80 protein-coding genes and 1 riboswitch are annotated in these 85,198 nt (G+C 73.2%); of the genes, 34 read left to right on the forward strand and 46 right to left on the reverse strand.

Translation table 11 applies throughout. From position 1 onward, the window contains the following. The 5 genes from ACEPPI_RS12260 to ACEPPI_RS12280 form a co-directional block, all read right to left on the reverse strand. A partial coding sequence (locus ACEPPI_RS12260) for a sterol desaturase family protein (RefSeq protein ID WP_373915256.1) occupies window positions 1-879 on the reverse strand: 879 nt, incomplete at its 3' end. A gap of 167 nt (window positions 880-1,046) precedes the next feature. Further along, window positions 1,047-2,267: an amidohydrolase family protein gene (locus ACEPPI_RS12265; protein WP_373915257.1), complete on the reverse strand. Its 1,221-nt coding sequence runs from the start codon at window positions 2,265-2,267 to the stop codon at window positions 1,047-1,049. Then, window positions 2,267-3,550, reverse strand: a complete 1,284-nt coding sequence (locus tag ACEPPI_RS12270) for an amidohydrolase family protein (RefSeq protein WP_373915258.1) — start codon at window positions 3,548-3,550, stop codon at window positions 2,267-2,269. Before ACEPPI_RS12270 ends, ACEPPI_RS12265 begins: the two co-directional genes overlap by 1 nt. 11 nt (window positions 3,551-3,561) lie before the next feature. Beyond that, window positions 3,562-4,446 carry an SDR family NAD(P)-dependent oxidoreductase gene (locus ACEPPI_RS12275; protein WP_373915259.1) on the reverse strand — a complete coding sequence of 295 codons (885 nt, stop codon included), beginning with the start codon at window positions 4,444-4,446 and terminating at the stop codon, window positions 3,562-3,564. Window position 4,447: 1 nt separating this feature from the next. Then, window positions 4,448-5,245, reverse strand: a complete 798-nt coding sequence (locus ACEPPI_RS12280; protein ID WP_373915260.1) for an acetoacetate decarboxylase family protein — start codon at window positions 5,243-5,245, stop codon at window positions 4,448-4,450. 111 nt (window positions 5,246-5,356) lie between these two features. Here ACEPPI_RS12280 and ACEPPI_RS12285 point away from each other — a divergent pair, with 111 nt between their 5' ends. The 6 genes from ACEPPI_RS12285 (at window position 5,357) to ACEPPI_RS12310 (ending at window position 11,722) form a co-directional block, all read left to right on the forward strand. Beyond that, window positions 5,357-6,010, forward strand: a complete 654-nt coding sequence (locus ACEPPI_RS12285) for a TetR/AcrR family transcriptional regulator (protein ID WP_373915261.1) — start codon at window positions 5,357-5,359, stop codon at window positions 6,008-6,010. Between the two features lie 115 nt (window positions 6,011-6,125). Continuing rightward, window positions 6,126-8,744, forward strand: coding sequence for an MXAN_6230/SCO0854 family RING domain-containing protein (locus ACEPPI_RS12290; RefSeq protein ID WP_373915262.1), 2,619 nt, complete (start codon window positions 6,126-6,128; stop codon window positions 8,742-8,744). A 49-nt stretch (window positions 8,745-8,793) separates the two neighbouring features. Further along, complete coding sequence (locus ACEPPI_RS12295; protein ID WP_373915263.1) at window positions 8,794-9,771, forward strand: DEDDh family exonuclease; 978 nt, start codon at window positions 8,794-8,796, stop codon at window positions 9,769-9,771. Window positions 9,772-9,855: 84 nt separating this feature from the next. Continuing rightward, window positions 9,856-10,089, forward strand: a complete 234-nt coding sequence (locus tag ACEPPI_RS12300) for a hypothetical protein (RefSeq protein ID WP_373915264.1) — start codon at window positions 9,856-9,858, stop codon at window positions 10,087-10,089. A gap of 81 nt (window positions 10,090-10,170) precedes the next feature. Then, a complete protein-coding gene (locus tag ACEPPI_RS12305; RefSeq protein WP_373915265.1) occupies window positions 10,171-10,956 on the forward strand; it encodes an SURF1 family protein in 786 nt (261 codons plus the stop codon). A gap of 10 nt (window positions 10,957-10,966) precedes the next feature. Beyond that, entirely contained in the window at window positions 10,967-11,722 is a 756-nt protein-coding gene (locus ACEPPI_RS12310) for an SDR family oxidoreductase (protein ID WP_373915266.1), read from the forward strand. 23 nt (window positions 11,723-11,745) lie between these two features. On the opposite strand, the gene amaP is transcribed toward ACEPPI_RS12310, so the two are convergent. The 8 genes from amaP to ACEPPI_RS12350 form a co-directional block, all read right to left on the reverse strand. Next, window positions 11,746-12,303 (reverse strand): alkaline shock response membrane anchor protein AmaP, encoded by a 558-nt coding sequence (amaP, locus tag ACEPPI_RS12315; protein WP_373915267.1) that lies wholly within the window; start codon window positions 12,301-12,303, stop codon window positions 11,746-11,748. A gap of 4 nt (window positions 12,304-12,307) precedes the next feature. Continuing rightward, window positions 12,308-12,937 (reverse strand): DUF6286 domain-containing protein, encoded by a 630-nt coding sequence (locus ACEPPI_RS12320; RefSeq protein ID WP_373915268.1) that lies wholly within the window; start codon window positions 12,935-12,937, stop codon window positions 12,308-12,310. Then, a complete protein-coding gene (locus ACEPPI_RS12325; RefSeq protein ID WP_373915269.1) occupies window positions 12,835-13,218 on the reverse strand; it encodes an Asp23/Gls24 family envelope stress response protein in 384 nt (127 codons plus the stop codon). Before ACEPPI_RS12325 ends, ACEPPI_RS12320 begins: the two co-directional genes overlap by 103 nt. Continuing rightward, window positions 13,215-13,412 (reverse strand): hypothetical protein, encoded by a 198-nt coding sequence (locus tag ACEPPI_RS12330; RefSeq protein ID WP_356214064.1) that lies wholly within the window; start codon window positions 13,410-13,412, stop codon window positions 13,215-13,217. Before ACEPPI_RS12330 ends, ACEPPI_RS12325 begins: the two co-directional genes overlap by 4 nt. 17 nt (window positions 13,413-13,429) lie before the next feature. Next, window positions 13,430-13,861 (reverse strand): Asp23/Gls24 family envelope stress response protein, encoded by a 432-nt coding sequence (locus ACEPPI_RS12335; RefSeq protein WP_373915270.1) that lies wholly within the window; start codon window positions 13,859-13,861, stop codon window positions 13,430-13,432. Between the two features lie 196 nt (window positions 13,862-14,057). Next, window positions 14,058-14,837, reverse strand: a complete 780-nt coding sequence (locus ACEPPI_RS12340; protein WP_373915271.1) for an enoyl-CoA hydratase/isomerase family protein — start codon at window positions 14,835-14,837, stop codon at window positions 14,058-14,060. A gap of 165 nt (window positions 14,838-15,002) precedes the next feature. Continuing rightward, window positions 15,003-15,224 (reverse strand): helix-turn-helix domain-containing protein, encoded by a 222-nt coding sequence (locus ACEPPI_RS12345; RefSeq protein WP_007263382.1) that lies wholly within the window; start codon window positions 15,222-15,224, stop codon window positions 15,003-15,005. A 353-nt stretch (window positions 15,225-15,577) separates the two neighbouring features. Further along, window positions 15,578-17,176, reverse strand: a complete 1,599-nt coding sequence (locus tag ACEPPI_RS12350) for an ABC-F family ATP-binding cassette domain-containing protein (RefSeq protein ID WP_371679140.1) — start codon at window positions 17,174-17,176, stop codon at window positions 15,578-15,580. 239 nt (window positions 17,177-17,415) lie between these two features. Between ACEPPI_RS12350 and ACEPPI_RS12355 the strand changes: the two genes are divergently transcribed. Together ACEPPI_RS12355 and ACEPPI_RS12360 are read left to right on the forward strand one after the other, a co-directional pair. Continuing rightward, entirely contained in the window at window positions 17,416-18,306 is an 891-nt protein-coding gene (locus ACEPPI_RS12355; RefSeq protein WP_373915272.1) for a neutral zinc metallopeptidase, read from the forward strand. 68 nt (window positions 18,307-18,374) lie between these two features. Next, the gene (locus tag ACEPPI_RS12360) at window positions 18,375-18,770 is read left to right on the forward strand and encodes a VOC family protein (RefSeq protein ID WP_373915273.1); all 396 of its coding nucleotides are present in this window, start codon (window positions 18,375-18,377) and stop codon (window positions 18,768-18,770) included. Window positions 18,771-18,793: 23 nt separating this feature from the next. Here the strand turns inward: ACEPPI_RS12360 and ACEPPI_RS12365 are convergent, their stop codons facing one another. Next, window positions 18,794-20,209, reverse strand: coding sequence for a hypothetical protein (locus ACEPPI_RS12365; protein ID WP_373915274.1), 1,416 nt, complete (start codon window positions 20,207-20,209; stop codon window positions 18,794-18,796). 132 nt (window positions 20,210-20,341) lie between these two features. Then, window positions 20,342-21,472: an alpha/beta hydrolase family protein gene (locus ACEPPI_RS12370; RefSeq protein WP_373915275.1), complete on the reverse strand. Its 1,131-nt coding sequence runs from the start codon at window positions 21,470-21,472 to the stop codon at window positions 20,342-20,344. 321 nt (window positions 21,473-21,793) lie between these two features. On the opposite strand from ACEPPI_RS12370, the gene ACEPPI_RS12375 reads away from it, so the two are divergent. The 7 genes from ACEPPI_RS12375 to ACEPPI_RS12405 all read left to right on the forward strand — a co-directional run bounded on the left by ACEPPI_RS12375 (window position 21,794) and on the right by ACEPPI_RS12405 (window position 30,485). Then, a complete protein-coding gene (locus tag ACEPPI_RS12375) occupies window positions 21,794-23,074 on the forward strand; it encodes an anion permease (protein WP_373915276.1) in 1,281 nt (426 codons plus the stop codon). 28 nt (window positions 23,075-23,102) lie between these two features. Further along, window positions 23,103-23,324: a hypothetical protein gene (locus ACEPPI_RS12380; RefSeq protein WP_266838362.1), complete on the forward strand. Its 222-nt coding sequence runs from the start codon at window positions 23,103-23,105 to the stop codon at window positions 23,322-23,324. Window positions 23,325-23,485: 161 nt separating this feature from the next. After that, window positions 23,486-23,574, forward strand: a riboswitch (cobalamin riboswitch). 58 nt (window positions 23,575-23,632) lie between these two features. Then, complete coding sequence (locus tag ACEPPI_RS12385; RefSeq protein WP_373915277.1) at window positions 23,633-24,616, forward strand: cobalamin biosynthesis protein; 984 nt, start codon at window positions 23,633-23,635, stop codon at window positions 24,614-24,616. Beyond that, window positions 24,613-26,133: a cobyric acid synthase gene (locus ACEPPI_RS12390; protein WP_373915278.1), complete on the forward strand. Its 1,521-nt coding sequence runs from the start codon at window positions 24,613-24,615 to the stop codon at window positions 26,131-26,133. The genes ACEPPI_RS12385 and ACEPPI_RS12390 overlap by 4 nt, the downstream gene beginning before the upstream one ends. A gap of 169 nt (window positions 26,134-26,302) precedes the next feature. Next, the gene (locus tag ACEPPI_RS12395) at window positions 26,303-28,429 is read left to right on the forward strand and encodes a putative cobaltochelatase (protein ID WP_373915279.1); all 2,127 of its coding nucleotides are present in this window, start codon (window positions 26,303-26,305) and stop codon (window positions 28,427-28,429) included. After that, the gene (gene cobO, locus ACEPPI_RS12400) at window positions 28,429-29,028 is read left to right on the forward strand and encodes a cob(I)yrinic acid a,c-diamide adenosyltransferase (RefSeq protein WP_030233409.1); all 600 of its coding nucleotides are present in this window, start codon (window positions 28,429-28,431) and stop codon (window positions 29,026-29,028) included. The genes ACEPPI_RS12395 and cobO overlap by 1 nt, the downstream gene beginning before the upstream one ends. A gap of 5 nt (window positions 29,029-29,033) precedes the next feature. Continuing rightward, window positions 29,034-30,485 carry a cobyrinate a,c-diamide synthase gene (locus ACEPPI_RS12405; RefSeq protein WP_373915318.1) on the forward strand — a complete coding sequence of 484 codons (1,452 nt, stop codon included), beginning with the start codon at window positions 29,034-29,036 and terminating at the stop codon, window positions 30,483-30,485. 13 nt (window positions 30,486-30,498) lie between these two features. Here ACEPPI_RS12405 and ACEPPI_RS12410 read toward each other — a convergent pair whose 3' ends face one another. Next, window positions 30,499-31,224, reverse strand: a complete 726-nt coding sequence (locus ACEPPI_RS12410) for a ZIP family metal transporter (RefSeq protein WP_356214039.1) — start codon at window positions 31,222-31,224, stop codon at window positions 30,499-30,501. Between the two features lie 110 nt (window positions 31,225-31,334). Here ACEPPI_RS12410 and cobC point away from each other — a divergent pair, with 110 nt between their 5' ends. After that, window positions 31,335-32,756, forward strand: coding sequence for an Rv2231c family pyridoxal phosphate-dependent protein CobC (gene cobC, locus ACEPPI_RS12415; RefSeq protein WP_373915280.1), 1,422 nt, complete (start codon window positions 31,335-31,337; stop codon window positions 32,754-32,756). Between the two features lie 65 nt (window positions 32,757-32,821). Here the strand turns inward: cobC and ACEPPI_RS12420 are convergent, their stop codons facing one another. Together ACEPPI_RS12420 and ACEPPI_RS12425 are read right to left on the reverse strand one after the other, a co-directional pair. Beyond that, window positions 32,822-33,739: an SCO1860 family LAETG-anchored protein gene (locus ACEPPI_RS12420; RefSeq protein ID WP_373915281.1), complete on the reverse strand. Its 918-nt coding sequence runs from the start codon at window positions 33,737-33,739 to the stop codon at window positions 32,822-32,824. A gap of 346 nt (window positions 33,740-34,085) precedes the next feature. Then, window positions 34,086-35,180 (reverse strand): amidohydrolase family protein, encoded by a 1,095-nt coding sequence (locus ACEPPI_RS12425; RefSeq protein WP_373915282.1) that lies wholly within the window; start codon window positions 35,178-35,180, stop codon window positions 34,086-34,088. A 64-nt stretch (window positions 35,181-35,244) separates the two neighbouring features. Here ACEPPI_RS12425 and ACEPPI_RS12430 point away from each other — a divergent pair, with 64 nt between their 5' ends. Next, entirely contained in the window at window positions 35,245-36,315 is a 1,071-nt protein-coding gene (locus ACEPPI_RS12430) for an aminotransferase class V-fold PLP-dependent enzyme (RefSeq protein ID WP_373915283.1), read from the forward strand. A 63-nt stretch (window positions 36,316-36,378) separates the two neighbouring features. Here ACEPPI_RS12430 and ACEPPI_RS12435 read toward each other — a convergent pair whose 3' ends face one another. From ACEPPI_RS12435 to ACEPPI_RS12470, 8 genes are all read right to left on the reverse strand, one after another. Further along, window positions 36,379-37,446 carry an aminotransferase class V-fold PLP-dependent enzyme gene (locus ACEPPI_RS12435; protein WP_373915284.1) on the reverse strand — a complete coding sequence of 356 codons (1,068 nt, stop codon included), beginning with the start codon at window positions 37,444-37,446 and terminating at the stop codon, window positions 36,379-36,381. A 137-nt stretch (window positions 37,447-37,583) separates the two neighbouring features. Beyond that, a complete protein-coding gene (locus ACEPPI_RS12440) occupies window positions 37,584-38,291 on the reverse strand; it encodes a DsbA family oxidoreductase (RefSeq protein WP_373915285.1) in 708 nt (235 codons plus the stop codon). Window positions 38,292-38,359: 68 nt separating this feature from the next. Further along, complete coding sequence (locus ACEPPI_RS12445) at window positions 38,360-38,851, reverse strand: N-acetyltransferase family protein (protein WP_373915286.1); 492 nt, start codon at window positions 38,849-38,851, stop codon at window positions 38,360-38,362. Window positions 38,852-38,915: 64 nt separating this feature from the next. Beyond that, window positions 38,916-40,364, reverse strand: coding sequence for a penicillin-binding transpeptidase domain-containing protein (locus tag ACEPPI_RS12450; RefSeq protein WP_373915287.1), 1,449 nt, complete (start codon window positions 40,362-40,364; stop codon window positions 38,916-38,918). A 62-nt stretch (window positions 40,365-40,426) separates the two neighbouring features. Then, a complete protein-coding gene (locus tag ACEPPI_RS12455; RefSeq protein WP_373915288.1) occupies window positions 40,427-41,086 on the reverse strand; it encodes a response regulator in 660 nt (219 codons plus the stop codon). Then, a complete protein-coding gene (locus ACEPPI_RS12460; protein ID WP_373915319.1) occupies window positions 41,083-42,585 on the reverse strand; it encodes a sensor histidine kinase in 1,503 nt (500 codons plus the stop codon). The genes ACEPPI_RS12455 and ACEPPI_RS12460 overlap by 4 nt, the downstream gene beginning before the upstream one ends. Window positions 42,586-42,815: 230 nt before the next feature. Continuing rightward, on the reverse strand, window positions 42,816-43,193 hold the full coding sequence (locus ACEPPI_RS12465) for a hypothetical protein (protein WP_373915289.1): 378 nt from the start codon (window positions 43,191-43,193) through the stop codon (window positions 42,816-42,818). Between the two features lie 754 nt (window positions 43,194-43,947). Continuing rightward, window positions 43,948-44,751: an IclR family transcriptional regulator gene (locus ACEPPI_RS12470; RefSeq protein ID WP_373915290.1), complete on the reverse strand. Its 804-nt coding sequence runs from the start codon at window positions 44,749-44,751 to the stop codon at window positions 43,948-43,950. 179 nt (window positions 44,752-44,930) lie between these two features. Between ACEPPI_RS12470 and ACEPPI_RS12475 the strand changes: the two genes are divergently transcribed. The 4 genes from ACEPPI_RS12475 (at window position 44,931) to ACEPPI_RS12490 (ending at window position 48,421) form a co-directional block, all read left to right on the forward strand. Continuing rightward, window positions 44,931-46,475 carry an aldehyde dehydrogenase (NADP(+)) gene (locus tag ACEPPI_RS12475; protein ID WP_373915291.1) on the forward strand — a complete coding sequence of 515 codons (1,545 nt, stop codon included), beginning with the start codon at window positions 44,931-44,933 and terminating at the stop codon, window positions 46,473-46,475. A gap of 121 nt (window positions 46,476-46,596) precedes the next feature. Continuing rightward, window positions 46,597-46,815 (forward strand): hypothetical protein, encoded by a 219-nt coding sequence (locus ACEPPI_RS12480; RefSeq protein WP_373915292.1) that lies wholly within the window; start codon window positions 46,597-46,599, stop codon window positions 46,813-46,815. A gap of 75 nt (window positions 46,816-46,890) precedes the next feature. Then, a complete protein-coding gene (locus tag ACEPPI_RS12485; protein ID WP_373915320.1) occupies window positions 46,891-48,132 on the forward strand; it encodes a TerD family protein in 1,242 nt (413 codons plus the stop codon). A 112-nt stretch (window positions 48,133-48,244) separates the two neighbouring features. Next, entirely contained in the window at window positions 48,245-48,421 is a 177-nt protein-coding gene (locus tag ACEPPI_RS12490) for a hypothetical protein (RefSeq protein WP_167456803.1), read from the forward strand. Between the two features lie 72 nt (window positions 48,422-48,493). Here the strand turns inward: ACEPPI_RS12490 and ACEPPI_RS12495 are convergent, their stop codons facing one another. Both ACEPPI_RS12495 and ACEPPI_RS12500 read right to left on the reverse strand, forming a co-directional pair. Continuing rightward, the gene (locus ACEPPI_RS12495) at window positions 48,494-49,942 is read right to left on the reverse strand and encodes an alkaline phosphatase PhoX (RefSeq protein WP_373915293.1); all 1,449 of its coding nucleotides are present in this window, start codon (window positions 49,940-49,942) and stop codon (window positions 48,494-48,496) included. Window positions 49,943-50,144: 202 nt separating this feature from the next. Next, a complete protein-coding gene (locus tag ACEPPI_RS12500; RefSeq protein ID WP_373915294.1) occupies window positions 50,145-51,623 on the reverse strand; it encodes a hypothetical protein in 1,479 nt (492 codons plus the stop codon). A 403-nt stretch (window positions 51,624-52,026) separates the two neighbouring features. Between ACEPPI_RS12500 and ACEPPI_RS12505 the strand changes: the two genes are divergently transcribed. Continuing rightward, window positions 52,027-53,868 carry an endonuclease/exonuclease/phosphatase family protein gene (locus tag ACEPPI_RS12505; protein WP_373915295.1) on the forward strand — a complete coding sequence of 614 codons (1,842 nt, stop codon included), beginning with the start codon at window positions 52,027-52,029 and terminating at the stop codon, window positions 53,866-53,868. A 252-nt stretch (window positions 53,869-54,120) separates the two neighbouring features. Further along, window positions 54,121-54,375: a hypothetical protein gene (locus ACEPPI_RS12510; protein ID WP_373915296.1), complete on the forward strand. Its 255-nt coding sequence runs from the start codon at window positions 54,121-54,123 to the stop codon at window positions 54,373-54,375. Window positions 54,376-54,540: 165 nt separating this feature from the next. On the opposite strand, the gene dapD is transcribed toward ACEPPI_RS12510, so the two are convergent. Both dapD and ACEPPI_RS12520 read right to left on the reverse strand, forming a co-directional pair. Further along, window positions 54,541-55,521: a 2,3,4,5-tetrahydropyridine-2,6-dicarboxylate N-succinyltransferase gene (dapD, locus tag ACEPPI_RS12515; protein ID WP_371679105.1), complete on the reverse strand. Its 981-nt coding sequence runs from the start codon at window positions 55,519-55,521 to the stop codon at window positions 54,541-54,543. 9 nt (window positions 55,522-55,530) lie between these two features. Next, window positions 55,531-56,760: an MFS transporter gene (locus ACEPPI_RS12520; RefSeq protein WP_373915321.1), complete on the reverse strand. Its 1,230-nt coding sequence runs from the start codon at window positions 56,758-56,760 to the stop codon at window positions 55,531-55,533. Between the two features lie 94 nt (window positions 56,761-56,854). Here ACEPPI_RS12520 and ACEPPI_RS12525 point away from each other — a divergent pair, with 94 nt between their 5' ends. Continuing rightward, complete coding sequence (locus ACEPPI_RS12525) at window positions 56,855-57,772, forward strand: winged helix-turn-helix transcriptional regulator (RefSeq protein WP_373915297.1); 918 nt, start codon at window positions 56,855-56,857, stop codon at window positions 57,770-57,772. A 22-nt stretch (window positions 57,773-57,794) separates the two neighbouring features. On the opposite strand, the gene ACEPPI_RS12530 is transcribed toward ACEPPI_RS12525, so the two are convergent. Together ACEPPI_RS12530 and ACEPPI_RS12535 are read right to left on the reverse strand one after the other, a co-directional pair. After that, window positions 57,795-58,340, reverse strand: coding sequence for a TetR/AcrR family transcriptional regulator (locus ACEPPI_RS12530; RefSeq protein ID WP_373915298.1), 546 nt, complete (start codon window positions 58,338-58,340; stop codon window positions 57,795-57,797). Continuing rightward, a complete protein-coding gene (locus tag ACEPPI_RS12535; RefSeq protein ID WP_373915299.1) occupies window positions 58,340-58,663 on the reverse strand; it encodes a multidrug efflux SMR transporter in 324 nt (107 codons plus the stop codon). Before ACEPPI_RS12535 ends, ACEPPI_RS12530 begins: the two co-directional genes overlap by 1 nt. A gap of 107 nt (window positions 58,664-58,770) precedes the next feature. Between ACEPPI_RS12535 and ACEPPI_RS12540 the strand changes: the two genes are divergently transcribed. Further along, a complete protein-coding gene (locus tag ACEPPI_RS12540) occupies window positions 58,771-59,601 on the forward strand; it encodes a hypothetical protein (RefSeq protein ID WP_373915300.1) in 831 nt (276 codons plus the stop codon). 47 nt (window positions 59,602-59,648) lie between these two features. Here the strand turns inward: ACEPPI_RS12540 and ACEPPI_RS12545 are convergent, their stop codons facing one another. From ACEPPI_RS12545 to ACEPPI_RS12590, 10 genes are all read right to left on the reverse strand, one after another. Next, complete coding sequence (locus tag ACEPPI_RS12545) at window positions 59,649-61,016, reverse strand: hypothetical protein (RefSeq protein WP_373915301.1); 1,368 nt, start codon at window positions 61,014-61,016, stop codon at window positions 59,649-59,651. Continuing rightward, the gene (locus tag ACEPPI_RS12550; protein WP_373915302.1) at window positions 61,013-62,431 is read right to left on the reverse strand and encodes a hypothetical protein; all 1,419 of its coding nucleotides are present in this window, start codon (window positions 62,429-62,431) and stop codon (window positions 61,013-61,015) included. The genes ACEPPI_RS12545 and ACEPPI_RS12550 overlap by 4 nt, the downstream gene beginning before the upstream one ends. Window positions 62,432-62,584: 153 nt before the next feature. Beyond that, window positions 62,585-62,929 (reverse strand): metal-sulfur cluster assembly factor, encoded by a 345-nt coding sequence (locus ACEPPI_RS12555; protein WP_030388904.1) that lies wholly within the window; start codon window positions 62,927-62,929, stop codon window positions 62,585-62,587. After that, the gene (gene sufU, locus ACEPPI_RS12560; RefSeq protein ID WP_373915303.1) at window positions 62,926-63,387 is read right to left on the reverse strand and encodes a Fe-S cluster assembly sulfur transfer protein SufU; all 462 of its coding nucleotides are present in this window, start codon (window positions 63,385-63,387) and stop codon (window positions 62,926-62,928) included. Before sufU ends, ACEPPI_RS12555 begins: the two co-directional genes overlap by 4 nt. 36 nt (window positions 63,388-63,423) lie before the next feature. Beyond that, entirely contained in the window at window positions 63,424-64,680 is a 1,257-nt protein-coding gene (locus tag ACEPPI_RS12565; RefSeq protein ID WP_373915304.1) for a cysteine desulfurase, read from the reverse strand. Further along, window positions 64,677-65,441: a Fe-S cluster assembly ATPase SufC gene (sufC, locus tag ACEPPI_RS12570; protein WP_053785807.1), complete on the reverse strand. Its 765-nt coding sequence runs from the start codon at window positions 65,439-65,441 to the stop codon at window positions 64,677-64,679. Before sufC ends, ACEPPI_RS12565 begins: the two co-directional genes overlap by 4 nt. A gap of 7 nt (window positions 65,442-65,448) precedes the next feature. Continuing rightward, window positions 65,449-65,766, reverse strand: coding sequence for a bifunctional 3-phenylpropionate/cinnamic acid dioxygenase ferredoxin subunit (locus ACEPPI_RS12575; RefSeq protein ID WP_030237129.1), 318 nt, complete (start codon window positions 65,764-65,766; stop codon window positions 65,449-65,451). Next, window positions 65,766-66,944 (reverse strand): Fe-S cluster assembly protein SufD, encoded by a 1,179-nt coding sequence (sufD, locus tag ACEPPI_RS12580; protein ID WP_373915305.1) that lies wholly within the window; start codon window positions 66,942-66,944, stop codon window positions 65,766-65,768. Before sufD ends, ACEPPI_RS12575 begins: the two co-directional genes overlap by 1 nt. A gap of 77 nt (window positions 66,945-67,021) precedes the next feature. Next, the gene (gene sufB, locus ACEPPI_RS12585) at window positions 67,022-68,437 is read right to left on the reverse strand and encodes a Fe-S cluster assembly protein SufB (RefSeq protein ID WP_351816417.1); all 1,416 of its coding nucleotides are present in this window, start codon (window positions 68,435-68,437) and stop codon (window positions 67,022-67,024) included. Next, on the reverse strand, window positions 68,434-69,171 hold the full coding sequence (locus tag ACEPPI_RS12590) for a helix-turn-helix transcriptional regulator (RefSeq protein ID WP_373915306.1): 738 nt from the start codon (window positions 69,169-69,171) through the stop codon (window positions 68,434-68,436). The genes sufB and ACEPPI_RS12590 overlap by 4 nt, the downstream gene beginning before the upstream one ends. A 484-nt stretch (window positions 69,172-69,655) precedes the next feature. On the opposite strand from ACEPPI_RS12590, the gene ACEPPI_RS12595 reads away from it, so the two are divergent. The 4 genes from ACEPPI_RS12595 (at window position 69,656) to ACEPPI_RS12610 (ending at window position 73,565) form a co-directional block, all read left to right on the forward strand. Beyond that, complete coding sequence (locus tag ACEPPI_RS12595; protein WP_373915307.1) at window positions 69,656-70,582, forward strand: ABC transporter ATP-binding protein; 927 nt, start codon at window positions 69,656-69,658, stop codon at window positions 70,580-70,582. Continuing rightward, a complete protein-coding gene (locus ACEPPI_RS12600) occupies window positions 70,579-71,346 on the forward strand; it encodes an ABC transporter permease (protein ID WP_373915308.1) in 768 nt (255 codons plus the stop codon). The genes ACEPPI_RS12595 and ACEPPI_RS12600 overlap by 4 nt, the downstream gene beginning before the upstream one ends. An 88-nt stretch (window positions 71,347-71,434) precedes the next feature. Next, window positions 71,435-72,571, forward strand: a complete 1,137-nt coding sequence (locus ACEPPI_RS12605; protein WP_373915309.1) for a hypothetical protein — start codon at window positions 71,435-71,437, stop codon at window positions 72,569-72,571. A 4-nt stretch (window positions 72,572-72,575) separates the two neighbouring features. Next, window positions 72,576-73,565, forward strand: a complete 990-nt coding sequence (locus tag ACEPPI_RS12610; protein WP_373915310.1) for a heme A synthase — start codon at window positions 72,576-72,578, stop codon at window positions 73,563-73,565. A gap of 43 nt (window positions 73,566-73,608) precedes the next feature. Here the strand turns inward: ACEPPI_RS12610 and ACEPPI_RS12615 are convergent, their stop codons facing one another. The 3 genes from ACEPPI_RS12615 to ACEPPI_RS12625 all read right to left on the reverse strand — a co-directional run bounded on the left by ACEPPI_RS12615 (window position 73,609) and on the right by ACEPPI_RS12625 (window position 76,232). Then, window positions 73,609-74,703 carry an amidohydrolase family protein gene (locus tag ACEPPI_RS12615; RefSeq protein WP_373915311.1) on the reverse strand — a complete coding sequence of 365 codons (1,095 nt, stop codon included), beginning with the start codon at window positions 74,701-74,703 and terminating at the stop codon, window positions 73,609-73,611. A gap of 206 nt (window positions 74,704-74,909) precedes the next feature. Continuing rightward, window positions 74,910-75,269: a hypothetical protein gene (locus ACEPPI_RS12620; RefSeq protein WP_373915312.1), complete on the reverse strand. Its 360-nt coding sequence runs from the start codon at window positions 75,267-75,269 to the stop codon at window positions 74,910-74,912. Window positions 75,270-75,284: 15 nt separating this feature from the next. Further along, the gene (locus ACEPPI_RS12625; RefSeq protein WP_280914813.1) at window positions 75,285-76,232 is read right to left on the reverse strand and encodes a heme o synthase; all 948 of its coding nucleotides are present in this window, start codon (window positions 76,230-76,232) and stop codon (window positions 75,285-75,287) included. Window positions 76,233-76,544: 312 nt separating this feature from the next. Between ACEPPI_RS12625 and tkt the strand changes: the two genes are divergently transcribed. From tkt to pgl, 5 genes are all read left to right on the forward strand, one after another. After that, on the forward strand, window positions 76,545-78,632 hold the full coding sequence (gene tkt, locus ACEPPI_RS12630) for a transketolase (protein ID WP_373915313.1): 2,088 nt from the start codon (window positions 76,545-76,547) through the stop codon (window positions 78,630-78,632). A gap of 36 nt (window positions 78,633-78,668) precedes the next feature. Beyond that, complete coding sequence (tal, locus tag ACEPPI_RS12635) at window positions 78,669-79,787, forward strand: transaldolase (protein WP_373915314.1); 1,119 nt, start codon at window positions 78,669-78,671, stop codon at window positions 79,785-79,787. Window positions 79,788-79,789: 2 nt separating this feature from the next. After that, window positions 79,790-81,319, forward strand: a complete 1,530-nt coding sequence (gene zwf / locus ACEPPI_RS12640) for a glucose-6-phosphate dehydrogenase (protein WP_373915322.1) — start codon at window positions 79,790-79,792, stop codon at window positions 81,317-81,319. Next, window positions 81,316-82,347, forward strand: a complete 1,032-nt coding sequence (opcA, locus tag ACEPPI_RS12645; protein ID WP_373915315.1) for a glucose-6-phosphate dehydrogenase assembly protein OpcA — start codon at window positions 81,316-81,318, stop codon at window positions 82,345-82,347. Before zwf ends, opcA begins: the two co-directional genes overlap by 4 nt. Window positions 82,348-82,466: 119 nt before the next feature. Beyond that, window positions 82,467-83,246, forward strand: coding sequence for a 6-phosphogluconolactonase (gene pgl, locus ACEPPI_RS12650; protein WP_373915316.1), 780 nt, complete (start codon window positions 82,467-82,469; stop codon window positions 83,244-83,246). 61 nt (window positions 83,247-83,307) lie between these two features. Here the strand turns inward: pgl and pgi are convergent, their stop codons facing one another. Then, window positions 83,308-85,020, reverse strand: coding sequence for a glucose-6-phosphate isomerase (pgi, locus tag ACEPPI_RS12655; RefSeq protein ID WP_373915317.1), 1,713 nt, complete (start codon window positions 85,018-85,020; stop codon window positions 83,308-83,310). Window positions 85,021-85,198: the final 178 nt, after the last annotated feature.

Consider the following 85,198-nt stretch of genomic DNA (forward strand, 5'->3'; position numbering starts at 1 on the left):
CGGCTCCGGCGCGGCGGCGGGCGCGCCGCCCGCCCCGGGCGCCCGCTCGGCGACGGGCTGCCAGCCCGGCCCGCGGAAGACCCGCCCGGCGCGCTCGCGCCAGCTGTCGGCGGCCCGTACGTCGCGGGCGATGGCGGCGTACTCGTGGGTGGCCACGCGCAGCGGGTTGTGGGTGCCGATGTTCTTGGTCAGCCCGTAGACGGGCCGCTCGGTCTCCCCGACCCAGGACCCGAACATCCGGTCCCAGACGATCAGGATGCCGCCGAAGTTGCGGTCGAGGTAGCCGCCCTGGGAGGCGTGGTGGACGCGGTGGTGCGAGGGGGTGTTGAAGACGTACTCGTACGGCCGCGGCAGCTTCCCGATGCGCTCGGTGTGGACCCAGAACTGGTAGAGGAGGTTGATCCCGTAGCAGAAGGGGACCGCGGCCGGGTGCACGCCGAGGGCGACCATGGGCAGGTAGAACCACCAGGTGGTGGCGCTGGTCCAGGGCTGGCGCAGGGCGGTGGTGAGGTTGAACCTGCGGCTGCTGTGGTGGACCACGTGGCAGGCCCACAGGATGCGGATGACGTGGTGCAGCCGGTGCTGCCAGTAGTAGAGGAAGTCCTGCGCGAGCAGCATCAGCAGGGCGGTCCACCACAGGAACGGCACGCGCAGCGGGGTCAGTTCGTAGACGGCCGTGAAGACGGCGACGACCGGGATCTTCCAGAGCAGGTCGAACCCGATGCTGCCGATGCCCATGGTGACGCTCGTGACCGCGTCCTTGGCGTCGTACCCGGCGGCGTCCTCGTCGGGATGCAGCCGGTAGCTCACCACCTCGATGACGGTGAGCAGGACGAACGCGGGTATGGACCACAGCACGACATCGGGCAGGTTCGGCATGCCCGCACCATAGAGGCGCCCCAGGGGGCTCCGCTAGAGGTTGTTACCGATCGGTATCCGACGAAGTTACCGACGGTACCCCCATGGTGGTCCGGGCTTCGGGCGCGGCCCCGCCGGAGCGGCACACGCGGGTCCCGTTCGGCGCTCCGGCGGGCGCCCGGACGCTGTCACCAGACGCGGACCGAGGCGCCCCGGGCGAAGGCCGGGCTGGTGGCTTCGGGTGGGATGCGGGTCAGGGGTTCGGCGATCTCCGAGACCAGGGGGCCGTGTTTGGCGGCCAGGGCGTCCAGGAGGGGGAGGTCGAAGCCGTAGACGCGGGCGGCGTTGCCGCCGACCATGGCCGCGACCTCCTCCCTCGGCAGGCCCGCGTACGCGATGCGCAGGCCCTCGCGGGAGAAGGGGGTGGTGCCCTCGTCGTGGGGGTAGTCGCTGCCCCACATGATCTTTTCGAGGCCGATCCGGTGCCGCAGCGGGACCTCGTGGGGGCGCATGAAGCTCGCCCCCACGAAGCAGTTGTCCCGCCAGACCTCGCTGGGGCCCCGGCCCATGGCGTCGGCCAGGCCCGCCCCGAACTTGGCCTCCGCCGTGGCCGAGGCCGTGACGAGGCGGCCGTGGTAGTAGTCCAGCATCTCCAGGACGCCCGGGATCCAGCCCGAGCCCTGCTCCGTCAGGACCAGCTTCAGGCCGGGGTGGCGGCGGAAGGCCCCGCCGAAGATCAGGTGCCACAGGGCGCGGTGGGAGAACCAGGTGGTCTCCACCATGAAGACGGCGCGGGCCGCCGGTTCGTCCCCGAGCGGGGGCGAGGCCGAGCCGCCGTGGTGGTTGACGGGGACGTCGAGTTCGGCGCAGACGGCCCAGATCGGGTCGTAGGCGGCGGAGTGGAGCTCCGGGACGGGTGAGCCCGGAGGGACTCCGGGGAGGAGGATGCCGCCCGTCAGGCCCGCCTCCCGGGTGCGGCGGATCTCCCGGACCGCCTCGTCCACGTCGTTGAGGAGGATCTGCGCCACCCCGGCCCGCCGGCCCGGCGCGTCCGCGCAGAAGTCGGCGAGCCAGCGGTTGTGCGCCTGCAGGCCCGCCCAGCGCAGCTCGTACTCCGCGGCCGTGGGCGGCTGCGTCATCAGGGAGGCCGCGGGGAAGAACGGCGGGATGGTGTTCGGGAAGAGGACCTCCGCGACGATGCCGTCCGCTTCGAGTTCGGCCAGCCGGCGGGCCGAGTTCCAGTTGCGGTCGGCGGTGTCGGCGAGGAGGTCCTCGTACGGGTTGACGTAGTCGGCGGCCCAGGCGTCGAAGGCCTCGTGGTGCCGCTTGGCCAGGTACGGCCGGTAGTCGAGCAGGTCGGCGCCCGCGTGGCAGTCGGCCGAGACGACCGTGTAGCGGTCCCCGGTCATCAGGAGACCCCCAGCACCGGGAAGTCGCCGCCCGTCAGCCAGTGCCGGCCCGTCTCGCGCGAGCGGGCCCAGGAGGCCTCCACGGCCGCCTGGTCCGGGGACTGCCCGAGCCCGGCCGGGGTGGGGCCGATCCGGCGGGCGACCGGGGCGAGCTTCGCGGTGTCGAAGCCGAAGACCTCGGCCGCGGCCAGGCCCAGCATCCGGCGGGTCTCGGCCACCGGGATGTCGTGGAAGGTGTTGCGCAGCCAGTTGCGGGTGTCGGGCCAGGTGCCCTCGGGGTGCGGGAAGTCCGAGCCCCACAGGATGTTGTCCACGCCGATCTCGTAGCGCTGGGCGAGTTCGCGCCGCTTGGTGTTCGTGGCGCAGATGAACACCTGGCGGTCCAGGTACTCGCTCGGCGGGCGCTTCAGCTCCGCGAACGGGGAGAGCTTCTTGCCCCCGTGCGCCCCGAGGTAGAGCCGGTCCATGAACCAGAGCTGGTTGGGCAGCCACCAGCAGCCCGACTCGGCGATGCCGAACCTCAGGCCCGGGTGCCGCTCGAAGACCCCGGACCAGAGCAGGAACCACAGCGGGCGGGCCGGCCACCAGGTGACCTCGGAGACGTAGATGCCGAGGTGGTCCCCGTACTCGTGGCGCGGCGCGGCCCCCGAGTGGGTGACGATCGGCATCGCGGTCTCGGCGGCCGCCGCCCACACGGGGTCGTATCGGCGGTCGTGGTAGGGCGCCCGGTCCACCCACATGGACGGGATCATCAGGGCGCCGAGTCCGGACTCCTTGGCCCGGTGGATCTCGGCCACCACCTTGGCGGGCTCCCCGGTGATGGGCAGCAGGGCCACCCCGCAGTGGCGTTCGGGGTTCTGCGACACGAACTCCGCGAGCCAGCGGTTGTGCGCCTGCGCGCCCGCCATGCCCAGCTCGGGGTCCTGGTCGCCGGAGAGGCCGAGGCCGACGCCGAAGGGCGCGGCGGTCTGGCTGTCGACGGCATCGGCGTCGGGGAAGACCACCTCGGCGGCGACTCCGTCTCCGTCGAGTTCCTTGAGCCGCTGGGTGGCGTCCCAGCCGCCCTTGAGGCCCTCCTCGTGATCGTGGAACCACTTCCGGGCGAAGGCCTCGTTACGGACGCCCAGGCGGGTGGCCTCCTCGCGGCGGGCGTCGCGCAGGCCGAGGAACTCGTCGAACTGCGGGTGGAAGCGGGAGTCGAGGTACGGGCGGTACCGCTCGGTCGGCAGGCCCGCGTGGCAGTCGGAGGAGATGATCAGGTACGGGTCTTCGTACGCGTTCACTGCACGGCCCCTCAGTCGAGGATGAAGCTTTCCAGGTAGGCGGGGTTGGCGCGGTCGAGCATCGACCGCGACCGGGCGCGGATCTGCCGGTCGCTGTGCTCGCTCGCCGGGAGCATCCAGAACCGGTCGGCGCGGATGCCGTCGACGACGTGCTCGGCGACCTCCTCGACGGGGGTGAAGGCCACCTCGTGGCCGGCCTGCTTCATCGCGGCCTCGTACTGGTCGAGGCTGCGGTACGGGGTCCTGCGCGGCCGCTGCTTCGCGTAGCGGTCGGGCCGGTTGCGGTGGGACTCCCACAGGCCGGTGCGCAGCATGTGCGGTCCGGGGAAGAGGACGGAGGCGCCGACGGCCGCGCCCTCCGCCCGGAGGTGGGCGTACAGGGACTCGGTCATGGTGACCACGGCCGCCTTGGTCACGGCGTAGACGGAGGCGGTGGGCAGGGGGGCGATGCCGCCGTCGCCGGAGGAGGTGTTGACGACGTGCCCGGGGCCGCCGGCCTCGATCATGCGGGGGACGAAGGCCTGGATGCCGTGGAAGACGCCCCAGACGTTGACGGAGAAGGCCCACTTCCAGTCGTTGGGCTCGTGTTCCCACATCCGGCCCTCGGCGCCCGAGCCGACGCCCGCGTTGTTGCACAGCACGTGGACGGCGCCGAAGGCGTCGTAGGCGGCGTCGGACAGGGAGAGCACGGAGTCGCGCTCGCTGACGTCGACGACGCGGGCCAGGACCTCGGCCCCCTCGGCGGCCAGTTCCCCGGCGGCCCCGCGCAGGGCGCCCTCCTCCACGTCGGCGAGGACCACCTTCAGTCCCTCGGCGGCGAAGCGGCGGGCCATGGCGAGGCCGATGCCGCTCGCGGCGCCGGTGACGACGGCCACCTGTCCCGGTTCGAGGCGCATCTCAGACGCTCCCCTCGGGCGGCCCGTCGAGGATCTGCATCGGGTCGTCGTAGCGCTGGTGGACGTACGGGAGCAGGGCCTGGGCGCTGACGCGTTCGACGGCCCGGCCCTTCTGGTCGGTGGTCTTCTCGCCGATGGTGATCTCGACGACGCGGCGTACGGGGAGATCGGCCACCGGGTCGTACATCGACTCGCGGAGCACCACGTCACCGGTGATGTGCTCCAGCTTGCGGACCTTCTCGTTGCGCGTGCAGTGGACCAGCACCGGGTCGGACTCGAAGCCCGAACCGTCCACCGCCGGGAGGAACTTGAAGTAGAAGTCGGTCTTGCGGACGGGCTCGGGCAGCGGCAGCGGCCGGTCCACCGCCCCGCGCACCTCGACGAAGGCGATCCCGTGCCGGGCGAGGGCCGCCCGCACGACCAGGCCGTCGCGTTCGACGGTCACCTCGCCCAGCTTCTTGGGCTCGCCGAACACCTCGCGGCCGCCGGTCAGGGCGCGCTCGTGCGTCATCGGCATGACCAGCGGGTACCAGCCCTCGACGCCCCCGTGCCGGGCGGCGACGGCCACCGAGCCGGCGCCGAGCGGGTAGCCGGGGAGGTCGACCTTGCTGATGTTGGCCCGCACCAGGGGCCGCTCGGCGGGCCCCAGCGGGGGCGGCAGGACGGCCGCCACCACGTCAGGATCGCTCTCCCAGACGGCCACGACCCCGGTGGACCAGATGTCGGGGAGCTTCGAACTCTTCTCGCGCGACGCCGCGATCTCGGCCTCGGTGCGCGCTCCGTACCGTACGCGTGCCATGTATCGCACCCTCCTTCGGTCGGCCTGTAACACAGTTACACCGCCACCGATGAAGGGTAAAGACCCCCGCACGAACGAGAACTGACGGATCGACAGATTGGCGGACGGCCCATGGCGAGGAACCCGCTGACCCGTGAGGAGGTACTGGGGGCGGCCGCCTCACTGGTCAGACGGCACGGTCCGGCGGCCCTGACCATGCGCGGGCTCGCCGCCGACCTGGGCACGGCGGTGACCTCCATCTACTGGCACGTCGGCAACCGCGAGTCCCTGCTCGACGCCCTCGTGGAACGCACCGTCCAGGAGATGGGCGCCGTCCGCCCCGTCGGCCGCACCCCGGCCGACCGGATCCTGTCGGTGGCCCGGATCCTGCGCCGCGAACTGCGCGGACGCCCGCACCTGATCGCGATGGTCCACGAACGCGGCCTCACCGAGCGGATGTTCCTGCCCGCCCAGCAGGCCCTGGTCCACGAGGTGCACGCCGCCGGGCTGCGCGGCGCGCGGGCCGCCGACGCCGTGCGCGCGATCCAGTTCCAGATCGTCGGCTTCCTGCTCGTCGAGCGCAACCGCGAACGCTCCCCCGCCCAGTCCCCCGCCGAGGGCGACCTCTGGGACCCCGCCGCGGCCCCCGACGACCCGGCCCTCGCCCGCGCCCTGTCCCGGCCGGCCGACCCGGAACGGCTGTTCCTGCTGTCGGTGCGGGCCCTGACCGAGGCCCTGCTCGCGCGGCCGGGGATTAAGGGTTTGCCCGGCCGTCCGGGCCCGTGATGGGATCCGTGACGCGGGGGCGGCTCCGCGGCGTGCATCCTTCTCTCCTTCTACCGACGAACCCGCGCGCCCACTCTCCGCCCCCGCTTTGTCGTTCGCGGAGGGGAAATCACGCGTGTCCACCATCGAGTCCGTGCTGCTGCGCCGACTGCAGACCGTCTACGTCGACCACGTGCCCGGCCCGGACCGGGCACCGGCACCGGCACCGGCACCGGCACCGGCACCGGGCATCCGGCGGGTGGAGACCGACCTCCTCGACCGGGGCCACGCCCCGACCCCGCAGCTGTACGCGGCCCTGAACGCGCTCGGCCCCGACGAACTGGCCGCCGCCGGGGCCCGGCTGAACGCCCTCGCCGACGAGCTGCTCGGCGCCGACCGCACGCACGTCCCGCTCTTCCGCCGTTTCCCGTTCTCGCCCTCCCGCGACACCGACCGCCTCTACGTGGCCAGGGTCTTCAGCTTCCTCGCGCAGCAGCCCGCCCAGCCCTGCGTGCTGTGCGGCGAGATCGGCACCGTCCACCCCGTCTCCCCCTGCGCCCACCTGGTGTGCCGGCTGTGCTGGGACGGCGCCGACTACGCGGGCTGCCCCGTCTGCCACCGCCGCGTCGACCCCGCCGACCCCTTCCTGCGCACCGCCCCGCCCACCCCGCTCAAGGCGGCGCCGATCGGCCCGCTGCGGCTGCTGCGCCTGGGCGCCGACGCCGGGGCGGACGCCTTCGCCGAGGTCCGGGCCCTGGTCGCCCGCCGGACCCCGCTCTCCCCGCAGGACCGCGAGGACCTGACCGTCCTGCTCGCGGCCGCCCCGGCGGACCCCGGCCGGCTGCCCGCGGAGATCCCCGTACGGGAAACCAGGGCGCTGGTGCTCGCCGCGCTGCTGCCCGGAGCCGGCGACCGGGCCCCGCTGCTGCGGCATCTGACCACCGCCACCGACGTGCTGCGCCTGCTGGCCGTGCTGTCGGGCGGCGAGGCCGGGCTGCTGCCGCTGCCCCGGTTCGCGACGCTCCCCCGGCCGCTGCGCCGGGAACTCCTCGCGGTGCTCGACGCGTTGAACCCGCAGTACCTGGTCGAGGACCTGCTGCGGCATCCGGTGGCCTGGAAGCGCGCCGCCGAGAGCCTGCACCCCTTCGAGCGGCACGCCCGGCACCCGCGCGCCGCGCTCGCCTTCGCCGTGCTGCGGGGCACCACCGTGTCCCCGGCGACCGCCTTCGGCACCGCCCTGCTGGAGTCGGCCGCCGCGCACCCCGAGGCCGTACGGGTCACCGGGGACCGGATCCTGCCCGCCACCTGGGCCGGCCGGCTGGAGGGGGCCCTCGCCGCCGGGGACGCCCCGGGCGCCGTCACGCTCGCCGCGCAGCGCCCGGGTGAACTCGTACGCCGCCTCGACCACCTGCTGCGCCTGCACCCGGGCGCGGAGCCGCTGCCCGAGCTGCGGCGCGCGCTGGCGCACGCCCTGCCCGCCGTCGCGCCCGGCCCGCTGCTGTCCGCGCTCGGCGCGCTGCGGACCCGGGCCGAAGACCACGGCGGCGGCCGCCGGGTGTTCTTCCCGAACGGCCGGGTCGCCCGCGCCCAGGTGGCGCGGGAGGAGCGGGCACCGCTGCCCGCGTCCCTCGTCGGGGAGGTCGCGGCCCGGCTGGAGGCCGAGGTGCTGCGCCGGTTCGGCGCCGCGCAGGGGGACCCGTACGAGCTGGCCGTCCTCGACTCCGGGCTCGCGGAGCTGACCGTGCCCTTCGGCGAGCGAACCACCGCCAGGGCCCTGGTCGCCGTCCCGCGCGGCAGCGTCCTGCGACTGCCGGAGGACGAGGTGCTGCGGCTGTTCCTGCACTGGACCGAGCCCGAGGGCCAGATCACCGACCTGGACCTGTCGGTCGCCTTCTTCGACGCCGAGTGGCGGTTCACCGGCCTGTGCGACTACACCTCGCTGCGCCACGGGCCGCGCGGCACCGCCACCCACTCGGGCGACCTCACCTCGGCGCCCGCGCCGCTCGGCGCCACCGAGTACGTGGACCTGGACCCGGCCGCCCTCGCCCGCAACGGGGACCGCTACGCCGTCCCCCTGGTCCTGAGCTACAACAACGTGCCCTTCGACACACTGCCGGACGCCTTCGCGGGCTTCATGGGCCTGCCCGCCGACGGCCCCCGGGACGCCTCCTACGATCCGCGCACCGTGCGCCAGCGCTTCGACCTGGCCGGACGGTCGCGGGTCTGCATGCCGATGGTGGTGGACCTGGCCGCCCGGCGGGCGCTGTGGGCGGACGTGCACCTGCCCCCGTCCGGCGGTTTCCAGAGCGTGCGTTCGCACGGGGACCGGCTGGCGTCCGTGGCCCGCGACGTGTGGGAGCACTTCGGTTCGGGCACCCGTACGACCCTGTGGGACCTGGCGGTGTGGCGGGCGGCGGCCCGCTCCCGCGAGGTCGCGGTCGTACGCCGGGCACCGCATCCCGTCCTTCCCGACGAACTGTGGCTCTACCGGGCCGGGGCCGGGGAGACGGTGGCCGGATTCGCCGCCCGGGTCGCCGCACTGGAGGAGCCCCAGGAACGGCGGGAGCCCGCCGACGCCGACGCGGCCGCCGGTGAACTGGCCGCAGGGAAGCGGGTCTTCCTCGCGACCGTGCACGCGGTCCCGGCGCCGCGCGGGGCTTCGGGGGCCGCGTACCACCTCTTCCCGGGGCCCGGCGAAGTGGCGGGATCCCTCACCGCGGTGAGGGCCGCGGACCTCGTGGCGGAGCTGTGCTGAAGGGCCATCGGGCCACGGCTGTCGGTCGGGGCCGATATCCTCTGTGACCATGCTCGACGACCGTACGACCGCAGACACGACGTGGCCGACCGCGTACCCCGAGGGGTATGCGGTCGTCGACGTGGAGACCACCGGGCTCGCTCGTGACGACCGGATCGTGTCCGCGGCCGTCTACCGGCTCGACGCGCGGGGCGAGGTGGAGGACCACTGGTACACCCTGGTCAACCCGCGCCGGGACCCGGGGCCGGTCTGGATCCACGGGCTCACCAGCGAGATGCTCGCCGACGCCCCCCTCTTCGAGGACATCGCCGAGGAGTTCGCGGAGCGGCTCGCGGACCGGGTGCTCGTCGCGCACAACGCCATCTTCGACTGGCAGATGATCGCCCGGGAGTACGCGCGGGCCTCCCGGACCGCGCCGGTGCGCCAGCGGCTGTGCACCATCGCCCTGTCGAAGGAACTGGGCCTGCCGCTGCCCAACCACAAGCTGGAGTCGCTCGCCGCGCACTACGGCGTGGTCCAGCAGCGCGCCCACCACGCGCTGGACGACGCCCGGGTGCTGGCGGAGGCCTTCCGTCCGTCGCTGTGCACGGCCGCGCGGGGCGGCGTACGGCTGCCCCTGCTGGAGTGCCGTCCGCTGACGGAGTGGTCGGACTCCCCCGCCACGCCCCGGATCGGCTACCAGGCCTCGTACGGCGGCTCCGGCACCTGGCGGGCCTCGCGCAAGCGGCCGCCGTGCCCGTACCCCAACCCGGGGCGCTTCGAGGACGGCACGCCGCTCAAGCAGGGCATGCGGGTCGCTTTCTCCGGTGACACCTCGGTGGACCGGGAGCTGCTGGAGGACCGGGCGGTGGAGGCGGGCCTGCACATCGCGACGAGCGTGTCGCGGCTCACCAGCCTGCTGGTGACCAACGACCCCGACTCGGCGACCTCGAAGACGGTCAAGGCGAAGGCCTTCGGCACCCCCGTGGTGGACGAGGCGGCCTTCACCCAGCTGCTGCGCGACGTGGCGCCCGCGCAGGAGTGCTAGACCGTTGCTCCGGCCGGGTGCGTGGGCCGCGACTCACCCCGGTGGATCTTGTTCCGGCCGTCCGTCGTGCGCAGCATGCGGCGCATGGCACGTTGTGAGGTCTGCGGAAACGATTACGGCATGTCCTTCGAGGTGCACGCGCAGGGCGCGGTGCACGTCTTCGACTGCTTCTCCTGCGCCATCCACCGCATGGCGCCCATCTGTGAGCACTGCCGGGTCCAGATCATCGGGCAGGGCGTCGAGGTCCAGGGACAGTGGTACTGCGGCGCGCACTGCGCCCGCGCGGAGGGGAAGGTGGGCATCACCGACCGCGTCTGACCCCCGCTTCCCCCCGTCGTCCCGACCCCGGATGGCCACCCGGCCACCGGGGTCCCCGTCGCTGCGGGTACCGTCGTGGGCGTGTACCGCTTCGTCCTGACCCGGCAGTGGGTGTGCCTCACCCTCATCGCCCTCGTCCTCATCCCCGCGATGATCAAGCTGGGGTTCTGGCAGTTCCACCGCCACGAGCACCGCGTCGCGCAGAACGAGCTGATCGCGAAGAACCTGTACGCGAAGCCGGTGCCGATGACCGGGGTCACCTCGCCCGGCCACACCGTCCCGAGGGCCGACTACTGGCGCGCCGTCACCGCCACCGGCACCTACGACCCGGCGCACGAGGTGGTCGTGCGGATGCGCACCTCCAACAACGACAAGGTCGGTTTCCAGGTCGTCACCCCGCTGGTGCTGGCGGACGGGCGGGCGGTGCTGGTCAACCGCGGCTGGGTCGCGGGCGGCGACGACCCGCGCGCCTATCCGCCGGTGCCGGCCGCGCCCGCGGGCGAGGTCACGGTCACCGGGCGGCTGAAGGCCGACGAGACCAGCGGCGACAGCGGGATCAAGGACCGCAAGGGCCTGCCCGACCGCCAGGTGATGCTGATCGACAGCGGGCAGCAGGCGGCCGCCCAGGGCCGGCCCGTCCTCGGCGGCTACCTGGAGCTGACCGCCCCGCTCCCGCCGGGCGGCAGCCCGGAGGCGGTGGCCGAGCCCGACCACGACTCGATCGGCCCGCACATGGCGTACGCGATCCAGTGGTGGCTGTTCGCGGCGGCGGTACCGGTGGGCTGGGTGGTCCTGGTGCGCCGGGAGAAGCGCGACCGCGAGGAGGCCGCAGCGAAGGCCGTGCCACTGGAGCCCGCTCCGGCGTAGCGTGACCCGCATGGATCTTGGACTGAAGGACCGTGTCTACGTAGTCACCGGAGCCACCCGCGGGCTCGGCTTCGCCTCCGCGCGGGAACTGACCGCCGACGGGGCGAAGGTCGTACTGACCGGCCGGGACGAGAAGCGGGCGGCGGAAGCCGCCGCCGAACTCGGCCCGAACGCGCTGGGCCTGGCGGCGGACAACTCCGACCCGGAGGCGGCGGCCCGGCTGGTGGCCACCGCCAGGGAACGCTTCGGCCGCTTCGACGGCATCCTCATCAGCGTCGGCGGACCGCCGGCCGGCAGTGCGGCGGACAACACCGACGAGCAGTGGACGGCGGCCTTCGAGTCGGTCTTCCTGGGCGCGGTCCGCCTCGCCCGCGCGGCGGCGGACGCCCTGTGCGAGGGCGGTGTCGTCGGTTTCGTGCTGTCGGGCTCCGTCCACGAGCCGATCCCCGGCCTGACCATCTCCAACGGCCTGCGCCCCGGGCTCGCGGGCTTCGCGAAGTCCCTGTCGGTGGAACTGGGCCCGCGCGGGATCCGCGTGGTCGGGCTGCTGCCGGCCCGGATCGACACCGACCGGGTCCGTGAGCTGGACGCGCTGTCCGGGGACGTGGACGCCGCCCGCGCGGGGAACGAGTCCCGGATCCCGCTGCGGCGGTACGGGACGCCGGAGGAGTTCGGGCGTACGGCGGCCTTCCTGCTGTCCCCGGCCGCGTCCTACCTCACCGGGGTGATGCTCCCGGTGGACGGCGGCTCGCGCCACGGCTTCTAGCCGCGCTCCCGGCGGGCGCCCCGTCAGGTCACGCGCCGCGCGTGGTGGGAGGAGACCTCCAGGCGGGCCTCCGCGGGAAGTTCCGGGAGGCCCGCCGAGGTCCGGGCGTGCGTGAGGACGGGGCCCGCGAGCCCGGCGAGCGCGTCGGCGGGCACGGCGTGGGGTTCCAGCTCCAGGGCGATGCGCAGGGCCGGGGAGCCCCGCCGGCCCCGGAGGGCGACCTTGCACCCGGCGACCCCGTCGAGCGCTCCCGCCTCGGCGGCCACCGCCGCTTCCAGCGTGCGGCCCCGCAGCAGGGCGGACGCCCCGTCGCCGGTGTCCACGGACAGCGCCGGGAGGCGGGAGCGCCGCAGCTGCGCCAGCAGCCACCACAGCGCCAGCAGGACGCACACCGCCAGGGCGGCGAGGAGCGCCCACCACCACCAGCCCTCGGGGTGCCCGTACCGGTGGCGGGTCTCGGCCGTGAGCAAGGGGGCGTGCCGGCCTCCGAGCGGCCGGGAGCCGGTCAGCAGGCCGACCCCGGCCGCCAGCAGGACCAGCCCGGTCAGCCCCAGCAGGATCCGGTTCACCGCTCCGAGCATCCGCTCACCTCCTGACCCTGACCCGGGGCCGCGGCGGGTGCGCGAGGCCCAGTTCCTCGATGCCGACGGCGAGCACCGCGTCGAGGTCGGCGCGTACGTCGTCCAGTTCGCGGAAGTGCGAGGTGGCCCGGATCCCGACGCGGCCACGGCCCATGCGCACCCGGACCGAGCGCACCCCGGAGACCTCCATGGCGCGGTCCCGCAGCACCAGGGCGGCGGCCTTGCGCCGGATCCCCGCCCGCACGCCCGGCTCGGCCCGCATCGGCAGCAGCCCGCGCACTCCGGGGGCGAGGGCCAGCAGCAGGAGGACGGCCCCGGCCAGTGCGAGGAGCGCGCCGGCCACCAGGACCCCGGTGTCGGCCGGGGCGTGCCGTTCCAGCTGTCCGGCGAGTTCGCGGCGCCAGCGCATCGCGGGCCGCCCGGAGCGTACGGCGGCCAGGTCGTAGAGGAAGAACCCGGCGGCCACGAGCACCACCAGCGCGGTGAGCCCGGCGGGGATCCGCCGGGCGGAGCGGAAACGGTGCGGGGTCGTCACCGCAGCCGCCGGTTCCGTCCGGCGGAGGCCGGCCGGAGCTGCGCGGGGTACAGGCGTTCGATGTCGATGTCGACCTCGGGGACGGTCATGCCGGCGCACTCCTCGACCCGGAGGGTGACCCTCCGGCGGATGTCCGCGCACTGGGTGGCGAGGTCGGAGGGGTAGGCCAGCTCCAGGCTGACCCGTACCCGGGCGATGTCGTGGTGGACGGTGACGGCCGCGTGCGGGGCCTGTCCGGGCAGGACGTCGAGGGCCTCCCGGGCGGCCTGGGCGGCGATCTTGGCCACGACCCGGTCGGCGATGCGGGTGGCCCCCCGCTCGGCGGGCGGCACCCGCGGCGGCACGGCCCGGGGCGCGGGGGTGCCCGGATCGTCGCTCATCGGGGTCCGCGCCGGTCGTCGCGGCCGCGCGGGCGGAACAGGTCGCCGGCATCCAGGTCCCCGTCGAGGAACCGGCCGACGACGAAGCCGACGGCGCCGAGCGCCGCCACCAGCAGGAAGGCCCCGAAGCCACCGAAGTAGCCGGCGAAGCCGAGTGCCATGCCGGCCAGCAGGCCGGCGACCGCCATGCTCATGTGCGTCGCCCTCCCGTCTAGTGGAGCCGGGGCTCCGGCTCCTCGTCTTCCTCGTCGGGCAGTTTGACGTCGCCGACCGCGATGTTGACCTCGACGACCTCCAGGCCGGTCATCCGCTCGACCGCCGAGATGACGTTCTCACGCACCGCCCGGGCGACGTCACGGATCGACACGCCGTAGTCGACGACGATCTCCAGGTCGAGGGCCGTCTGGACCTCGCCGACCTCGGCTTTCACCCCGCGGCTGACGGCGGACTTGGCCCCGCCGGGCACCCGGTCGCGGACCGCCCCGAACGTACGGGAGAGGCCGCTGCCGCTGCCTAGGGCGTGGACGCCGAGCACCTCGCGGGCGGCGAGCCCGGCGATCTTCTCGACCACCCCGTCGGCGATGGTGGTGCGGCCGCGGTCGGCGGGGGCCCTGCCGGAACCCCCTGATGCGGATTCGGTCATCGCTGGTCCTTTCGCGCCGTGCGGACTGCGGACTCCTGTCCACCGTAAGCGCCCGGGCGCGCGAACGCGCCGGGACTACGCCCGTCGGGGGAACCGTGTGTGCGGTTCCGGCCGACCGGGCGGTCCCGGCGCGTGGTGACGTGCGGTGGCGCGGAGCGGCGGGAGGGCCGACCCGCCGGTACGGGGTTCGTCCGGGTCAGTCGGAGAGGCCCGCCAGGTCGCGCAGGCGGCGGGCCTGCGCGGCCCGCTCGGCGGCGCGCTGGTCGTCGTAGGGGCGGGAGGTGGCCGCGCGGAGCAGGGCCTTGGTCTCGATCACTGCGTCGCGGGGCGGTGCGAGCAGTGCGGTGCCGAGGTCCTGGACGGCGGCGTCGAGCTCGTCGGCCGGTACCACCAGGTTGGCGAGGCCGACCCGTTCGGCCTCCTCTGCGTGCACGAAGCGGCCGGTCGCGCAGATTTCGAGCGCGCGGGCGTAGCCGACCAGTGCGGTCAGCGGCTGGGTGCCCGCGAGGTCGGGGACCAGGCCCAGGCTGGTCTCGCGCATGGCGAACTGCACGTCGTCCGCGACCACGCGCAGGTCGCACGCGAGCGCGAGCTGGAAGCCGGCGCCGATCGCGTGCCCCTGCACGGCGGCGATGGAGACGATGTCATTGCGCCGCCACCAGGTGAAAGCCTCCTGGTACTCGGCGATGGTGGAATCGAGGGTCTCGTCGGAACCACGTGCCAGATCGAGGAAGGACGGCTCGCCCTCGAAGCCTTCGGGGGTGAACGCCTGCCGGTCGAGCCCTGCGGAGAAGGACTTGCCCTCGCCGCGCAGCACGACGACCCGGACGGTGCCCGGCAACGACCGTCCGGCCTCCGCCAACGCCCGCCAGAGCGCGGGGGACTGGGCGTTTCGCTTGGCCGGATTGGTCAGGGTCACCGTGGCGAGCGCGTCGTCGATGGTGAGCCGTACGCCGTCCTTGTCGAGCAGAGCCATCTGGTGCCTCCGGTGTGCAGTCGTGGCCGCGTACTCGGCCTAAGTGACTGCACAGTAACCACCCGGTCGGCCGCGGGGCCGACCGGGGGTCACCGAAGAACCGTGCGTGGAGCCGCACGAAGCTGTCGCGCGCCTCCGGCGCCGGCCTCGGCCTGACGGCCAGGGTCAGGCCGCAGCCGCCTTCTTGCCGCGCGTCGCGCCACCGCGACCACGCAACGTGACTCCGGACTCACTGAGCATCCGGTGGACGAATCCGTAGGACCGGCCGGTCTCTTCGGCCAGCGCCCGGATACTCGCACCGGAGTCGTACTTCTTCTTCAGGTCTGCCGCGAGCTTGTCGCGCGCGGCGCCGGTAACCCGGCTGCCCTTCTTCAGAGTCTCGGCCACCCGTGCCTCCTCGTGGGAAGTGCGCTCTGGACTTCTCATGATCACCCCTCCCCGGCTTCCTGGCCACCCATTCAGCAAGGTCGGTACGACGGCATTTCCCGAGGGGTGGACGCCCGAGCAGAACGGAATCTTCTCTTCCGCCGCATGACCTCCGTCACACTTCTCCGCCGCCGAGGGGAATCACCAGGTCAGGGGCAGGACGCGGAAAAAAGTCGGCCCCGGCCGCGCCTCGGGGAGGCTGCGGCCGGGGCCGTCGAACGGGGCGCGACGGTACGAGACCGTCTCACTCAGATGATGGATCACGCCTGAGCCGAATGATCCATAAGGAACTGGATCAGCGGGCCGGGTACCCGTCAGGCGAGGGCGACCAGGTCCCGGTAGTCCGGTCCCCACAGGTCCTCGACCCCGTCCGGCAGCAGGATGATCCGCTCCGGCTCCAGGGCCTCGACCGCGCCCTCGTCGTGGGTGACCAGGATGACCGCGCCCTTGTAGGTGCGCAGCGCCCCGAGGATCTCCTCGCGGCTGGCCGGGTCGAGGTTGTTGGTGGGCTCGTCGAGCAGCAGCACGTTGGCCGAGGAGACGACCAGCGTGGCCAGGGCCAGCCGGGTCTTCTCGCCGCCGGAGAGCACGCCCGCGGGCTTGTCCACGTCGTCGCCGGAGAACAGGAAGGAACCGAGGGTCTTGCGGACGTCGACCAGGTCCAGGTCGGGCGCCGAGGAGCGCATGTTCTCCAGGACGGTGCGCTCCGGGTCCAGGGTCTCGTGCTCCTGGGCGTAGTAGCCGAGCTTGAGGCCGTGGCCGGGGACGACCGTGCCGGTGTCCGGCTTCTCGGTGCCCGAGAGCAGGCGCAGCAGCGTGGTCTTGCCGGCGCCGTTGAGGCCGAGGATGACCACGCGGGAGCCCTTGTCGATGGCCAGGTCGACGTCGGTGAAGATCTCCAGGGAGCCGTACGACTTCGACAGGCCCTCGGCGGTCAGCGGGGTCTTGCCGCAGGGCGCCGGGTCCGGGAAGCGGAGCTTGGCGACCTTGTCGGAGACGCGGACGGCCTCCAGGCCGGAGAGCAGCCGCTCGGCGCGCTTGGCCATGTTCTGGGCGGCGACCGTCTTGGTGGCCTTGGCGCGCATCTTGTCGGCCTGCGAGTTCAGGGCCGCGGCCTTCTTCTCGGCGTTCTGGCGCTCGCGCTTGCGGCGCTTCTCGTCGGCCTCGCGCTGCTGCTGGTAGAGCTTCCAGCCCATGTTGTAGACGTCGATCTGGGCGCGGTTGGCGTCCAGGTAGAACACCTTGTTGACCACGGTCTCCACGAGGTCGACGTCGTGGGAGATCACGATGAAGCCGCCGCGGTAGTTCTTGAGGTAGTCGCGCAGCCAGACGATCGAGTCGGCGTCCAGGTGGTTCGTCGGCTCGTCGAGGAGCAGGGTGTCGGCGTCCGAGAAGAGGATCCGGGCGAGCTCGACGCGGCGGCGCTGACCGCCGGAGAGGGTGTGCAGCGGCTGGCCCAGGACGCGGTCGGGCAGGCCGAGGGCGGCCGAGATGGTGGCGGCCTCCGCCTCGGCGGCGTACCCGCCCTTGGTCAGGAACTCCGTCTCCTGGCGCTCGTACTGCTTCATCGCCTTGTCGCGGGTGCCGCCGCTGCCGGTGGCGATGCGCTCCTCGTTCGCGCGCATCTTCTTGATCAGCACGTCGAGGCCGCGGGCGGAGAGGATCCGGTCGCGGGCGAGCACGTCGAGGTCGCCGGTGCGGGGGTCCTGCGGCAGGTAGCCGACCTCGCCGGAGCGGGCGATGGCGCCCGCCGCGGGCTGGCCCTCGCCGGCGAGGCACTTGGTGAGCGTGGTCTTGCCCGCTCCGTTGCGGCCGACGAGACCGATGCGGTCGCCCTTGGCGACGCGGAAGGAGGCGGACTCGATGAGGATGCGGGCGCCGGCGCGCAGCTCGATGCCGGTGGCGGTGATCACGGAAATACTCCAGGGCGGTGGGGACGGCGGAAGGGGGGCAGGACGCGCGTTGCTTCGACGCCGCTAATCCGCGAGGAGATTTGCCATGGGTTCATTCTACCGGGGGTGCGCAACCACTTTTCGGGGCCTCCCGTCGCCCGTTCGGCCCCGGGACGCCACCGGGGCGCCTGGGCGCGTATCAGGATGAAGGGGTTGATTCTCGCCGCAGGGGCGGCCATGGGACGCGAGGGCGGTGCGGTATGCAGTTCGACGACGACGCCAATCTGGACACTTCCGAGGTCAAGGACGTGCGCGGGAGCCGCATCCCGGGCGGGAAGGCCACGGTCGGTGGCGGGATCGTCGGGTTGATCGCCCTGGTGCTGGGCCTGCTCTTCGGGGTGGGTCCGGACCAATTGGGACTGTCGGACGGCAGCCCGCAGCCGGTGTCGACCTCGTCCTCGGCGGCCCAGGTGCAGCAGGTCTGCAGGACCGGGAAGGACGCGAACACCCGGGAGGACTGCCGGCTGGTCGCGGTGGTGAACAGCACCCAGGACTTCTGGAAGCAGGAATTCCAAAGGCGCGGCGGACAGTACGCCCCGGCGGCCACGGTCTTCTTCACCGGCCGGGTGGACACCGCGTGCGGCGCGGCCACCTCGGCGGTCGGCCCCTTCTACTGCCCCGCCGACCGGCAGGTCTATCTGGACCTGGGCTTCTTCGACGAGCTGCGGACGAAGTTCGGCGCGAACGGCGGCCCCTTCGCCCAGGCGTACGTCGTCGCCCACGAGTACGGCCACCACATCCAGAACCTGACCGGAACGCTCCAGCGGGCCCAGGACGGGCGGCAGGGCGCGAACAGCAACGCGGTCAAGGTCGAGCTCCAGGCCGACTGCTACGCCGGGGTGTGGGCGCGCAACGCGACGAGGACCCCGGACAAGTCGACGGGGAGGCCGCTGATCACCAGCCTCACCGACCAGGACATCAGGGACGGCCTGGACGCGGCGGCCGCGGTGGGCGACGACCGGATCCAGGAGAAGTTCCAGGGCCGCGTCACCCCGGAGTCCTGGACCCACGGCTCGGCCGAGCAGCGCCGGCAGTGGTTCTACCAGGGTTACCGCACGGGCGACATGGCGCAGTGCAACACCTTCCGCTGACTGTCGGTGGCGCCTGCCATGCTGTGCTGCGAGTCACACGCGCACGTTCCTGAGAGGGAGTGATCGTCATGGCAGGCGTTCCGACCGTCTTTCCGACCCTGCTCTACCGCGACGCCAAGGCGGCGATCCGGCAGCTGACCGAAGCGTTCGGATTCACCCAGGTGGCGGTGTACGAGGGCGACGACGGCGCCGTGATGCACGCGGAGCTGGCGTACGGGAACGGGGCGGTGATGCTGGGCAGCAAGGGGCGCGGCGGCGCGTTCGACAAGGCCATGGAGGGCGCCGGCCCGTCGGGGGTCTACCTGGTGGTCGACGACGTGGACGCCCATCACCGCCGGGCCGTGGAGCACGGGGTGGAGATCCTGATGGAGCCCACCGACCAGGACTACGGCTCGCGGGACTACATGGCGCGGGACGCCGAGGGCAACGTCTGGAGCTTCGGGACGTACGCGCCGCAGGTCTGAGCCCGCGGCGCGTACGCACGCCGCTACTCGCCGCCGGTGTGGACCTGGAAGGCGGCCCGGCGGACGGCCTTGGCCAGGGCCGGGTCGGGGTGGGCGGCCGCGAGGGCGACCAGCACCTGCACCGTGCGGGGGTGGCCGACCGCGCGGACCTCGTCCAGGAGCCGGGGCACGGTGGTGCGGACGGCCGAGTCGAGGTGGCGGGCGAGCAGGTCGGCCTCGCCGTGGTCGGCGATGGCCGCGGCCGTGTCCACCCAGAGCCAGGTCGACTCCTCGGGGGTCAGGACGTCCTGGGCCTCGTCGGGGTCCACCCCGTCGTGCTCGGCGAGCCAGAGCAGGGCGTAGGGGCGCAGCGCGGGTTCCCGTACGGCCGAGCGGACCTCGGGCTCGGCGGGTGCGCCGACCACGCGCAGGGCCTCGAAGGCCAGGCCGCGCAGCAGGGCGTCCTCACCGCGGGCGGCGTGCAGCAGCTCGCTGACGGCGTGGCCCACGGGCCGGGCGGCGAGCCAGGCCTGGTACTCGGCGCGGGCCGGTCCGGGTGTGAGCCGGGCGCAGCCGTGCAGCATGGCGGCGGCGGACTGCTCGATGTTCCCGGCCGGGCTCTGCGCGGCGACGCAGATCTGCTCCAGCTTGACCCAGACGGCCCAGCTCCCCAGCGGGGTGAGGGTGGCGCGGGCGGGTCCGAGGGTGACGGCGTCCACGGCGGCGAGGCCGCCGAGCGCCCAGCGCAGCAGTCGGGCGAGCGGGAGCGGCCGGGGCTGCGGAGCGGCGCCGGAGCCGGGAGCGGGCCCGGGTCCGCAGGGGACCTCGCAGCGCTCGTCGCGCAGTTCGGTGACCCGCTGCCCGAGGAGGTCCAGCAGGTCCGGGACGGTCACGGGGCCGGCCGAAAGCTGGAGCAGCGACAGGAGCTGGGGCATCGCCTCGACCACCTCGGCGACGGCCGAGGCTGCGATGTCGGCGGGGGCCGGGTGGACGAGCGACCAGGCGTCGAAGAGGGCGACCCAGCCGCGCAGCACCGCGCTGTCGTCGCGGTCCCAGGCGCGCAGTCGCCAGCCGGGCCGGGCGTGGCCCCCGTGCACCTCGACGAGGCCCGAGAGGCGGGCACGGTCCCAGCCGACCCGGATCTGGCCGTGCGTCAGACGCAGCTCCGCGGCGGCCCGTTCGACGTCGGCGGCGGGCAGTGCGCCCGTCGGGGCGGGCCGGCCGCCGTCGCCCGCTCCGAGGTTCAGCTCGGCCCAGCGGGCCAGCCGTACCGCGTCGGCGAGGGAGGCGCGGGCCCGGTTCGCCAGGTCCGCCGTTGCGGGGGTGCCCGCGGGCGGGCGGGGGGCCGTCCGGGTTCGCCGGTCGGTCACCGCCTTGCGCGCCGTGGCGACGGAGCGCGGGGAGACGAGTCGGAGTCTGGAGTCGCGAGCCAACTGCTCATCAGGCTTTCGGGACGTCACGGAAGCAGTCTCGCCCGTCACTGGCCGAAAGCCCAAACGGAACCGATCGTTTCCACAGGCCAGCGGTTGGACGAATCGGGGCAATCCCCCCTCCCTGCCTCTTCCGCCACAGCCCCTTCACATATATAGGGGTCACATGAGGGGTACGAGGAAGCGGCGCAGCGCCTCCTCGTACCGGGCCGGATCGGCGTTCCACATCGCCCCGTGCGCCGCGTTCCTGACGGTGTGCAGGGTGACGAGGTCGGGCCGGGCGGCGGCGAGCCGGCGGGAGGGCTCCCAGGGGGCGAGGGTGTCGTCGGGCCCGTGGAAGATCAGGACGGGGACGCGCAGGGCGCCGGGGTCGGAGCCCGGGGGCCGCCGGTCGGCGCGCAGTCCCGCGCGGCCCTCGGCCGCCCGGACCGCGAGCGGGATCAGCGGGGCCGGGGTGCGGCGGGCGGCGGCGAGCGCGCGCAGGGTGGCGTGCCAGTCCAGGACGGGCGAGTCGAGCACGACTCCGCAGATCCGGCCGGCCAGGGCGGAGCGCTCGACGGCGTGCAGGGCCATGGCGCCCCCGGTGGACCAGCCGTGCAGGACCACGCGCCGGGCTCCGTAGCGCACGGCGTAGCGGATGGCGGCGTCCAGGTCCCGCCACTCCGACTCCCCGAGGTGACCGATGCCGTCCGGGGAGGCGGGGGCGCCGAGGTCCCCGCGGTAGGCGAGGTCGAGCACCGGGAGGCGCTGGCGCCGCAGGAAGGGCATGACCACCATCGGGTGCTCCCGCCCGGCCCCCAGCCCGTGCACGGTGATCACCCACGTGTCCCGGGCCCCGGGCACGAACCAGGCGGGGAGGGCACCCAGCTCCCCGGGGACGTCCACGTCGGCGTGGTCGAGCCCGAGGGCGGTGCGCGGGTTGCCCAGGTGGACCTGGGGGGTGAGGGTGACGCGGGTGCCGGGGTCGAGGCTGCCGTGGGTGACGGCGATCAGGCGGCGCACGACGGTGTCCGGGGCGGCCGGGCCCTCGTCGAGGACGGGGCCGACCACGGCGTGCACCCCGGGGGCGGCCAGTCCGTAGGTCCCCGGGCGCAGGGAGGCCAGGGAGCGGGTGAGCACCACGCGGCCGTCGGCGACGGAGTGGACGCTGAGCCGGGGGCTGCCGGGCAGGGGGCGGCCGGGCTCGTTGCGCAGGGCCGCGTCGGCGGCGTACCGGCCGGCCGCGACGGCGGCCGCTCCGGCACCGATCAGAGTGGTGGTGACGGCCGCTGCCGTCGCTGTGGCGGTACGCACGGCTCCAGTGTCGGCGCGCGGGGGCGGGCGGGCCACCGGAGGGGATCCCGGCCGCGCGGGCCGCGCCGCGATGGAACCGGAGTGATCTACCTCTCTTTCCCGGTCCGACCAGGGGGGCCGCACAGGCCGGAAGGCCTGTCCGGAGGAGCCCGTTCACCCGGCTCTGACATGCATCAATCGATATATCTACGACAGAATCGGGACCAAGGGCCCGATCGCGGGCCGGGGCGGGACACCATCCGTCCCGAGTCAGTTCATCTTCCGTTCACCCAGGTTGCCTACGGTCGCCGAGCCACTGACGTCAAACAGAAGCCTGGGTAAATGGAGCACATAACGCTTCTCCTCGGGATCGTGATCATCACCGCTCTCGTGTTCGACTTCACGAACGGTTTCCACGACACGGCCAACGCGATGGCCACCACCATCTCGACCGGCGCCCTCAAGCCCAAGACGGCGGTGGCCATGTCCGCCGTGCTCAACCTCGTCGGCGCGTTCATGTCCGTGGAGGTCGCCAAGACGATCTCCAAGGGCCTGGTCAACGAAGAGGGCATCCAGCCAGAAGTGATCTTCGCCGCCCTGGTCGGCGCGATCCTCTGGAACCTGGTCACCTGGCTGGTCGGCCTGCCGTCCAGCTCCTCGCACGCCCTGATGGGCGGCCTGATCGGTGCCGCGGTCGCCTCCGCCGGCCTGGGTGCGGTCAACGGTGACGTCGTCGTCACCAAGGTGCTGATCCCCGCTGTCGCCGCGCCGATCGTGGCCGGTGTGGCCTCGATGCTGGCCGCCAGGCTCACGTACAAGCTCGGTGGCAAGGTCGGCGAGAAGACCTCCACCAAGGGCTACCGCGCCGGTCAGATCGCCTCGGCCGGCCTGGTCTCCCTCGCGCACGGCACCAACGACGCGCAGAAGACCATGGGCATCATCACCCTGGCCCTCGTCGCCGGCGGCGCGCTCGCGCCCGGCTCGAACCCGCCGGTCTGGGTCATCGTCTCCGCCGGTCTGGCCATCGCCCTGGGCACCTCCATCGGCGGCTGGCGCATCATCCGGACCATGGGCAGCGGCCTGACCGACCTGCAGCCGCAGCAGGGCTTCGCCGCCCAGACCTCGGCCGCGAGCGTCATCCTGGCCTCCTCCAGCCTCGGCTTCTCCCTCTCCACCACCCACGCCTGCTCCGGCGCGGTCATGGGTGCGGGCCTGGGCCGCAAGGGCGGCGTGGTCCGCTGGTCCACCGCCACCCGCATGTTCATCGCGTGGGGCCTGACCCTGCCGGCCGCCGCTCTGGTGGCCTCCGGCGCCGAGCTGGTCATGCGGACCGGTGACGTCGGCGTGGCCGCCGTCGCGGTCTTCCTGGTCGCCTCCTGCGTCGCCATCTGGGTCATCTCCCGCCGCCAGGTCGTCGACCACACCAACGTCAACGAGATCGACGCCGCCTCCACCGGGGCCGGCGACGAGCACCCCGGCGTCGTCACCACCGCCATCGCGGCCGTCGCCGTCCCGCCGACCGCGGGTACGACGGCCGCCGTGACGGACGAGGACCTCAAGGCCACCATCCCGGCCGCGACGGCGAACCCGGCGACCCCCGCGGCTCCGGCCGCCGCGGTCTGACCCCGAGAACGACAGAGGAAACGGCAGTATGAAGATCGACTGGGCAGCACTCGGCTCCGTCTTCGGGGTCAGCCTCTCCGCCACCGTCGCCCTCGTGGCCCTGTTCACCCTGGGCCTGATGGGCCTCTCCAGGCATGAGGCCGCCACCGAGCAGGGCGGGGCCGCCACCCTGGCCCGCAGCGGTGCCTACGCCTGCTTCGCGCTCTGCGCCGCGGCGGTCACCTACGCGATCTACCTGATCGTCAGCTGAGGGTCCCCGAAGCTCCTCGAAGGCTCCCCCCGGACTTGTCCCGGGGGGAGCTTTCGCATGTCCCCGCCTCCCCTTCGCCCTCCGTCCCACCGCAGGTCAACAGCGAGTTGACGGGCGTTCGCGGGGCGTGGTGGACTGCCCGAGCCATCACGGCGGCATGGAGAGGAAGTCCGGTGCGAATCCGGCGCGGTCCCGCCACTGTCACCGGGGCCCCACGCGGCGCGTGCGGGACCCCGGGAGCCAGGAACTCTCGCCGCCGGACACGTCGAACCAGGGCGCGGACCCTGAGTGAGGACATACCTGCCACCATGCGTGCCGACCGCGTCTTCGCGTACGGCGTCACGGCGGGCCTGATCGGCGACCGGATCCTCGGGGATCCGCGCCGTGGGCACCCCGTGGCCGCCTTCGGACGAACCGCCGCCGCCGTCGAGGGCGCCCTGTGGCGCGACGACCGCGCCCGGGGCGCCCTGCACACCCTCGTCTGCGCCGGGGGCGCGGCCGCCGTCGGCGCGCTGGGCGCCCGCGCCGTGCGCTCCCGGCCCGCGGCCGCTCGTATCGCCCTGACCGCCGCGGCCACCTGGGCCGTGGTCGGCGGCACCTCCCTCGGCCGCGAGGCCCGCGCCATCGGCGGGGCGCTCGCCGTCGGGGACGCGGAGGTCGCCCGCGAACGGCTGCCCCACCTGTGCGGGCGGGACCCGCACACGCTGGACGAGCAGCAGATGGCCCGCGCCGTCGTGGAGTCCGTCGCCGAGAACACCTCCGACGCGGTCGTCGGGGCCCTGGTGTGGGGCGCCGTCGCCGGGATCCCCGGGCTGCTGGCCTTCCGCGCCGTCAACACCCTCGACGCGATGGTGGGGCACAGGTCTCCCCGCTACCTGCGCTACGGCTGGGCCTCCGCCCGGCTCGACGACCTGGCCGGCTGGCCCGGGGCCCGGCTGACCGCCCTCGCCGCCGTGGCGGCCGGACCGGACCGGCGCGGAGCCGTAAGGGCCTGGCGCGCCGACGCCGCCGCCCATCCGAGTCCCAACGCCGGCCCGGTGGAGGCCTCCTTCGCAGGCGCCCTCGGCGTCCGCCTCGGCGGGACCCTGTCCTACGGCGGCCGGGTCGAACACCGGGCGGTGCTCAACGGAGCCGCCGGGCGGCCGGTGGAGGTCGCCGACATCGACCGTGCGGTACGGCTGTCGCGGCGGGTCACCTGGCTGGCGCTGGGGGCCTGCGTGGCGGGCCGGACCCTGGCCTCCCGCGCACTGCGGAGCGCCCGTACCACCTCGACAAGGAAGGGACGCGCATGAGCGGCGCGCGGCGCGGCGGCGGACTGCTGGTCGCCGGTACGACCTCGGACGCGGGCAAGAGCGTGGTCACGGCGGGCATCTGCCGCTGGCTCGCCCGGCAGGGCGTGAAGGTGGCCCCGTTCAAGGCCCAGAACATGTCCCTCAACTCCTTCGTGACCCGGGAGGGCGCCGAAATCGGCCGCGCCCAGGCCATGCAGGCGCAGGCCGCGCGGGTGGAGCCGACGGCCCTGATGAACCCCGTCCTGCTCAAGCCCGGCAGCGACCGCAGCAGCCAGGTGGTGCTGCTGGGCAAGCCGGTGGGCGAGATGAGCGCGCGCGGCTACCACGGAGGACGGCAGGAGCAGCTGCTCGGCATCGTCACGGACTGCCTGGAGCAGCTGCGGGGCACGTATGACGCCGTGATCTGCGAGGGGGCGGGCAGTCCGGCCGAGATCAACCTGCGCCGGACCGACATCGTGAACATGGGCATCGCGCGGGCCGCGCGCTTCCCGGTGGTCGTGGTCGGTGACATCGACCGGGGCGGGGTCTTCGCCTCCTTCTTCGGGACGACGGCGCTGCTCTCCCCCGAGGACCAGTCGCTGATCGCGGGCTACGTGGTCAACAAGTTCCGGGGCGACGTCACCCTCCTGGAGCCCGGCATGGAGATGCTGCGCGGGCTGACGGGACGGGCCACGTACGGGGTGCTGCCGTTCCGGCACGGGCTGGGCATCGACGAGGAGGACGGCCTGCGGGTCTCCCTGCGGGGCGCGGTGCGCGAATCGGTCGTGGCCCCGCCGGTCGGCGAGGACGTGCTGCGGGTCGCGGTGTGCGCGGTGCCGCTGATGTCGAACTTCACCGACGTCGACGCGCTCGCGGCCGAGCCGGGCGTGGTGGTGCGGTTCGTGGACCGGGCCGAGGAACTGGCCGACGCGGACCTGGTCGTCGTGCCGGGCACGCGCGGCACCGTCAAGGCCCTGGAGTGGCTGCGCGAGCGCGGGCTCGCGGACGCCCTGGCCCGGCGGGCCGCCGAGGGCCGCCCGGTGCTGGGCATCTGCGGCGGCTTCCAGCTGCTCGGCGAGCACATCGAGGACGAGGTCGAGTCGAAGGCCGGCGCGGTGGCGGGCCTCGGGCTGCTGCCGGTCCGCGTCCGCTTCGAACGGGAGAAGACCCTGGCCCGGCCGGTGGGCACGGCGCTCGGCGAGCCGGTCGAGGGCTACGAGATCCACCACGGCGTGGCCGAGGTCCTCGGCGGCACCCCCTTCCTCGACGGCTGCCGGGTCGGCGCCGTGTGGGGCACCCACTGGCACGGCTCGCTGGAGTCCGACGGCTTCCGCCGGGCGTTCCTGCGCGAGGTGGCCTCGGCCGCGGGGCGCCGGTTCGTCCCGGCCCCGGACACCTCCTTCGGCGCGCTGCGCGAGGAGCAGCTCGACCTGCTGGGCGACCTGATCGCCGAGCACGCCGACACCGGTGCGCTGCTGCGGCTGATCGAGGGGGGCGCCCCGGCGGGCCTGCCGTTCCTCCCGCCGGGCGCCCCGTGAGGGGCCGGGACGTCCCCGTGGCAGCGGGGAGCAGAGCAGCAGTTCGATCACGTACTCGTGGAGGAGCGGGCCATCCCCGTCACCACGGGGAGCAGATGACCAGCATGGCCTGGGGCCGCACCCGCTCGGCATGGAGCGGACGCAGCCCACTCGAAGGAGTGATCAACGGATGAGCACGAGCACCACTCACTTCCCGTTCACCGCGGTGGTCGGTCAGGACGACCTGCGGCTGGCGCTGCTCCTCAACGCCGTGAGCCCGGCGGTCGGCGGCGTGCTCGTGCGCGGCGAGAAGGGGACCGCGAAGTCCACCGCCGTCCGCGCACTGTCCGCGCTGCTGCCTCAGGTGGACGTCGTGCCGGGCTGCCGGTTCTCGTGCGCCCCCGCCGCTCCGGACCCGGGCTGCCCGGACGGGCCGCACGAGGCGGGCGCGGGCACGGCCCGTCCCGCCCGCATGGTGGAGCTGCCCGTCGGTGCCTCCGAGGACCGCCTCGTCGGCGCCCTCGACATCGAGCGGGCGCTGGCCGAGGGCGTGAAGGCCTTCGAGCCGGGACTCCTCGCCGACGCGCACCGCGGGATCCTCTACGTCGACGAAGTGAACCTGCTCCACGACCACCTGGTGGACGTCCTCCTCGACGCCGCCGCGATGGGCGCCTCCTACGTGGAGCGCGAGGGCGTCTCCGTACGCCACGCGGCCCGGTTCCTGCTCGTCGGCACCATGAACCCCGAGGAGGGCGAGCTGCGCCCGCAGCTCCTGGACCGGTTCGGGCTGACGGTCGAGGTGGCGGCCTCCCGCGAGCCCGCCCAGCGCGTCGAGGTGGTCCGCCGCCGACTGGCCTACGAGGACGACCCCGCGGCCTTCGCGGTCCGCTGGGCCGACGAGGAGCACGGGGTGCGCGCCCGGGTCGTGGCCGCCCGCGCGCTGCTGCCGCAGGTGTCGCTCGGGGACACCGCGCTGCTGCAGATCGCGGCCGCCTGCGCCGGCTTCGAGGTCGACGGGATGCGCGCCGACATCGTGATGGCGCGGACGGCGACGGCCCTGGCGGCCTGGGCGGGGCGGACCGCGGTGCGCAAGGAGGACGTGCGGCAGGCGGCCCTGCTGGCGCTCCCCCACCGGCGCCGCCGCAACCCGTTCGACGCCCCCGGGCTGGACGAGGAGATGCTGGACCGGATCCTCGACGGGTTCCCGGACGAGGAGCCTGAGCCGGAGCCCGACCCGGAGCCCCAGGGCCCGGACGACGGCGGCGACGGGGACGGCGGCCCGGACGGGGACGGCGGCGGGGTCCCCCCGCAGCACGACGGGCCCCCCGCCCGGGACGCGGACTCCCCCGAGGCCGCCCCGGACGCCCCCGACACCAGCCGCGAGGACGCCCCGCAGCCCTCCCCCCAGGGCTCCGGCGCCGCCGAGCAGGCCCCCGTGGCGGCCACCGAGCCGTTCCGCACCAAGGTGCTCAGCGTGCCCGGCCTCGGCGAGGGCGCGGCGGGGCGGCGTTCACGCGCCCGTACCTCCCACGGCCGCACCACCGGTTCCCAGCGCCCCCGCGGCCACCTGACGAAGCTGCACCTGGCGGCCACCGTCCACGCCGCCGCCCCGCACCAGAAGGCCCGCGGGCGCGACGGGCGCGGGCTGGTCATCCGCAAGGACGACCTGCGCCAGGCCACCCGCGAGGGCCGCGAGGGCAACCTCGTCCTGTTCGTGGTCGACGCCTCGGGCTCGATGGCCGCCCGGCAGCGGATGAGCGCCGTCAAGGGCGCCGTCATGTCGCTGCTCCTCGACGCCTACCAGCGCCGCGACAAGGTCGGCCTGATCACCTTCCGCGGGTCCGGGGCCGAGCTGGCGCTGCCGCCCACCTCGTCGGTGGACGCCGCGGCCGTCCGTCTGGAACGGCTGCCGACCGGTGGGCGCACCCCGCTCGCCGCCGGGCTGCTCAAGGCCCACGAGGTGCTGCGCGTCGAACGGCTGCGGGACCCTTCGAGGCGCCCGCTGCTCGTGGTCGTGACCGACGGGCGGGCCACCTCGGCCGTTGTCCCGGGCGGCCGGACGGGCGACACGCCGCGAGAGCTGTCGGGCCGCAGCGCCCGGCTGCTGGCCGCCGAGGGGATCGCCTCGGTGGTCGTGGACTGCGAGTCCGGGCCGGTCCGGCTGGGACTGGCCGGGGTGCTCGCCGCCGATCTGGGGGCGCCGGCCGTGACCCTCGACGGGCTGCGGGCCGATTCGCTGGCCGGGCTCGTGAAGAACGTACGTACCGCAGTGACCCACACTGTGTCACTCAACAGCGTCTCCAGGAGGGCCGCGTAATGCCGCAGGGACAGCCGTCCGTCGTTCCCGACGACGGACTCACGACGCGCCAGCGCCGCAACCGTCCGCTCGTCTTCGTCCACACCGGCCCGGGCAAGGGCAAGTCGACGGCCGCCTTCGGGCTGGCGCTGCGCGCCTGGAACCAGGGCTGGTCGATCGGGGTGTTCCAGTTCGTCAAGTCGGCGAAGTGGAAGGTCGGCGAGGAGAACGCGCTGAAGGTGCTGGGCGCTTCCGGCGAGGGCGGCCCGGTCGTCTGGCACAAGATGGGCGAGGGCTGGTCCTGGGTCCAGCGCGACGCGCAGCTCGACAACGAGCAGGCGGCGAAGGAGGGCTGGGAGCAGGTCAAGCGCGACCTGGCCGCCGAGACGCACCGTCTCTACGTGCTCGACGAGTTCGCGTACCCGATGCACTGGGGCTGGATCGACGTGAACGAGGTCATCGAGGTGCTGCGGGACCGTCCCGGCACCCAGCACGTGGTCATCACGGGCCGCAACGCACCGCAGGAGCTGCTGGAGTTCGCGGACCTGGTCACGGAGATGACCAAGGTCAAGCACCCGATGGACGCGGGCCAGAAGGGCCAGAAGGGCATCGAGTGGTGACGTCCGTGAACGTGCCCCGGCTGGTGATCGCCGCGCCGTCCTCAGGGAGCGGCAAGACCACCGTGGCGACGGGCCTGATGGCGGCGTTCGCGGAGCGCGGCCTCGCCGTGTCCCCGCACAAGGCCGGGCCCGACTACATAGACCCCGGCTACCACGCGCTCGCCACGGGCCGGCCCGGCCGCAACCTGGACGCCTTCATGTGCGGTCCGGAACTGGTCGCGCCGCTGTTCGCGCACGGCTCCGCCGGGTGCGACCTCGCCGTGGTCGAGGGCGTGATGGGGCTCTACGACGGGGCTGCGGGGCGGGGCGAGCTGGCCTCCACGGCGCAGGTCGCGAAGCTGCTGCGGGCGCCGGTGGTGCTCGTGGTGGACGCCTCCTCGCAGTCGCGGTCGGTGGCGGCGCTGGTGCACGGCTTCGCCTCCTTCGACCCTCAGGTGCGGCTCGGCGGGGTGATCCTGAACAAGGTGGGCTCCGACCGGCACGAGGTCATGCTGCGCGAGGCGCTGGAGGAGGCCGGGATGCCGGTCCTCGGCGTGCTGCGGCGGGCCCCTCAGGTGGCGACCCCGTCGCGGCACCTGGGGCTGGTCCCGGTGGCGGAGCGGCGGGCCGACGCGCTGGCCTCCGTGGCGGCCCTGGCCGAGCAGGTGCGGGCGGGCTGCGACCTGGAGGCCCTGCTGGCGCTGGCCCGTACGGCGCCCCCGCTGGACTGCGCGGTGTGGTCGCCTCGGGAGGCACTGGCCGGGACGGCCGGGGGGTCCCCGGACGGGGTGTCCCCCGTGTCCTCCGTGTCCCCCGCGCCGGCCGGGGCCGGGCCGCGACCGGTGGTGGCCGTCGCCGGCGGGCCCGCCTTCACCTTCTCCTACGCCGAGCACGCGGAGCTGCTCACGGCCGCCGGGGCGGAGGTGGTCGCCTTCGACCCGCTGCGGGACGAGGCGCTGCCGGACGGGACGTCCGGCCTGGTGATCGGGGGCGGGTTCCCCGAGGTGTACGCGCCCGAGCTGTCCGCGAACGAGCCGCTGCGGGCGGCCGTGGCGGCCTTCGCGGAGGCCGGCGGGCCGGTGGCGGCCGAGTGCGCCGGGCTGCTCTACCTGGCCGGTTCGCTGGACGGGAAGCCGATGTGCGGGGTGCTCGACGCCGACGCGCGGATGTCGGAGCGGCTCACGCTCGGGTACCGGGAGGCGGTGGCGGTGGCGGACAGCTCGCTCGCCGCCAACGGGACCCGGCTGCGCGGCCACGAGTTCCACCGGACGGTGATCGAGCCGGGCGCGGGCACCACGCCGGCCTGGGGGTTCACGCATCCGGAGCGGCGGGTCGAGGGCTTCGTGCGGGGCGGGGTGCACGCCAGCTACCTGCACACCCACTGGGCGGCGCGGCCCTCCGTGGCCGCCCGCTTCACGGCGGCGGCTCGGGCAGCCGCGGAGTCCGGGGCCGTCGGGGGCGCCCGGGACGGCGGGTGATCCCCGGGTGAGGTCAGTCCGCGACGCCGACCACGAGCCAGATCCCGGCCACTCCGCCCAGCGTGCACATCAAGGTGGACAGGGCGGGGTGTTCGTGGTGCGCCTCGGGCAGGATCTCGGCCGCCGCCAGGTACAGCAGGACACCTCCGAAGAAACCGAGGTAGGCCCCGAGGGGTTCCTCCGGAAGGGTGAACAGCAGAGTGGACGCGGCGCCCACGACCGGTGCCACCGCGTCCGCGAAGAGCATCTTCAGGGCCTTGCCGCGGTCGTTCCCGTAGAGGGTCGTGAGGGTGTACGTGTTGAAGCCGTCGGCGAAGTCGTGGGTGAGGACGGCCAGGGCCACGGCGAGGCCCATCCCCCCGCCGACCTGGAAGGCGGCGCCCAGCGCGACCCCGTCGGCGAGGCTGTGGCCGACCATGGCCGCGGCGGCCGTGAGCCCGACCTGGGGGACCCGGCCGCCGTTCTCGGCGCCGTGCGACGCCTGGCGGACCGCCAGTACCCGCTCCACCACGTGGGCGACGAGGAACCCGCCCACGAAGAGCAGCAGGGCGAGCGGGACGCCGAAGACCTCGTCGCCGGCGGCGTGCATCGCCTCCGGGAGCAGGTCGAGGCCCACCACGCCGAGCATCAGCCCGCCGGCCAGGCCCAGCACGAGGTGGCGGCGGTCGGTGACGCGTTGCGCCGTCCATCCGCCCGCCAGCGTCATCAGGAACGCGCCCAACGCCACGATCACCGCCATGTGCCCCTGAATACCGACTGTCGGCCGGGTGCGCACTTCCGCGCGCGGGTGGCGGGCGACACCGTGTTGACGACAGACAGACGCAAGTGACTACGGAGGGGAGGACCCCGGTGGGCGAGTACGTGACCAAGCTGGTGGTCGGGGTCGGCGGACGGGCGGGGGTCTCCGTGGAGGAGGTCTGCGCGCTCGTCGAGGAGACGCTGCGGGGCGCCGGGCTGTCCACGGGGGCGGTGACGGCGCTGGCCACGGTGGAGTCCAAGACCCTGGAGGCGGGGATCGCCGGGGCGGCGGAACGTTTCGGTGTGCCGCTGGTCGGCTATCCCGCCGAGGAGCTCGCGCGGATCTCCGTACCGCATCCCTCCGGGGCCGTGCGCGAGGCCGCCGGGACGGCGTCGGTGGCGGAGGCGGCGGCGCTGGCGGGCGGCGGGGAGCTCCTGGTGCCCAAGCGCCGGTCGGTGGCGGCGACCTGCGCGGTGGCCACCGTGCAGGAGCACGACCTGCGCCACCACGGGGACGCGGAGGTGGTGGACGCGGGCGGCGCGCTGGTGGACCTGGCGGTCAACGTACGGGCGGACACGCCGCCGGAGTGGCTCAGGCTCCGGATCGCGGACAGCCTCGGCTCCCTGGCCGCGTACCCGGACGGCCGGGCGGCGCGGACGGCGGTGGCGGCCCGGCACGGGCTGCCGGTGGAGCGGGTGCTGCTGACGGCGGGGGCGGCGGAGGCGTTCGTCCTGATCGCGCGGGCCCTGGGTGCCGTGCGGCCGGTGGTGGTGCACCCACAGTTCACCGAACCGGAGGCGGCCCTGCGGGACGCCGGGCACCGGGTGGAACGGGTGGTGCTGCGCGCGGCGGACGGGTTCCGGCTGGACCCGGCGGCGGTGCCGCAGGACGCCGACCTGGTGGTCGTCGGGAACCCCACCAACCCCACCTCCGTGCTGCACCCGGCCGCGACGCTGGCGGCGCTGGCCCGGCCGGGACGGACCCTCGTGGTGGACGAGGCCTTCATGGACGCCGTCCCGGGCGAACGGGAGGCCCTGGCGGGGCGGATGGACGTACCGGGGCTGGTGGTGCTCCGGAGCCTCACCAAGACGTGGGGGCTGGCCGGGCTGCGGATCGGCTACGTGCTGGCGGAGCCGGAGGTGATCGCGAAGCTGGCGGCCGCGCAGCCGCTGTGGCCGGTGTCGACGCCGGCGCTGGTGGCGGCCGAGGCCTGTGTGGCTCCGGCGGCGCTGGCCGAGGCGGAGGAGGCGGCCCGGCGGATCGCGGTGGACCGGGCGCACCTGCTGGCCGGGCTCGCGGAGTTCGAGGAGATCTCGGTGGCCGGGGTCGCGGAGGGACCGTTCGTGCTGATCCGGGTGGCGGGGGCGGCGGAGGTCCGCACCCGGCTGCGCGCCCTCGGCTTCGCGGTCCGCCGCGGCGACACCTTCCCCGGCCTGGACTCCTCCTGGTTGCGCCTGGCGGTCCGGGACCGCGCGACGACGGGCCGCCTCCTCCAGGCCCTGGACCACGCCCTGACGCTGGCCGCCCGGTAACACCGGGGGCGCGGCCGGCCGGGCCCGGGGAGCGCGCCGCCCGCCGGGCGGCGCGGCCGCGAACGCTACGAGGCCCTGCCGCGCCGGGTCACCACGAGCGCGCCCGCGCCGATGCCGAGGAGGAGCAGCGCGCCGCCCGCGACGTACGGGGTCACGGAAGCGGCTCCGGTCTCGGCGAGGTCGGCGTGGGTGACGGCCGTTCCCGATCCGGTGGCGGCCTGCGCCTTGATGTCGGGCTTCGCCGACGGGCCCGTCGAGGGGGCGGAGCCCTCGGGGGCGGTGCAGTGCGCCTCGGCGAGCACGACCTCGCCGTCGACCTCGGCCACGTTCAGGTTCAGCGGGTTCACGGACACCTTCAGCCGGAGCGCGGACGCGGCGGCGGTGGTGGAGGTGGTCTGCGTTCCGGAGAGTTCCAGGCTGACGAGGCCGACGCCCGGGACCTCGACCTTGGTGGGGCCGCCCGCCGTCAGGGTGATCTTCTTGCCGAGCGCGGTGACGGAACCGAGGACGTTCGAGCTCGCGACCGGCTTCCTGCCCGCCTCGCAGACGGCCTTGGAGGTGACCTTCTCCACCTCGATGAGGGAGAGCGCCGGCAGTCCGGGGACGTGCACCTTGGCGTGGGCGAGGTTCGCCTCCGCCTGGGCGCGGCTCTGGTCGGCGGTGGCCTTGGCGGTGGCGACCTCCGCCTTCAGGACACTCACCGGCTGCCCCTGTTCGGCTCCGTCGAGGGTGACGGTCAGGGCGGTCTTCTCGGCGGCGGCGGGGGCGCTGACCTCGTTGAGGGTGGCCTTCAGCGGTACGTGCACGGCCTTGTTGAGCAGGCCGACGTCCAGTCCGGCCCGCAGGACGACGGCGCCGGAGCTGCCCGCACCCGCACCGCCGCCGGGGCCGTCCTTGGCGAGGGCGGGCGGTGCGGAGATGAGGGCCACCGCCCCCGTGGCGAGCAGAACGGCCGCGGGCAGGCGGAAGGTGTTGCTGTTCAAGATGGTGGAACCCCCAGGGAGATGGGAGCCGTCGCGGCGGCGCCAATGGGGGACATTGCGCGCGCCGACGGCTTCGACGCTCGAAATCTTTACGCACTGTGAGTGAACGGGCAGGCACCTGGCGCGAGTTCACCCCAACGGGTGGTTTCCATGCACGTATTCGATTTGTGGCGCCCGGTTCGGCACGCACGTTCCCTCCAGCCCCACCACCACGGCCGCAGGACTGCGGGTCTGGCGTAGTGAACGACCGACGGGGCGTGGATGTCACGCCCCGTCAACAAGCGTCCGCCAGGGTCCGGGCGCGGAGGCCAGTGCTGTGACCGGAAGGGTTCACCGGGTCACAGCACTAGGCGCGGACCTCGCCGTTCACGATCACCCGCTCCGGCCGGGCCAGGGCCCGCACGTCGGCCCGCGGGTCGGACGCGTACACCACGAGGTCGGCCGGGGCCCCTTCGGTCAGGCCGGGCCGCCCGAGCCACTCGCGGGCCGCCCAGGCCGTGGCCGAGAGGGCGTCCAGGGCCGGGATCCCGGCCTTGACGAGCTCCGCGACCTCGGCGGCGACCAGGCCGTGCGGCAGGGAACCCCCCGCGTCGGTGCCGACGTACACGGGCACGCCCGCGTCCCAGGCCGCCCGCACCGTGTCGTAGCGCCGCTCGTGGAGCCTGCGCATGTGCGCCGACCAGCGGGGGAACTTCGTCTCGCCGCCCGCCGCCAGCTTCGGGAAGGTCGCGATGTTCACCAGGGTCGGCACGATCGCCACGCCGCGCTCCGCGAACAGCGGGATGGTGTCCTCGGTGAGGCCCGTGGCGTGCTCCACGCAGTCGATGCCCGCCTCGACGAGGTCGCGCAGCGAGTCCTCGGCGAAGCAGTGCGCCGTGACCCGGGCGCCGAGCCGGTGCGCCTCGGCGATGGCGGCCTCCACCTCGGCGCGCGGCCAGCAGGCCGTCAGGTCACCGGCGTCGCGGTCGATCCAGTCGCCGACCAGCTTCACCCAGCCGTCCCCGCGCAGCGCCTCGCGGCCGACGTACTCGACCAGGTCGGCGGGCTCGATCTCGTGGGCGTAGTTGCGGATGTAGCGGCGGGTCCGGGCGATGTGCCGGCCCGCGCGGATGATCTTCGGAAGGTCGGCGCGGTCGTCGATCCAGCGCGTGTCGGAAGGGGAACCGGCGTCGCGGATCAGGAGGGTGCCCGCGTCCCGGTCGGTCAGGGCCTGTTCCTCGGCGGTCGCCGCGTCGACCGGACCGTGGGCGTCCAGGCCCACGTGACAGTGCGCGTCGACCAGACCGGGCAGGGCCCAGCCGGTGACGGTGGTGATCTCGCCGGCGGCGCGCGGCCGCTCCCAGGAGATCCGGCCGCCGACGATCCACAGCTCGTCGCGCACCTCGTGGGGCCCGACCAGGACCCGTCCCTTCACATGGAGCACACCGCTCTGATCACTCATGTCGGCACCCTACGCGCGTGCTGGGTACGCTCACCCGGTAACCCCGGACGAAGAGAGCACCGCCGTGACCCACCCCCTCCTGGACCTTCCGCCGCTCACCCCCGAGCGCTTCGCGACGATCGAGCGGGGAGTGGCCGCACTCCTCGGCACCCGGCAGGACGTGGTGATCACCCAGGGCGAGGCGCTGCTGCCGCTGGAGGGCTGCATCCGCTCGGGCGCACGGCCCGGTTCGACGGCGCTGAACATCGTCACCGGGCCCTACGGGACCACCTTCGGCAACTGGCTGCGCAATGCCGGGGCCCACGTGGTGGACCTGGCGGTGTCCTTCGACACGGCGGTCACCGGCGAGCAGGTGGCGCGCGCCCTGGCCGCACACCCGGAGATCGACTTCGTCTCGCTGGTGCACGCCGAGGCGGCCACCGGCAACACCAACCCGGTGGCGGAGATCGGTGAGGCGGTACGGGCCCACGGGGCGCTGTTCATGCTGGACGCGGTGGCCTCGGTGGGCGCCGAGCCGCTGCTGCCGGACGCGTGGGGCGTGGACCTGTGCGTGATCGGCGCCCAGAAGGCGATGGGCGGCCCGGCCGGGGTCTCGGCGGTGTCGGTGTCGGACCGCGCGTGGGACCGGTTCGCGCGGAACCCGGCGGCGCCGCGCCGCTCGTACCTCTCCCTCCTGGACTGGAAGGAGCGCTGGATCGACGGCGGGCGCAAGGCCCTGCTGCACGCGCCCGCGCAGCTGGAGATGCTGGCGCTGGAGGCCTGCCTGGACCGGATCTCGGCCGAGGGCCTGGACGGGGTGCTGGCCCGCCACGAGGCCGCCGCCCGAGCCACCCGGGCGGGCGCGGCGGCCCTCGGCATCGCCCCCTGGGTCGCGGACCCGGCGCAGGCGGCGCCGGTGGCGACCACGCTGCGGGTCGCGGAGGCCTCCCTGGTGGTGGCGAAGGCCCTGTCGGCGGACCCGGCGGCCCCGCTCGCGGCGGGCGGCGGGGCCCTGGCCCAGGAGATGGTCCGGGTCAACCACTACGGCCCGGCGGCCTCGCCCGAAGCGGTCGCCGCCGCGCTGAACGCCCTGGCCTCGGCACTGTCCGCGGACCCGGCCCCGGCGCTGGCGGCGGCGACGGCGGCCTGGCGGTAGGGCCGGGCCGCCGGGGGCCTCGGGGCGTCACGGTCGGGGCGACGGGGCGACGGGGCGACGGGGTCAGCCGGCCAGCACGTCCAGCAGCCGGTCGACGTCCGCCTCCGTGTTGTACAGGTGGAACGAGGCCCGCAGCGCCCCGGCCCGGGCCGCGGTGGACACCCCGGCTTCGAGGAGCCGCGCCTGGTGGCCGGCGAGGCCGGGGACGGAGACGATCGGGGCCCCGCCCGGCACGGGTTCGTGGCCGAGGCGGGCGAGGCCGGCCCGGTATCGGGCGGCCAGTGCGGTGTCGTGCGCGTGCACGGCCTCGATGCCGACCCGCTCCAGCAGCGCGAGCGAGGGCTCGGCGGCGTGGTAGGCGAGGAAGGCGGGGGACTCGTCGAACCGGCGCGCGTCCCGGGCCAGTCGGCGCATCGGGCCGTAGGTGGCGTCCCACATCGACTCGGCCGCCACCCAGCCGGCGTGCAGCGGGACCAGGCCGGGCTGGGCCTCCTCGGAGACCGTGAGGTACGAGGCTCCACGGCCGCCCAGCAGCCACTTGTACCCGGCGGTGACCGTGTACGCGTAGGGCGAGGCGTCGAAGGGCAGCCAGCCCGCGGCGTGGGTCGCGTCGACGAGCATCCGTGCGCCGTGCGCGGCGGTCGCCGCGCGGATCGCGGCGAGGTCGGCGGTGCGCCCGTCGGCGGACTGCACGGCGCTCAGCGCGACCAGCTCGGTGTCCGCGTCCACGGCTTCGGCGAGGGACTCCAGCGGAGCGAAGCGGACCTTGAGGTCGCCGCGCACCACGAAGGGGTTCATGACGGAGGCGAAGTCGCCCTCGGGGACCAGGACTTCGGCGCCGACCGGCAGGGAGGCCGAGACCACTCCGACGTGTGCGGCGACGGAGGAGCCGATGGCCACCCGCCCGGCATCGACCCCGACGAGGCGGGCAAAGGCCGCCCGGACCCGGTCCACGCGTTCGAAGTCGCCGAATCCGGCGGGCAGTCCGGCCCCGGCGGCCTCGGCGAGCGCGCGCACCTCGGCCACGGCCGCGCGCGGGAGGATCCCGCTGGTGGCCGTGTTGAGATAGGTGGTGGAGTGCGCGAACTCGGCGCGGCACAGGTCGGCGAGGGGAACGTCGGTGGTGTCCATGGCGTCAACTCTGCGCCAGGGACACCTCAAAGTCCATTGCCTTTATTTGCAGGTCAACCCAAAGACTTCCTTATGGACTGGGGGTCGGGGCGGGATCCCGGCGACGGACGCCCGGACCCCCACCCCTCCCGGCCGGGTCAGGACTGGGGAACGGCACAGGCCCCGTCCGGTTCGCAGGCCTCGGCGGCGGCGTCCGCCCCGACCGGCTCGCGTCCGGCCCAGGCCTGCTCCAGCGCCTGGGTGAACACCTCGGCGGGCTGGCCGCCGGAGATGCCGTAGCGGCGGTCGAACACGAAGAACGGCACGGCGTTGGCGCCGAGTTCGGCCGCCTCGCGCTCGTCGGCCCGGACCCCGTCGGCGTAGGCGGACCCGTCGGCGAGGACCTCCCGGGCCTCCGCCTCGTCCAGCCCCGCCTCGACGGCGAGCGCGACCAGCACCTCCGGGTCGAAGACCGACCGCTCCTCGGCGAAGTTGGCCCGGTAGGCGAGGTCGAGCAGCTCCTCCTGGCGGCCGCGGGCGGCGGCCAGGTGCAGCAGGCGGTGAACGTCGAAGGTGTTGCCGTGGTCGCGGCCCTCGGTCCGGTACGTCAGCCCTTCGGCGCGGGCGCTCGCCGCGACGTGCTCCTCCATGCCGCGCGCCTCGTCGAGGGTGCGGCCGTACTTGCGGGCCAGCATCTCCAGCACGGGGGCGGTGACACCCTTGGCGCCGCCCGGATCGAGCTCGAAGGACCGGAAGACGACCTCCACCTCGTCGCGGTGCGCGAACGCGCCCAGGCCCTTGGTGAAACGGGCCTTGCCGATGTAGCACCAGGGGCAGGCGATGTCGCTCCAGATCTCGACGCGCATGGTCCTTCTTCTCTCCGGGTTCTGACGGGAATGAAACGGTTTGCGGTTCAACCATTCATCGGCCCGTCTCATTCCCCGGACGCGCGGGGCACCCGGAGCCAGAGGGTGCGGTGGGTGCCGGAGGGGGTGTCCGCCGGGTCGGGGCGCCAGCCGTGGGAGGCGTAGAAGGCCTGGGCGCGCAGATTGTGCCCGTAGACCTCCAGGCGGACCCGCTCGATCCCGCCCCGGCGCCAGGCGTCGAGGCAGGCGGCGTGCAGGGCGGCCCCGGTGCCCCGGCGCCAGTGGGCGGGGTCGACGTGGAGCTGGGTGAGGGTGGTCTCGCCGTCGGCGGTGAGGTAGGCGGCCACGCCGGTGACCTCGCCGTCCCGTTCGGCGCAGAACACCCGGCCCTGCGACTGCGCCCGGCCCACCGCGCGGGCCCAGCCCTCGCGGGACCGGGCCACTTCCGCCGCGCCGTTGTACTCCTCTTCCGGGACGCGGCCCCGGTAGTAGGTGGCGCGCGCCCTGGTGTGCAGGGCGGCGATGGCGGCGATGTCGGTCGGGAGTGCGGTCCTGATCACGGGAGGGAGAACGCGCCGGTAACCCCGTTCGGTTCCCGGCGCGTCGTCTTCTCCCGTGGGACCGTCACTTCTTCAGCCAGGCCGCCATCATCTTCTGGGCGATCGGCGCGGCCAGCCTGCCGCCGCCGATCTCGGAACGGTCGGTGTCCGAGTTCTCGATCATCACGGCGACGGCGATCTGCTTGCCGCCCGACTTGCCGTACGAGGTGAACCAGGCGAGCGGCGGGATGCTGTTGTCCACGCCGCGCTGGGCGGTACCCGTCTTGCCGCCCACCTCGGCGCCCGCGACCTGGGCGGGCTTGCCGCCGCCTTCGGTGGCCACCGTGCGCATGGCGTCCTGGAGCATCGAGGCGGTCCTCGCGCTCATGACCTCCTGCGACTTCGGGTTCTTGAAGCTCTCCAGGACGTTGCCGTCGGCGTCGGTGACCTCGGAGACCATGTGCGGCGCGACGAGCTTGCCGCCGTTCTCGATGGCTGCGGTCACCATGGCGATCTGGAGCGGGGTGGCCTGCACGTCGAACTGGCCGATACCCGTCTGCGCGACCTGGTCGATGGACATCTTCTTCGTCGGGTACTTGCTCGGCGGGTTGGTGCGGACCGGGGTGTCGATCTGGACGTTGAACCCGAGCTTCTCGGCCGTCGCCCGCATCTTGTCCTGGCCCAGCCGGGAGGCCAGCTCCGCGAAGACGTTGTTGCAGGACAGCTTGAGGGCGGTGCGTGCCGAGACGTTGTTGCAGGCCGCGTCGCCCGCCTCGCTGGGCAGGTTCGTGCGGGTGCCCGGGATCGTGTAGGGGGCCGGGATGCCGGTCGGCGCGTCGATGCTGGTGACCAGCCCGTTCTCGATGGCCGACGCGAGGGTGACGAGCTTGAAGGTGGAACCGGGGGCCTGCGGCTTGCGCAGCGCCACGTTCTCCATGGCCTTGCCCTGGTCGGCCGAGAGCTCCTTCCAGGCCTTCTCGTCGTTGGCTCCCGTGATCCGGCCCGGGTCGTACGAGGGGTTGTTCACGACGGCGAGGATCTCGCCCGTCGCCGGGTCGATGGCCACGGCCGCGCCCTGCTTGCCCTGGAGGGCGTCGTAGGCGGCCTTCTGGACGTCCCTGTCGATGGTCGTCAGGACGTTGCCCGGATCGGCCCGCTTGTTGGTGAGCGTGTCCATGACCGTCTTGAGCCGGGTGTCGGAGCCGTTCAGGATGTTCTTGTAGACGCCCTCCAGCATGGTCGTGCCGTAGGCCTGGGAGCTGTAGCCGGTGATCGGCGCGTAGAGCGGGCCGTCGGTGTACGTCCTCTTGTACCCGAAGTCCTTGCCGCCCGTCTTCGTGGAGCCGGTGATGGCCTGCCCGCCCACGATGATGTTCCCCAGCGGGTTCTCGTACTGCCCGATGAGGTTGCGCCGGTTGTTCTTGTCGTCTGCGAGGGCCTGGCCTTGGTATGCCTGCACCCAGGTGACCCGCACCAAAAGGGCCAGCACCAGAAGCAGACAGAAGACCGACGCACGCCTGATCGTCTTGTTCATCCCCCTGAAGGACGCGCGGACGGTCCCGTGCGTTCCGCTCTGCCCCGATTGTGGCGGGCTTCTCAGCCTTTCCTCATGATGAAGCCCCCCTCGTAGGCGGCGATGACCGCCTGCGTGCGGTCGCGGGAGCCGGTCTTGGCCAGGACGCCGGCCACGTGCGTCTTGACGGTCTGCGGGCCCACCCCCAGGTGCTCGCTGATCTCGTGGTTCGACAGGCCGGAGGCCATCAGGCGCAGGACGTCGGCCTCGCGTTCCGTGAGCCGGGAGGCCCAGACCGGGGCCGCGGCGGCGGCCGTGTGCGCCGCCGCCAGCGCGCGGACGGCCGCAGGGAAGAGCAGCGAGTCGCCCCGGGCGACGAGCCGGACCGCGCCGATCAGCTCGTCCGCGGCGGCCCGCTTGAGCAGGAACCCGGAGGCGCCCGCGCGCAGCGCGTCGTAGACGTAGGCGTCGTTCTCGAAGGTGGTGACGACCACGATCCGGGGCGGTTCGGCCATGGTCGCGAGGATCTGCTCGGTGGCCCGGATGCCGTCGATCTCCGGCATCCGGACGTCCATCAGCACCACGTCGGGCGCCAGTGAGCGGACCAGCCCGACGGCCTCGGCTCCGGAGGCGGCCTCCCCGACGACCTCCAGATCGGGTTCGGCGTCGAGGATGACGCGCAGGGCGGTACGGACCATCCGCTCGTCATCGGCGATCAGCACGCGCAGCGGCGGCCGGCTCATCGCCCGGCCCCCCTGCTCCGGCGGCGGCCCACGGCCCGCCCCACGGCCACGGGCCCGTCGGGTGACTCCCCGGCAGCCCCCCGGACGAACCTCTCGGCGGACCCGCCGGGGGACCCTCCCGCCGGCCCGCCGGGGGACCCGTCCGCCGGCCCGCCGGGGGACCCTCCCGCCGGCCCGTCGGGGGACCCGTCCGCCGGCCCGCCGGGGGTGGTGCCGAGCGGCAGGGACGCCCTCAGCCGCCACCCGCCGTCGTACGGCCCGGCCTCGACGCGGCCGCCGAGCAGCGCGGCCCGCTCGGCGGCGCCCCGCAGCCCGCGGCCCCCGGTGGTGCGCCGTTCCTCCTCCGCACACGGGGCCGGGGACTGCGCCGTCGGGTTGGTCATGGTGATCTCCAGTTCACGGTGACGATCGGACGTGTGGACCCGGATCCGCAAGGCGACCGGCCCCGCCCCGTGGCGCAGGGCGTTGCTGAGGCCTTCCTGGACGATCCGGTACGCCTCGCGCGAGGCGATCGCCGGGAGCTGCGCCCAGTCCCCGGCCGGCCCGGGGTGCTGCTCGGCGGCGACGGTGGTGCCGCCCGCCCGGCTGCGGGCCAGCAGCCCGTCGAGGTCGGCGGCCAGGGTCGGGGCGGGCGCCGCGTCGGCCCGCGCCGGGTCGCCGTCGCGCAGCAGGCCGAGCACGGCGTCCAGCTCGCCCACGGTGCGCCGGGTCGTGTCCTCGATCGCGGCGAGCGCCTCCCGCACGAAGTCGGGGTCTCTGTCGAGCACCCGCCGGGCCGCGCCCGCCTGGAGGGTGACGGCGCTCAGGGCATGTCCCACCGCGTCGTGCAGCTCCCGGGCCAGCCGGTTGCGCACGGCGAGGTCGGCCGCCCGTTCCTCGGCGGCGGCCAGCCGGTCCGCCGCGGTCGGGCCCAGCAGCACGGGCGCGAGCCGGGCCAGCAGCGCCCCCGCCCCGGCGGCGCAGAGGACGACCCCGGCCATCAGCCCCACCCCCAGCACGGGGGCCACGAACGCCTCGGCCGTCGTACTGAGCGGGCCCATCCCGAGATGGGATCCGCGCAGGTTGTCCGAGAGCGGCAGCACGATCAGCACGACCGCCATGGGCGGCGCCGCGAGACTCACCCCACTGACCACCGCACCGACCCCCAGGTGCAGGGTCCACCAGGCGGAGGCCCGCCACCGGGCGGACCATGACCGGGCCTGCCCCTCGGCCAGGGTGTCCCCGGGCACCCCGCACATGGCCCGTGCCGCAGCCACCGACAGCGGCCGTACCAGCCCGACCAGCCCGGTGACGGCGGCCAGCGGAAGGGCGGCGGCGTAGGCGATCAGGGTCAGCCCGAAGGAGCTCATCGCATTGACCCCGCCGGCCGCCATGCCCACCCCGACCTGGGCGAGCAGGAGATAGGGCATCAGCAGCGCCCCGCCGAGTATCTGGTGCACCCACCGCAGCCGGGCCCGCGCTCCCAGCGCCCGCCCCGCCCACTCCCGCGCCCGCCGCATCCGCCCGCGCACCGCCGCCGGGCGCCCCGCTCCCGGTCCCTCCCCGTCGAACCCGCTCACCGCTCCCCCGATCGCCTCGCGCCCGCACCACACGGCCCCGCCCCGCACGGCCCCGCCCGCACAAGCCCTGCTCCGCTCCGCCCCGCTGCGTCCGCTCCGCCCCCCGGTACTCCGCTTCGGGCCTGCGGCCCCGGGCCCCGGCCCCGGCCCCGGGCGTCCGCGCCGCCTCCTCAGCCGGTCCGGCGGGACCTCAGGAACCGTATGAGGACGCCGGCCGAGAGCAGGCCGGTGATCATCTGGCCAGCGTAGGTCAGGGTGACCGCCAGGGTGGCCCCGTCGCCCGAGTCGAGCTGCGGCCCCACGGCCGAGAGCAGCATCCACGTCCCCCAGCTGAACGTCGCGCCCGCGCCGATCCAGGCGAGGGCCAACCGCAGGTCCGCCCGGCCCGTCCCGCCGCGGGCCAGCAGGAGCGCCCCCGCGGCGGCCCCGAACGCGCAGACCGCGTGGGCCGCGGACACCACGCCCGTCTCCGCCGAGTACACCGCGGCCTGCTGCGCCGAGAGCCCGGCGCTCCCCCCGAAGGCCCAGTACAGGTGCGCCGCGCCCACGACTCCGGCGCACACCGCCGCGGGGGGCCCCCCCCCCCCCCGGGGGGGGGGGGCAGCCGCCGGCCGGCCGCACCCTGCCAGAGGCCGCCCCAGCGCCTTCGCGCGTAGGGGACGAACAGTCCGGCCAGGGCGACCGCCTGGATGATGAAGCCGCTGTAGACGACCGCGAACACCCAGGGTTCGAGGAAGGGCTTCGACGCCGCCCGGACCTGCTCGTCCGCGCCCATGCCCAGGGCCCTGACGAGGAGTTGGGAGGGGTAGCCGAGGACGATCGGGGTGAGCAGCCCGGTGGCGACGAAGACCGGCAGGGTCAGCAGCCAGGACGGGACCCGCATGCCCCAGGGGCGGGTGAGCACCAGCACGAGCAGGATCACGCAGGCGTCCATCGCCAGCGTCACGGAGTTGGCAGCCGTGAAGAACAGCCCGGGCTTCAGCAGGATGCTGCCTTCCGGTATGCCGAGATGGCTCCCGGCCACCCAGGCCGCCTTGAGGGCGAGGTACGGCAGGGTGGCGGCCACGGCCGCACCCGCCAGGATCCGCCGCCCGGCCCCCTGGTGGGGAGCCGTCGGCCGCGTCGGGGTCGTTGTCTGCGCCGCTCGTGTGGTCATGTCCCAACGGTCCCGTGCGCGGCGCCCCGCCACCTCCCCCACGAAGGTGATCCGCCTCCCCCACCCGGGGGAGGAACCCCTGCGTCCGCAGCGCACCACCACCCACCGCGCGCCCCCGCCCGGGCAACCGTCCGCCCGGGACCCGCTCACATGCGCCGCGTCACCACCGACAGCCGGTCCCGCGCCTCGAACAGCGCGGCCTTGATCAGCTGTTCGTGCCCCGGCGTCAGCCGCGCCACCGGGACCGAGCAGCTCACCGCGTCCCGCGCCGGCGTCCGGTACGGCACGGCCACCCCGAAGCAGCGCAGCCCGAGCGTGTTCTCCTCGCGGTCCACCGCGTACCCCTGCTCCCGCACCAGCGCCAGCTCCTCCATCAGTTGCTCCCGGTCGGTGATGGTGTGCTGCGTGACCGCCTCCAGCCGCCGGGGCAGCAGTCTGCGCACCTCCTCGTCGCTGTGCGTGGCCAGCAGAGCCTTGCCGAGCGCGGTCGAGTGCACCGGCAGCCGCCGCCCGACCCGGGTGAAGGGCCGCAGGTAGTGCTGGGACTGCCGGGTCGCGAGGTACACCACACTGGTCCCGTCCATCCGGGCCAGGTGGATGGTCTCGGTGGTGTCGTCCGAAAGCCGGTCCAGGGTGGGGCGGGCCGCCGCCACCACCTCGTCCCCGTCGATGTACGAGCTGCCGACGAGCAGGGCCCGTACTCCGATGCCGTACCGGGTGCCGGTGGCGTCCGTCTCCACCCAGCCCAGGTTCACCAGGGTGCGCAGCAGCATGTAGAGGCTGGACTTGGGCAGGGAGAGGTCGTTCTGGATGTCGGCGAGGCTGTGCAGTCCCGGCCGGGCCGCGAAGTGCTCCAGCAGCAGTACCGTGCGCACCGCCGACTTCACCGGCGCCGCCCCGGCCGCCTCCCCCATCTCAGCCGTCCCGCCGGTCCCGCCGGTCTCACCCATCTCGGCTGTCCTGCCAGTCTCACCCGTCTCGGCTGTCGTCATGCGCCTGCTTCCCCTCTGGTCGGCTCTGATCGCCTCTTGTCACGCGATGGACGCGGAAATAGAGTCCGCAGCAGAAGTGATCATTCATCCACCGGAACGGCGTTCAGAATACTGAACGATCCAGGAGGCAGCGGGCGATGGCAGCGACACCAGTCTGGAGTGTGGACCCCCGCACCGGGAAGCAGCGCGAAGAGGTCACGGCCGAAGCGACGCCCCGGGACGTGGACCGGGCCGTCCGCGCGGCCCACTCCGCCCGCGCCGCTCTGGCCGACCGCACCGCCCGCGTCGCCTTCCTGCGCGCCGCCGCCGATCTGCTCGACGAGGCCGGCCCCCTGGTCGTCGAGACCGCCGACGCCGAGACCGCGCTCGGCCCGGCCCGCCTCACCGGCGAACTCGCCCGCACCACCGGCCAGCTGCGGGCGTTCGCGGACGCCGTCGAGGAGGGCTCCCACCTCGACGTCCGCATCGACCTCGCCGACGCCACGCTCACCCCGCCGCGCCCCGAGCTGCGCCGGTACAAGGTGCCGCTGGGCGTGGTCGCCGTCTACGCCGCCTCCAACTTCCCGCTCGCCTTCTCCGTCCCCGGCGGGGACACCGCCAGCGCCCTCGCCGCCGGCTGCCCCGTGGTCGTCAAGGCCCACCCCGACCACCCGGCCACCTCCGAGCTGTGCGCCGCGCTGCTGCGCCGGGCCGCGGGGGCGAGCGGGCTGCCGCCCGAGGTGGTCCACGTCGTGCACGGCTTCGACGCCGGGCTGGAGCTGGTCCGCCACCCCCTCGTCACCGCCGCCGGGTTCACCGGCTCCCTGCGGGGCGGCCGGGCCCTGTTCGACGCGGCCGCGGCCCGGCCGGTCCCCATCCCCTTCCACGGCGAACTCGGCTCCCTCAACCCCGTCGTGGTCACCCCGGCGGCCGCCGCCGAGGGCGCCGAGACGATCGGTGGCGGCCTCGCGGGCGCGGTCACCCTCGGGGTGGGCCAGTTCTGCGTCAAGCCGGGCCTGGTCCTGGTCCCCGAAGGCCCCGACGGCGACCGGCTCACCGGCGCGCTCGCGAAGTCCCTCGGGGAGACCGGACCGGGGGTGCTGCTGGACCACCGGATGCGGGAGAACTTCCTCGCCGGCGTCCGCGAGCGGGCCGCGCTGCCCGGCGTCACCTCCCCCGTCCTCCCGGGCCCCGGCGGGGAGCACTCCGTCGGCGCGGGCTACCTGAGCGTCCGGGCCGCGACCCTCCTGGAGGGCGGCCCCCACGAGGTGCTCCTGGAGGAGTGCTTCGGCCCGGTGACGGTCGTCGTCCGCTACGCCGAACCGCGCGAGGCGACCGAGGTGCTGGCCCGGCTCGGCGGCAACCTGAGCGCCACCCTCCACCTGTCCGCCGCCGAGACCGAGGGCGTCCCGGGCCCGGCCGGCTCCCCTTCGGCCGCCGAACTGATCGGGCAGGTCACGGAGCTGGCGGGGCGGATCGTGGTGAACGGCTGGCCGACCGGGGTCGCGGTGGCACCGGCCCAGCACCACGGCGGCCCGTACCCGGCGGCCACCTCCCACTCCACCTCCGTCGGCGCCACCGCGATCGAGCGCTGGCTGCGCCCGGTGGCGTACCAGTCCGTCCCGGACGCGCTGCTCCCGCCGGAGCTGCGCGAGGCCAATCCCCTGGGGCTGCCCCGCCGGGTGACCGGAGGGCAGCGCTGAGCCCACGGCCGCGGGCGCGTCCCGGGCCTGGGCGGGCCGGGCCTGGGCCGGGCGGGCCGGGGCCGGCCCGGGGCCGCTAAATCCGTTGCCTGCCCCGCCGTCGGCGGGGCAGGCTGCGCGCATGCCGAAACCGCACGGGTTCACGTACGAGGTACGCCACGACACCGTCGTCATCACCCACCAGGGCCGCGCCGCGGGCACCCTGCGCGGTGGCCGGGCCGACAAGTTCCTGGCCGAGGTGGCGTCCGGTGACTCCCAGCTGGTGATGGCCCGCTGGACGGGCTCGTACAAGTTCGGCAACGAGCGCACGGCCCGCGACCACCCCCGCAACCGTCGCTGACCCCTCCTGCGGGAATCTCCCGCGAGGGTAAGGGAACGGCAAAGCAGCTCCGGTCGTTCTCCGGGCATGACCGCTATGACCCCTGGTTCCAACCTGCCGCTCAACACAGTCGGCGTGACGGTGGACGTGGCCGCCCCGGTGCGGCTCGACGTGTCGGGCCTCCTCCTCGCGGCGGACGGCAAGGTGCGTTCCGACGCCGATTTCATCTTCTACAACCAGCCGTCCGGGCCCGGTGTCAGCTACCGGTCCGGCGGCGGGGCGGCGCCGGACTCCATCACCGTGGACACCGGCGCGCTGCCCCCCGGCATCGAGCGCATCGTGGTCACGGCCAGCCCCGATGCCGCCGGGCAGACCTTCCAGGGCATCGAGCCCACCGCCACCGTGCGGGACGCGGCGTCCGGCGCGGTGATCGCCACCTTCACCCCGCCGCAGCTGGGCCCGGAGACCGCCCTCGTGGTCGTCGAGGTCTACCAGCGCGGCGGCGTGTGGAAGGTCCGCGCGGTCGGCCAGGGATACGCCAACGGCCTCGCCGGCATCGCCACCGACTTCGGGGTCTCCGTGGACGAGGAACCGGCTGCCCCCGCGGCCGCGGCTCCCGTCGCCCCGCCGATGCCCCCGGCACCTCCCGCCCCCGCGGTCTCGCACCCGGTCTCCCCCTGGCTGGGCGGTCCGGCCGCCGACCGGTCCGCGACGCCCGCCGCACCGCCGGCCGTGCCCGCCGCCGCGCCGGCCGGCACCGGGAAGATCAACCTCGACAAGGGCCGGGTCAGCCTCCAGAAAAACCAGACGGTCTCCCTGGTCAAGGGCGGCCGCCCGCTGCTCTCCCAGGTCAAGATGGGCCTCGGCTGGGAGCCCGCCTTCCGCGGCGCCGACATCGACCTCGACGCCTCCGTCATCGCCTACGGCCCGCAGCGCAACCACATCGACAGCTGCTACTTCGGCAAGCTGTCCATCCTGGGCGGGGCGATCAAGCACTCGGGCGACAACCTCACCGGTGAGGGCTCCGGGGACGACGAGGTGATCGTCGTGGACCTCGGCCGGCTGCCCGCCGAGGCCACCGGCCTGGTCTTCACCGTGAACTCCTTCTCCGGTCAGAAGTTCACCGAGGTCGCCAAGGCCTACTGCCGGCTCATCGACGCGGCCAGCGGCGAGGAGCTGGTGCGCTTCGACCTCACGAGCGCCGAGCCGCAGACCGGGGTCATGATGGCCAAGTTGATCAAGCAGTTCTCCGGGGAATGGGAGATGACGGCCATGGGCGACTTTGTGAAGTCCCGCACAGTGCGCGGCATGGTCAAGCCCGCCTCGCAGGCACTCTGAGCAGGTGGGCGGGCACATGACGCGACCGGGCGGTCCGGGAAGCGCCGCCGGGTGATGGATGCCACGCGTAATCCGGAGGTGGCTGTCAGTGCCCGCCCGTAGCCTTGAACCCATGCAGAACACACTCCGGCCCGCAGGCCCCGCGCGCCCGTCCGCCGCCGAGGCGAACGAGGCGATACGGCTGCTCGTCGAGACCCGGGTGGACGGGGAGTGGCCCTCGCAGGCGTACGAGTTCCTGCTGGAGGAGTGGGCCGCGGCCTCCCGTGCGGAGGTCTGCGCGGACCGGTGAGGCCCCGCCCGGGCGGGCGGAGCCCCACGGCGTCCGCGGTCCGCCGTACCTCGTCGGCGGTCGCGCCCTGCCTCAGCGGTCGCGCCGCCAGGGGCCGGTGACGGCCAGCATGATGCCGGGCTCCTGGATGTTGGCGTACAGGGTGCGGCCGTCCGGGGAGAAGCAGACCCCGGTGAACTCCGAGTACTCGGGCGCCTCGGCGGTGCCGATGTTCAGCTCGTTGCGCGCCAGCGGGTAGACCCGGCCCGACTCGGTCGCCCCGAGCAGGTGCTGCAGACCGCTGCCGTCCTCGGCGATGACCAAGCCGCCGTAGGGCGAGACGGTGATGTTGTCGGGGCCGTCGTAGCCGCCCTCCGCCCCCGGGTCGGTGTTCACCCCGATCAGGACGACGAGGCGGATGGTCCTCCGCTTCGGGTCGTAGAACCACACCTGGCCGTCGTGCGCGGCGCCCGGGCTCTCCTCCCGCGCGTAGGAGGACACGAAGTACGCGCCCCCGTCGGCCCACCACATCCCCTCCAGCTTGCGCGCCCGGGTCACGGCGCCCGCAGGGAACTGCTTGCGCACCGAGGTGGTCCGCGCGTCGCGGTCGGCGACCGCCACCCAGTCGACCCCGTACACGGTGCCGGTCTTCGTGGCGCGCGAGAGGTCGTCCACGAACCGGCCGGAGGAGTCGAAGCACTTGGCGGCCGCGAGCACCCCGGCGTCGGCCGCGAGCGTACGAAGCCTGCCGCGCCCGTGCCGGAAGCCCTGCGGCGGGGTCCAGCGGTAGAGCAGCCCGTTGGGGCCGGAGGCGTCCTCGGTCAGATAGGCGTGACCCTGGCGCGGGTCGATGACCACGGCCTCGTGGGCGTACCTTCCGAAGGCCTTGACCGGCTTGGGGTCACGGTTGGCCCGGCGGTCGTTGGGGTCGACCTCGAAGACGTAGCCGTGGTCCTTCGTCATGCCGTTCCTGCCGGCCAGGTCCTCGGTCTCCTCGCAGGTCAGCCAGGTGTCCCAGGGGGTGGCCCCGCCGGCGCAGTTGGTCGACGTACCGGCGATGCCCACCCATTCGGCGACCTCGCCGCCGCGCCGGACCTCGACGACGGTGCAGCCGCCGGCCGCGGCCGGATCGTAGACCAGGCCGTCGGTGAGCGGGACGGGGTGCGTCCAGTTCGCGCGCGGCCCCTTCAGCTCGTGGTTGTTGACCAGGAGGGTGACCCCGTGGTGTCCCTCGAACGTGGCCGTCCCGTCGTGGTTGGACGGGGTGCTCTCGCCGGATTCGAGGGTGGTGACACCACTGTGGGTGATCACGCGGTAGGTGAACCCGGCCGGGAGCGCGAGGAGTCCGGCGGGGTCCGGCAGGAGCGGGCCGTAGCCGGGGCCGTGGGGGCGGCCGTGCTCGTCGTGCCCGTTCGCGCCGGGGCCGTCGTCGGCAGCCAGTGCCCCGGGGGCGGTGGCCAGGGCGCCGACCGTTCCGGTGAGGGCGACACCCGCTCCCGCGATGACGGTACGGGCGGTGAAGTCTCTGCGGCTGAGGGGCATCGGGTCTCCAGGGTGGGGAGGTGGTGCGCCTGACGTACGGTCGTCGGCGCACACGCTCCCGCCCGTACGTGAACGGCGGCTGAACTACCCCGAAAGCGGAGCCGACCCCTTGCCAGTGGCCGGAATGGCGTACTCCGGCCACTCGAACGGCTGGTTGTGCACCGGCGGTCCGGGCCGCGGCGCCGGCCCCGGCCGGGACCGGTCAGGGCCGGCGGGAGCGGGCCTTGAACGCGGCCTTGCGCGCCTCCTTCGCGGACTTCTTGTCGGGGTGGAGCCGCCCCATGGCCTCCAGCACGTACGCCGTCGCGGGGTGCTCGACCCGCCACGCCTGTTCGAAGAACGCGTTGTGGTGCTCGGTCAGCGTCCGCATCAGCAGCGGCAGCTCCTCGGTCTCTCCGTCCGCGGCGAGCTGCGCGGCGATGGTGTCGACCGTCAGCCACAGCACCATCTCCGGGTCCGGTGCCGGTACGTCGCCCACCCCGTGCTCGGCGAGCCAGACCCGGGCGAGCCCGCCGAGCTCCGGGTCGTCCAGTACGGCCCGGACGGCCGGCTCGGCCTCCCGCCCGGCCGGGGTCAGGGCCTGCTGGCAGCGCAGCCGGCGCAGCGGGGCGGCCTCGTCGGCGCCGCGGGCCGCGGCGAGCAGCTCGGCGACCGCGGCGGGCAGCTCACGCCCCGCCAGCCACTGCTCGATCTCGGCCTGGGCCGCGTCCTCGGAGTAGAAGGAGACCGCGTCGAGCAGGACGTCGGCGCCCTTGTCGGTGAGTTCACCGAGGGCGGGGGCCTCGACCCCGGCCTCCAGCATCCGGGCGCGGACCCCGTACAGGCCGAGCGGGGTCAGCCGGACCATCCCGTAGCGGGACACGTCCTCGTCGTCCTCGACGCCGGTGTCGGTGAGGTCGTCGACCTCCGTCATCAGCTCCTCGTCGACGGGGCGGAACTCCACCAGTCCGATGGGCTCCAGCTGCCGGAACTGGTCGTCGAGGCGCATCATCGCGTCGGAGACCTGCTCCAGGACCGCGTCGGTGGGGTCGCCCATGTCGTCGGGCACGATCATCGAGGCGGCGAGCACCGGGAGCGGCACCGGCCCGTCGCCCGCGCCGCCCTCGGTGACGGTGAGCAGGTAGAGGTTGGCGAGGACCCCGTCGAGGAAGTCGGCCTCGCGCTGGGGGTTCCAGTCGAGCCGGTCGAAGTCGATCTCGCCGCCCGCGTCGAGGGCGTCGACGAGGTCGTCCAGGTCGGGCACGGCGGCGTCGGCGAGGACGGCGTCCAGGGCCGCGAGCCACAGGTCGAGCACATCGCCGGGCGCGCCGCCGGCGACCAGGGCGAGGTCCTCCCCGGGGGCCGCGGTGCCGTACTCGGGCTCGGCGCCGTCGCCGCCGCCCTCGACGTCCTCCTCCGGCTCCGTCACGTCGACCAGACCGGTGTCCACGGCGACCCGCCAGGCCTGGGCCGCGTGGCCGGGGCTGTCCTCGTCGTCGGATTCGAGGCCGAGCAGTGCCACGGCCTCGGCCAGCTGCCGGGGGACGAGTTCGCCGCCGACGTCGACACGGGTGTCGGGGCCGGCCCAGCGGGCGAGGCGTACGGCGCGGGCGAACAGCGGGGCGACGAGGGCGTCGCGGGCCAGCTCCGCATCGGAGTGCAGCCGTACCGGCGGCAGCGTGGGGTGCGGCTCTGCGGACATGCGGTGGTTCTCCTCGGACGAATGCGTAGAGCGGTTCGGACGGGACGCGTAGGACGGCGGGACGGTCGGGCGGTGATGCGGTGCGCCGGGTGACGCAGGGCGGCGGGTGACGCGGGGCGGCCGGTGAGTCGGGCCGGCGGGGGGCGGGGCGGGGGCTGTGCGGGTGGTGCGCGGCAGGCCGCGCCGGGCGGACTGCGGACGGACCGTCATGTCTGGTACGGCATACCAGGGTAGACGCATTTCAGGCAGCCCCGACGGGCCATCGCCTTTGGTTCATCCCACAGTCAGCTCTTGTCTTCCCTGGAGGCCTTGACAACTTCCCTGGTCGCACAGGAAATTGACGCGCGTAGATGTACCGGGGCCCACGAGGTCCCCTTCCTCCACACATCCGGAGTTCCCGCCCATGCGCTCCTCGCATCCCCGTTCCGCCGCCGTCGCGGCCCTCGTCGCCACCGCGCTGGCCACCGGCCTGCTCGCGGGCACCGCCGACGCGGCCGAAGGCGCCGTGTCCGCCGATCCGATACGCATCCACGACATCCAGGGCACCACCCGGACATCCCCGCTCAACGGCAAGGCGGTCGCCGATGTCGAGGGCATCGTCACGGGCGTTCGTACCTACGGCTCGCGCGGATTCTGGATCCAGGACCCCGACGCCGACGACAACCCCGCCACCAGCGAGGGCATCTTCGTCTTCACCGGCTCCGCCCCGACCGTCGCCGTCGGCGACGCGGTCAAGGTCGCCGGCACGGTGGGCGAGTACGTCCCCGGTGGCGTCAACTCCGGCAACCAGTCGGTCACCCAGATAGCCAAGCCCACCGTCACGGTGGTCTCCTCCGGCAACGCGCTGCCCGAGGCCGTCGCCGTCAACGAGTACTCGGTACCGGCCGCCTACGCCCCGGCGGGCGACCCGGCCGCCGCCAACGGCATCAACGGCCTGACCCTGGAGCCCTCGCGCTACGCCCTGGACTACTACGAGTCCCTGGAGGGCATGAACGTCAAGATCGGCACCTCGCGCGTGGTCGGCGCAACCGACCCGTACAGCGAGATGTGGGTCACGGTGAAGGGCTGGGAGAACACCGCCAAGCGCGGCGGCACGCTCTACGGCTCGTACGAGTCCCAGAACACCGGCCGCCTCCAGATCCAGCAGCTCGCGCCGACCGCCCAGCAGCCGTTCCCGGTGGCCAACGTCGGCGACAAGCTGACCGGGACCACCGAGGGCCCCCTCGACTTCAACCAGTTCGGCGGCTACACCCTGGCCGCCCGCACCCTGGGCACCGTCAAGGCGGGCACCCTCGCGCCCGAGAAGACCAAGCCGCAGGCGGCGAACGAGCTCGCGGTGGCCACGTACAACGTCGAGAACCTCGACCCGACCGACCCGCAGACGAAGTTCGACAACCTCGCCAAGGCGGTCGTGGAGAACCTCGCCTCGCCCGACATCCTGGCCCTGGAGGAGATCCAGGACGACAACGGCGCCAAGAACGACGGCACCGTGTCGGCCGAGCAGACGCTGACGAAGTTCACGGCGGCCATCGCCGCCGCGGGCGGCCCCGCCTACCAGTGGCGTTCGATCAGTCCGGAGAACAACAAGGACGGCGGCGAGCCCGGCGGCAACATCCGCCAGGTGTTCCTCTTCAACCCGGCGCGGGTCTCCTTCACCGAGCGCGCGCCCGGCGACGCCGTGACGGCGACCGGGGTGACGACGGAGAACGGCAAGGCCGCCCTGACCCACTCCCCCGGCCGGATCGACCCGGCGAACCCGGCGTGGGCCGACAGCCGCAAGCCGCTGGCCGGCGAGTTCGTCTTCAAGGGCAAGACGGTCTTCGTCATCGCCAACCACTTCTCCTCCAAGGGCGGCGACGAGGGCCTGACCTCGGTCCACCAGCCCCCGGTGCGCTCCTCGGAGACCAAGCGACTGCTCCAGGCGCAGGCCGTGAACGGGTTCGTGAAGCAGCTGCTGGCGGCCGACAAGAACGCGTCCGTGCTCGCCGTCGGTGACATCAACGACTTCGAGTTCTCCGGCACCGCGCGGGCGCTGGAGGACGGCGGGGCGCTGTACTCGGCGATCAAGTCGCTGCCGAAGGCGGAACGTTACTCCTACGTCTACCAGGGCAACGCCCAGGTCCTCGACCAGATCCTGGTCAGCCCGGGCGTCAAGAACTACGCGTACGACAGCGTGCACATCAACGCCGAGTTCTCCGCCCAGAACAGCGACCACGACCCGCAGGTGCTGCGCTTCCGCCCGTAGCCCCTCCCCTGACCGCAGGGGGCCCGGCCGCCGTCCCGGCCGGGCCCTTTGCCATGCTCAGGTCACGGTCTTCCGCGTCGGCCGGCGCGGCGGCGGCGAGCCGGCGCGTACGGTAGGGGACTTTCGGCCCTGGCGTGACGCTCGCCACACACCTCCCGATTTCGGCCGGTTGTGGTGTTGAGTGTCTGCACGCCCGATCGTCCGCCCCGGCTCCGTACCGGCTCGTACCGTACGCACTCATCGGAGGACCGCGTGTTCCCCTCGCTCTCCCCCGCCCAGGAAATCGGCCTGGCCGTACTGCTCGTTGCGGCGCTCGTCTGGGTCCTCGGCCTCGGCCACATGCTGCGGGACAGCCGCTTCCACCACCCCGAGCACAGCGCCCACAACGGCCTCCCGGCCATCCCGGCGCAGCGCGGCGCCGGCGCGCACCCGATGGAGTCGGTGGAGCTGACGGAGGCGGAGGAGCAGGCCTTCGCGGGCCTGATCCGCAGGATCGCCCTGCACTGACGCGGCACCGCCCCGGCGCCCCCGGGCAGCGCCCCGGCCCCACGCACGAGAACGCCCCTCATCCCCGGCCGGGGATGAGGGGCGTCGCGCCGACGACCGGTGGCGAATCGGCCGCCGGCCACGGCGTTGGCCGGCTGATCAGCCGCCGGCCACAGGGGTGGGGCGTCAGTTGTGGCTGTGCAGGACCTCGTTCAGGCCGCCCCAGGCCGCCTTGTAGGGGCGGGCCTCGACGGCACCGGTGACCGAGTTGCGGCGGAAGAGGATGTTGTCGGCGCCGGAGAGCTCCAGGGCCTTGACGATCTCGCCGTCCGGCAGGGTCACGCGGGTGCCCGCGGTCACGTAGAGGCCGGCCTCGACGACGCACTCGTCGCCCAGGGCGATGCCCACGCCCGCCTCGGCGCCGATCAGGGTGCGCTCGCCGATCGAGATGATCTGCTTGCCGCCGCCCGAGAGGGTGCCCATGGTGGACGCGCCGCCGCCGATGTCGGAGCCGTCGCCGACCACGACGCCCGCCGAGATCCGGCCCTCGACCATGGAGGTGCCGAGGGTGCCGGCGTTGAAGTTGACGAAGCCCTCGTGCATGACGGTGGTGCCCTCGGCGAGGTGCGCGCCGAGGCGGACGCGGTCGGCGTCGGCGATGCGCACGCCCTTGGGGGCGACGTAGTCGGTCATGCGGGGGAACTTGTCGATCGAGGTGACCTGGAGGTGCAGGCCCTCGGCGCGGGCGTTCAGGCGGACGGTCTCGACCTGGTCGACCGGGACCGGGCCCAGCGAGGTCCAGGCGACGTTGGCCAGCAGGCCGAAGACGCCGTCGAGGTTCTGGCCGTGCGGCTTGACCAGGCGGTGGCTGAGCAGGTGCAGGCGCAGGTACGCGTCGTGCGCGTCCAGCGGCTTGTCCTCCAGGGAGGCGATGGCGGTGCGGACGGCTACGACCTCGACGCCGCGGACCGCGTCCGAGCGGATGGCCTTGGCCGCGGCCGCGCCGAGGAGCTCCACGGCCTGCTCGGCGGTGAGGCGCTCGGTGCCTGCCGGGCCGGGCTCGGCGACCAGCTCGGGGGCGGGGAACCAGGTGTCGAGGACGGTGCCGTCGGCGGCGATGGTGGCAAGTCCGGCGGCGACGGCGCCGGTGGTACGCGTAGCAGTCATATCCGAAACCTAACGGGCGACGGCCTTCGGTCGCGAACCGGTCTCATGTGCCGGTCGTACGCGTCGCCGCACCTCCCGCGCACCCGTGACCAGCACGATCCCCCCGGCAGCCGCGCCGAGCGCCGCGCACAGCGGCCACAGCAGGTCCGGCGCGGTGTCGTACAGGGCTCCGCCGAGGGGCGCGGCGAGGACGAACCCGCTGATGGAGACGCCCGCGTACAGGCTCTGGAACCGGCCGACGGCATGCTCGGGCGACTCGTCCGCCACGTACGCCATGGCGGTGGTCTTGTAGAGGATCTCCCCGAACGTGAGGAGCAGCATCATCGCCACGGCCGTCGCGGCGCCGACCCCGGCCAACAGCATCGCGTAGCCGCCGCCCACCAGCACCAGCCCGCCGCCGATGACGTGCAGCGGGGAGCGCCGGCGCAGGGCGAGGGCGGCGGGGATCTCCAGGAGCAGGATGACTGCGCAGTTGATCCCGATGAGCCACCCGTACGCGCGGGTGTCCAGACCGTGGTCGGCGAGGTAGACGGGGAAGGTCGTCAGGTGCTGCCGGTAGACGACGTCGATGACGGCGATCGCACCGAGCAGGACCAGTACGGCGGGCCGCGCACGCAGCTCCCGCCGCAGCCCCCCGCGGCCCGGACCCCCGTCCCGGGCCGCGGGAGGGGCGGTGGCGGCCCGGGCAGGGACGACCCGGGCGGTCCAGAGGGCGAAGACGAGGGTGCCGAGGCCGTCCGCGACGAAGAGCCAGTCGTACGAGAGTGCGGTCGCGACGAGGGCTCCGAGGGGTCCGCCCACCGCGAAGCCGCCGTTGGACAGGCAGCGGGTGACGGCGAAGGCCTGGCGGCGGGAGCCTTCCGGCACGGTGACGGCGACCAGCGCGGAGTTGGCGGCGCGGATCACCCCGGAGGCGTACTGGGCGAGCGGCAGCAGGAGCGCCAGCAGGAGGGTGGGGACCGCCGGCAGGGCGACGAGGGCGGATCCCCCGAGGGCCGAGGCGGCGAGCAGCACCCGGCGGTGGCCGAAGCGGTCGCCGTACCAGCCGCCGGTGAAGTTGCCCGCGACCAGGCCGATGCCGCCGATGCCGACGACCAGGCCGGCCCCCGTGGCGTCGAGGCCGCGCGGGCCGGTCAGGTAGGGGAAGACGAAGACGACCGTGAAACCGGCGACGGCGTTGACGAAGATCCCCGCAGCCAGCAGCCACACAACCCTCGGTACGTCCTTGAGCCCCTGCAGCACACCCGTGTCCCCCTGCGCCCGGCTAGTAAGTTCCCTTTAGGAACGGACTATGTCAGCATGACAGCCTGGGGTCAACGGACAAAGGAGTGCCATGGCCCAGCGCACACACCTCGGCGACGCGGACTGTTCCATCGCCCAGGCCCTCGACGTCGTGGGCGACTGGTGGACGCTGCTGATCGTGCGCGACACCGCGCGCGGTCTGCACCGCTTCGACGAGCTCCAGCGCGAGCTGGGCATGTCGCGCAAGGTGCTCGCCGAGCGGCTGAAGCTGCTCGTCGAGGCCGGGGTGCTGACGCGCACGCCGTACCAGGAACGCCCGGTGCGGCACGAATACCGGCTGACCCCGCGCGGGCGGGGCCTGCTCCCGGTCCTGGTCGCCCTCCAGGACTGGGGCGACGCCTGGATCCTGGGAGAGGGAGAGATGACGGCGACGACCGAGGAGTCCTCGAAGGAGGCCGCACGGGTGCACGCGCTGCGCGGCACCCGGCTGCCGGAGCTGCTGCTGCCGGACCGTTTCGGCGAGCTCCGTGACCCGGTGGCGGACACTGCGTTCACGGTCCTGTACTGCTTCCCCGGCGCGTACGCCCGGAGCGAGTCCTATCCGCCCGGCTGGGCCGGGATCCCCGGCGCGAAGGGGTGCACGCTGGAGTCGTGCACCTTCCGCGACCAGCTCGCGGAGTTCACCGCGGCCGGCGCCACCGTCCACGGGGTCTCGACCCAGCGCCCGGACGAGCAGCGGGAGTTCGCGGAGCACGAGCGGCTGCGCTTCCCGCTCCTCTCGGACGCGGAACTGGACCTGGTGACGGCCCTGCGACTGCCGACCTTCCGCGCGGGCGGGGTGAGCCGGATGAAGCGGCTGACGCTGGTCGTGGACCGGGAACGCACGGTGCGCGAGGTGTTCTACCCGATCGGGGACATCGAGGCGAGCGTCGCCGCGGCCCTGGAGGCGGTCCGCTCCGCACCCCGAGCAGCGGCCGCCTCCGGCACGATGCCATCGCGCCGCCCGTGACGGCGGCTCACGTCCGTGCCGCTCACGGCCGGCGGGGCAGGCCCAGGACCCGGGCGAGGATCTCGCGGGCGTACGCCTCCTCGTACGGCGAGTCCGTCAGCAGGACCTGGAGGCAGATGCCGTCCATCACGGCCACCAGTGCCCGCGCCGTCACCGGATCGGTGTGTTCCGCCAGCGCGTCGGCCACCGACTCCAGCCACTCGGCCGCGACCGGCCGCAGCGCGGGCCGGCGCAGGGCGGCCAGGTAGAGCTCGTACTCCAGCTCCGCCCGCCCGCGGTCCGCCGCCAGGACCTCCCCCAGCAGCCGGGCCAGGGCGTCCGCCAGGTCCTCGCCCCCGCGCGGCGCGAACGCGGGCGCGTAGGCCTCGTTGGCCTGCCGGAGGGCCGCCACCATCAGATCGTCCAGGCTCTTGAAGTGGTAGGTCGTCGAGCCCAGCGGCACGTCCGCCTCGGCCGCGGCGCTGCGGTGGCTCAGCCCCGCGATCCCCTTGGCCCCCACCACCCGGATCGCGGCGTCGATGATCCGCTGCCGCCGCTCCGGGTCGTACCGGCGCGCTCCGGCGGCCATCAGTGGGCCGCTCCGCCGAGGTTCAGCAGGACCACCCCGGCGACGATCAGTGCGATCCCGGCGAGTTTCGCGGCGCTGGCGGCCTCCCCCATGAACACCATGCCGATGGCGGCGATGGCGGCGGTGCCGACTCCGGCCCAGATCGCGTACGCCGTGCCGACCGACATCGACTTCAGCGTCTGCGCGAGCAGGCTGAAGGCCACCACGTAGCCCAGCAGCGTCCCCAGCGAGGGCCAGAGCCTGGTGAACCCCTCGCTGTACTTCATCGCGGTGGTCCCGGCGACCTCGGCGGCTATGGCCGCCGCAAGCAGTACGTACGGCATGCGTACAACAGTACACATCGATGCGTACATATGTACACACGCAGACCCCGGGACACCCGCGGGGTTCGGGGCTACGGTGTCCCCCTCAGGGGACAGGGGGCCCGCGCATGGAGCGGCAATGGACCCACCGGGGCGGCGGCTGGCTGCCCCCACAACGGCCCCGGCCGGGCGTGGTGCCGCTGCGCCCGCTGGGACCCGGCGACATCCTCGGCGGCGCCGTCGCCGCCCTCTCCCGCTACGGCGGCCGACTGTGCGGGGCCCTGTTCCTCGGGCAGCTCGGCGCGGCCATGCTGGTCATCGCGGCGGCCGGAGCGGCCACGGTGGCCTCGCTCAGTCCCCGGGCCGGCAGCCGGGCCTTCGTCTGGGTGCTGTTCCCGGCGGCGGCCCTGTTCCTGGTCTTCACCTGCGCGCTGGCCACCGCCCTGATCGCGGTCCTGCTGCGCCCGGCGGTGCTCGGCCGCGCCGTCACCGCTCCCGGGCTGCTGCTGGCCGCGCTGGCCCGGATCCCGAGGGTCCTTGGAGCCCAGCTCCTGGCACTGGCGGCGGCCGCGGGCCCGGCCGCTGCCGCCCTCGCGGCGGGGCTGCCTCCGACGGTGCTGCTGCCCCTGGCTCCGGTCGCCCTGTGGCTGGGCGTGCTGTTCTCGCTGGCGCCCACCGCCGCCGGGTACGAGGGGCTCCACCCGGTGGCGGCCCTGCGCCGTTCGGCCCGGCTGGTGCGGGGGGCCTGGTGGCGCACCTTCGGCTGGACGGCCCCGGCCGTGGCCCTCACCGTCACGGCCGGGTACGCCCTGCCGTCGTGGTTCGGGCTGCCGGGCGCCCTGGCAGCCCTGGTCCTGCTGCCGGTCTTCCCGCAGCTCCCGGCGGGGCTCCTCTACGTGGACCGGCGGATCCGCCGGGAACACCTGGCGCAGGCCCTCACCGCCGAAGCCAACCCGTAGCGCCCCCGCTCGCTCGCGGCCCGCACGGGCTGCCGAGCCGAAGGGCCCTAAGAGAGCGTGAACCAGGCGGCCCGCGCCTTCTTCCACTCCGGGTGCGTCAGGTCCTTGGCCTCGGTGCCGTCGCCGTAGAGGTCGGCCGATCCGCTGTCGGTGACGAGCTGCACCCGGGCCCCGGGGACCGTCAGGTCGGGCACGTCCACGATGGCCTCCCAGCCGCCCGGGTCGGTGGTCGGCAGGTCGGCGCGCTTGACCGGGGCATGGCCGGGAACGCCGTCCCACTGGTAGAGGGCGTAGGGGTCGGAGTTGTCGTCGGCGGCCCAGGAACCGGCCAGGATCAGGTACTGGCCGGCCGCGTTCTTGCGGATGTCGCGGACCGCGAGCCCACCGAGGTCGAGCTCGATCCCGGCGCCGAAGACGGCCTTGGAACCGCTGGAGAGGACCTTGTCGAAGTTGGTGACGGGCACGAGCAGTGCCTTGCCGCCGGGCACGGCCGGGGCCAGCGGGGCACGGAAGCCCAGGTAGGCGGTGGTCGTGGACCCCGGGGCGAACTCCAGCCCCTCCACGTTGAAGCCGTCGATCTGCTTCGGCGCCTCGCCCGCGGCCGTCCCCGCCGCGAAGCCGTAGCGGTTGCCGTTCGCGGTGTCCCAGGCCACGAGGTCATCGCGGAGCTTCTTGTACGAGCGCCCGTACGCGAGCTGGGTCGCGGAGCCGGAGCCGCTCACCGTGGTGGTGAAGACGGTGTTGCGGGGAGCCTTGTACTCGCCGTCCTTGTTGTTGCCGAGCGAGCCGGTCCAGTAGATGGTGTCGCCGATCCGCGTCGCGCCCTCGATGTCCACCTCCTTGGTGACGCCGAGCTGGGAGCTGAAGTCCCAGGTCCTGACGGGTGCGGCGGAGCGGGAACGGTCGTACAGGCGCAGCACGTTGTTCTCGTCGTCGGCGACCACCGTGTAGCCGCCGCCGACGTCCACGGCCGCGGAGGAGTCGGAGGCGCCGCTGAAGTAGCGGGCGTCGGCCGGGTTCTGGACGGCGCCGGAGGCCGCGTAGGAGAGGGTCTTGGTGGCGCTCTTGCCGCCGAGCCCGCTCACCTTGATGGTGAGGTTGGCGTAGCCGCGGCCGCGCGCGGTGACGGCGAGGTGCCGCACGGCGCCGGCGCCGGTCACGGTGACGTCGCCGGTTCCGGCGACGGAGGCCTTGCTGGAGGCGGTGGCGCTGACGGTCAGCGCGGAGACGTCGGCCCCGCTCTGCCCCACGGTCACGTCCACGGTCTGGTCGCCGACCCCGCCGACGGCCCCGGACAGGTACGAGGCCGAGAGCGAGATGGTCGGCGTGCCGTAACCGACGGCCTGGGCCGGGGCGTTGAGGCCGGCCAGGAGGATCGCCGCGAGCGCGGCCGTACCCAGGTGCTTGCTGTTCATCGGTGTCCCCCACGGATCGGGCCGAGCGCGAACCACGCGGAGCGGGACTTCTTCCACTCCGGGTGCGTCAGGTCCTTGGCTTCGGTGCCGTCGCCGTAGAGGTCGGCGGCACCGCTGTCGGTGATGAGCTGTACGCGGGCGCCGGGCACCCGCAGGTCGGGCACGTTCACGATGGCCTCCCAGCCGCCGGGGTCGCCGGTCGGCAGGTCGGCGCGCTTGCGCGGGGCGTGGCCGGGGACCCCGTCCCACTGGTAGAGGGCGTAGGGGTCGGAGTTGTCGTCGGCGGCCCAGGAACCGGCCAGGATCAGGTACTGGTCCGCGGCGTTCTTGCGGATGTCGCGGACCGCGAGCCCGCCGAGGTCCAGCTCGATCCCGGCGCCGAAGACGGGCTTCTCGCCGGCCGCGAGGACCCGGTCCAGGTTGGTGACGGGCACGAGCAGTGCCTTGCCGCCGGGCACGGCCGGGGCCAGCGGGGCACGGAAGCCCAGGTAGGCGGTGGTCGTGGACCCCGGGGCGAACTCCAGCCCCTCCACGTTGAAGCCGTCGATCTGCTTCGGCGCCTCGCCCGCGGCCGTCCCCGCCGCGAAGCCGTAGCGGTTGCCGTTCGCGGTGTCCCAGGCCACGAGGTCGTCGCGGAGGCCCTTGTAGGCGGCGGTGAAGGTGACCTCGGTCGCGGCGCCCGAGCCGGTGATCCGGGTGGTGAAGACGGTGTTCCGTTCGGCCTTGTACTTGCCGTCCTTGTTGTTGCCGAGCGAGCCGGTCCAGTAGACGGTGTCGCCGACCCGGGCGGCGGCCTCGATGTCGGCCTCCTTCTTCACGCCCAGCGCGGGGCCGAGGTCCCAGGTCCTGACGGGCGCGCCGGAGCGGGAACGGTCGTACAGGCGCAGCACGTTGGACTCGTCGTCGGCGACCAGGGCGTAGCCGCCGCCCACGTCCACGGCGGCCGAGGCGTCGGAGGAGCCGGTCAGGTAGCGGGTCCCGAAGGCGGCGCCGGTCCGTGCCGAGGCGGCGTAGGAGAGGACGGCGGTGGCCGTCCGGCCGCCGCGGCCGGTAACGCGCAGCGTGAGGTCGGTGTACCCCTGCGCACGGGCCTGGACCGTCAGCCTGCGGTCGCCCTCCGGCGTGCGCTCCTGGCGTACGTCGCCCACCGCGGCGACGGCCGGGTTGCTGGAGGAGACCACCTGGAGCCGCAGGAACCCGGCCGGGACGCCGGCCTGCTCCACGTCGGCCGTGACGGTGGGGTCGCCGAAGGCTCCCACGGCGCCACTGAGGTGGTCGGCGGACAGGATGATCGTCGGAGCCGCGTATCCCGTGTCCGCGTGGGCGGGCACGGTCAGCCCGGCCAGGAGCAGGGCCGCGGCCCCGGCGGCGCCCACGGCGCCGCAGCGGCGGGCCGGTGAAAGGCGAACGGTCACGGGGGTTCCTCTCGTGTGCGCCGTCCCGTCAGGACGGCCATCGAGAAGATTCGGCCACCGTGGCCAACTCCTGGTGCACTTCACTTGTCGGGCCGGAGAACAGGGAGGGCCCCCGGCACGACCGTGCCGGGGGCCCTCTCACATACGCGTCGGTCAGACGTTGAACCCGAGCGCGCGCAGCTGCTCACGGCCGTCGTCCGTGATCTTGTCCGGGCCCCACGGGGGCATCCAGACCCAGTTGATGCGGAGTTCGTTGACGATGCCGTCCGTCGCCGACTTCGCCTGGTCCTCGATGACGTCCGTCAGCGGGCAGGCCGCCGAGGTGAGGGTCATGTCGAGGGTGGCGATGTTCGCGTCGTCGATGTGGATGCCGTAGATCAGGCCCAGGTTGACGACGTCGATGCCCAGCTCGGGGTCGACCACGTCGTAGAGGGCCTCGCGGACCTCTTCCTCGGTGGCCGGCTTGATCGACGCCTCGGGCGTCGCGTTCTCGGTCATGCCGTCTTCCTCTCCGCGTCGCCCAGCACCTGGGCGGTCGCGTCCTTCCACGCCATCCAGCTCAGGAGAGCACACTTCACGCGCGCCGGATACTTGGAGACGCCGGAGAAGGCGACCGCGTCCTCCAGCACCTCCTCCATGGCCTCGTCCGGCTCCAGCTTGCCCTTGGACTGCATCAGCTCCAGGAACGCGGCCTGGATCTTCTGCGCCTCGGCCAGCTGCTTGCCGACGAGCAGCTCGTTCAGTACGGACGCGCTGGCCTGGCTGATGGAGCAGCCCTGGCCCTCGTAGGAGACGTCGGTGAGCGTCTCCCCGTCGTACTTCACTCGCAGCGTGATCTCGTCGCCGCACGTCGGGTTGACGTGGTGCACCTCGGCGTCACCGTCGCGCAGGCCGCGGCCGTGCGGGTGCTTGTAGTGGTCCAGGATCAGTTCCTGGTACATCGAATCCAGCTTCACTGCGTCCTCGTCAGCCTCTGGTCGTCCGACTCTTCGTCATCCGAAGAAGTTCCGTACGTGCTCCAGCCCGTCGATCAGCGCGTCGACCTCGGCGGGAGAGGAGTACAGGTAGAACGACGCTCGCGTCGTCGCGGGAATTCCGTACCGCAGGCAGACGGGGCGCGCGCAGTGGTGTCCCACGCGGACCGCGATGCCCTGTTCGTCGAGCACCTGGCCGACGTCGTGCGGGTGGATGTCCCCGAGCGTGAAGGAGATCGCGGCGCCGCGGTCCTCGGCCGTGGTGGGGCCGATGATCCGCAGGTCGGGCACCTCCAGGAGGCGCTTGACCGCGTACTCGGTGATCGCGTGCTCGTGGGCGGCGATCTTCTCCATGCCGATCGAGGTCAGGTAGTCCACGGCCGCGCCGAGGCCGACGGCCTGGGCGATCGGGGGCGTACCGGCCTCGAACTTGTGGGGCGCGGGAGCGTACGTCGACGAGTGCATCGAGACGGTCTCGATCATCTCGCCGCCGCCCAGGAACGGAGGCAGGTCCTCCAGCAGCTCCTGGCGGCCCCAGAGGACGCCGATGCCGGTCGGGCCGCACATCTTGTGGCCGGTGAAGGCCACGAAGTCGGCGCCGAGGGCCTGGACGTCCAGCGGCATGTGCGGAGCGGCCTGCGAGGCGTCGATCAGCACCAGCGCGCCGACCTCCTGCGCGCGCCGGACGATCGCGTCGACCGGGTTGACCGTGCCCATGATGTTGGAGACCAGCGTGAAGGAGACGATCTTCGTCTTCTCCGTGATGACCTCTTCGATGTTGGACAGGTCGAGCCGGCCGTCGTCGGTGAGGCCGAACCACTTCAGCTTCGCGCCGGTGCGCTGCGAGAGCAGCTGCCACGGCACGATGTTGGAGTGGTGCTCCATCTCCGTGATGGCGATCTCGGTCTCGCGGTCGACCCGGTAGGGCTCCTCCGCCCAGCCGAGCATGTTGGCCACGAGGTTGAGCGACTCGGAGGCGTTCTTGGTGAAGATCACCTCGTTGCGGCTCGGCGCGTTGATGAAGGCGGCGACCTTGTCGCGGGCGCCCTCGTACAGTGCCGTGGCCTCCTCGGCGAGCACGTGCACGCCGCGGTGGACGTTGGCGTTGTGCCGCTCGTAGTACGCGTTCAGCGCGTCGAGCACCTGGCGCGGCTTCTGCGAGGTCGCCGCGTTGTCCAGATAAACGATCTTCTTCCCGTCGTGGACCACACGATCCAGCAGGGGGAAGTCCTTGCGGATCGCCTCGGTGTCGAGGAGGCCAGGCAGCTGTGTCACGCGGTCGCGCCACCCTTCACGTACTTGTCGTAGCCCTCGGCCTCCAGCTGGTCGGCCAACTCGGCGCCACCGGATTCGGCGATGCGGCCGTTGGCGAACACGTGCACGAAGTCGGGCTTGATGTAGCGCAGGATGCGCGTGTAGTGGGTGATCAGCAGGGTGCCGACCTCACCGGTCTCGCGGACGCGGTTGACGCCCTCGGAGACGATGCGCAGCGCGTCGACGTCCAGGCCGGAGTCGGTCTCGTCGAGGATCGCGATCTTCGGCTTCAGGAGCTCCAGCTGGAGGATCTCGTGGCGCTTCTTCTCACCGCCGGAGAAGCCCTCGTTCACGTTGCGCTCGGCGAAGGCCGGGTCCATCTGGAGCTGCTCCATCGCGGACTTGACCTCCTTCACCCAGGTGCGCAGCTTGGGGGCCTCGCCGCGGATGGCCGTGGCCGAGGTCCGCAGGAAGTTGGAGACCGAGACGCCGGGGACCTCGACCGGGTACTGCATGGCGAGGAAGACGCCGGCGCGGGCGCGCTCGTCGACGGACATCTCCAGGACGTCTTCGCCGTCGAGGGTCACGGTGCCACCGGTGATGGTGTACTTCGGGTGACCGGCCAGCGAGTACGCCAGCGTGGACTTGCCGGAGCCGTTCGGACCCATGATGGCGTGCGTCTCACCCTGCTTGACGGTGAGGTCGACGCCCTTGAGGATCTCGCGGGCGCCGTTCTCGGCCTCGACGGAGACGTGCAGGTCGTGGATTTCAAGCGTTGCCATGGATACCTCAGGACTCCTGGGTGAGGGAGACGAGCACGTCGTCCCCTTCGATCTTTACGGGGTAAACGGGTACGGGGCGGGTCGCGGGCAGACCGGAAGGCTTCCCGGTGCGCAGGTCGAAGGCCGACCCGTGCAGCCAGCACTCGATCATGCAGTCCTCGACCTCGCCCTCCGAGAGCGAGACGTTCGCGTGCGAGCAGATGTCGTTGATCGCGAACACCTCGCCCTCTGCACGGACGATGGACACCGGCGTGCCGTCGAGTTCCACCCGCTTGGGGGTGTTCTCCTCCAGCTCGCTCAGCGCACAGGCCTTGAGGTAGCTCATCAGACGGACGCCGCCAGCTCGGTCTCGATCTTGGCGAGCAGGCGCTCCTCGATGTCGTCGACACCGATCTGCTGGACGAGCTCGGCGAAGAAGCCGCGCACGACCAGACGGCGGGCCTCGTCGGCCGGGATGCCGCGCGCCTGGAGGTAGAAGAGCTGCTCGTCGTCGAAGCGGCCGGTGGCGGAGGCGTGGCCGGCGCCGACGATCTCGCCGGTCTCGATCTCCAGGTTCGGCACCGAGTCGACCCGCGCGCCGTCCGTCAGGACGAGGTTGCGGTTCATCTCGTAGGTGTCGGTGCCCTCGGCGCTCTTCTCGATGAGCACGTCACCGATCCAGACGGCGTGGGCGTCCTGACCCTGGAGCGCGCCCTTGTAGACCACGTGCGACTTGCAGTGCGGGGCGTCGTGCGTGACCAGGAGGCGGTGCTCCTGGTGCTGGCCGGCGTCCGTGAAGTACAGACCGAGCATCTCGGCCTCGCCGCCGGGGCCCGCGTAGGCGATCCGGGGGTGCAGTCGGACGAGGTCGCCGCCGAAGGTGACGACCACGGACTTGAAGCTCGCGTCGCGGCCGACCAGCGCGTTGTGCTGGGAGGTGTGGACGGCGGTGTCGTCCCAGTCCTGCACGGACACGAAGGTCACCTTGGCGCCGTCGCCGACGAGGATGTCGACGTTGGCGGCGCGGACGCCGTCACCGGTGTGGTCGATCACGATGATCGCCTCGGCGAAGGGCTTGATGTCGAAGACGGTGTGACCGAAGGTCGTGCCGCCCTCGCCGTGCAGCGCGACCCGGATCGGCTCGGCGAGCACGGTCTCCTTGGGCACGGTGACGACCGTGGCCTTGGCGAAGGAGGAGAAGGCCTGCGCGGAGACGCGGTCGACGGGGGTACCGGCCTTGCCGATCCGCTCGTCGCCGCGCTCGACCGACTCGACCGTCACGCCCTCGGGCGCGTCGATCTGGGCCTTCATGGTGCCGTCGGCGACCGCGGTGCCGTCGTGCAGGCCCTTGAGGCGGGCGAGCGGGGTGAACCGCCACTCCTCCTCGCGGCCGTTCGGAACCGGGAAGTCGGCCACGTCGAAGGACGGCGGCGCGCTCATCCGGGTGGCGACGGTGGACTCGGCGGCCACCGCGATCGCGCCGGCGGTGGTGGAGCCCGCCGGGATGTTCTGAGCCTCAGCCATGGCTGTCGTGTTGCTCGCTCTCTTAAAAAACGCTGCCTACGTCAAAGAATGTGCTGGATGCCGGGCGGCGGCCGGGATTAGCCGACCGAGCCCTCCATCTGCAGCTCGATCAGCCGGTTGAGCTCCAGGGCGTACTCCATGGGCAGCTCGCGCGCGATGGGCTCGACGAAGCCGCGCACGATCATGGCCATGGCCTCGAACTCCGTCAGACCGCGGCTCATCAGGTAGAAGAGCTGGTCGTCGGAGACCTTGGAGACCGTGGCCTCGTGGCCCATGGAGACGTCGTCCTCACGGACGTCCACGTACGGGTACGTGTCCGAGCGGGAGATCGTGTCGACCAGGAGCGCGTCGCAGAGCACGTTGGACTTGGAGCCGTGGGCGCCCTCGCCGATCTCGACCAGGCCGCGGTACGAGGTGCGGCCGCCGCCTCGTGCCACCGACTTGGAGACGATGTTGGAGGAGGTGTTCGGCGCCATGTGGACCATCTTGGAGCCGGCGTCCTGGTGCTGGCCCTCGCCCGCGAAGGCGATGGAGAGCGTCTCGCCCTTGGCGTGCTCGCCCATCAGGTAGACGGCCGGGTACTTCATGGTGACCTTGGAACCGATGTTGCCGTCGATCCACTCCATGGTCGCGCCCTCGTACGCCACGGCGCGCTTGGTGACCAGGTTGTAGACGTTGTTCGACCAGTTCTGGATGGTCGTGTAGCGGCAGCGGCCGCCCTTCTTCACGATGATCTCGACCACGGCGCTGTGCAGCGAGTCCGAGGAGTAGATCGGGGCGGTGCAGCCCTCGACGTAGTGGACGTACGCGTCCTCGTCGACGATGATCAGCGTCCGCTCGAACTGGCCCATGTTCTCCGTGTTGATACGGAAGTAGGCCTGGAGCGGGATGTCGACCTTCACGCCCTTGGGGACGTAGATGAAGGAGCCGCCGGACCACACCGCGGTGTTCAGCGACGCGAACTTGTTGTCGCCGACCGGGATGACCGTGCCGAAGTACTCCTGGAAGAGCTCCGGGTGCTCCTTGAGCGCGGTGTCCGTGTCGAGGAAGATGACGCCCTGCTCCTCCAGGTCCTCGCGGATCTGGTGGTAGACGACCTCGGACTCGTACTGGGCCGCGACACCGGCGACGAGGCGCTGCTTCTCCGCCTCCGGGATGCCGAGCTTGTCGTACGTGTTCTTGATGTCCTCCGGCAGGTCCTCCCACGAAGCGGCCTGCTTCTCGGTGGAACGCACGAAGTACTTGATGTTGTCGAAGTCGATGCCGGAGAGGTCGGAACCCCAGTTGGGCATGGGCTTCTTGCCGAACAGCTTGAGGCCCTTGAGGCGGAGGTTCAGCATCCACTCCGGCTCGGACTTCTTCGCCGAGATGTCGCGGACGACCTCCTCGGACAGACCCCGCTTGGCAGCGGCACCGGCCGCGTCGGAGTCGGCCCAGCCGTATTCGTAGGTGCCCAGGCCATCGAGCTCAGGGTGAGCAGTCTCCGTGGTCATGCGGGGTTCCTCCCGGCCGTTCTTGCAGATACTGATGTGTCGGTCTGTGTGGCGCTTCGCGGAATGAACGTGGTGCACACCCCGTCGCCGTGGGCGATCGTGGCGAGGCGCTGCACATGCGTCCCGAGCAGGCGCGAGAAGACCTCGGTCTCCGCCTCGCAGAGCTGCGGGAACTGCTCGGCGACGTGTGCGACCGGGCAGTGGTGCTGACAGAGCTGTTCACCGCTGTGCGGACCGGGAGCGCTCTTCGCCGTAGCAGCGTACCCGTCCACGGTCAACGCCCTGGCAAGGGCCTCGGCGCGGTCCGCGGGGGCGGCCGCGTCGACGGACTCCCGGTAGGTCTGCGCCTGCGCCTCCATGCGCGCCTTGGCGAAGGCGGCGACGGCCGCCTCCCCCTGCTCGCCCCCGCCGACGGACTGCGCGATCCAGCGCAGGGCGTCCGCGGCGAGGGTGTCGTAGGACTGGTCGAAGGCGTCGCGGCCGCAGTCGGTGAGCGCGAAGACCTTGGCGGGCCGGCCCCGGGTGCGTGCGCCGTACACGCGCTGCTCACGGGGTGCGACCACGTCGTCGGCGACGAGCGCGTCGAGGTGGCGGCGGACGGCGGCCTGGGTGAGGCCGAGACGCTGCGCGAGGTCGGCGACGGTGGAGGGGCCGTGGTCCAGGATGGACCGCGCGACCCGGTTGCGGGTTGACCGCTCCCCGGTCGCGAGCTCCCCCTGAGGGGCCTCGCTCATCCGTTCGCCGTATTTCACAACGCCATTGTTGCGTAATTAAGCGAGCTCCGACAAGCCGTGACGGAGGCCACGCCTGGTGGCATCCATCACTAAGGGTTACCTAATTTGTCGACGGAGAGTGAAACGGAGCGGATCGATCCGCATTCATGCCGAGCCCCTCCGGGGAACCGGTAAAGGGCTCCCACCAGCGAGCCTCCACCCACACCGTGGCCGGAAGCGGTGAACGCGAGATTCGGGAAAAGATCACGGAAACAGACTGGGCCGACCGTGACCGCAGGACCGAAAAGAACCGTGTCCGCGGCGCGATGTTCGAATCCGAACGCCACGAAAACCGCCACCGGCGGCCGCAGGACGGACATTCCGGCCGCTCCCCCGCGGGGCCCGCGGGCCCCGCGGGAACGGTGGAGGTCACCGTCCGCCGGGCCCCTGACCCCTCACCCCCAGGATCGGGGACCCCCCGGCGGCCTCCGTAGACTCACCCACCATGAGCAACGACCCCGCCGTGGAGATCCGCGGACTGGTGAAGCGGTACGGCACCAAAACCGCCGTGGACGGCCTCGACCTCACCGTCCCCCGCGCCCGCGTCACCGCGGTCCTCGGCCCCAACGGCGCGGGCAAGACCACCACCGTGGAGACCTGCGAGGGCTACGTCCGCCCCGACGCCGGCACCGTCCGCGTCCTCGGTCTCGACCCGGTCGCCCGCGCCGAGGCCCTGCGCCCGCGGATAGGCGTCATGCTCCAGTCCGGCGGGGTCTACTCCGGCGCCCGCGCCGTGGAGATGCTCCGCCACGTGGCCAGGCTCCACGCGCACCCGCTGGACGTGGACACCCTCGTGGAACGCCTCGGCCTCGGCGGCTGCGGCCGCACCCCCTACCGCCGGCTCTCCGGCGGCCAGCAGCAGCGGCTCGCCCTGGCCCTGGCCGTCGTCGGCCGCCCGGAGCTGGTCTTCCTGGACGAGCCCACCGCCGGCCTCGACCCGCAGGCCCGCCGCGCGACCTGGGACCTCGTACGGGAACTGCGCTCCGACGGGGTCACCGTCGTCCTCACCACCCACCACATGGACGAGGCCGAACAGCTCTGCGACGAGGTCGCCATCATGGACGCCGGCCGGGTCATCGCCCACGGCAGCCCCGAGGAGCTGTGCCGCGGCGGCGCCGAGAACACCCTGCGCTTCACCGGCCGCCCCTCCCTCGACCTCGCCTCCCTCCTCAAGGCCCTGCCCGACGGCACCCAGGCCGCCGAGCTCACCCCGGGCGCCTACCGGGTCACCGGCGAGGTGGACCCGCAGCTGCTGGCCACCGTCGCCTCCTGGTGCGCCCAGCACGGGGTGCTGCCCAGCAGCCTCTCGGTGGAGCGGCACACCCTCGAAGACGTCTTTCTGGAGCTCACCGGTAAGGAGCTGCGTCCATGAGCGCCGGTACGTTCACCCCCCGCCCGGGGGCCGCGCCCGTGTCCCGCATGATCGTCGCGCAGACGGCACTGGAGACCCGGATGCTGCTGCGCAACGGGGAGCAGCTGCTGCTCACCGTGATCATCCCGGCGCTGCTGCTGACCCTGTTCTCCGCCGTGGACATCGTGGACACGGGTGCCGGGAAGTCCGTCGACTTCCTCGCGCCGGGCGTCCTCGCGCTCGCCGTGATGTCCACCGCCTTCACCGGGCAGGCCATCGCCACCGGCTTCGACCGCCGCTACGGGGTCCTCAAGCGGCTCGGGGCCTCCCCGCTGCCGCGCTGGGCGCTGATGACCTCCAAGACCCTGTCGGTGCTGGTCACCGAGGTCCTCCAGGTCGCCCTGCTGACGGTGATCGCCCTCGCGCTGGGCTGGTCCCCGCAGGGGAACCCGCTGTCGGTCGCCGCCCTGCTGCTGCTCGGTACGGCCGCGTTCTCCGGGCTCGGACTGCTCATGGCGGGCACCCTCAGGGCCGAGGCCACGCTGGCCGCCGCCAACCTGGTGTTCCTCCTCCTGTTGGTCGGCGGCGGGGTGATCGTGCCGCTGGAGAAGTTCCCCGGCGCCGTGCAGTCCGCGCTGGGACTGCTGCCGATCTCGGCCCTCTCCGACGGCCTGCGCGAGGTGCTCCGGCACGGGAGCGCGCTGCCCTGGGGCGACGCGGCGGTCCTGGCCGTCTGGGCCGTGCTGGGACTGGGCGCCGCCGCGAAGTTCTTCCGCTGGGAGTGAATCCCGTCCGCCGTGCGTTGGTCAGGCGGGAGGTTGACCGCCTCCCCTCATCGATGACACACGACGATCGGGACCCCGGGGGACGGGCATGGCGCAGCGGGAGGCCGTTCTGCGGCTGGACGAACAGTGGGCGCGGATCCGCTCGGGGGCCGCGCACGCGGATCCCGAGGAGGGCGACCGGCTGCTGGCCGAGCTGATCGGGGCGCTGCGCGAGCCCGCCCGGACCGATGCCGACTGCGCGGCCCGGCTCGGGCTGCGCCTGGGGGACCTCGCGGCCCGCCGGTTCACGGCCGGGGACCGGGCCGGGGCGCTGGCCGCCATCGAGGAGGGGCTGCGGCACGCGCGGCAGGCCGCCGGGCACGCGCCGGAGTACGCCCGGTGGTACGCCCGGGGTCTGATCAACCAGGGGGTCTGGCTGGCCTGGCCGCTGAGCGACGCGGACCGGCTGCCCCGGTATCCGCTGGGCGCGGGCGGCGAGAGCGGCCCGAGCACCATGGAACGGGCGGCCGGGGAGCGTGCCCGCGATCTGACCCGGGCCGCCGTGGAGGTGTGGGCCTCCCTCGACCAGCACGACCCCGTCAACCGGCGGGGGCTCGCGCAGGCCAAGGTCTTCCTCGGGGACCGCCTCGCCGAGCTGGGCTTCGCCTCCGACGCGGTCGCCTGGGCGGTGGACGCCGAGGCCGGTTTCCGCCGGATGCTGCTCGCCGCCCCCGCGCCCGAGGAGGCGCAGGAGGCCGAGGAGGCCCTGGACCACATCGGCCGCCAGCTGGAACTGCGGCTGCGCTTCCTGACCTTCGAGTCGCTGGCAGGCCTGCGGACCGAGGGGCTGCTGCCGGAACGGCTGCTCCCGCAGGCGGTGGTGGCGGCCCGGATCCAGGGCGTGGCGGAGGCGGAGATCGCCGCCCGGCTGGGGCTGGACGCCGAGCAGGTGGTGACGATGCTGGAGGTCACGCCGTGGCTCGCGGTGTGGCGGATCGAGGTGCGCGGGCCGGACGGGCTGTGGGCCGCGCAGCCCGCGCCGTGGCGCGACTCGGCGGAGGTGAGGAACCGGACGGCAGAGGACGTTACGGCCGAATTGGTACGGGGGTTCATGGACTCCGCGGCCTACCCGGGCGACGGCGCGCTGTGGCGGGTCCGCGTCTGGTGGCACGCGGAGGGCGACCCGGCCGGAGCCAGGTTCCGCCTGGTCATCGGGCCGGACTCACCCGCCGCCACCCCCTCGTGAAAGTTTGCACAAGGCGGCCTTTACGATAGGGGCCGTGTTGAACCCCTTCGCATACCTCGCCAGCCGCTGGACCCCGTCACCCCGGACCGTCCGGCGCGCCGCGCTCGCCGCGCTCGTCATGAGCGTGCTCATCGTCGTCACCGGTGGCGCCGTGCGGCTGACCGGATCCGGTCTCGGCTGCGACACCTGGCCCAAGTGCACCGACGAGAGCCTGGTCGTGACGCAGGCGCAGGGCTTCCACGGGGCCATCGAGTTCGGCAACCGCATGCTGGCCTACGTGCTCTGCGCGGCCGTCGGCGGGATCATCCTCGCGGCCCGCTCGGCCACGCCCTGGCGGCACTCGCTGACGCGGCTCGGCTGGCTCCAGTTCGCGCTCGTGATGGGCAACGCGGTCCTGGGCGGCATCACCGTCCTGACGGGGCTCAACCCCTACAGCGTGGCCGGCCACTTCCTCCTCGCCACCAGCCTGATCACCGTCACCACCGTCACCTGGCAGCGCACCGGCGAGGGCGACACGGCCCCCCGTCCGCGCGTGCCCGGTCCGGTGCGCAAGCTCTCCTGGGCGCTGGTCGCGACCACCTTGGTGCTGATCGCGGCCGGTACGGTCGTCACGGGCTCCGGCCCGCACGCCGGCGACAGCAGCGACATCAAGCGCATGCCGTTCGACTGGGCCACCACCGCGCACGTGCACGCGATCGCCGCCTGGCTGGTCTGCGCGCTCGCCGTCGCGATGTGGCTGGTGCTGCGCGTCGTGGACGCCCCCGACGACACCCGGGCGCGCGCCCGTGACCTGCTGGTCGTACTGCTCGCCCAGGGGGCCGTCGGCTACGTCCAGTTCTTCACGGACGTGCCCGAGGTGCTGGTCGCCGTGCACATGCTGGGTTCCTGCCTGGTCTGGATCTCCGTGCTCCGCGTGGTGCTGAGCCTGCGCGAGCGCTCCGCCGACCGGGCGGAAGCCCCGGCGCGGGACGACGCGCAGCTCTCCGCGGTCTGACCCCTCCCGGCCGCCCCGGCCTCCGGGCCGGCGGCGGCCGTCCTCAGCCCCGCTCGTCCAGCCGGTAGACGCGCCGGGCGTTGCCGGCCGCGACCATCGCCGCCACCCGGTCCGCGTCCCGCCAGGACCAGGCCCCGTCGGCGACCCAGCCGCCCAGGACCCGGCCCAGCGCCTCCCGGAACACCAGCGCGCCGACCGCGTGCAGCTCCGGCAGGCGCCGGCCCCCGCTGGAGAACAGCAGCTTCCCGAAGGGCGCGAGTTCCAGCAGCTCGGCCAGGACGGCGGCGGCGCGGGCACCCGTCGCCCCGAGGGCGGGTCCGAGATCGGCGTGGACGTGCGGATGCGCCGCGGCCAGCCCGGCCGTGTGCCGGTGGTACGGGTACCCGCCGAGCAGCACCAGCTGCGTCCCCAGGCCCTCGGTGGCCCGTACGAACCCGGTCAGCGCCCCGGGCTCCCGCGCACCGGTGTGCAGCTGGACCGGCAGCCCGCAGCTCACGGCGCTCCACAACAGGTGCCGCAGGAGTACGGGGTCCCGTACGGCCCCTCCCCCGGCCCGCCCGGCCAGCCACCGCCCGGCGGCCCCGCGCACCTCACCGGGGCCCGGCGGGCTCGGGTCGTCCGCGAGCGCGCGGGCGTATCCGGTGGCGGCCCCGCAGCCGAAGGCGACGGCCGAGGCAGCGGCGCGGTGGACGGCGCCGCCCAGGTTGGCCAGGAAGGCCGCGACGGTCCCGGAGGTGTCGGCGGCCCGCTCGGCGAGCAGTTCCAGCCGGACCACCTCGAAGGCCTCCGCCTCCCCGGTGAGTGCCAGTTCCTTGGGTCCGGTGAGGTCCCCGGACGCCCCCGTGTCGACCAGGTAGGCACCCACCCCGGAGCCGCGCAGCAGCCGCCGCCCGGTCTCCGCGGGCCCGAGTTCGCGTCGCCGGGCCAGGTAGCGGGCGGGCGCGCAGTGGGGCTCCAGCCCGAGCAGCGGCGGACACCAGCGGCGCACGGCGAAGCCGGCCTGGGTGTCGAAGAAGGTGGTACCGGCGGCGGGCGGGCCGGCCGCGCCGGTCAGCTGGGCCTCGAACGTGGCGAGTCCCAGCTCCGTGCGGAGCACTCCGTGGCAGTGCTGGTCCACCAGGGGCGGCGTTTCGATCATCCGGGCATCCCGTTGCGGACGTGAGGAAGCGGGTTCCACGGTCCTAACGGGTGAGCGGGGCAGTTGGTTGTGCTCGCGCTGTTGACCGAGCCTTCGCGGGCCCGTTCGCCCCGGGGCGCGCGGCGCCGTTCGCCCCGGGGCGCGCGGCGCGCCCCTTCGGCCCGGGAGCCCACGGGCCGTGGACCGGGGCGCGGTCGGCCGCGGGGCTACGCCGGGTTGGCCGGGCCGCCCACCTGGATTCCCGCCATGCGGGTCCACTCGTACGGGCCGGTCCGGACGCGGGCGGCGAACTCTCCGTCGAACTCGTCGTGGAGGGTCAGCCCGGCCTGCTCGGCGGCCAGCCGGGCCACGGTGTGCGTCCGGGCGACCAGGTCGCCCCAGCCGCCGTCCGTGCCGACGAGCACGATGCGGGTGCCGGCCTGGCCGATGTGGGCGAGGTGGCCCTCGGCGCCGCCGTGCTGCTTGGCGAACGCGCCGATCTCTCGGGCCAGCTTCGCCGCCCTGCGGGCCTGCTTCTTGTCTGCTGCGGTGTCTGCGGTCTCCGCGGTCTCTGCCATGAACGGCATGCTACCGGCGAGTAATCAGCGGAGGAAGGGATCCACGGCCACGGCGACGAAGAGGAGCGACACATAGGTGATGGACCAGTGGAACAGCCGCATCTCCTTGAGCTTCGCACCCGTCACCCCGGCCTTGGCGCGGGCGCTCAGCGCGTGCGCCTCCCACAGCCACCAGCCGCCGGCCACCAGGGCGACCGAGGTGTAGAACCAGCCGGTGTACCCCAGCGGGGTCAGCAGCAGCGATACCGCCACCATCACCCAGCTGTAGAGGACGATCTGCTTGGCCACGGCCTTGTTGCCCGCCACGACCGGCAGCATCGGCACGCCGACGCGCGCGTAGTCGTCCTTCACCTTCATCGACAGCGGCCAGTAGTGCGGCGGCGTCCAGAAGAAAATGACGAGGAAGAGGATGACCGCGGCCCAGGAGACCTCGTTCTTGACGGCCGACCAGCCGATGAGGACCGGAAGGCAGCCGGCGATCCCGCCCCAGACGATGTTCTGCGCCGTGCGCCGCTTGAGCAGCATCGTGTACACCACGACGTAGAAGAGGAGCGCGCCGAGCGAGAGCGCGGCCGACAGCCAGTTGATCAGCAGACCGAAGAACAGGGTGGAGATCACGCCGAGCGAGATGCCGAAGACCAGGCACTCGCGGGGGCTCACCATGCCGGTCACCAGCGGACGCTGCGCCGTACGGTCCATCAGCGCGTCGATGTCGCGGTCGATGTACATGTTCAGCGCGTTGGCGCCGCCCGCGGAGAGGTAGCCGCCGAAGCAGGTGGCGAGCACCAGCCACATCGGCGGCACGCCCTGCTCGGCGAGGAACATCACCGGCACTGTGGTGATCAGCAGAAGTTCGATGATCCGCGGCTTGGTCAATGCCACGAAAGCCATGACCCGGGCCCCGAACGGCCGGTGACCGGGGCTCGTCCCGAGCACCCCCGCTGGACGGGATTCGACGGCCGTCACGCACACCCCTGAGAGAGAATCCAGCAAGCTCCGACTCGGACCCTTCAGGACATGAAGGCCCGGTAAAGGCTTGCGCGTACCACGCCACTCTAGACGTTGCACTTGCGTCGCCCCGCGCGGGGGTCGTCTCGTGTTGGGCGGATCGGACCGGACGGACGGTTCACGCGCGCGGACGCCGGATGAACAAGGGGCACCGACCCGGCGACGCACTGTCTGCACTCGAATAGCCGCACCCCCTCGCGGGGGTAGGCTCGGAATCGCGCCGGTGCGTCGTTCGTCACCGGGAATACAACATGTGGAGAGGAGCCCTGACCAACGGTGAGCACCAAGCCGACCACCACAGAGCTCGAATGGACCGAACTGGACCAGCGGGCCGTCGACACCGCCCGCATCCTGGCCGCGGACGCGGTCCAGAAGGTCGGAAACGGCCACCCCGGTACGGCGATGAGCCTGGCCCCCGCCGCGTACACCCTCTTCCAGAAGGTCATGCGGCACGACCCGGCGGACCCCGAGTGGGTCGGCCGTGACCGTTTCGTGCTCTCCGCGGGGCACTCGTCCCTGACCCTCTACACCCAGCTCTACCTGGGTGGCTTCGGCCTGGAGCTGGACGACCTCAAGGCGTTCCGCACCTGGGGCTCCAAGACCCCCGGACACCCGGAGTACGGCCACACGGCCGCCGTCGAGACCACCACCGGCCCGCTGGGCCAGGGCATCGCCAACGCGGTGGGCATGGCCATGGCCGCCCGCTACGAGCGCGGTCTGTTCGACCCGGAGGCGGCCACCGGCACCTCCCCGTTCGACCACATGGTCTACGCGATCGCGGGCGACGGCTGCCTCCAGGAGGGCATCTCCCACGAGGCGTCCGCGCTGGCCGGCCACCAGAAGCTCGGCAACCTCGTACTGCTGTGGGACGACAACCACATCTCCATCGAGGGCGACACCGAGACCGCCGTCTCCGAGGACACCCTGAAGCGCTACGAGGCGTACGGCTGGCACGTCCAGCGCGTGGCCCCGCAGGCCAACGGCGACCTCGACCCGAAGGCGCTGTTCGAGGCCTTCCAGGCCGCCAAGGCCGAGACGGAGCGTCCGTCCTTCATCGCGGCCCGCTCGATCATCGCCTGGCCGGCCCCGCACGCCCAGGGCACCGAGGCCTCCCACGGCTCGGCCCTCGGCAACGACGAGGTCGCCGCGACCAAGCGCGTGCTCGGCTTCGACCCGGAGCAGACCTTCGCGGTCTCCGACGAGGTCATCGCCCACACCCGCGCCCTCGGGGACCGCGGCCGTGACGCCCGCGCCGCCTGGGAGAAGGAGTTCTCCGCCTGGCGCACCGCCAACCCGCAGCACGCCGCCGAGTTCGACCGCGTCAACGCCAACGAGCTGCCCGCCGGCTGGGAGGACAAGCTCCCCGTCTTCGAGACCGGCAAGGGCGTCGCCACCCGCGCCGCCTCCGGCAAGGTCCTCGAAGCGCTCGGCGCGATCATCCCGGAGCTGTGGGGCGGCTCGGCCGACCTGGCCGGCTCCAACAACACCACCATCGACAAGAACTCCTCGTTCCTGCCGAAGGGCAACCCGCTGCCGGAGGCCGACCCGTACGGCCGCACCATCCACTTCGGCATCCGCGAGCACTCCATGGCCGCGGCCATGAACGGCATCGCCCTGCACGGCCACACCCGCATCTACGGCGGCACCTTCCTGGTGTTCTCCGACTACATGCGCAACGCCGTCCGCCTGTCCGCGCTGATGCACCTGCCGGTGACGTACGTGTGGACGCACGACTCCATCGGCCTCGGCGAGGACGGCCCGACCCACCAGCCGGTCGAGCACGTCGCCGCGCTGCGCGCCATCCCGGGTCTGAACGTCGTCCGTCCGGCCGACGCGAACGAGACCGCCATCGCCTGGCGCGAGATCCTGCGCCGCCACACCAAGGTGTTCGGCAAGGGCGCCCCGCACGGTCTGGCGCTGACCCGCCAGGGCGTGCCGACCTACGAGCGCAACGAGGACGCCGCCAAGGGCGGGTACGTGCTGTTCGAGGCCGAGGGCGGCCCCGCGCAGGTCGTGCTCATCGGCACCGGTTCCGAGGTCCAGCTCGCCGTCGCCGCGCGCGAGGCGCTGCAGGCCGAGGGCGTTCCGGCGCGCGTGGTCTCGATGCCTTCGGTCGAGTGGTTCGAGGAGCAGGACCAGGAGTACAAGGACAGCGTTCTGCCGCCCTCCGTCAGGGCGCGAGTCGCGGTCGAGGCCGGCATCGGCCTGACCTGGCACCGTTACGTCGGTGACGCGGGCCGGATCGTCTCGCTGGAGCACTTCGGTGCCTCCGCCGACGGCGCCGTCCTGTACCGCGAGTTCGGCCTCACCGCCGAAGCCGTGACCGCAGCCGCCAAGGCCTCCATCACCGCCGCCGCGCGCTGAGTCCGGCACCAGAACCAAGTAGGAGATGCAATTCCCATGACAGACGCACTCAAGCGCCTCTCCGACGAGGGCGTGGCGATCTGGCTGGACGACCTGTCCCGCAAGCGCATCACGTCCGGCAACCTCGCCGAGCTCATCGACCAGAGCCACGTGGTCGGTGTCACCACCAACCCGTCGATCTTCCAGAAGGCGATCAGCAGCGGTGACGGTTACGAGCAGCAGCTCGCCGACCTCGCCGCCCGCAAGGTCACCGTCGACGAGGCGATCCGGATGATCACCACGGCGGACGTCCGCGACGCCGCCGACATCCTGCGCCCCGTCTTCGACGCGACCGAGGGCCAGGACGGCCGCGTGTCGATCGAGGTCGACCCGCGCCTGGCGCACGAGACCACGGCGACCATCGCCGAGGCCAAGCAGCTCGCCTGGCTGGTGGACCGCCCGAACACCCTGATCAAGATCCCGGCGACCGAGGCCGGCCTGCCGGCGATCACCGAGGTCATCGGCCGGGGGATCAGCGTCAACGTCACGCTGATCTTCTCGCTGGAGCGCTACCGCGCGGTCATGGACGCGTACCTGGCGGGCCTGGAGAAGGCGAAGGCCGCCGGCCTGGACCTCTCCGAGATCCACTCGGTCGCCTCCTTCTTCGTGTCCCGCGTGGACAGCGAGATCGACAAGCGCCTCGACGGCATCGGGACCGACGAGGCGAAGGCCCTGAAGGGCAAGGCGGCCCTCGCCAACGCCCGTCTGGCCTACGAGGCCTACGAAGAGGTCTTCTCCTCCGAGCGCTGGGCGGCCCTGGACCGGGCGCACGCCAACAAGCAGCGCCCGCTGTGGGCCTCGACCGGCGTCAAGGACCCGGCGTACAAGGACACCCTGTACGTGGTGGACCTGGTCGCCCCCGGCACCGTCAACACCATGCCCGAGGCAACCCTGGAGGCCACCGCCGACCACGGCGAGGTCTCCGGCGACACCATCCGCGGCACGTACGAGCAGGCTCGCGCCGAGCTCGACGCGGTCGCGAAGCTGGGCATCCCGTACGACGATGTGGTGCAGCTGCTCGAAGACGAAGGCGTCGAGAAGTTCGAGGCGTCGTGGAACGACCTGCTGAAGTCGACCGAGGCGGAGCTCAAGCGCCTCGCCCCCGCGGAGGACTGAGTATTTTGTCGGTGAACGGAGCGAACCCGCTTCGTGACGCACAGGACCGGCGGCTCCCGCGCATCGCGGGGCCGTCCGGCCTGGTCATTTTCGGCGTTACGGGTGACCTGTCGCGCAAGAAGCTGATGCCCGCCGTCTACGACCTGGCGAACCGCGGCCTGCTGCCGCCGGGCTTCTCCCTGATCGGCTTCGCCCGCCGCGAGTGGCAGGACGAGGACTTCGCCCAGGAGGTGCACGACGCTGTCAAGCAGCACTCCCGCACCCCCTTCCGCGAAGAGGTCTGGCAGCAGCTGGTCCAGGGCTGCCGGTTCGTCCAGGGCGATTTCGACGACGACGCGGCCTTCGAGACCCTGAAGGCCACCATCGAGGAACTCGACAAGGCACAGGGGACGGGCGGCAACTTCGCCTTCTACCTCTCCGTGCCCCCGAAGTTCTTCCCCAAGGTGGTCCAGCAGCTCAAGGACCACGGTCTGGCGCAGAAGGAAGGCTCCTGGCGGCGCGCCGTCATCGAGAAGCCCTTCGGCCACAACCTCAAGAGCGCGGAAGAGCTCAACAAGGTCGTCCACGAGGTCTTCCCCCGTGACGAGGTCTTCCGGATCGACCACTACCTCGGCAAGGAGACCGTCCAGAACATCCTGGCGCTCCGCTTCGCCAACACCATGTTCGAGCCGATCTGGAACCGGTCGTACGTCGACCACGTGCAGATCACCATGGCGGAGGACATCGGCATCGGCGGCCGGGCCGGCTACTACGACGGTATCGGCGCCGCGCGCGACGTCATCCAGAACCACCTGCTCCAGCTGCTGGCGCTGACCGCGATGGAGGAGCCGGGCTCCTTCCACCCCAAGGCGCTGGTGGCCGAGAAGCTCAAGGTGCTGACCGCCGTGGAGCTGCCCGAGGACCTGGGCAAGCACACCGTGCGCGGCCAGTACTCGGCGGCCTGGCAGGGTGGCGAGAAGGTCGTCGGGTACCTCGAAGAGGACGGCATCGACCCCAAGTCGAAGACCGACACCTACGCGGCCATCCGCCTGGAGATCAACAACCGCCGCTGGGCGGGCGTCCCCTTCTACCTGCGGACGGGCAAGCGCCTGGGCCGCCGGGTGACCGAGATCGCCGTGGTCTTCAAGCGGGCGCCGTACCTGCCGTTCGAGTCGGGCGCGACCGAGGAGCTGGGGCAGAACGCCCTGGTCATCCGGGTCCAGCCGGACGAGGGCGTGACCGTCCGCTTCGGCTCCAAGGTGCCGGGCACCTCCATGGAGGTCCGGGACGTCACGATGGACTTCGCCTACGGCGAGTCCTTCACCGAGTCCAGCCCCGAGGCGTACGAGCGGCTCATCCTCGACGTCCTCCTCGGCGACGCGAACCTCTTCCCGCGTCACCAGGAAGTCGAGCTGTCCTGGAACATCCTCGACCCGATCGAGGAGTACTGGGACAAGCACGGCAAGCCCGCGCAGTACCCGGCGGGCACCTGGGGGCCGGTCGAGGCGGACGAGATGCTCGCACGAGACGGACGGAGCTGGCGCCGGCCATGAAGATCGACCTCACGGAGACCACCTCCAGCAAGATCAACGCCGCGTTGGTGCAGGCGCGCCGGGACATCGGCACGCCGGCCATCGGCATGGTCCTCACGCTGGTGATCGTGACCGACGAGGAGAACGCGTACGACGCGCTCAAGTCGGCGAACGACGCGTCCCACGAACACCCCTCGCGGATCGTCGTCGTGGTCAAGCGGGTCAGCCGTTCCCCGCGCAGCCGCCGTGACGCCCGCCTCGACGCGGAGCTCCGCGTCGGGGCGGACGCGGGCAGCGGGGAGACGGTCGTGCTCCGCCTGCACGGCGAACTGGTCAACCACGCCCAGTCGGTGGTGCTCCCGCTCCTGCTGCCCGACGCCCCCGTGGTCGTCTGGTGGCCCGAGGGCGCTCCCGCGGACCTGGCGGGCGACCCGCTGGGCGCGCTGGGACAGCGCCGGATCACGGACACGTACTCCTCCGAGAAGCCCGTCGCCGCGCTCGGCGAGCGGGCGGCGGCGTACGCCCCGGGTGACACCGACCTGTCCTGGACCCGGATCACCCCGTGGCGTTCGATGCTGGCCGCCGCACTGGACCAGCAGAACCTGTCGGTCGACTCGGCGACCGTCGAGGGCGAGGACGAGAACCCGAGCTGCGAGCTGCTGGCCATGTGGCTCGCGGACCGTCTCGGGGTGCCGGTCCACCGCGCCCGCTCCGGCGGGCCGGGGCTGACCGCCGTACGGCTGGAGACCAAGGACGGCACGATCGTCCTGGACCGGGCGGACGGCTCGCTGGCGACGCTGTGCATGCCGGGGCAGCCCGACCGCGCGGTGGCGCTCAAGCGCCGGGACACGGCCGAGCTGCTGGCGGAGGAGCTTCGCCGGCTGGACCCGGACAACACCTACGAGGCCTCGCTGAAGTTCGGCGTGGCCCGCCTGGAGGCGGCCGCCCCGGCCGCCGCCGCGGCTCCGGCCGAGGCGGAGCCCGAGGCTCCGGCCGTGGCCCCGGCCAAGCCCGCCGCCAAGGCGGCGAAGAAGGCCCCGGCCAAGTAGCGGTACCGGTGAAGGGCGGAGCGGCTCCCCGCCCCGCCCTTCACCCGTTCCCCGGTGCTCCGCCCCGGACCGGAACCACCGCACGACCCGAACTACCAAGAAGGCGGCAGCACATGGGTATGACGACTCCCCAGGTCGTCGTCCACCGGGACAAGGAGCTGATGGCCCAGGCCACGGCGGCCCGGCTCATCACGAAGATCGTGGACGCGCAGGCCGCCCGTGGCAGCGCCTCCGTGGTCCTGACCGGCGGCCGCAACGGCAACGGCCTGCTCGCGGCCCTCTCCGTCGCCCCCGCCCGGGACGCGGTCGACTGGTCCCGCATCGACCTCTGGTGGGGCGACGAGCGCTACGTCCCCGCCGACGACCCCGAGCGCAACCACGTACAGGCCCGCGAGGCCCTCCTGGACTCCGTCCCGGTGGATCCCGCGCGGGTGCACGTCATGCCCGCCTCCGACGGCCCGTACGGGGCGGACGTGGACGCCGCGGCGGCCGCCTACGCGGCGGAGCTGGAGCGGGCCTCCGGGCCGGAGGACCACGGTCCGGTCCCCACCTTCGACGTGCTGATGCTGGGCGTCGGCCCGGACACTCACGTGGCCTCGCTGTTCCCGGAGCACCCGGCGGCCCGGGAGACCGAGCGCACCGTCGTCGGTGTGCACGGCGCCCCGAAGCCCCCGCCCACCCGGGTCTCCCTGACCCTCCCGGCGATCCGCGCGGCCCGCGAGGTGTGGCTGCTGGCGGCCGGCGAGGACAAGGCCGCTGCGGTGGCCGTCGCGCTCGGCGGCGCGGGCGGGGTCCAGGCCCCTGCCGCGGAGGCCTACGGCCGCAGCCGCACGCTGTGGCTGCTGGACCGGGCGGCGGCGGCCAAGCTGCCGAGCGGGATGTACTCCCCGGCCTCCTGAACGCGCGAAAGCGCCCCGCACCGGTCGGTGCGGGGCGCTTTCGCGTTCACTCCGGGAGGGCTCAGCGGCCGCGCAGTTCCCGGTACCTGGCCACGAGCGCCCGCGTCGAGGGGTCGAGGCCCGGCACGTCGGCCCCCTCCACCAGGGCCGGCTCCAGCCGCTTGGCGAGGACCTTGCCGAGCTCGACGCCCCACTGGTCGAAGGAGTCGATGTTCCACACGGCCCCCTGGACGAACACCTTGTGCTCGTAGAGGGCGATGAGCTGCCCCAGCACCGACGGGGTCAGCTCGCGGGCGAGGATCGTCGTCGTCGGGTGGTTGCCCCGGAAGGTCTTGTGCGGGACGAGCTCCTCGGCGACGCCCTCCGCGCGCACCTCCTGCGGCGTCTTGCCGAAGGCCAGGGCCTGCGTCTGGGCGAAGAAGTTGGCCATCAGCAGGTCGTGCTGGCCCACAAGGCCGGGGAGCAGGTCGTCCACCGGCCGGGCGAAGCCGATGAAGTCCGCCGGGATCAGCTTCGTGCCCTGGTGGATCAACTGGTAATACGCGTGCTGCCCGTTGGTGCCGGGGGTGCCCCAGACGACCGGGCCGGTCTGCCAGTCGACCGGATCGCCGTCGCGGTCGACCGACTTGCCGTTGGACTCCATGTCGAGCTGCTGGAGGTAGGCCGTGAACCGGGACAGGTAGTGGCTGTACGGCAGGACCGCGTGGGACTGCGCGTCGTGGAAGTTGCCGTACCAGATCCCCAACAGGCCCATCAGCAGCGGCGCGTTCTCCTCCGGCGGCGCCGTGCGGAAGTGCTCGTCCATCAGGTGGAAGCCGTCCAGCAGCTGCCGGAAGTGGTCCGGGCCGATGGCGATCATCAGGGAGAGCCCGATGGCCGAGTCGAAGGAGTAGCGGCCGCCGACCCAGTCCCAGAACCCGAACATGTTGGCCGTGTCGATGCCGAACGCGGCGACCTTCTCCTCGTTGGTCGACAGCGCCACGAAGTGCCGGGCGACGGCCTCTTCACCGGCCTTCAGCTCCGTGAGCAGCCAGTTCCGCGCCGAGGTGGCGTTGGTGATGGTCTCGATGGTGGTGAAGGTCTTCGAGGCGATGATGAAGAGCGTCTCGGCCGGGTCCAGGTCGCGCACGGCCTCGTGCAGGTCCGCGCCGTCGACGTTGGAGACGAAACGCACCGTCAGGTCGCGGTCGCTGAAGGCCCGCAGGGCCTCGTACGCCATCGCCGGGCCGAGGTCGGAGCCGCCGATGCCGATGTTGACGACGTTCCTGATGCGCTTGCCGGTGTGGCCCGTCCACTCCCCCGACCGGACCCGGTCGGAGAAGGCCGCCATCTTGCGCAGGACCGCGTGCACCTCCGGGACGACGTCCTCGCCGTCGACCTTCACGACGGCGCTCTCCGGGGCGCGCAGCGCGGTGTGCAGGACCGCCCGGTCCTCGGTGATGTTGATCTTCTCGCCGCGGAACATGGCGTCGCGCAGTCCGGCGACGCCGGTCGCCGCGGCCAGTTCGCGCAGCAGCGCGAGCGTCTCGTCGGTGACGAGGTGCTTCGCGTAGTCGATGTGCAGGTCCCCGGCCGCCAGGGTGTACTTGGTGCCGCGCTCCGGGTCCGCCGCGAACAGCTCCCGCAGATGCGTCTGCCCCAGCTCTTCGCGGTGCTTGCCGAGCGCGTTCCACTGCGGCGTCCGGTCAAGCCGCGTACGTCCCGCCCGTCGCCCGCCACCACCCTCGTTCGACGCGCTCCGCGCGGCGGCCTGGTTTGCGTTCATCTCGGACATCAACCCACTTCTTCCGTCCTGTTGTGCCCCGCCGCCTCCAAACCTAAGGGATCCGAGGGGGGACAACGGACAAAAAGGGGCCCGGGCCGCGGGCTTCGCTCTGCCGCCGGGCGGGCCCCGTGTCACTCTCAAGGGTGGTGCGGTTGTAGCCGTTACTATTTTAAGGCGCGGAGGTTTG

It is taken from the genome of Streptomyces sp. AB3(2024), from assembly GCF_041862025.1.
Classification (GTDB): Bacteria; Actinomycetota; Actinomycetes; order Streptomycetales; family Streptomycetaceae; genus Streptomyces.

Bases quoted from the DNA above. Each gene is read 5' to 3' on its own strand.
- ACEPPI_RS12265 (WP_373915257.1), bottom strand. From the start codon at position 2,267: ATGACCGGGGACCGCTACACGGTCGTCTCGGCCGACTGCCACGCGGGC.
- ACEPPI_RS12540 (WP_373915300.1), top strand. From the start codon at position 58,771: ATGGAGCGGCAATGGACCCACCGGGGCGGCGGCTGGCTGCCCCCACAA.
- ACEPPI_RS12555 (WP_030388904.1), bottom strand. From the start codon at position 62,929: ATGACCGAGAACGCGACGCCCGAGGCGTCGATCAAGCCGGCCACCGAG.
- ACEPPI_RS12325 (WP_373915269.1), bottom strand. From the start codon at position 13,218: ATGAGCGACGATCCGGGCACCCCCGCGCCCCGGGCCGTGCCGCCGCGG.
- ACEPPI_RS12300 (WP_373915264.1), top strand. From the start codon at position 9,856: ATGGCACGTTGTGAGGTCTGCGGAAACGATTACGGCATGTCCTTCGAG.
- ACEPPI_RS12575 (WP_030237129.1), bottom strand. From the start codon at position 65,766: ATGAGCTACCTCAAGGCCTGTGCGCTGAGCGAGCTGGAGGAGAACACC.
- ACEPPI_RS12605 (WP_373915309.1), top strand. From the start codon at position 71,435: ATGGCGCAGCGGGAGGCCGTTCTGCGGCTGGACGAACAGTGGGCGCGG.
- pgi (WP_373915317.1), bottom strand. From the start codon at position 85,020: ATGTCCGAGATGAACGCAAACCAGGCCGCCGCGCGGAGCGCGTCGAAC.
- ACEPPI_RS12440 (WP_373915285.1), bottom strand. From the start codon at position 38,291: ATGCGCGTCGAGATCTGGAGCGACATCGCCTGCCCCTGGTGCTACATC.
- ACEPPI_RS12375 (WP_373915276.1), top strand. From the start codon at position 21,794: ATGGAGCACATAACGCTTCTCCTCGGGATCGTGATCATCACCGCTCTC.
- ACEPPI_RS12495 (WP_373915293.1), bottom strand. From the start codon at position 49,942: ATGCCCCTCAGCCGCAGAGACTTCACCGCCCGTACCGTCATCGCGGGA.
- ACEPPI_RS12280 (WP_373915260.1), bottom strand. From the start codon at position 5,245: ATGGCACGCGTACGGTACGGAGCGCGCACCGAGGCCGAGATCGCGGCG.
- ACEPPI_RS12545 (WP_373915301.1), bottom strand. From the start codon at position 61,016: ATGAACAGCAAGCACCTGGGTACGGCCGCGCTCGCGGCGATCCTCCTG.
- ACEPPI_RS12435 (WP_373915284.1), bottom strand. From the start codon at position 37,446: ATGGACACCACCGACGTTCCCCTCGCCGACCTGTGCCGCGCCGAGTTC.
- ACEPPI_RS12310 (WP_373915266.1), top strand. From the start codon at position 10,967: ATGGATCTTGGACTGAAGGACCGTGTCTACGTAGTCACCGGAGCCACC.
- ACEPPI_RS12295 (WP_373915263.1), top strand. From the start codon at position 8,794: ATGCTCGACGACCGTACGACCGCAGACACGACGTGGCCGACCGCGTAC.
- ACEPPI_RS12505 (WP_373915295.1), top strand. From the start codon at position 52,027: ATGCGCTCCTCGCATCCCCGTTCCGCCGCCGTCGCGGCCCTCGTCGCC.
- ACEPPI_RS12275 (WP_373915259.1), bottom strand. From the start codon at position 4,446: ATGCGCCTCGAACCGGGACAGGTGGCCGTCGTCACCGGCGCCGCGAGC.
- ACEPPI_RS12335 (WP_373915270.1), bottom strand. From the start codon at position 13,861: ATGACCGAATCCGCATCAGGGGGTTCCGGCAGGGCCCCCGCCGACCGC.
- ACEPPI_RS12390 (WP_373915278.1), top strand. From the start codon at position 24,613: ATGAGCGGCGCGCGGCGCGGCGGCGGACTGCTGGTCGCCGGTACGACC.
- ACEPPI_RS12500 (WP_373915294.1), bottom strand. From the start codon at position 51,623: ATGTCCGCAGAGCCGCACCCCACGCTGCCGCCGGTACGGCTGCACTCC.
- ACEPPI_RS12490 (WP_167456803.1), top strand. From the start codon at position 48,245: ATGCAGAACACACTCCGGCCCGCAGGCCCCGCGCGCCCGTCCGCCGCC.
- ACEPPI_RS12620 (WP_373915312.1), bottom strand. From the start codon at position 75,269: ATGCCGTTCATGGCAGAGACCGCGGAGACCGCAGACACCGCAGCAGAC.
- ACEPPI_RS12470 (WP_373915290.1), bottom strand. From the start codon at position 44,751: ATGGGTGAGACCGGCGGGACCGGCGGGACGGCTGAGATGGGGGAGGCG.
- ACEPPI_RS12355 (WP_373915272.1), top strand. From the start codon at position 17,416: ATGCAGTTCGACGACGACGCCAATCTGGACACTTCCGAGGTCAAGGAC.
- opcA (WP_373915315.1), top strand. From the start codon at position 81,316: ATGAAGATCGACCTCACGGAGACCACCTCCAGCAAGATCAACGCCGCG.
- cobO (WP_030233409.1), top strand. From the start codon at position 28,429: ATGCCGCAGGGACAGCCGTCCGTCGTTCCCGACGACGGACTCACGACG.
- dapD (WP_371679105.1), bottom strand. From the start codon at position 55,521: ATGACTGCTACGCGTACCACCGGCGCCGTCGCCGCCGGACTTGCCACC.
- ACEPPI_RS12330 (WP_356214064.1), bottom strand. From the start codon at position 13,412: ATGAGCATGGCGGTCGCCGGCCTGCTGGCCGGCATGGCACTCGGCTTC.
- ACEPPI_RS12450 (WP_373915287.1), bottom strand. From the start codon at position 40,364: ATGAACAAGACGATCAGGCGTGCGTCGGTCTTCTGTCTGCTTCTGGTG.
- sufC (WP_053785807.1), bottom strand. From the start codon at position 65,441: ATGGCAACGCTTGAAATCCACGACCTGCACGTCTCCGTCGAGGCCGAG.
- ACEPPI_RS12380 (WP_266838362.1), top strand. From the start codon at position 23,103: ATGAAGATCGACTGGGCAGCACTCGGCTCCGTCTTCGGGGTCAGCCTC.
- ACEPPI_RS12615 (WP_373915311.1), bottom strand. From the start codon at position 74,703: ATGATCGAAACGCCGCCCCTGGTGGACCAGCACTGCCACGGAGTGCTC.
- ACEPPI_RS12395 (WP_373915279.1), top strand. From the start codon at position 26,303: ATGAGCACGAGCACCACTCACTTCCCGTTCACCGCGGTGGTCGGTCAG.
- ACEPPI_RS12480 (WP_373915292.1), top strand. From the start codon at position 46,597: ATGCCGAAACCGCACGGGTTCACGTACGAGGTACGCCACGACACCGTC.
- ACEPPI_RS12410 (WP_356214039.1), bottom strand. From the start codon at position 31,224: ATGGCGGTGATCGTGGCGTTGGGCGCGTTCCTGATGACGCTGGCGGGC.
- ACEPPI_RS12595 (WP_373915307.1), top strand. From the start codon at position 69,656: ATGAGCAACGACCCCGCCGTGGAGATCCGCGGACTGGTGAAGCGGTAC.
- ACEPPI_RS12385 (WP_373915277.1), top strand. From the start codon at position 23,633: ATGCGTGCCGACCGCGTCTTCGCGTACGGCGTCACGGCGGGCCTGATC.
- ACEPPI_RS12535 (WP_373915299.1), bottom strand. From the start codon at position 58,663: ATGCCGTACGTACTGCTTGCGGCGGCCATAGCCGCCGAGGTCGCCGGG.
- sufD (WP_373915305.1), bottom strand. From the start codon at position 66,944: ATGGCTGAGGCTCAGAACATCCCGGCGGGCTCCACCACCGCCGGCGCG.
- ACEPPI_RS12285 (WP_373915261.1), top strand. From the start codon at position 5,357: ATGGCGAGGAACCCGCTGACCCGTGAGGAGGTACTGGGGGCGGCCGCC.
- ACEPPI_RS12590 (WP_373915306.1), bottom strand. From the start codon at position 69,171: ATGAGCGAGGCCCCTCAGGGGGAGCTCGCGACCGGGGAGCGGTCAACC.
- ACEPPI_RS12600 (WP_373915308.1), top strand. From the start codon at position 70,579: ATGAGCGCCGGTACGTTCACCCCCCGCCCGGGGGCCGCGCCCGTGTCC.
- tal (WP_373915314.1), top strand. From the start codon at position 78,669: ATGACAGACGCACTCAAGCGCCTCTCCGACGAGGGCGTGGCGATCTGG.
- pgl (WP_373915316.1), top strand. From the start codon at position 82,467: ATGACGACTCCCCAGGTCGTCGTCCACCGGGACAAGGAGCTGATGGCC.
- amaP (WP_373915267.1), bottom strand. From the start codon at position 12,303: ATGCTCGGAGCGGTGAACCGGATCCTGCTGGGGCTGACCGGGCTGGTC.
- ACEPPI_RS12455 (WP_373915288.1), bottom strand. From the start codon at position 41,086: ATGAGCCGGCCGCCGCTGCGCGTGCTGATCGCCGATGACGAGCGGATG.
- ACEPPI_RS12460 (WP_373915319.1), bottom strand. From the start codon at position 42,585: ATGCGGCGGGCGCGGGAGTGGGCGGGGCGGGCGCTGGGAGCGCGGGCC.
- sufB (WP_351816417.1), bottom strand. From the start codon at position 68,437: ATGACCACGGAGACTGCTCACCCTGAGCTCGATGGCCTGGGCACCTAC.
- ACEPPI_RS12485 (WP_373915320.1), top strand. From the start codon at position 46,891: ATGACCCCTGGTTCCAACCTGCCGCTCAACACAGTCGGCGTGACGGTG.
- ACEPPI_RS12360 (WP_373915273.1), top strand. From the start codon at position 18,375: ATGGCAGGCGTTCCGACCGTCTTTCCGACCCTGCTCTACCGCGACGCC.
- ACEPPI_RS12340 (WP_373915271.1), bottom strand. From the start codon at position 14,837: ATGGCTCTGCTCGACAAGGACGGCGTACGGCTCACCATCGACGACGCG.
- ACEPPI_RS12425 (WP_373915282.1), bottom strand. From the start codon at position 35,180: ATGAGTGATCAGAGCGGTGTGCTCCATGTGAAGGGACGGGTCCTGGTC.
- ACEPPI_RS12530 (WP_373915298.1), bottom strand. From the start codon at position 58,340: ATGGCCGCCGGAGCGCGCCGGTACGACCCGGAGCGGCGGCAGCGGATC.
- ACEPPI_RS12475 (WP_373915291.1), top strand. From the start codon at position 44,931: ATGGCAGCGACACCAGTCTGGAGTGTGGACCCCCGCACCGGGAAGCAG.
- ACEPPI_RS12525 (WP_373915297.1), top strand. From the start codon at position 56,855: ATGGCCCAGCGCACACACCTCGGCGACGCGGACTGTTCCATCGCCCAG.